Here is an 84201-nt window from a genome sequence, read left to right as displayed (position 1 = left end):
GCGATGAAGGATTTCCCACTCTGCCCCAATCGCCGGCGTGGCCCTCACCCTGACCGCTTGCAAGTTGCTGACACAGCACCACGCCGACCCGGAGACAGAGCACATGGCTAAACACGAGCGCACATTCACCGGCGACTTCGACGAAGTCGTACGCGCAATCCACCGAGGCGTACTCTCCGGTAGTTCGTCGGCCAGCTTCGAGGACTCGAGCGACCTCAACGTCGGTGACGTTCGTTGTTCGACAATGGTCTTCGAGCGCTACAGCATGGTCGGAGCCAACCGCCTGAGTCTGACGGTGACTGAAGCGTCCCGGGTTTCATGCACCGTCGGTTGTGTGTGAACCGACCGGCGGGTTGGCCACTCCAGCATGATAGATGTCCTCGGCTTCTGCGGGTGGAATGCGTCCGAGGCGGTGCATGAGGCGACTGTGGTTGAACCAGCTGATTGGGGCTCCCCCGAACCGCAACTTCTGGCCCACCTGCTCGACGTCCGCGTAGTCATCGAAGACCTCACAGTCGACCACGACCACCGACACAGGCACTCAGTGCTGGCCTACTATAGCCCGGCCGCCTACGCTGTCCGGTGCGCCCACCGGCATCATCCGTGGGCTGCGAGACCGATTGATCACCGGCAAGTATGACCCGCCCTGGAACCGCCTGGTCTCTTGGGGCCTGCCACAGCCGCCGAGAGCGCCGCGCAATCCTCGAGTTCCCCGAGATGCGATACTAGTTCGACTATCCGGTCGATGCGGTCGGGCTCGAGTGCGCCGGCCGCCGCGTGTCGGAAACGCAGCTCCACAGAGGACGCGTCGAGCCAAGGAACGTCGTCGACCGAGGCTGTAACCGTCTCTCCGTCGGAGAATTGCACCTGAACTCGGGCTGGTTGCTTGTCGGACGAACGGCTCCGTGCCGCCGCCTCTATTGAGGGGTCGATCTCGATTCGGCAACGCGCAGCCAGATCAACGATGGCAGGATCTGAATATCTCGTATACGTTTGCTCGTCGACGCGCCCACAGACCAGGGCCGAGGCCACCGCGTACTGCATGCTCATCTTGCTTTGTTGCAGTCGAGTGAACGGTCCCCGGTTGTTGCATCCCGGGTAGTCACGCGCCCGACGGGAAGTTCCGATAGTCACCGCACTGATTTGCTGCACCCGATCTACGACATTCCGACGCACCTCGAGGGCGGCCGCTATCGGGCTCTGAATGTAATTGCACCCGCTGTAGGGCTTGTGACGGACGTGCTGGAGCCCGCTTGGGCCATCTCGGCGTACGGCCCGTAAGCGCTCAAACATGAGCTGTGGTCCGCTGGCGGCTCCCAGTGCTTGGAACAGTCCGTCCCGTCCGTCCAGAGCGGAGGCCGAGGATCTCAACCCAGAGCGGGCCAGGTCGAATGCCAATACCCCGCTTCGGGCCGCCACGGCGGTGTGGACATAAACCTCTTCGCCACCGGACCATGGCCACTCGTTGAATCCAGACACCGCGTTGACAGCGAAACCGAGTGCGCTCACGGCGGTGGGCTCATCCAGTTCTGCCGCTGCGATAGCGCCACTCACGGCACCGAACGCTCCGTTCACCCCGGACGGACGAAAATGCTTCGCGGCGCCCAGATCTTGAATTACCGATCCCAACGCGATGGCCATCTCATAGCCGGCGACGATTCCGCGCACAACCGCCTTGCCCGACCATCGCTCCCTCTCTGCAAGTGCGAGGACCGCAGGTAGAACCAGAACTCCGATATGGGTGCTGCTCGATACGTGTACGTCGTCGCGGATCAAGCTGTGTGCCAAAGCGCTGTTGCCGAATGCGGCGTCCTCGGCCGAGACAAGACCGCCAGTTCCCCAATGGCGGGCTTGAGCGATGCCGGAGCGATCGACGATGTACCTGTCGAGAGCCGTCCTCCATGGGACCGTCAGGCTGTCGAAGCTGCAACTGAGACAGTCGAGAAGACAAGTAGTCACCTTCTGCTGGACCTCTGTTGGTATGTGCATGGAGTTCAGATCGGTCAGCGACCTTGCGACCTCTTGAGTCACCGTCGAGGAGCTTCCGCGAAACACGTTGCTGTCCCGGCTCTTCCTCACGGTTCTCCTCAGCTCGCCGCGAACGAACCCGCGGCAGGGGCGCCGGTTCGAGCTATCGGTCGATCGAATCCGGGTTCCGCTCTCAACCGCCGTAGGAGACGGCTGGTCGGTACGCCGGACTCGCTGTCACTCCCCCGCATCAGTCGCGGACATACCGTCGCCCACCTCAACCTCGGCCCACCGCTCGTAAGGTCGAACAATCATGCTGAAATCGGAATCCGGCCCGTTGTGCCGAGAGGCATAATCCCAGATCTCATGTACCGACGATCCAACCCATAGCGGCACTCCGAGTTGCCTCGCCTGCTCCGTGAACAGCCCGACGTCCTTCGTCATGTGTCCTGCGGAGAACCCGAGGTTGAACAACCGTGGGACCACAGCCCGAGGGAACTTGTCAAGAGTGGCGCTGTTGCGACCGCTGCTGACGTTGACGATCTCCAGCATGGTTGCGGGTGCCAGACCCGCGGCGACGCCGACAACGAGCGCCTCCGACGTCGTCGCCAGTGCGGCAGCCGACAGGTAGTTGTTCACGAGCTTCATGACCTGACCCTGACCGGCGCTGTCACCCACTCTGTAAACGGTCCCAATGTGTTCCAGGAAGGGCGTGACCTCGTCAATGGCGCAAGCCCGCCCGGAGGTCATGATACTCAGTGCGCCTTGCAAAGCCCCGGCGACACCCCCACTGACCGGTGCATCGATCCAGGCCAACCCAGAAGCATCGCTGTCGGCTGCGAGAGACCTGGCCGCTTCGGCGCCGATCGTGGAGAGATCGACGATATGACGCAATGCTCGACCATGTTTGGCAATTCCGTTGTCGCCGAACGTCACATCTCTCGCGATGGAGGCGTTGGGCACGCTCAGGAAGATCGTCTCGACTTCTGCCGCGACCTCATGAAGCGATGTGACCGCTTGTCCACCCGCCCGGGCGAAGTCTTCGAGTGCGGCGGGATCGACATCGGTGCCGACCACCTGAATACCTGCCTGCACCAGCCGTTGCGCCATGGGGCCGCCGATGTTTCCGAGCCCCACCCAGCCCACCGCGGCATTGTTGGCGTTGGACCTTGCGCTCATGCGGCACCGCCTCTGTCTGCGTCGAGTTCGGCAAAGGCCTCGCGCGCGATGCGGAATCCGTCCACACCCGCTGGCACACCGGCGTAGATGGCGGCCTGCATGAGGACTTCTCTGATCTCCTCTCGCGACACGCCGTTACGCAGCGCTCCTTTCACGTGCAGCTTGAGTTCGTGCGGCCGGTTGAGAATCACGATCATAGCAATGTTGATGATGCTTCGCGTTTTGTGCGAAAGACCCTCTCGCCCCCACACTGCGCCCCAGCAATACTCCGTCACCAGATATTGGAAATCACGGTTAAAATCATCGGAATTGTTGAGCGCTTGGTCGACATAGCTCTCACCGGCCACCGCCTTACGAATACTCAAGCCGGTCTCGTATATGTCTCTGGACATTCTTTCAAGCCTTTCCTATGTTGATGTTGGAGGGGTTCATTTCAACGGCGATATTGAGGCGGGTATCGCGATGGTCGATGTGGCATGGGCAATGTTCTCGGGCCCGCCCACTGGTGGCCAGATGCCCAGATCGACTGCCTTTCGTCGGATAGCGAGTCGTTCATCAAGGCTTGGAAAAGGCCATATGTGAGTGATGCGAGGGCGCCCGTCGACGGCGTACATGACGGTAGTCAAGGGAAAGAGTTTGGCCCGCTCCGGAAGTGCCGCTTCCCAGCCAGCGATGGTTGGAGCGAGGCCTCCGATCTTCAGCTGATACGTCCGGAACTCATAGACAGGGCCGTAAGTTCCCGTCTGAATCGAATCATCGAGAAATGGAAATTGACGATACGTCTCGGCGGTGAACGCGTCGAGGAACTCGCCGATTCCGAATGGATTGTCGCTTGCGAACAGATGACTGCGCTCGTGAGCGAGTTGCTGCGCATCGTCGAATTCACGAAGAACGAGAAGTCGGGTGATGATGACTCCATGTTCTGTCTCCCAGGCCCCCACGAGACGACCGTGAGTGGTACCCGAATCAGCGTAGTCGGCTAGCCGTGGGAGCGCCTGGTTGATCGTATTCAGTTTCAGTGACAGTGTCGCAAGCTCGTACAACATGAAGTCCCCTTCGGTGAGAATGTTTCGGTGATGTCAGCCGGCGGACGCAGGCATTGCCGCATCTGATCGCGCGACCGGTTGCCGCCGTCCGATCACCGCTGCGAGCCCCGCAAACTCTCGCGAGTACGGTTGGTGTCGTTCGAGGACGGCCGGATCGTGGCCGGGGATCAGAATCGCATCGTTCTCCTGCACAAGCTCGTTCATCTGATCAAATCCCGCGTACATGGCTTGCAGATCCGCCACGATGTGAAAGGGCATGTCACGTTCGATCTGCTCGTAGAAGTGCGTCGCGTCCGAGGCCAGCAGGACCATCCCCTCAGATGTGTTGACCGTCAACACGCACTGGCCGGGCGAATGCCCACCGAGTTCGATCATCCGAACTCCGGGAGCGAGCAGCGCCGACCCCGTGTGAAGGCGCAGTCGATTCTCGTGATGCGCGCGCCTCAGATGTTCGATGTCGTTCTCGTCGACTGCATGTTTGAACTGCTCGCGCTGCCCGAACGGACCTGTCCAGAAGGCGTACTCGGCGGACGGCACTATGAGCGGCGACCGCGGAAAGAGATCCAGGTTTCCGACATGATCATAGTGGGCGTGCGTCACTACGACGGTGGCGGCGTTTGGTTGCACACCCAGGGATGCGAGAGCATCCCCCGGCGGCACGAGTTGACTCCGCCCACGCCGGAGTCCTTCATGCTCACTGAATCCGGTGTCTACGACGAAGGTTCGGCGATCATTGCGGACTATCCAGAAGTAGTAGTCCATTTGGATAGGTCCGTCCGCCTCCCCATACACCTCATAGTTGAGAAAGACCTTGCTGCGAAGAGTGTCACGTGAGCCGTAGCGGACCACGACGATCTCGTACTCGTCGTCACTCAACGGTTCCCCACCTCGTCGACGAATCATCCGAGGGTGAAAGGGTCACGTGTCTGCCCAGACAACTCCACCCAGATGGCCTTGTCCTCGAGGTAGGACTCCACCGCTTTGATACCGCTTTCGCGACCGACACCTGACGCACCAAAGCCACCGAATGGAACCTGCGGGGCGACTGTGCGATACGCATTGACCCATACCGTTCCCGCGCGTAGTCGCCCGGCCACACGATGCCCGCGATACACGTCACGTGTCCACACCGATGCGGCAAGACCGAATTCGGTTCCGTTGGCGAGCTCTACTGCCTCGTCCTCGGTGTCGAAGGCGACGACCGATAGAACGGGTCCGAAGATCTCCTCGGTGAGGGCACACGACCCCGGGACGAGGTCGGTCAGTATGGTGGGCTGAACGAAGTAGCTGCCGACCTCCGTAGCGGCCGCTCCCCCGGTGGCGAATGTCGCGCCTTCCTCACGTGCTCGCGCAAAGTAGGAGAGAACCTTCTCGTACTGCTGCTTGTTTGCCAACGGACCCATCTCGGTGTCGGCAGCGGTTGGATCGCCGAGCCGAATTCGTTCGGCTCGTTCGACGACCTTGGCAACGAGGCGGTCGGCGATCTCCCGGTGCACCAGGAGTCTAGAACCAGCCATACATGTCTGACCTGCCGCGGCGAAGATTCCGGCAATAACCCCGTTGGCTACTGCGTCGAGGTCGCTGTCACCGAAGGCGATCTGCGCCGACTTGCCACCGAGTTCCAATGTGACGCGGGCGAATCGATCAGCTGCCGCGTGAGCAACGGCACGCCCGACGTGCGTTGATCCGGTGAACGCCACCTTGTCCACATCGGAATGGGCGGCAAGCGCTTTGCCGGTTTCTGCGCCCCGCCCCGTGACCACGTTGATGACCCCTGGGGGAAAGCCTGCCTCTGTAGCGAGTTGAGCGAGCTTCACGGCCGAAGACGGCGTGTAATCGCTCGGTTTGACAACCACTGTGCACCCCGCGGCGAGCGCGGGCGCGAGCTTCCAGGTCAACAACAGCAGTGGTGAGTTCCACGGCGTGATGGCTGCGACGACACCGACCGGTACCTTCTGGGTGTACACGAGGAAGTTACGTTTGTCCGTCGGAATGACTTCCCCCTGCACCTTGTCGGCCAGGCCGCCGAAGTACTCGTACCAGCGGGCTATACCTTCCACCTGTCCAGCCATCTCCCGGAGCAGTTTGCCGTTCTCCTTGGTTTCGAGGGATGCGAGGTGCTCGGCATCGCGCCGGATGAGTCTGGCCAACTGGACGAGCAGCTGACCGCGTGCGGGCGCGGTGATACTGGACCAAGGTCCGCCCAACGCTCGGCGGGCCGCACCCACCGCCTCGTCGACGTCGGACGTGTCAGCGTCGGCAACCACCGAGACAGCAGCTCCGGTATACGGGTCGACAGTGGTGTACGTTCGGCCGCTCGATGCGGGTACCGACTTGCCATCAATGAACAGGTCGACAACCGCAGACTCGTTCTGGCCGTGGATGATATGTGTCATAGGCCTTCCTTTCCACAATCGTGACGAAGGTGGATAGCCCTCCTTCGCATGCAAACACGATGGCACGCGGTCACCGTGTGACCTCGGTATCTTTCTTCCCGGAGGTTGATGGGTCTCCTAAACCTATTTCTCTCCAACGGGTTTCGGGTAACCATCGCCATAGCACGGCAGTGGCGACGACAGCGGCCAGAACCACATACGCTGCCGGTGCCGCCGTTCCCGGATACGCTGCAGCGAGTGCGGCGGCGATGACCGGTCCGGGTCCGGCGATCAACGCGGCACCCAGGTTGTAGCCGGTGGCACTACCTGTTGCCCGCACATCGGGCGGAAACAGTTCGATCAACATCACCGTCGTCGTGACATTGTGCATCGCCTCGAACACTCCGAACAGCACGATTCCGATGACGGCGAGCATCGGCCGGCCCGTTGCCATCAGCATGAATGCAGGGATGGCGATCATGGCGAGACCGGCGCCACCGGCGAGTGAGATGGGCCGTCTCCCTACGTGATCGGATGCCACACCGGCAAGAGGGCACAAGAATCCGTACAGCAGGGCACCGGTGGCAACAACTGCCAGAGCATCCACTCGATGCATTTCCACCGTCACCGTCAGAAACGTCGTCACGTAGGTCGCGAGATAGTAGAAGCCCAGCACCGTGATACTCGCCAACGCGAACGCGATCCCGAGCGATCGCAAGTCTCTGCGAGCCACGCCTTTCAGCGGTGCCACCTCGACTGTGCCGGACTCCTGCATCTCCCGAAAGACCGGAGTCTCTTCCAGTTTCAACCGCATGTAGAGACCGACGATCGTCATCGGAAAGGCTGCCAGGAACGGAAGTCGCCAACCCCAACTGTCGACGGCGTCGGCACTCATGACCGTGTTGATGATCAGTGCGGTACCAGCCCCGGCAGCAACGGCCAAGGCGGCAGTTGCCGGTACGATGCTCGCAGCCACACCTCTGCGATTCGCCGGAGCGTTCTCGATGATGAAGGCGGCGGATCCGGTCCATTCACCGCCAGCCGAGAAGCCCTGCACGGCACGAAGAAGAACGAGGAGGACTGGACTCACAAGTCCGGCTGCCGCATACGACGGCAACACTGCGATCAATGCGGTCGCCGTCCCCATCATCACGACAGCCAGTGACAAGGACTTTCGACGGCCCAGGCGATCGCCGATGGAACCGAAGAACAGGCCGCCCGCAGGACGCATGAGGAACGCGATTCCATAGACCGCCAGCGTCGACAGCAATGATGTCGTTGCGTTCCCGGTAGGGAAGAACGTCTTACCGATACTGACAGCAAAGAACCCGTACACGGCGAAGTCGAACCACTCCATGAAGTTGCCGATCCCCGTGGCGAACAGCACACGTCGGTCGGTGGGGTGTCTGCCCTGGGATGGGGTGCCGGGGATGGAACTCATGTGTATGAACCATTTCTCGGATCGGGACCGGGGTGGTCGAGGCTGGTCTGAGGGAGTCGATATCGGGGGTCATCCGTGCTCGCGGCCGGAGATCTTCTCCAGTACGGGGTAGAGATATCGGGCGAAACCGACGGGATCTTCCGACATCGGAAAATGACCTTTGGTCCGCATGTCGATCAACTCACCACCGAGACGATCCGCGGCGTCACGACTCATCTCAGTCGTGGCCGAGTAGTCGTACTCCCCACTGAAGACATACAGCGGACACGATGCCTGCGGAATGTCAACGACACGACGAGGCAGATCGTGCGAATAGAAGTACGTATCGCCTTGGTACACGCCAGGTCCGGATTGTGCATAGCCCCAGAGGGTCTGCGTCCGGGGACCACGGGGACTCGTGGGAGCGATCAGGCCTCCCACCCAGCTGACCAGGAAGGTGGAGTGGTCTACGTCGGCTCTGTTGGTCCACTCCACAAATCGTCGCGGGTTACCGAGCCCGCCCTCCAGTGCGCACACTCCTGAGAACAGATCGCCATGATGAGCGGCGAGGTACAAGCCGATAGCCCCTCCCATGGAGCAGCCGACGAGGATGGGAGTGTGGATGTCGAGCGCCTCGATGAAGGAAAGGACCGTCGCCGCATACGTGTCGGTGGTCAGTGCGTACCTGGTGGATTCCCAGTCGTCCGGCGGATCGGAACGCCCGTGCCACGGCATGTCGAAGGCGTACACCGTGTACTTTTCGGTGAGTTCACCGTCTTCGAGCATGTAGCGATATTGGCGTGAGTCCGCGCCAGCGGTATGCAGACACACGATGGCGGGACCTTGACCAGCGGATTCAAAGTAGATCCGGCGACGGGAACCTTCCACATCGAGGTGAATGTAGCGGCCGGTGATAGGCCCTACCCCCAGGGCCGGGCGATTGGGGGCAGGGCTTGTCGCGGGGGCGGGTTGGGCATCGTGTGCCGATCGTCGACAAGCTTCCAACACTCTGTCGATGACGGCGGCCCCCCGGGCCCAGGTCGCTCTATCGCCACGAATTCGGTCGGCACCCTGCGTGGCCACGATCGCCTGTGCGCTTGTGAACCCGCGTGCCGGCGGTATAGCGCAGAACTCGTCCCACTCCTGCTTCGAGAGCACGTACTCGAAGTCCCAGCTGGCATTGATGCCGATGTCGTCGACGACTCTCAGCCGGGAGTCAACGACCTCGATACCCAACCGATCTCCTCCGATCTCGACGATTGCCGACCACGGAGCCGACTTGGGCAGGCCGTCCAGTGAGATCTCGGCTGTCCACTCGTGAGATAGAGCGTTTTGCGACATGAAGGGCACTCCTCGATGTGCGGTGTTGTGGGGCGCGGCAGGAAACCTGCGAGTTCTCCTCGGCAGGCACGGCCTTCACAGGCAAGGCCAATCGAGTGGCGCGGATCACTTCCAGGTACTGTCACAGCATGCATCGCATAACCACAGAGAGTCCAATACGGAATAGTTAGTCAACCAATTACTTGGAGTTATGATGGAGTTGCGACAGCTGCAGCATTTCGTCGCGGTAGCAGATGAAGGATCGTTCACAAGGGCCGCCGCGCGACTGATGATTTCGCAGCCCGGCGTCTCGTCCTCGATCAAAGAACTCGAGCGCGAACTAGGCGCTCAGCTCTTGGTGCGTCGCGCACGTCGCGTAGAGCTGAACGAAGCCGGCCGCGAACTCTACGCAAGCGCGCGCCGCGTTCTTGCTGTGCTCGACGCGACCAGCGAGCAGGTTCGACGGGGAAGGCGGACGGCCAAGCGAACGCTGGCGATCGGATCGATTCCGTCTTTTGCAGGCCTCGATCTGGCGGCGTTGGTCAGCAAGTTCGTCGCCCAGCACCCAGATGTCGACGTTGCTATTTCCATCGGTTTTCCGCGGGATCTGTTTCGTTTGGTCCACACATCGGAAGTCGATCTCGCTTTTGTCACTATGCCCCAGAGACAACCACCAGACGGTCTGCATCTGTCTCCACTCGCGACGTACCCCATGGTTTTGGCGTGTCCACTGGGTCATCGTCTTGCCGACAGATCCGCGGTGACACTCGGAATGCTGGAGAACGAAGTCTTCGTTGACTTCACTACCGAACTCGCGGCACGACAAGCAGTCGACGAGGCGTTTGCAGCCTCGGGAATCGAGCGTCAGGTGCGTGTCACATGCAACGAAATCGGATCGCTGCTCGAGCTCGTAGCGCACGGCATCGGGCTGGCTATCGTCCCATTGTCCTTGGCCCAAGCAACTCGCGTGCCCATCAGACTGGTCCAGGTCGACGAAGCCTCTCTGGTGTGGACGGTCGCGGTCGCCACCCGACACGGTGCACTCCCGAATCCCGACGCCCAAGATCTCTGGAATGCCGTCGTCGATACTGCCAAGCCTGTCGATGTGGCACGCTGATTCGCCTGTGGATCTTGGTCGCCGAAAGCGCCAACGGGATGGAACTTCGCGACCGACGACGAATGTGAGGTAGCGGTCGGCGCACCACGTCCGGTCGATGCGGCTGCTCACTCCACACCATCCACCTCACGACTTGCGCTCTCGCACTCACCCGAATCAGTCGTGAGACTCGGATCGGTGGCGATGACCGGCGGCCAACGGGCTGTCGGAATCTGCCCCACTACTGCAGCCGTAGACAGCGGGTTATGAGGTTGTACGGCGTGTTTGCCCTGTTCAAGGTGGCTGCCGGGGCATGCCTGACTTTTGTCACCGGGTGGACGGTCAGTCGGCCTTGAGTCTGTGACCTGCGTCGATGGCTGGGTTCGGTGGTGGACTTGCGCCGTTGGGTGCAACGCCATCACTTCGGTACCGCCGGCCGGATCGAGAACTGCCAGGTCGCGGTCTATATGGCCTACACCAGCGACAAAGGTCACGCGTCGATCGACCGGCGACTGTACATGCCACGATGGTGGACCACTGACACCGTGCGCCGAGAAACCGCAGGGGAGCCCGTCGAGGTTCCGCGTTTTCAACTGCTCAGGCGGGAGTCCGCAGGTGTTCGTGTGCCCATTCTTCGAAGCTGGTCAGGTCGATGCCAAGCGCACGAGCGAACTGCGGTCGGGCCGGTTGGCCGACAATCTCCATGAATTCGTGGGTGGCGCCCATGTCTCCCATGCCAGCGCCACGCGCCTGTTCCTCGTTCATGTCCGGAGCTGTCAGTGGGACGCCAAGAGCACGGGAGAGGATCTTGGCAATTTCTGTCATGGTCAGGTAATCGCTCGCGAGTTCCAGTTCCACTCGGTGGAACTCGGCGGGGGCGGACAGGGCGGCCGCAGCGGCTTGGCCCACATCTCTGGCTGCTACAAGTGCCAGGTGTGTGCTTGGTTTGACAACGGTGACCAGACCCCCTTCGACTCCGCGGGGGAAGTAGAAGCGCATTGACGGCTCGAAGTTCTCCATGAAGAACGACGGCTTGAGCAACGTCCAGTAGGGAAAGCCGAACTCGCGCAGCCGGTCCTGGATCGCAGCCTTCGTGCCGAGCGGGGCTTCCATCACCGCCCACCGCCCTTCGGCCCAGCCCGGAGCCTCGATGTGTTGTCCCACGCCGCTGGTGGAGGACTGGACAAACTGCTCAACACCGGCGGCATGCGCAGTCGTCATGAGGTTGACCGCCTGGTCGACCTCGCCTGCGAAGTCAAACCCCTGCTCGGTGAGGGCGGGCATCTGCACGGAGAAGACGGCTCGCACGCCGCTCACGGCCGCCTCGAGGGTCGCAGGTGCGGTGAGATCGCCCACGACCAGGCTGGCGCCGAGTCCTTCGATGGCCCGTGCACGCGGCGTGCTCGGGTCGCGTACCAGAGCACGCACCGGTATTCCCTGCGCGAGCAGAGCCCGTGCGGTCGCACCGCCTTGGCGGCCAGTAGCACCGGCGACGAGAACCGGTGTTGCGCCGGCAGTGGTGACAGTGATCATGTGTTCGTCTCCTCAGCGGTTACGCGGACGATAAGCGGCGGACCCCGCCGTTTATTACTCGCTACAATACGGCGGGGCCCGCCACTTATCAAGATTGGAGAGATCATGACTGGCCAGCGCTCGGACGCCCGCCGCAACTACACGCACATCCTCGCCGTGGCCGAGGCCGAGGTGGCGAGTCAAGGAGCCCAGGCATCACTGGAGCAGATCGCTCGCGCCGCGGGCGTCGGATCTGCCACCGTGCGGCGACACTTTCCCACCCGAAAGGCTCTGCTCGATGCCGTTTTCAAGCAGCGCGTCGACGCCCTGTGCGATCGCGCTCATACACTCTGCACCGAGCGAGACAGTCGCTCCGCGCTGGTGGAATGGCTGCACGAGCTGCTCTCCTACTCAGTTGCCGCACGCGGTCTGGCGGACGTCCTCTCCTACCAGCCACTGCAGGACGGGACCACCCAGGACTCCTGTGCGGCAGCCATTGGTGCGGCCGGCGCAGTGCTGCTAGGTAGGGCCATTGATGATCAGGCTGTCCGGGCGGACATCACCATCGAGGATCTACTCATAGCGGTCGTCGGAATCGCCCTGGCCACCGAGAACTACACCGACCCAGCGACGCAGGCCGACCGCGCCTTCCAGCTCACGGTCGCCGGGATCGGAGCCGACTGCACCTGAAACAGCAACTGGCCGGTAGTCGAGCCTGCTCGCGGCTCGCGCGGTCGGAACCAAGATCAACAGCGCGATTCCATGATCAACCGTATCGGCGAGAGCCCGCGGGTGTTTCCCCGCTCGGTGGCCGCTGCATGGGAAGGGCGCCGAGCTGTCGCATCTGGTTGTGCTTGTCGACCACGCCCCAGACTTCACCCCCCAGACTTCGACTTCCTTGCTGTCTGCGAAGCCGCTGATGACGATCTCGTCGCAGGTGATCCTGTTGCCTGTGGGTGGTAGGCCGCGGAATTCGCCTTGGCTGGTTTTCCGGTCACGGTCTGGGGAGCACGAACTTGTCACTTCGATGCTCGCGTCTTCTGCGGTGACCTAGACGGAATGGGGTGACGCCCGGCGTTCGTCCAAGGGTTGCGGGCCCGGCCTCACTCACAAAGATCTCGTGGGTTGCCGCGCGGGAGGCGCCTGCCCGGCCTGTCCGACATTTGTTGGCGGCCCCGGTGTTTGCCGGAGCGTACGAGTGTAGGACGCGATGTGCACGGTTCCGCGGCGGATGAACAGTGCTTGCTCGACGACATCGGTCACCAACGGGGTGTGCATGCTCGTCATGCCCGCCACCCGAGGATGAATCGTGAGAACACGTCGACGATGAACGACACGTAGACGAACCCGGCCAACGTCCACACGTCGGTGAAGTCGGCCATCCACCACTGGTCAGGATTATCGGCGTATTCCATTGCCGATCAACATGATCTGGGAACCCGGGGCCGTCTTGTCATCGTGGCGGGTGGTGACGGTGCGGTGAAACCGCGGACCGCTCTGGAGATCCCGCAGATCCTCATCAGTCGGCTCACCTGGTCGCGGCCCAGCATCTGCCCGACGCGCCGCATCGTGTGATACATCTTGCGAACTCGGTAGACGCTGCGACTCGCCTCGGACTGCTGGTAGACGGCGTGAGCAGCGTAGCCCTCGGTCGACATCGCCGCCGAGACCGGGCCGCGCTTCTTGTTCGCGTAGTAGGCGGACGGGGCGATCTGCATTCCGTACTCGGTGAGCACCCGGCGGATCTGATCGACCCCGAACAGGTCCTCGTGAGCGTTGAAGTACTCGACGATCAACGAAGTCGGCGGTTGATCTCCGCCGCGGCACAAGCGGCTAGAAGCTGTCTTCAATATCTCACTGGCCCTATGTAGTTCGGCAACCTCGCATCGCAACTCACGCAGCTCCGCAGTATGATCACCAACCCGCGACCCGGCCACAGAAGACGTCGGCGGGGCGTCCTTCTCGATCCAGTTGCACAACGTCGCCTGATTGGCATCGAGCAACTGCCCGACATTCTCACGCACAGCCAGCTCGGACTCTCCCGTCCGTCTCACCGAGCCGCTCGTGATACATTCTCACAGCTCGCTCACGAGTCTCCTGGTCGAACTTCCGCGGTACTGCTGTAACCGTATTCTCCTGGTGAGATCAACGGTCTCCACCAGACCCAGGACGGTTCACTCGTAGGTGACTCCGGCGCGCACGAGCACCACGAGGTGGGGTGCGTTGACCGATCGCCATCTCGATTGGGCGGCCTCGATCAGCTTGTAGGCCATCGCCAGAGTCGCTGGGCGTGACCCGATTCCTTGGTCACTGCGTATCCGGGACAGCGCAATACAGAGCCCCGACGCTCACTGCAGCGTCTCGACGCACCTCATCGATCGTCGGCAGCACCGTACCGTGCTCGGCGAATTATCTCCGAGCGCCACCCAGCAGTCTCGTCCGGGCATCGACATGCGCCCCTCGCGCGAGCTTTACTGTAGTAGGACCGAGGAACACTCTGTGCGGTGAGCGAGCCGTCGACGAATACCTACATCTCGAGTGGAAAGCGTTGATACCGTGGCCAAGTACGACACAATCGGCGCGACGTACGCCCAGACGCGGATGGCTGACCCGAGAATCGCCGCTGCAATCCAGGAAGCGATCGGCGATACGGCGAGCGTAGTGAATGTGGGCGCGGGCACCGGATCGTATGAGCCACCCACCACGGTCCTGGCCGTGGAGCCGAGCAAAGTGATGTTGTCACAACGATCCACCGTCGCCGCACCAGCGGTGCAAGCGCTGGCCGAAGCGCTGCCGTTGCGGGATAACGCTGTCGACGTCGCGTTGGCCGTTCTCACAGTGCACCATTGGCATGACCTCGCACGTGGTATGGCGGAGATGAAGCGGGTGGCGCGCTCACGGATCGTGTTGTTCACCTGGCGTCCGGAGATGATGGCCCGCTTCTGGCTGCTGCGGGAATACCTGCCTGCGGCCGCCGTGACGGATGCGCGCGTCGCCGTCCCTCTGGATGCGCTCGCCGCCATGCTGCCCGGAGCATCGCTGCGCGTGCAGCCGGTTCCGATACCGCATGACTGCACCGATGGCTTCGGCGCAGCCTATTGGCGGCGCCCGCACGCCTACCTCGACCCTCGTGTGCGAGCAGGAATCTCCATGCTGGCCACCACCGACCCAGCCGAACTCGCGCCGGGCCTTGAGCAACTCCGATCAGACCTGCAGACCCAACGATGGCATGCCCGGCACGCTCGACTTGTGGAGCAGGAGTCACTCGACGTCGGCTACTGCATCGTGATCGTCGATCTCTGATGCGTTCCAAACGCACGGAGGAACGTCTATGCCGCCTCGTGGGATGACGCTCGCAGGCACACTGTCGAGCTGGATACGCCGATTGATCAGTCATCCGCTGCTGTATCGCCACGTGGTGCTGCGCGCGTCCGCAGTGACGGGCATCGCCGAGGCGACGCTGCGCCGATGCAGCAGTGGGCGAATCGGCGTGCTCGACGCCGCCGGCCTGGCGAGCCTTCAGATCACAGTTGTCGGCAGAAAGACCGGCCAGCCGCGTACGGTGACACTGCAATGCATCACCGATGGTGAAGACCTCCTGGTCACCGACTCCAACTGGGGTCGGCCGCATCCGCCTGCGTGGGCAGCCAATCTGGCCGCCGCCGACACCGCCGTGGTCCGCTTCCAGCGCGCGGACTTCGTCGTGGCAGTCCAGCACTCCATCGGCACTGCGCGCATTCGCGACTGGAGCACCATCTGTGCGCAGTGGCCAAATTTTGCTGTAGCACAGTCTATTTCAGGACGGGAGTTCCGAGTCTTCCGGCTCCGTCCGGATCGGCGGCAGCCAACGGTCTGATCGCGCCGAGATGAGCACTCAGGACAAGCAGAAGACTGATCGCCGAGATCGCTTGTCATGCAGACGATCTTCGCTCACTACCCAGTTCAGCGACCACCGCGGCCTGTACACCGTGGCCGGCGGCGATGATCGGGTCGACCGAGCGTAGCGTGCGGCACAGCACGAACGCACCCTCCAATGCGGTCAATGTGGTCAATGCCAGCCGACGGCACTGCTCGTCGCTGATGTGGAGCTGGCCGAACCACTGGGCAAGCACAGTCAGCCAGTGCTCGAAGACCGTGGCCGACTCCTGCCGCAACGACTCGTTGGTGCTGGCGACCTCGAGGGCGATCGTCTCGATGGAGCACGCCTCGCTGTAGTCCTGCGCCTGCATCGCCCGGCCCGCATTCTGGAACAATTCGGGAATGCCGGTCGCAGGATCGGTCAGTACCAGCTGGGCGACAACGAGATTCCCATAGCGAACACCCTCGGACCGGATGACCTCGGCGCTGATCGCCTCCTTTCCGCCAGGGAAGTGGTGGTAGATCGACCCGAACGGCGCCCCGGACATCGCGGAGATCTGTTTGAGCCCGGTCGCCGACATGCCCTGGCGCCGGTACAACTCGGCCGTCGCCGCCAGAATCCTGTCACGGGTACCCGAGCCAGCCATCGCAGCTCCCCTCTTGCGCTCTGAATTCTGTCAGCATACCGTACCTATAAACAGAACGATCTATCTAGGAGGTTCGATGCCCACGGTGGAAGTACCCTCCGGCCCGATCACCTATCAGGACACTGGCGGCGACGGTCCCGTCATGGTGTTCGGCCACGGTCTGCTCATGGACGGCCGCCAATGGCGCAAAGTCATCCCCCACCTGCCCGAGTACCGCTGCATCACACCAACTCTGCCGCTGGGCGCTCACCGGGCGCCGATGCATCCCGATGCCGACCTGTCCGAGCAGGGCGTCGCGGGTATCCTCGCCGACTTCCTGGAGGCACTCGATCTGTCTGACGTCACGCTGGTGCTCAACGATTGGGGCGGCGGACAGTTCATGATTTCCGACGGTCGCGACAACCGTCTGGGCCGACTCGTTCTGGCCTCATGCACCGCGTTCGACAACTACCCGCCCAAGCCCGCACGGCCCGCCAAATGGCTGTGCCACCTGCCCGGCGGAGGCTGGGTGCTCTCCAAGATCCTTGGCACACAGTTTTTCCGCCACAGCAACAAGGCCTACGGCGCACTCACCAAACGCGGCTTACCCGATGCACTGTTCGACGACTGGTTTGCTCCGGCAGTCCACAACCGGGCGATCCGACGCGACCTGGTGAAGTTCGCCAAGGGAGACCCGCCCCGCCGCCGCCTTCTCGAACTGTCCGATCACATGAGCAGCTTCGCCCGACCCGTGCTCGTGCTGTGGGCCCGCGACGACCAGATGATGCCGCTGGAACACGCCGATAGACTCGTCGCTCTGTACCCGAACGCCACGAAAGAGATCGTCGACGACTCCTGGACACTGATCCCGGAAGACCAGCCCGAAATCATGGTCGAGGCACTGCGCAATTTCGTCGGCTGACCTGAAAGACGGCGCTCATGTCATGGTGCGTGTCGACCGCCATCCATCGATGTCAGTTCACACGTTTGTTGTTCCTGAGCGGGTCGCAACCGTTGGCACAGTCAGATCGTCGGCGGCCGGATGAGAGATCTCGCCTGCGTCGCGGAGTCGCACACCCTTCGTTTCCGGGATTCGACCGACCACCGCCACTCCGAGCGCCGCGATCACGATAACGTAGAAGGCCGGCGCCACCGCCGACCCGGTGATCGCGACGAGAGCCGAGGCGATGAGCGGGGTGGTTCCACCGAAGATCGCGTAGCCGACGTTGTAGCCGATGGCGTGACCGGTGAACCGCATCGTCGTGGAGAACAGCTCCGCCATGGTCACGAAACCACCTGCCGAGAACAGTGCCACGCCGACCGCGATCAGAAGCTGTCCGCCGACCGCCGAACCGAGGCCACCGCCGCTGGCAAGGGTCATCGCCGGCCACGAGATCACGGCCAGCCACGCTGCACCCACGAACATGACCGTCCTGCGTCCCACCCGGTCCGACAGTCGACCCGCCGGCAATATCAACACCGCCATCGACGCGACACCCAGCGAGTTGGCGAGCAGAGCTGCGGTCGGAGTCATTCCCGCGACCGTGACGAGGTAGCTGTACATGTAGCTGAGGAGTAAGTAGGCCCCGACTCCCTGAACTGCCACGAGCAGCATCACGGTGACGATCGCCCGCCAGTGTTGGGTGAGCGCGGTACGCAGAAGATGCGGATCGCGAGGTGCGCGTGATGCTTCGACGAACTCCTCCGGATCGTCGAGTCGACGGCGCAACCACAGCCCGACAATTGCGAGCAGGCCGCCCAGCAAGAAGGGGATCCGCCAGCCCCACGACATGTAGGCCTCGTCTCCGAGACCGGCACGAAGTCCGAAGATCACCCCCGACGCGACGACGATGGGCGCCCACGACCCGGCAACGCAGATGCTGACCCAGAAGGCGCGACGATCGGACGGCGCCGATTCGACGATGTACGCGGTGGCACCACTGGTTTCCCCTCCGGCCGAGAATCCTTGCACCACACGGCACAACAGCAGAAGCAGTGGCGCCAGAATGCCTACGGTCGCGAACGTAGGCAACAGTCCGAGCAGGGTGGTCGCGCCACCCATCAACAAGACGATCAACCCAAGGGTCTTGATCCGCCCCAACCGATCGCCGATCCGCCCGAAGTAGATACCCCCGATCGGACGCACCAAGAACGCGACCGCATAGATGGCGAACGTGCTGACGATCCCCGCGGCTGCGCTGGCTTCTGGAAAGAAGTGCACGGCCAACACCGGCGCGGACAGGCCGTAGATGAGGAAGTCGTACCACTCGACGAATGTGCCGACGGCACCTCCGAGCAGGCGGCGACGAGGACTGATGGATACCATGGTGCTCCCTTGCCGATGGATGAGTACATCGCAGACTAGGGTGTGATTCAGATCTCAGACTGTCGCCTAAGTGACATTCTTATCAGTCGAGGTCCGATGCGAGGTCGCGTAGCACCGAGACCTCGAGAAGGTGTACTTCGCCGTAGCTGAGCGCGACGACGCCGTCGGCCTCGAGCTGCCGCAACTGCCGATTGAGGGTCTGGCGCGAGACTCCCAGCACGCCGGCCAGCTCCGCCTGGGTCAGTCTCACCACCGGACCGCCGTGGGGACCTCGGCCGGCGAGCGCGAGTAGCCGCCCGGCCAGTCGCGACCGCAGACCCGCCAGCGACGCCGACGAGAGTTCACTGCTGAGGATACGAATGTCGCGCAACAGTGATCGCATGATCGCTTCGTCCATCGAGCGATGAGCGGCGCGCAGCCTGGCCAAGGTCGGCTCGTCCAGAACCTGCACGGTCACCGGCGTACGTGCGGTGGCGTTCTGGGGTACTCCCTCGCCGTCGATGAGCGGGCTGATCCCGAAGCACTCCCCCGGACCGAGGAGACCGGCCAGGTGCTCTCGGCCGTCCACGGTCGTGTACGACAACCAGATCCGGCCGGCCACCAGGCGGTACATCAGATGGTGGCGGTCGTCCTGCAGATAGATGCTCTCGTCCGCGTCGAACCGCCGCACCGTGGCGGCCGCGTCGAAGTCCCGCTTCGCCTCGGGCGTGAGGTATTCGAAGAAATCCAACCTCCGGCTGTGCGTGACGCGCGGACTCGACCCCGGTGCGCCGCGGTGTGGCTGCATGGGCCTCATCCGACCATCTGCCGAACTGTCACATCTTTGACAGTACGCGATCTAGGTCACACCTAGAGTCCCGTCATGAGCCACCCCACGACTTCCCGAAAGGCGTCGATATGAAGCGCATCCACCTGCATGCTTTCAAGATCTCCGGTGTCGGACACACAGCCATCGGTACGTGGCGCAATCCGTATAACCAGGAACACCGCTACCGCGATCTCGACTACTGGATCAGCACTGCGCGAACGCTGGAACGCGGCGTTTTCGACAGCTTGTTCATCGCCGACTTCCCCGGTCTCAACGATGTCTACGAGGGATCGGCGGACGCGAGCCTGCGAGAGGCCGTCGCAGTCCCGTTGAACGATCCGGCGATGGCGGTGTCGGCGATGGCCGCAGCCACCACGCACCTCGGCTTCGCTCTCACCGCGTCGACGACCTATGAGAAGCCCTACAGCTTCGCTCGCCGGATGACGACCCTCGATCACCTCACAGGTGGCCGGGTGGGTTGGAACGTCGTCACATCCGCCACTGCGTCTGCGGCACGCAATCTGGGTCTCGATCGTCAGGTCCCGCACGACGAGCGCTATGTGATCGCCGACGAGTTCATGGATGTTGTCTACAAGCTGTGGGAGGGCAGCTGGGAAGACGACGCCGTCATCCGCGACGCCGCCCGCGGCATCTACACAGACCCGACCAAGGTGCATCCCATCGAGCACATGGGACCCTACTTCTCGGTGCCGGACGCGTTCATGTGCGAGCCGTCTCCGCAGCGTACGCCCGCTCTTTTCCAGGCAGGCGCGTCGTCGGCGGGCCAGGAGTTCGCCGTGAAGCATGCGGAGGCCGTCTTCCTCGTCGGCACCGACGTGAAGTCACTGCGGAAGTCGACGACCGAGACCAAGAAGCTGGCCTTGGCGCGCGGCCGGTCACCACACGACCTGAAGTTCATCGCCGGGGTCTCGGTCGTCGTCGCGCCCACCGACGAGGAAGCACAAGCCAAGTTCCAGCAGCAACTGAACTATGTGAGCGCCGAGGGCACCCTCGTCCGGCACGCGTCGTTGATGCAGGTGGACTTCGGGTCCATCGACATCGACGCCCCTCTGCAATACATCGACACCGACGGAATCCGCTCGCTGCTGGAGAGATTCACCGTTGGTGACACCGATCGCGAGTGGACTCCGCGAGAGGTGGGTGCGCGGCTCGCCGAATCGCTCGGGGGCATCATGATCGTCGGTTCGCCGACCACTGTCGCCGATCGGTTGGAACAACTGCTGGACGACGCCGACATCGACGGGTTCAACGTCTACGACAATCTCCCGCTACGAACTCTGCCGGACTTCGTCGACCTTGTTGTGCCAGAACTCCAGCGCCGCAAACGCATCCCCACCCGGTACTCGGCGGACACATTGCGCGGTAATCTCACCGAGGGGGGCGGAGCACGCCTCGCGGAGACCCACGTCGGCGCGTCGTTCCGCCGGTCCGTCCCTGCGCTCGGCTCGGCCGCACGATCGATCGCCGGCGCATCGGCATGATGCGGCACTCCGGATCGGAGACCACCGGCGACAATCGCGCACGCGCCCTGCAGGCCCTGCTCGACAAGCAGGAGATCTACGAACTCATGTGTCGCTACTGCCGAGGAGTCGATCGGCTCGACAAAGAGATGACCCTGTCCTGTTTTTGGCCCGGCGCCATCGACGTACATGTCGGACGAGGTGGACGCCTGCATACCGGAACCGCCGAGCAGTTCTTCGACCAGGAATGGGAAGGCTTCGGCGAGTTCACCGGATCACAACACCACCTGTGCAACATGCTCATCGAGGTCGACGCCAACCGAGCAGTCGCGGAGACCTATCAGTTCTCGTTCTACTGGGCCGAGCCCGGTGACGATCCCGAACTGAACTGGTTGAACTCCAACCGGTATCACGATGTCTTCGAGCGGCGCCACGGCGAGTGGCGGATACTCCGTCGAGACTTCTTGCGCAACTTCAGCATTCCCATCGAGCCGACCGGATTCCCGTCTGCCGAGAATCAATGGCTGCGCCCGTCCGCCAGTCGCGAGGATCTCGCCTACCGAACCGTCGCCGCAACACTCACCGAGGAGCCCTGACAATGACCGCCGATACCGCCGCAGCCCCGGCCGTGTCATCAAGTACACCAACACCTTCCGCACTCGACGAGCGGTACCGGGCCGAGCACGGCACAGTCCAGCTCACCGGTCTACAAGCCCTGGTGCGACTCCCGTTCGATGCCCTGCGCGCGGAGCACCGCGCGGGCAGGGCCACGCGCGTGTTCATCTCGGGATACGAGGGCTCACCGCTCGCCGGTTACGACCTGGAACTGCAACGCCATCAAGACCTCATCGACGAGACGGGACTGGTGTTCCGGCCCGCGGTCAACGAAGAGCTCGCGGCCACCGCGGTTCAGGGATCGCAGCTCGCATCGCAGGCCGAGGACAAGACCGTAGACGGCGTCGTCGGCTTCTGGTACGGCAAGAGCCCGGGGCTCGATCGTGCGAGTGACGCTCTGCGACACGCGAATCTGATGGGCACGGCTCCGACCGGAGGCGCGGTCGCCCTCGTCGGCGACGATCCGTCGGCAAAGTCCTCCACCGTGCCCGGCGCGTCGGAAGCCCTTCTCGCCGAACTCGGCATGCCCGTGCTGTACCCGGCCGACCCCCAGGAGGCACTCGACCTCGGGCTGCACGCGGTGGCCATGTCGCGCACGAGTGGCCTGTGGGTCGGTATGAAGATCGCCACGAATGTCGCGGACGGCTTCGGTTCAGTGCGGCTCGGCACCCACACAACGCTGCCCGACCCCCCACCGGAGGCCGTCGTCGACCACGTCATCTCGGCAAAACTGGCGCAGCCCGTCATCGGCACGCTCGAACGCAGCCGTGAGACGACCCGCCTCGAGGCCGCGAGGACCTACGGCATCCATCACGCCCTCAACCGAATCCATCGGCGCCGGCCCGGACAACGCGTCGGTATCGTTGCCGCCGGCAAGACGTACCTCGACGTGCGGGCCGCGCTCGATCGACTCGGGCTCACCGCCGACAGCCCCGAGGGTTCATCGCTGCGCCTGTTGCAGTTACGGATGGTGTTCCCGCTCGATCCGGCGCAGATTCGCGAGTTCGCCGACGGGCTCGACGAAGTCATCGTCGTCGAGGAGAAGCGGGCGTTCATCGAAACCGCGATGAAAGACGCGCTGTACGCGAGTACGCACAGGCCACACATCAGTGGCAAACGCGACCCGGCCGGCACCGCACTGTTCCCGGTCGACGGTGAACTCGACGTCGACAAAGTCATCGCCGGGCTCACCCGACGGCTGGGCGCCCGCGACGATTTCCCCGGCGTGCGCTCGGCGGGCTCCGCGACACGGCCGGTGCCGGGACCGCTGCGGTCGTTGCCGTTGCTCGCCCGCACCCCGTACTTCTGCTCGGGGTGTCCGCACAACTCGTCGACGCGGGTACCCACCGGGTCTCTGGTGGGTGCCGGAATCGGCTGTCACGCCATGGTGGCGATGATGGATCCGTCGATCGTCGGTGATGTCACCGGTCTGACCCAGATGGGCGGCGAGGGCGCACAGTGGATCGGTATGCAGCCCTTCGTCGATCATGATCACCTCTTCCAGAATCTCGGCGACGGCACCTTCCACCATTCGGGCAGCCTCGCGATCAGGGCAGCGATCGCGGGCGAGGTGAACATCACCTACAAGCTGCTCTACAACTCCGCGGTGGCAATGACCGGCGGCCAGCAGGCGGTTGGACTCATGACGGTGCCGCAGATCTGCCGCGCGCTGCTGGCCGAAGGGGTCGCCCGGATCATCGTCACCACCGACGACACCAAACGGTATCGGCGCATTCGGCTCCCACGCGGCGTCGACGTGATGGACCGCGATCGGCTCGACGATGCCCAACGCGCACTCGCCGCCACCGCGGGTGTGACCGTGCTGATTCATGATCAGGAATGTGCCACCGAGTTGCGCCGCAAGCGTCGCCGCCGGCTGGCGCCACAGCCGGAGAAAACAGTGGTCATCAACGAGCGCGTATGCGAGGGCTGCGGCGACTGCGGCCGCAAGTCGAACTGTCTCTCGGTGCAGCCTGTTCCGACCGAGTTCGGCCGTAAGACCGCGATCGACCAATCGTCGTGTAACCGCGACTACACCTGCCTCGACGGCGACTGCCCGGCGTTCATGACGGTCACCGTACCGAAGGCCGGGACACAGCCCGCCGCACCGTCTCTCCGCACCGAAACGCTCGACGCCGACGCGTTCAAAGACCCACTTCCCTCGTCGCCGCGGCATGCCCATGCGATCCGTATCACCGGCGTAGGCGGGACCGGGGTGGTCACTCTGGCCCAAACCCTCGGTCAGGCAGCAACTCTCGCGGGTCTGTCGGTGCGCGCCCTGGACCAGACGGGTCTGGCGCAGAAGGGCGGGGCGGTGGTCTCCGATCTGCGACTGTCCTCACACGACGAACCGGCCGCGCACAAGCTCGCCGCTGGCGAGTGCGACCTGTACCTCGCATGTGATCTGCTCGTCGGCGCGGGTGACGCCTATCTCTCGGTGGCCTCGCCAGAGCACACGACAGCCGTCGTCTCCTCGTCGAAGGTTCCCACCGGCAGTATGGTCGTCGACACAGCGATCACGTTTCCCGACGACACCGCGACCATCGAGAAGATCCGTGCCGCAACGTCACCCGGTGGTCTGTTCCTCGACGCCCGATCCGCGTCCGAGACATTGCTGGGCGACGAGCAGTACGCCAACGTTCTCCTCGCGGGTATCGCATACCAGAAGGGCGCCATCCCGATTCCCGCGTCGAGCATCGAAGAGGCGTTGCGCCTCAACGGGGTCAAGGTCGATGCCAACCTGCAGGCGTTTCGTCGTGGCCGACAGTTCGTGGCCGATCCGGACGCGTTCGCGGCGGCCGTCGGCACCGCCGGCTCCCCCGACAATGTTCTCTCGCCGCGCGGCCGAGCGATCGCGGCTCGAGTGCACACCACCTCGGGCAGCGAACTGGAACGACTGGTCGACATCCGGGTCGGCGAACTGATCAGCTTCCAGAACGCGGCCTACGCCCAGCGCTACGCCGACCTCGTCGAACTGGTCAGATCCGCCGAGGAACAGGCAACACCCGGCGAGACCGGCCTGGCCGAGGCGGCAGCCTGGTCGTTGCACAAGCTGATGGCCTACAAGGACGAGTACGAGGTCGCGCGGCTGCTGCTCGGGCCCGCCGGAACCGACGCCGCGACCGGCATCGTCGGCCCAGGAGCGAAAGTCTCCTATCGACTGCATCCGCCGATGCTGCGAGAACTCGGGATGAAGCACAAGATCAGCCTCGGCCCGTGGTCGCGGCCGGTGCTGAGAGCTCTGGCAGCCAGCCGGCGCCTGCGCGGAACGGCTCTCGATCCGTTCGGCCGCGCCCACGTGCGCCGCGTCGAACGAGAGTTGGTGGCCGAGTTCGAAGCCGTGCTCCGTGAACTGGCCGCGACCCTCACACCGGCCAATCATGCGCACGCGATCACCATCGCGCAGCTCCCGGACATGGTGCGCGGCTATGAGCAGGTCAAGCTGCACAACGTGGCCGACTACCACAGGCGCCTGGCCGAGTTGCGTGGTGCCGCCGTCGCGGCGGTGACAGCATGAACGTCAACCGCCCGGTCATTCGCCCGGCCCGCGCCACGGTGGCCCCGACGTCGTTCGCGGTTCCCGACCGATCGTGGGACACCCACGCACACGTTTTCGGCCCGCCGGAGTCCTTCCCCCAGAGTCCCGATCGCCGTTACGACGCGCCGACCCAGGATGTCGATCGCTACCTCGCGGTCCTCGACGCACTCGGCATCGAGTACGGGGTCCTCGTGCAGCCGTCGGTCTACGGTCGCGACAACTCGTGTCTGCTCCACGCCCTCGACCACGCACCCGCCCGTCTCGTCGGTGTCGTCGACATCGACGTCCACGGCGAAACGCCCGGCACGCTCGAATCGATGTCACGCCGAGGAGTGATCGGGCTGCGGGTCGTATGGAGTCACGGCCGTGACCCCGCGGAACTCGTCGATACCGCCGCCCGCTTGGCCCACCTCGGCTGGCACCTCGATCTGCGGGTCGAGGGCATCGACGAAATCGCGGTGTTGGCAGAGGTACTCACGCACCTGCCGGTCCCGGTGATGATCGAGTCGATGGGGAGCCCGCGGGCGGGTGAGTCCACGTCGTCACGAGGCTTCACGGCGCTGCTCGAGCTGCTCACGGGGCCGGATCGATACGTCAAACTCTCCCACCCCTATCAGATCGACCCAGACGGTCCGCCGTATGCCGCGTCGGCACCGTACGCTCGCGCCCTCGTGCGTCATTGCCCGGACCGGGTGGTCTGGGGTTCGGATTGGCCGCACCCCATGCGGCCCGACGAGGAGCTTCCCGACGACGGTGCCCTGTTGGACCTCGTCGCCGACTGGGCGGGCGACATGTCGGCCGTCACGAAGATCCTGCACACCAATCCCACCAACTTCTACCGGCCGCTCGATCAGCGGCCACTTGACAATCCCAGGGAAGGAGCCCACTCATGACCAAGCCAGTCGCGGTCGTCACCGAACCCATCCACCAGGTCGGCATCGATCTGTTGGCCACCGTGTTCGAGGTGCGCAACGACTATGACAGCTACCTCGATCAGCACACCCTCGACGACGCCGTCGCCTCCGCGGACGCGGTGATCATGCGATCGGCGCCGATCACCGCGGACGCACTGCGGCGCAGTACGGATCTGCGGGTGATCGCCAAGCACGGGGCCGGCCTCGATTCGGTCGATGTCGCAGCCGCCACCGAACTCGGCGTCGTCGTGGCCAACAGCGGCGACGCCAATGCCGGTAGTGTCGCCGAGCACGCCGTCGCACTCATGCTCGCTGTGCTGCATCAGATTCCGAGAACGGATGCGCGGGTGCGCAACGCCGAGTTCCGACGCCCCGGCGAGGTGATCCTCGGGGATCTGTCGGAAGCCACCGTCGGTCTGGTCGGTTTCGGCCACATCGCGCGGCGCGTTGCCCAGATATGCATCGCCGGTTTCGGCGCCACCGTACTCGCGCTCGATCCGTTCGTGTCCGCCGAGGAGATGTCGGCCGCCGGGGTCATCAAAGCGGTCGACCTGATCGATCTGCTGCCCCGTTGCGACATCCTGTCCCTGCACGTACCGCTGACACCCGACACCCGGCATCTCATCGGAGCCGACGAACTCAAGATGCTCGGCCGCGATTGCGTGTTGATCAACACCGCCCGCGGCGGAGTGGTCGACGAGCATGCCCTGCTGGCCTCGCTGGATGCGGGTGAGCTGCGCGGCGCGGGTCTCGATGTCCTCGAACACGAGCCACCCCGATCCGGTGATCCCCTCTTCGGCAGCGACCGCGTCGTGTTGTCACCGCACGTCGGCGGAGGCACCGAACTCGCGCGGCAGCGGATGGCCCGGGCCGCCGCGCAAGCCGCGATCGATGTCGTCGAGGGACGGCGCCCCGCACATGTCGTCAATGTCGAGGTCCTCGAGCACCCACGGGCACACCTGGACGGAGACCGCTGATGTCACACCGCATCTACACGCGTATACCGGCGTGCGACCCTACCCTGCTCGATGCGATCGGCAAGTCATCTGTCGCCGACCTGCACGAGGCCATGGACACCATGCCGGGCAGGGCAGCACTGCTCGACCCGTCGATCCGAGCACTCAATCGAGGAATCACCGTGGTGGGACAGGCCATCACGGTGAACACCTTCCCTGGCGACGGTCTGGCCGGCCATCGCGCACTGCGCCTGACCGGACCCGGACGAGTGCTCGTGATCACCAGTCCCGGCGACCCGAACACCCCGCTGTTCGCCGAACTCGTGTCTCTTGCCGCTTCCGAACTCGGCACCGAAGGCGTCATCGCCGATGGCCCGATCCGCGACTCCGACGCACTCGTCCAGAGCAGATTCCCGGTGTGGTGCCGCGGAACCTACGCGGGACGACCGCTCAAGCGGGGTCCCGGGGAAGTCAACCTACCCATCGTATGCGGCGGCGTCTACATCGAGCCCGGCGACATCATCGTCGCCGACGGCGACGGTGTCCTGCGAATACCGCTCGCCGCGGCCGCCGCGACTCTCGACGGCGCGCAGCGTCGCGCCGAACGTGAGAACAGGATTCGCGAGGCGATCGCCGGTGGCGCATCACTGTTCGAGCTGAGCGGTCTGTCCCAGGCGTTGAGCGCCGCCGACATCGTCGAGATCGACAGCACCTGGAACGCATCCACAGACAGCGAGAGGAGTACCCGATGACCATCAGCGATCTCGCCCCCGCCGCCCTGAATCCGCAGGACCCCCACACATTTCGCCGAGTTCTCAGCCACTTCGCGAGCGGCGTCGTCGCGGTCACCTCGACGGGCCCCACAGGTGAGCCCGTCGGATTGATCGCGACGTCGTTCACCTCGGTGTCACTCGATCCGCCGCTCGTCGCGTTCTACCCACAGAAGACGTCGACGACGTGGCCGCTCATCCGCACCCGCGGCGCTTACTGCGTCAACATTCTCGGTGCCGCACAGCGCGATGTCTGCGGCAAGTTGGCGGCCAAGGGAGGCGACAAGTTCACCGAAGTCGCGTGGGAGCCCGATGACTGGGGTCTGCCCGCCATCGAGGGAGCCCTCGCGCGGATCTCCTGCGCACTCGACGAGGTCCACGACGCCGGTGATCACGAGATCGCACTGGGCCGGGTCCGTGGATTGCACATGACCGACGACGTCGACCCGATTCTCTTCTTCCAGGGCGGATTCCGCCGCATCACCGAACCTGCCGGAGAACTCTGATGCGGTCCTGGTCGTTGACCGGCAACCATCTCGGCAGCATCGCAGACGGACTGTCGCTCGACGAGGTGTCCACCGAACCACCTGAACCTGTGGGCCGGCAGGTGGTGGTACGGGTCCGGGCCGCCGCGCTGAACTTCCGGGACGCGATGATCCTGCGAAACACCTACGCGCTGAAGGCGGATGCGGGCACGATTCCGCTGTCCGACGGGGCCGGGGATGTGGTGGCGGTCGGACCACTGGTGCGACACCTGAACGTCGGCGACCGGGTCGTCAGCACCTATTTCCCGCGGTGGCGCAGCGGACCCCTGGAACCCGAGTACGCCGGGGATCAGTTCGGTGCCGGCCGCGACGGACTTCTCGCCGAATGGCTGGTCTGCGAGGAGCACGAACTCGTCCGGCCGCCGGCGCACCTGAGCGCGTGCGAAGCGGCTACTCTGCCCTGCTCTGCAGTCACCGCGTGGTCTGCGCTGACCGGACACCGGCCAGTTCTTCCCGGCCAGACGATCCTGACGCTTGGAACCGGCGGTGTCTCGTTGTTCGTCGTCCAATTGGGACAGTTGTTCGGGGTTCGCATCATTGCCGCCACATCATCCGGGACAAAGGCAGCGAGGTTGAAAGCCCTGGGCGCTGACACGGTCATCGATTACAGTACGAACTCGTCATGGGACAAGGAGGTCCTGGAGGCCACCGATGGATACGGCGTCGATCGGGTTATCGAAACGGTCGGACCGCAGACCCTCGAACGATCAATCCGGAGCACAGCCGTCGGCGGCGAGATCGCACACGTCGGCGGCGGCGGATTCGCCGACTCAGACGCAACCACGTTCGACCCTCGCGTCCTGCACGGTCGTTCGCTGTCGCTGCGACGGGTCACCGTTGGGAGCCGCCATGATTTCGAGATGATGAACCGGGCGATCGCGGTACATCGACTACGCCCTGTGGTGGACGCCCTGATCGGGTTCGAGGACGCACCCCTGGCCTACGAACGGTTGGTCGACCGTTCCCACGTAGGCAAGGTCGTGGTCGATGTGCACGGGGCCGACCACTGAGCGTGCCACGACACCTCGCGATGAGTCCTGCCCCGGCACCGACTCGCCGACAGCACCCCGGGCGGCGGCGTCACACCTGAGCCATCTCGGTATCGACAGTGCCACAGAGGTTTTCGGTCCGGATAGACCATCCCGTGTCATCGCTACGGGTCCGCCCCGAATGCCCGGTGACGTGACCACTTCTCACGGAGCATGGGTCAGTCCGCAACCATGTTGTGCGGTGCCCCTTGAATCGAAAGTTCAGGCGGCGGGGACTCGATCATGCTGCAGCACAACAGGATATCTCTCGATTCAGCGGATGATTCAACGCGACAAGTGGAAGCGGTGTTGGGTGCAGGTCATCTCACACGGTCAGCTACGCCCGGCGTGAGGCGAGAACCAGGAGCCGTCATGCCGGTTCCAGGCTGACCTGCTCGGCTCCGGTGCGGATGACGTCGAGGATCGCCTCGGCGACCCGTTCGGGACTGTCGGGTTGCGGGCCGTGGTCGCGTTCGAGAGCTGCGGCGGCCTCATGGCCAGCCCGGATCGAGTCCAGGAACTCGGTCGCCGTGATGAACGGATAGACGGTGGACACCGTGATCCCAGCGGTGGCGAGTTCTGCGCGGGCGATGGCCGACAGCTGGTTGAGCCCGGCCTTCGAGCCGGCGTAGGCACCCGAACCCGGAATCACCTTGAGGGTGATGCCGGAGCTGATGTTGACGATGCTGCCCGCCCGTTGGGCGCGCATCGTGGGCACAACGGCCTGCATCATGCGCAGCGGCGCGACCAGGTTGAGTCTGAGCACGGCTTCGAAGTCGCCCGGGTCGATCTCCTCGATCCCTGCCTGCAAGCCCTGCCCGGCATTGTTGACGAGCACATCGATCCGGCCGTACGCATCAAGTGCAGCACGCACCGCCGCGCTGATCTGCTCTGGGTCGGTCACGTCACATCGCACAGCCAGGGCGTCGCCGGGGCCGCGGTCTATCTCTTCGGCAAGCCGCCGCAGTTGTTCATCGCGGCGTGCCAGCAGCACCACGTGGGCCCCGCCGGCGGCAGCAGCAGCGGCGGTTGCCGCGCCGATCCCCGACGATGCTCCGGTCACCATCACCACGGCTTGATTGAGGTCCATGAGACTCTTCCCTTCGTGTGAGCGTTCCTCGGGAGGCCTTCCGCATCCCCGGAATAGAATTATATTAATAAGAAGGCTACTGGTTAACTATATGGAGGAGATCTGGTGATCGCAACTCGCGATCTCTGGAGGGCGCACGCCCCAGAGCTCGATACCTCGCCGATGGAGATCGTGGCGTTGATCAAGGCCGTGTCGGCAATGTTCGAACGCGCGCTCGAGCCGATGCTGGACGGTGCACCACTCAGCGCGCCGGAACTCGACATGCTCATCGTGCTTCGCCACGACCCGGAGCCGATGATCGCTCGGCGCTTGGCCGATACGATGCGGATCTCGCGGCCTGCGGCGGGGAAGACCTTGACGAAGCTGGAGAATCGCGGTTACATCACGCGGGCTCCGAGCCGGTCGGACCGGCGTGCCCGGGTGGTCACTGTCACCGACGCCGGCAAAGAGATCGTCGACACTTTCTTCCCGCGGCAACTGGCCATCGAGGCCGACCTGTTGTCCAGTTTGGGCGCGGATCGCGACCGGGTGGTGGAGGCGTTGGACATCCTGGTGGCCGCGATGCAGCATCGAGTCGGAGAACTGCCCTACTGACCCGGGGCGATCGAGCCTCCCGCGAGTGCCGGCACAGCGGATTCGACCGACGCCGTTGAGCGTCCGGCTGCACGGCCGGAGGCGACGTCGCCGACTATCGGCCGGCATGATCGGCCGGCCGGGGAAGGACTTCGCGCAGATCGGCTTGAGAACACTCGCCTACAGCGAACCGAATCGCTCTGGGCCTGCCGAAGCTCGGTCAGGTGGCGACCCGCCTTCCACGCCGGTACCGCTCCGTCTCCGGTCGACGACAGGGCCGATCCTCATCCAGGCGACGGACGATTGTCGCCGCAACGGTCGTTCGCTACGGTGGGCAAGGTAAGCCTTGGCTTTCCGGCCCACCCGATGGCCAGGTCTCGCGCCCTCGTACACGCCCTGAACCGTCGATAGGGAGGACGACCGCCCATGGTGACCGAACACACCGCCGCGACCGAGGAACCGTCCATCGCCGAGCAGGTGGCCGAGGTCAATCCGAGACTGGTCGAACATTACAACGCCAACTACGCCGATGCTGTCGAGATCATCTGCCGTGCCCGGCTCGGTACCGACGTCGACGGTGCCAAGCTCACCGGCATCGAGGTCGACGCTCTGGCACTGCGGGCCACCACGCACGATGGCATCCATCACGAGATAACGGCGTCATTCTCACATCGGGCCACCACCCTGCTGGACATCGAGGCACTGATGATCGAGGTCATCGCGGACGCCCGCACCACGCTGGGCATCACCACATTGAGCGTCCCCGAAGCACAAGCGCAACAACTCGGCGCGATTCGCACCTACATCACCGAAGTGACGAAGGTCGAACGAGTCACCCCGACTTTCGCCCAGATCACCTTTGGCGGTGGCGATCTGGCCTCGTACACACCCGGCGGGCACGATCAGTTCCTTTACGTGATGACACCGCCGGCCGGCCGCACCGACCTGACCGTCGACGCCTCGTTCTCACGCGAGGACTTCGGCAGGTTCACCGACGAGAACCGGCCGGTCGGTGGCTACTACACGCTACGCCGTTGGCGACCGGAGTCCGCCGAAATCGACATGCTCTTCGTCCTCCACGGCATCGGTGAGAACAGCCACGCCGAGCCCGGCCCCTCCGCCCGATGGGCGGCCGGCGCCCGGCCCGGTGATCCGGTGGCGCTCTGGGGTCCTCGCACGATCTACGAGCCCCCGGCCGACACCGACTGGGTACTGCTGGTCGGTGACGAGACCGGCCTGCCCGCGATCTGCGTGATCCTCGAGCACCTTCCCGAGGACACCTCGGCCCACGTCTTCGTCGAAATCGGCGACGAGCGCGACCGCCTCGATCTCCCTGAGCGCGAGGGCATCCACATCACCTGGCTGGTGCGCGGCGACTCTCCCGCCGGCACGACGGATCTGCTCCTCGACGCCGTGCGCGAACTCGACCTGCCCGAGGGAAACGTCTACGCGTGGGGCGGCGCCGAAGCGCGGACGATGAGATCGGTCACCAACTACCTGCGCCGCAAGCGGGCCGTCGAGCGACGACGAGTGCGGATGACCGGCTACTGGCACCACATGTCGACGCCGCCGGACCTCAACGCCGACGACGACTGAGCTGAGTGCACTCCGGCTCTCCGACACGGCAGGAACTGGTAGACCGTTGCACGCCGCCGTCGTGGATACCGGCCCGTTCTCGACGTGCGGACCCGCTCAACAGTGGCAAGCGCTCCACTACACCAGCGAGAACGTACCGCAGCGGAACACCGTGGTGGATATGGCAATTCGCGTGTTCGCGCCGGTGACGTCGTGGACGGTCGCAACGGTCTTGTCATGACCGCACGCACGTCGGAACACGAATCGGCATGATGGCGCAATCGGCTCCGAGCTCGCGTACCAGCGACAGCCCAAGGCCCTCCGAGCAGAGTTCGGAGTGCGTTTCACGCAAGCCACGCTGGTGTGATCGGGCGCTGTGGTCCGCACGCCGCACTCGTTGCGGCAACCGGGTCGATCCGGGCCGACCGGGCACTCGACGGAACCGCACACGAGATCTGCAGAGGCTGAGCATTTTCACCGGCGTCGAGCAATCGGACGGTGCAGTACGTCTCATGAGCTCCACGCCGGCGGCGACCCGGATCGCGTCGTCTGCGGAAGCACCCGGTGCGCCGTCCGGGTTCGGCCGGCAGCGACTCCGGCCGGAGTTGTCCCTGGCGTCTCAATCACAGTGGTCGAAACTCCGCCGACAGTCCGCCACTCGTCTTAGCATGGCGAGCAGACGACTTCGAAGGAGATCTCGGTGACAGAGGCCACGACAGCTCATCCCCGGCGTCTCATCATCAACGCGTTCTTGTCGGGCGCAGCAAGTCACCTGTCTCCCGGCCAGTGGCGAAACCCGGAAGACAGAGGGAACACTGGCTTCGTCGATCTGGCGTACTGGTCGGATCTGGCGCGGACTGTCGAGAACGCGAAGTTCGATGCCATCTTCTTCGCGGACAGCCTCGGCGTTCCGGACAGTGTCGGCGGCACACCCGACTACGCCCTCCGACACGCCTCCCAGACACCGAACATAGATCCCCTTCCGGTCGTCGCCGCACTGATCGGGCAGACATCCAGACTCGGCTTCGGCCTCACCGCCTCGACGACCTATGAACGCCCGTTCTCACTTGCCCGCCGGTTCACCGCTCTCGACCATCTCTCCGGTGGTCGTATCGGCTGGAACATCGTGACCTCGATACTCGATTCCGCGGCCAAGAACTTTGGTCTCGACAAACAGATTCCCCACGATGAACGCTATGACCGCGGCCAAGACTTCCTGGACGCGACATACAAGCTGTGGGAGGGATCGTGGGAAGACGGCGCCCTCGTCCGCGACGTCGACAGCGAGATGTTTGTCGATCCTTCGAAAGTTCATCGAATCAATCACGAGGGGAAGTACTTTCATGTAGCCGGCCCGCTTTCGTCGCCGCCATCCGACCAGCGGACACCGGTGCTCTTTCAGGCCGGCGCTTCTCCTCGGGGGGTCCGGTTCGCGGCAGAGAACGCGGAAGTGGTATTCACCAATGGCGACACCGATGGTCGAGTGCGCACGCTCGTAGCCAATACCCGTGCCCACGCCGCCTCCGCCGGCCGTGACCCGGGGTCGCTGAAGTTCGTCATGCCGCTCGCGGTGATCACTGGTTCCACCGATGCGGAGGCACGCGAGAAGTACCAGTATGTGCGTAACTACGCGAGTGAGACCACCGCCGTTGCAATGCTTTCTGGATGGACCGGGCACGATTGGACGCATCACGATCTCGACGCTCCGATCGTCGAGGTCGCCACGGACGCCCAGCGCAGTATTCTGCCAGGATTGGCAGGTGCCCACGGGGAGCCACCGAAGACCCTTCGGGAAGCCGCCCGAAACATCGCGTTGGGTGGTAGACGCGGATTGGTTGTGGGAGGTCCGGCGTCGACCGCGCGCGAACTCGTCGGCATTGCGAATCGCACTGGTGTCGATGGTTTCAACCTGTTCCACATCACGAGCCCTGGCACGTACAAGGATTTCGCCGACCACGTGATCCCGGTACTCCAGGAGCAGGGACATGTCTGGCCCGATTATCCTTCCGGCACCCTTCGGGAGAGGCTCATGGGAACCGGGTCCAGCCGCATCGCGCCCGATCATCGAGCTCGGAGACTGGCCCAGTCAGTGGTGACCAGTCGCTGACGGCAACAACGGCCCGTCGGACCCTCGGCCCGGGTTCACCAGCCGACGGTTCCTTCCCCCAAAGCCTGTGCGCGCCTGGGGCTTGTACCGCATTGCGGGACTGATGCGAAGATTCGGACGACCGCGGTGACGCTCACATCCACAGGGTTGCGGCGGTGAAGGCGGATCTCTCTGGATCGAGGTCTCCCCCACACGCGCTGCCGACCAGACGCACCGGTACTGCCCAGAAACGGACGACCGCTGCTCGCAGGGTTCGGCTCAGACGACCTCGCCCGCCAAGGTTCGGCGGTACCGGGCAGCCGGATGCCGGGTCGGGACCCTGTCGGTACCGAAAATCTGCGATCGCAAGGTACCGGTCGCGCCTTCCGGACGGAAGAGTCCACGTCGGCGCAACTGCGGAATGATGTACTCAATGAAGTCCAGATACGAAGTGGGGCTGACAATATTGGCTAGGTTGAAGCCGTCGACGCCGGTCGCGTCGACGAGTTCCTCGATCTGGTCGGCAACCGCGACCGGATCGCCGGTGAGGACGGGCCGCAGACCGCCCAATGCGACGTACTCAGCCGCCTCCCTCAAAGTCCAGGTCCGGTCGCCGTAGTGCCCCGCAAGTTCCTTCAGCATCGACTTGTGGGTTTCGATGGGCAGGTATTCGATCGGCGCATCCAGGTCATACGTGGACCAATCGATTCCGGTCCAGCCCGACAGAAGCGTCAATCCTCCCTCGAACGAGGCCAGTGACCGGTAACGCTCGAACTTCTCAGCCGCCTCCGCTGCGGTAGCACCCGTCACCACCGTGATGGCGCTGAGGAACCGAAGATCCGAGGGTCGCCGACCTGCCGCGTCGGCCTGCTCGAGTATTGCCTCTCGCTCGTCGCGGATCTGTTTCGCACTGTTGCCCGCCAGGAATATCACCTCGGCGTGACGACCGGCAAAGGCCAGACCTGCAGCGGAACTCCCCGCCTGGAACAACAGTGGCGTCACTTGAGGTGAGGGCGGCGCGGCGAATATGCCACGCACGTTGAAGTGTTCACCCGCGTGCTCGACGGGACGAATCTTCGACGGATCAATGTAGCGGTCCGCCTCGGCGTCGAGGATCAGGGCATCGTCCTGCCACGATCCCTCCCAGAGTTGATAGGCGACGTCGACGAACTCTTCGGCCCGCTCATAGCGGGACTGATGTGCCGGAATCTCGTCGAGGCCGAACAGCGACGCCGCAGCGGCGGATGATGACGTGACGATGTTCCACCCGACCCGTCCGCCGGAGAGGTGGTCGAGGGATGTCAAGAGTCGAGCTGTCGCGTAGGGCTCTGTGTAGGTGGTCGAGACGGTGACGCCGAACCCGAGACGCCGAGTGTGACTGGCCAGCATGGAGACGATGGGCACCGGATCGATCCGCGGGGTCTGCACGGCCGAACCAAGAGCGCTGTCGCTGCTTCCCTGGTATGCCGAAGGGACTCCGTATCCGTCCGCGAGAAAGAGAGCATCGAATCCCGCGTCGTCGAGCGCCTTGGCCAGATTGATCCAGAACACGGCCGAGGTGTACTCCCGACCCTGCCGGTCGTCGGGGTCTCGCCAGAGGCCGGGGCTGAGGTGGTTCGCCGCGGCAAGGTCGAATGCGTTGATGATGAGTGGATGACGTGTAGACACAGCGTGTTCCGTTCTTCGAGGGCTGGGATGCTGCCAGGTGGCGCCGGTATCGACGGCGCTGCTCTCAACGCGTCGTGACGTCGTAGTCGTCAAGGTCGGCGGTACGGGAGAGCAGCCAGAACTCCTGCAAGGACCACGGGTGCGGAAGCGCCAGCCGGCCGCGGGGAGTCTTGTACCAGCTGTTGACCCCCGCCGTGCTCCAGACGTAGTCGACGAGCCGAGACTCGATGTCGGCGTTGTAGGCGTCGAGAACCTCTTTGCGTACCTCGATGGTGCGTAGGTCGTGCTGGGCAACCTGCCGCAGCGCACTGACGATGTAATTCGTTGCGCTCTCGCCGATGTCGGCCACACCTGAACCACCGTGTGGTGAGACCCCGTTCGGGCCGCGCAAGGCAAAGAAGTTGGGGAATCCGGCGAGCGTGATACCCAGGTACGCTCGGGCCTCGTACTCACCGCCCCACACCTGCGCAGCGGGTTGTCCGGTGCGCGTGAACAGTTCGATCGGCCACAGGAAGCGAGTCGCGTGGAAGCCAGTCGCCGTCACGAGCAGATCCAACTCGTGCAACTGGCCGTCGGCCGTCCGCACTCCCGCAGGGATCACCGAATCGATCGGATCGCTCACCAAGGTCACGTTGTCCCGCTGGAGGGTGTCGAGAAATCCGCTGTCGACCACCATCCGTTTGGTAAACGGGGGATAGTCCGGGGTGAGCTGGCCGAGCAGATCCGGACGGTTCCCGACCTTGGAGTCCAGATAGTCCAAGAGTTCTTGGCGGGACTGCGCGTTGGCCTCGCTGACTCCCGGGCCCGACCACTGCGGGTCAATCCGCACGTACTGCCGCCGGCTGTCTCCGGACGTCCAGAACAGGACGAGCCGATACCACTCAGCATAGAAGGGCACGTGGCGAAGGAGCCACTGCACCCCCTCGGCCACCGCGCCCGACGGGGTGCGGCTCGGTGAGATCCATCCGGGGCTGCGTTGGAACACAGTCAGAGTGGAACCGCGCTCGGCGAGGCCGGCAGCGACCTGCGTGCCGGATGATCCGGTACCGATGAGCCCGATACGCAACCCGGTGAGATCGAGATCATCTCGCCAGCGCGCCGTGTGGACCACCTCGCCGGAGAAGCTTGCGAGGCCCGGAACATCCGGTGCGCGAGGCACTCCCAATCCTCCGACGGCGGTGACCACGAAGTCGGTGTCCAGCACTGTCTCATCGCCCGACCCGATGGTGACACCCAGCCGCCACCTTCGGGACTCCTCATCCCACGCAATGGACCGTACGTGGTGCCCGAACCTGATGAGTGATCGTAGTCCGTGAGTGTCGGCGTAGTCACGGATGCGGTCGAGGATCTCATCACGCTTGGCGAAGAAGCGCGTCCAAGGCCACATCGGGGCGTCGGAGGTCAGATACCGGTGTGCCTGGGAGTCTAGTCCCACGCCAGGGTATCGATTGACCCACCAGGTGCCGCCGACGTCGGTGTTCTTCTCGAGCACAACGACATTGAATCCGAGATCCCGCAGACGCCGACTCAGATGCAGCCCGGAACTGCCCGCGCCGATGACGGTGACGGTGATCCGTCCGGCACGCGCACGCGCCTCGTCGGACCACTCGGCTTCCGCTTCCAGTCCAAGGTCATAGACCACCCTCGCCGCGTACTCCGGCCCGGGGGCGTCGCTGCCGACCGCCGTTCGGTACAACCTCAGCAGGTAGGCGTCATCGGGGCGCTCGAGCAACTCCTCGCGCTGACGTGTGACCAGATCGACGAGCAGACCGGCCCCTTCGCGCAGCACCTCGTTGCGCAGGTCGGGGTCCGGTGTGCCCGCAGGTGTCCGGAACGCGGCAACCAGTGTGCGGTACTCAGACCCCAGGTACTTCGTGTCACGTGTGAAGTGTCCGAGAAGCGCGACGAGCACGCCGATGTCGGCAAGAAGGACTGCGTGCGCCACCGCCTCGTGCAAGGCAACGCTGCCGGTCTCCGGCAGTGGTTGGGCCTGCGGTCCGCGAACACGCAGGTCCTCGAGCGACGTTTCAGGGGCAAGTGTTTCGTTCACGGGTTGTTCCCAACTGTCGTGGCCGCGCCGGTACTGGTACCCGCCTGCAACCGGGGGGCCGCAGCGAGCAGCTTGCTGGTGTAGTCGTGCTGCGGGTGCGCGAACAGCTCTCGCGAGTCTCCGGTCTCGACGATCCGTCCGGATTGCATCACCGCCACCCGATCGCTGATGTGCTGGATGACTCCGAGGTCGTGGGAGATGAACAGGTAACTCAGGCGCAGATGCCGCTGGAGCTCATCGAGCAGATCGAGGACCTGCGCTTGCACGGAGACATCGAGAGCAGAGACCGGTTCGTCGCAGACCACGATCTCCGGTCCGGTTGCCAGCGCGCGGGCTATCGCCACTCGCTGCCTCTGTCCCCCGGACAACCGGAGAGGCAACCGGTCTGCAACCGCGCTCGGCAGACCGACCAGGTCCAGCAGTTCGCGCACCCGGTCGTCGAGGCCGGCCTCCCGGGTGCGGCGGCCGGAGGTGAGCACTTCGACGAGAATCTGTCGCACACTCAATCGCGGGTCGAACGAGCCGAGAGGATCCTGATAGATCGCTGCGAGCCGGTGACGATGTAGTCTTCGTTCCCGTTCCCCGGCACTGCTCCAGGGTTGGCCGAAGAGCTGCACCGTCCCACTGTCGGGTGTCTCGATGCCGAGCACGATTCTCGCGAGAGTTGTCTTTCCGGAGCCTGATTCACCGACGAGTCCGAGCGTTTCCGCCGGCCGGATCTCAAGGCTGGCATCGTCGACGGCGACGCGTTGGGATTTGTCCGGGTTGGTGAACCGCTTGACGACGTTCCGTACGGCGACGATCGGCTCGCTCTCCGAAGTCGGCGTGCCGTCCCGGCGGTCTTCGATGATCTGGAGGTGCTGTCGCGGCAACACGATCGGGTCAGGTGAGAGTCTGACACCGCGCGGCTTGTCTGTCGCGACGGCGCTGAGCAGACGTTTGGTGTAGGCGGCCTGTGGGTTTCCCAAGACGGCATCGGTTGCGCCGGCCTCGACGATCACACCGTCGTGGATCACGGCCACACGCTTGGCCAGCCGGCTCACCACTGCGAGATCGTGACTGATCAGGATGACGGCTGCGCCTTCGGCCGCGAGACGGGCGATGAGTTCCAGAACCTGTTGTGCAACAGTGGCGTCAAGAGCCGTGGTGGGTTCGTCAGCGATCAACAGTGGAGGGTGCAGAGCCACCGCGGATGCGATGAGAGCACGCTGTCGCAGGCCGCCCGAGAGCTCACCAGAGCGCTGCCGGATGCGTTGCTCAGGCTCTGGGATGCCCACCTCGCCGAGGAGGTCCACGACGCGTGTACGCCGTCGTGCGCGTGGCAGTTTGGTGTGGATGCGCAGCGCGTCGTCTATCTCTTTGCCGATCGGCCGCAGCGGATCAAGTGAGACGAGCGCATCTTGGAGGACCAGGCCGACGTCTGCTCCGCGGAGTCTACGCAGAGCCGAGGGCCGCATTCGCAGGGGCTCGTGCCCGTTGAGCACGAGAGCATCAGCTGATACCGACGAGTTCGGACCCGCGAGACCGAGGATGCTGCGGGCGATCACGCTCTTTCCCGAGCCCGATTCGCCGACTATCGCGAGACATTCCCCCGGCTGCACCTCGAAGGAGACTCCATGGACGACCTCGGTGTGCCTGCCCTGCCGTCTGCCGGCGAACCCGATACGGAGGTTCTCGACCCGTAGCAGGGGGCTCGGGGTACCACCTGCGTTCGACGCCGGTGCGGAAAGGCCTTCTGTGACCGTGCTCATCGGCCGGCTCGCTTTCTGCGTTGCAGTGAACGTCCCAGCACGGTCGCGGCGCCGGCCGCGATCACGATCGCGATGCCCGGGAACACGCTGAGCCATATTGCGTTGTTGATGTAGCGACGGCCATCGGCGAGCATCGAACCCCAGTCCGCCGTGGGCGGGGTGACACCCAGCCCGAGGAAGCTCAGGCTCGAGGCCCACACGATCGCCTGTCCCACGCCGAGTGTGCCCAGGACGACCAGCGGTGCCCACACATTCGGAAAGATGTGTCGCCGAAGGATCGTCCATCGGGGCCGACCGAGAACGGTCGCCGCCTCGACGTAGCCCGAGCCGTCGACCGATACGACCTGGGTGCGAAAGATTCGGGCATAGCCAGGTGCTGTCGCGAGGCCCACTGCCACAGCCGACGTGGCGGTTCCCGGACCCGCGATCGTCACGAAGAACAGGGCCAGAACCAGACTCGGGAACGAGAACAGGATCTGGAGAAGCCACGTCACCCCGGTGTCGACAGTGCGGCCGCCGAGGCCGCCCAGAAATCCGAAGAGCGTGGCAAGTGCCAGTCCGAGCGCACTGGCACCCAGACCGATCAGCAGAGCGGGCCGGGTGCCGTGGACGACGCGCGTGTAGAGGTCCCGCCCGGAGTTGTCGGTACCGAACCAGTGGTGAACCGATGGACCCTGGAAGGCTTCACCGGGTGAGACGGCATTGGGATCACCAGAGGCCAGCAACGTGGGGTAGAGCGCGGCGAGGACGAAGACTCCGAGTATCAATCCCGACAACACCAGCGGCCACACCTGCGATACGTCACGCAGTCGTGTACGCCAGCCGGTTCCGGACACGTCAGCAACCTTGTTCACGTGTGTCATCGCGACCTCAGGCGAGGGTCTATGATTTCGGCGATGAGGTCGGTGACGATGTTGACCAGCACATAGATCAGGGCGATCAGCAGGACGACCCCGACGACGACCGGGACGTCCTGAACCAGGACCGCGTTCTGCAGCAGCCGGCCGATTCCTGGTCGTGCGAAGAGGGTTTCGACGATTACCGCGCTACTGATCAGCGCTCCGAACGCCCAGCCGGAGATGTGCAGTCCCGGGAGAGCAGCGTGCCGGAGCGCGTGGATCATCCGGACGCCGATCTCGCCTTCACCTCGCGCCCTCGCCGAGACCGTGAACGGCGCGTCCAGAGCGATGTCGAACGATTCCCTGATCGACTGCCCCAGGAATCCGGCGAGTGGGATCGCCAGGGTGATGACCGGGAGGACCAGCGCATCAAAGCTGTTACCCCCGCCGGCCGCCGGCAGAAGACGAAGTTTGCTGCTGAAGATCACGATCAGTATCGCACCGAGCCAGAACGTCGGCAGAGCGGCCGAGACGACCTCGAGGGACGATGTCGCCGCCGCTCCGATCCGCCCGCCACGGGAAGCGATCAGTACGAAAGCCACTGCGATCACCCACGCGGTGACCAACGCCGCAGCGGTGAGGATCAACGTATTGGCCAGTTGCTCGCCGATCAGTTGCGTCACCGGGCGGTGTTGACCATAAGATTGACCGAGGTCACCGGACAACAATCCCTTGAGATACGTGAGGTACTGGACAACGAGCGGGCGGTCGAGGCCGTACTGGGAACGGATCGCATCGAGTTCGGCCGCGGTGGCCTGTGATCCCGGTCCGCCCGCGGCGGCTTCGGCGGGATCGCCTGGGATCAAACGCAACCCGAAGAAGGTGACGGTCGCGACGCCCCACAGGACGAGCACCATACCCCCGATCTTGAGCAGGACGCGCCGAACTGGGAGGGCAGCCCGGCCGGTACGGCTCCCGCCCCCCGAGTCGACCGCCTGAACGACGCTCACTGCACCAGCCAGGCGTCGTCGAAGTTCGGATAGTTGAACGTGAGTGTCGTCCCTGTGTCCCGGAGCCTTGCGGTGTCGACCGCTATGTTGGTCGTCTGGTCGAACACCGGGATCGCGTAGTAGCCGGCGACGACGAGGTCTTGCGCTTGCTCGTAGAGCTTGGCGCGTTGCGCATCGTCGCTCGTGTGGCCCGCGGCCTGCAGAAGATCGTCGATCGTGGGATCGGTCAGGCCGACGGAGTTCGAATGGTAACTGCCGTCATGTTTGGCGAATGGCGATGTGTACACCAGACGGAGTACGTCAGCGGTATTGCGTGTGTAGTAGATCGGATATGCGTCGTAATCCCACTTCTTTCCGGCGGCCGACCACGCAGCACTCTCGAGTTGCCGATACTTGACCTCGAATCCCGCCTTCTGGGCGGATGCCTGAACCTGATCGTAGAGACCCTGATTGATCGGAACCACCGCTGAGATCGGGATGTTGACGACGAGCCGCTGCCCGTTCTTGGTGCGATAGCCGGCAGAGTCCCGACCAGTCCAACCGGCCTTGTCGAGTAACCGAGCGGCCTCATCGGGATTGTAGTGATAGTCGACATTGTTCACGTGGAAGCGAGTGAAAGAGCTGAGCAGTGATCTCGCCTGCTGGTATCGGCCGAAGTAGACGCTCTTCAACGCCGCTTCCACGTCGACTGAATCCACGAAAGCATGGCGCACATTGATGTCCGTGAACGGACCACTGGTCGAGTTGAGTGCGATGTTGACCACATTGCCCGGGCGGGATCGGGTGATCACCTCGGTGTCGTTTCGGCCCTCGAGCTGGGAGAACTGTTCGGGTTGAACATAGTCGAAGGCCTGGACCTCTCCGCTCTCGAACGCGGCGAGGCGCGTGCTGGAGTCGGGTATGTAGCGCCACACGATCTGATCCAGGTAGGGCCGACCGGGGTTCTTGGAACCCGGAGCAGGTACGGAATAGGAATCATTACGGACCAGCGTGACGTGATCCTGTTTCACCCATTCCTTGATCTTGAACGGTCCGCTGCCTATCGGGTCTGCGCAGATGTCGTCATCGTTGCGGTGCAAGGACTCGGCCGACATGATCGGCGTCGACGTGGCTGCCAGAGAGGCCAACAGCGATGAATCAGGCTCCTTCAGGTCGAACCGCACCGTGTGGGGATCGACGACGGCGACGTCGCGGACCTTCGTCAACGAATTCTTTCCGCCGCCGGTGTACTTCTGCCAGTACTCGAAGGATGCCTTCACCGACTCGGCGTCCAGCGCGGTGCCGTCGGAGAACTTCACATCGTCGCGCAGCTTGATCTGCCAGCTGAGCGAATCCGGCGACTCGGTGCTGCCGGTCGCCAGCCATGGCACCACTTTGCCCTCCGTGTCCTGATAGAACAGACTCTGCACGTAGTGGCTGGCGATGGTTGATCCGGCGACGGCATTGCTGCGCTGCGGTTCGAGGCAATTCGGTTCCACGTCTCCGGACGCGAAAGTCAAGGTGCCTCCCGGTGTGGGCGACCCGGCATCCGAGCTCGATCCCGATCCGGAGCACGCGGACAACACCGACGCGCCCACGAGCGCCAGTGCAACGGCCGTTCGGCGCATGAGTCGACTGCGTAACTGCATGTCTGTTCACAACTCCTGTGTGTCGACGCCCGACGTTGGGGGCAGGACTGATCCCTTTCGGGCATGTGGCTGAAGTAATGTGCCGGAGCCATAAGTCGATAAGGCAGGCACCGCCGCATGGTCGCTCGTCAGAGCATTTGCTCACGATTCGACGCTGTTGCGCGAGAGCTGAACTCACCGTGAGCGCAACCCATCCCCGCCCCCGTGTGACGCTTACCCCGGCGCAGCAGCCCAAAGGGGCCGGTCGCCTACACCTCAGTTGCGCGTGATCACGATCGCAGCGCCCAGACCCAGTCCGCCCGGTATGGCGAGCAGACCGAATTCAGCACTGCGGGCCTCGAGCTCGTCGAGCGCGTTGACGAGTAGGCAGCCGCCACTCGCGCCGAGCGGGTGTCCGGTGGCCACTGCTCCACCGCGGGGATTGACTGTTGCCGGGTCGAGGTCGAACTCGCGGGTCAACAAGAGCGGAGAAACCGCGAAGGACTCGTTCGCCTCGATCACATCGAGGTCGCCGGGGGTCAACCCCGTCCGCGACAGCGCCGTGCCGGTGGCGGCGAGAGCCGCCGTGAGCCGCGGTGAGCGGACCGCGGTCTGCACGGCCGCGAGGATCCTTCCGCGTGGGGTGAGGCCCAGCAGGTCTCCGGCCTTCCGGGATCCCAGGACGACCGCGCAGGCACCGTCGGCCAGCTGCGGAGCGGTGGCGACGGTGTGCAGTCCCCCGTCGGGCCTGACGGAATCGGGCAGCCGGCGAGCTACGCGCGCCCACGACGGGTCGTCTGCGAACAGGGCGGGCAGCTGACCGAACGTCTCGATGCTCGCGTCGGCCCGGGCGCCTTCGTCCCTGGTGAGCAGCACCTTGTCATCGGCCTGCACGGCGATGACCGACGGCGAGTCCGGCGCGGCCAGAGACCGCTGGTGGGAGGTGACCGCGTAGGCGTCGAGCTCGCCGCGGGTGTATCCGTGATCGGCGGCGGTCAGGTCGGCCGAGACCCCGATCGTGACGAACCCGGTACGGTCCTGCAATTGTCCGTCGTATGCGAACGCCGGGGTGTCGGCGAGCATCGGCACTCGCGACATCGATTCGACCCCGCCCGCGACCACGAGGTCCTCGACGCCACCGGCGACCCGCGCCGCGGCGCCGCCGATCGCGTCGAACCCCGAACAGCACAGGCGCGAGACGACGCCGCCGGGTGTGGTGTCGGGCCATCCGGCCCACAGGATCGCCGACCGGGCGATGTCGCCCCCCTGGTCCCCGGCGGCGGTGCTGGTGCCGATGACGGTGTCGCCCACGGCCTCGGGATCGAGTCCGCGCCGGGTGAGTTCGCGCAGTAACCCTGCCAGCAACTCGTAGGGCGGAACACCGGACAAAGTGCCCCCGTTGCGCCGTACACGTCCCTTCGGCGTGCGCACCGCGTCGTAGATGTAGACCTCGGAGGTGAACTGGGAGAATGCCATCGTGGCGCCTCAGCCGGCGACTGCGGGCCGTCGGCGGAGTTCACGCTTGACGAGTTTCCCGACGGCATTGCGCGGCAAGGTATCCCTGATCTCGAGACGTTCCGGGAGCTTGAACGAAGCAATGTGCTTGCCGCGCAGGAAGGCAACCAGTTCGTCGAGACTCAGGCCGGTTCCGGGGTTCAGTGTCACCACGGCAGCCACCTTTTCACCCAGAGCGTCGTCGTGATCGCCGATCACGGCGACGTCGGCGACCGCGGGATGTTCGGCGATGAGGGCTTCGAGTTCGGCGGGCGCGATGTTCATGCCGCCCCGGATCACCAGATCCTTGCACCGGTCGACGTAGCGAAGGAACTCACCGCGGTCCCCGGCGATCTCGAACATGTCCCCGGTCTTGAGCAATCCTTCGTCATCGAAGGGAGAGGCCAGCGTGTCACCATGCAGATAGCCGGGAAACACGCCGGGACCGGCCATGCGTAGTTCGCCGGGCTTCCCCGGCCCGGTGATCTCGGCTCCTGTGTCGATATCGATGAGCTTCATGGTGATCCGGTTGGCCATCCGACCGGTCCAGGACACCCCCGGCGCACCATAGCGCGGGAAGAAGCGGGCGCGATCGTCGGGATCGGGAAAGTCCTCCGGACTCGACAGCAACGACACTCCCTCGTTGGATCCGAAGAAGTTGATGACCGAAAGCCCATGACGTTCCTGCCACCCTCGCACCATTGCCGGCTGCAGGGGTGCCGAACCGGATCCGATCCGCGTCAGACTCGACAGGTCGATGGTCGCGAGCAGGTCTTCGTCGTTGAGCAGGCGCCAGAGCAATGCGGGCGGCACCAGCGTGTAGGTCACGCGTTCGCGGGCGATCTGCGCGAAGAAGCTCGGCGGGTCGAAGGGATGATGCTGGACGAGAGTCGTTCCGCAGATCAGCCACGGCAGCAGCATTCCGTTGATGCCCGCCATGTTGATCATCGGAAAGGGATTGAGCAGAACATCGGAGGTGACCACTGCGGGGCCGTCAATGGTGGGCGGGGAGAAGCCGATCCAGTCGAGATGGGCGCGCATCACGCCTTTGGGCACTCCCTCGGTTCCTGACGTCCAACAGATGGTGGCCGCGTCATTGGCGTCGTTCGGATCGTTGGCACGATGATCTGCGACCGCCGCCTCGTCGGCGTCGTCCGCCGCGGCGGGGCTCAGGTGCACATCGGCGACACCGGTGTCTTCTTCGGGCGCACCGATGGTGATGAGTGCGCGAAGCGATGGCACCTGCGTGGCGACCGCGGCAAGCTCAGCGGCCGGGCCGCGATCACCGAAGTGGTTGGTGCTCAGCATGATCGAGAATTCGGCTTGGTTGGCCATGCTGATGAACTCATAAGCGCGGTACTGCATGGCCAATGGCGAGATCACCGCACCGATGCCCCAGCCGGCCAAATAGGTCTCCACCAGTTCGATGGAGTTGGGAAGCTGGACGCCGATCACGTCGCCGCGCCGTACCCCCAGTTCCAGCAGACGAGCCGACAGCGCGGTCACTTCCGATCCCAACTCGGCCCAGGTCAGTCGCCGCGGGTCGGAACCGACGAGATCGCGCCGGTTTGCCGGGTCGACGATCGCCTGGGCGTCGCCTCGGGCGCCAACCTGGTCGCGGAAGATCTCGTCGAGTGTCGCCGTGGTCCACCACCCACGGGAAACGTAGTCATCGACACGGGATCGGGGGTGCAGTCCGCGGACAGCACGATTCATCTGGATTCCTATCTTCCTGAGACGACGGTCTTCGGGGGCGGCGCAACGCGTGGCGCGTCAAAGGCCGATGGCCTGGGCCGCCGTGTCGGTCTCCTGCCAGCGGCGCAGTTCATGGCCGGGCGCCCACGTGGAATGGGTTCCGCTGGAAATCCGCTCCGGCAGCCTGAGTGTGCATACCGGACCGTCGCCGATGCGTGCCGCGTCGAAGACCACGCAGTACGACGCGTCGGCGTCGACGTCGGTCGTCAGTGTGACCAAGTACCCGTCGTCTTCGGCGGTGCTCCCGACGCGGGGTGCCATCGAGGCTTCGCTGCCATACACGCCCTCGCCGAGGTGGTAGGACTCTTCGGCGCCGGTTTGGGTGTCGTGGCGAACGAGGCCGTTGAACAGGAACCAGCCGTCCACGCCACTTGCCGCGTAGACGTAGCGGTGTGCCCGGCTCTGGTAGTCGCCGTTGATCATGCCGAACTCGGTGACCCGCTCGGTCAGCGGTTCCTCCTTGACCATGCCGGTCGCGAGGTTCAGTCGCCAGCGGTAGAGCTTGGACTGCATGTGGTCAAGGGCCAGGAAGCGGAACGCCTTCTGCCACTTGTCGGTGATGCCGTCACCCGACGGCTCCGGCTGCCCCTGATGAAAGCCCTCCAGAACGATCTCGTCACCGTCTTCATAGGCGTTGGTGAAGTGCAGCACATAGGTGGGATCCGCCTCGAACCAACGGATGTCGGCGGTGTCTCCGCGGCGCGGGATGACCGCGAAACGCGAGGGACGATCGGGGTGGAACCGCGGATGGTGCACCCCGTGAGCGAGCATCTGCTCGTCCCAGAACAGGGGCAGGTCGTTGAGAATCGCATAGTTCTCGGTGTAGGCCATATCGTGGGGCAGCCGCGGGCCCGGCAGCGGCACGTCGGCATAGTGCACGAGGTCGTTGTTCTCGTCGACCACGCCGTAGTGCATGAAGGGCTCGTCCTTGCCGTAGTTGAAGAACAGCAACTCGCCGGTGCGCGCATCGACCTTGGGGTGAGCCGACACCCCGAGGTGGTAGGGGAAGGACCCGTTCCAGTCTTCTTTGCCCAGGGTCTGCGCGGAGTAGGGGTCGAGCCGATAGAGGTCGCCGCACATCCAGAAACTCGACAGCGCGTTGCCGCGGTGGACGATGATGTCGGTGCTGGAGGCGTCCTTCATTCGCCTGCGCGCACCCCAGCCGTCCTCGCGAACCGCCCAGTCGGGCATCTCCGAGCAGCCTGCCCACAGCGCACGGCGGGCCTCCTGCTCGGCGAGTAGCCCGTCGGTCCGGACGAAGCGGTTGCGGTAGAAGGCCTTTCCGTCACGGAAGCCGACCACGTGAATCATGCCGTCGCCGTCGAACGGATGGTAGTTGCGTACGGCCGGATGCAACGGGTTCTCAGTGTTGCGCAAGTAGACGCCGTCGAGGTCGGCCGGGATCTCGCCGGACACCGCCTCGAGATCGTCGGCAACCCATTCGGTGGTCTGCGGCCGCCACGGCCCGCTCCGATAGGGGTGATCGTCGTCTGTGGGAAGGGTTGAGAGCAGTCGGCCGACTATGTCCACATCCATCATGTCTCTCCTGCCTTGGCATTGTTTTGTGCGACCACGGACCGTCGCGCCGGCTGGTGCCGATCGGGGGCATCATTCCCGGGCCGTTATCGTTCAACTAACAGAGTTACTCGTCGCACTGGTGTTGTCAAGATCACTCCGCATGTTTTCATTACCGCCTCTAACAGGTTACTCTTCTAGTTGTAGTAACCCTGGTTGCTGTCTCACTGCAGCACCCAACTCCCGAAAGCGACGTACCCATGACCATTGACCCCGTGTGGATCGCAGGCGGATATCAGTCGGATTTTGCCCGCAACATCACCCGAGAGGGCGGCGATCTCGCCTCGCTCACCGCCGAGATCGTCGACGGCACCCTCGCCGCGGCGCTCGTCGAGCCGGCCGAGGTGGAGGTGATTCATCTCGGCAACGCGTTCGGCCAGGTCTACTCCGGCCAGGGACACCTCGCGGCGATGCCGGCGTCGGTGCGACCGGAATTGTGGGGCGTACCGGCGACCCGCCACGAGGGTGCGTGCGCGTCGGGTTCCCTGTCCGTCCTCTCCGCGATGGCCGACCTGCAGTCGGGCCGGTATGACTGCGCACTCGTCCTCGGGGTCGAATTGGAGAAGAACGTTCCCGGCGACCAGGGCGCCAAGAACATGGCCGGGGCCGCCTGGGTCGGCCGCGAGGGCACCGACGCGAACTACATGTGGCCGTACATGTTCAGCCAGGTGGCCGACGAGTACGACCGCCGCTACGGACTGGCGGCCGAGGATCTCTGGCGCATCGCGGAACTCAACACCCGCAACGCGCGGAGCAATCCTCGGGCCCAGTCCAGGGACTGGACATTCAGCGACGCCTCGTTCACCGCGGATCCCCAGGCGAATCCGGTGGTCGAGGGCCGGATGCACAAGGCCGACTGCGGACCGCTCACCGACGGCGGTGCCGGAGTGGTGCTGGTGACAGATCGTTTCCTGGCCGGCCACCGCGGCCAGGCCACTGCCTGCTCGAAGATCCTCGGCTGGGGCCACCGTACCGTCGGCCTGTCGCTGGCCGACAAACTCGCATACAGCGCCGGTGCCCCACTGATCTTCCCCCACGTCGCGCAGACCATCGCAGACGCCTTCAGGCGCAGTGGCACAGACGATGTCGACGGCCTCGACCTGATCGAGACCCATGACTGCTTCACCGCCAGCGAGTACATGGCCATCGACCACTTCGGGCTCACCGAGCCCGGTCAGTCCTGGCGCGCGGTCAAATCCGGAGAACTCGAGATCGGCGGCGGCCGGGTGGCGATGAACCCCAGCGGTGGACTGCTCGGCGCTGGTCATCCCGTCGGTGCCACCGGGATCCGGATGTTGCTCGACTGCCACCGGCAGATCGTCGGCGCCGCAGGCGATTACCAGGTCGACCGAGCGCGCCGGGCCGCCACCCTGAACTTCGGCGGGTCGACCACCACCGTCGCGAGTTTCGTCGTCGGACGGTGAGCATCCCGCGCACCGCCGCCACCAGAGCCGCATCCGATCCGGTTGTCCCCCAACAAGGAGCCCTTATGCCTGCCGATCTCGTCGAACACTTGCGGTTGCCCGTCGTGGCCGCACCCATGTTTCTCGTGTCGGGTCCCGATCTGGTGATCGCGGCCTGCCGGTCAAGGATAGTCGGCTCATTTCCCACACCGAACTGCAGAACCATCGACGCACTCGACTCCTGGATGGGTACCATCGATGACGCGGTCGGTTCCGGCGACACCCCGTGGGCGGTCAATCTGGTCACCCACCGAACCAATACTCGTCTGGCAGAAGACCTTCGGCTCATTGCGCAGTACCGCCCCGGCATCGTGATCACCGCACTGGGATCACCTGCCCCGGTGGTCGAGGTCGTCAAGAACTACGGGGGCATCGTGATCGCCGACGTGGTGAATCCGACGCTGGCCCGCAAGGCGGTCGCCACCGGTGTCGACGGTCTTGCGTGCGTATCGTCGGGAGCCGGCGGGCACACCGGACATCTGTCACCGTTCGCGTTCATCAGCGCGGTGCGCGACTTCTTCGACGGGATCATCACCGTCGGCGGGGCGATCACAGACGGAGCCGGAGTCGCCGGTGCGATCACCGCAGGCGCTGACCTCGTCTACATGGGAACCCGGTTCCTGGCCAGCACCGAGAGTATGGCCACCGACGCCTACAAGCAGATGATCGTCGACCACGGCCTCGAGGACATCCTGGTCAGCGATGCGATCACCGGCACAGATGCGTCGTGGTTGCGCCCGAGTCTGATCGCCAACGGCTACGACCCGGACACGATGGCATTCGACGGCGACCGGCGCAGCTACGATTCCGCGGGTGATCAGCCCGCACGCTGGAAGGACGTGTGGGCGGCCGGACAGGGTCTGGCGACGATCCGCTCGGTGGATCCCGTCGCCAAGATCGTCGACCGCCTCGAAGACGAGTACATTCGGGCGGCGAATCGCTTCACCGGGCTCGTTACCCACACCCACCGACTTGCCGGGCAGTCGTTATAGTTCGCAATTGTGGCCAACCCCGAGGATGCCTACACCCGACTCTCGCCCGGCGGGGACAACGCGATCGCGGTCACTCTCGGTGTTCTGGGCGACGAGTGGAATCTCTGGATTCTCCGGCACGCCATCGCCGGTACCCGGCGTTACTGCGACTGGTTTGCGCACGGCACGATCTCGCATTCGGTGCTGACCGCCAGGCTGGCGGGACTGACCGCATCCGGGGCGCTCGTCAGACAGCCCTACCAGCAACGACCCGAACGCTTCGAGTACGTGCTCACCGAACGCGGGCGCAGCGTGTGGCCGATCTTGCTGGCCATGTGGGCCTGGGAGCAGCAGTGGTCACCGGATGCCGGAACCGCCCTGCCGCGGATGCACCACCGGATATGCGACTCCGATTTCGTTCCGTTGCTCATCTGTCGCGCCTGCGGCAAGAGCGTGCGGCGCACGGACATACCGACGTCGCTCGGGCCGAGCGGGGACTGGTCACGCAGCGTGCCGGCATCAATCGACCGCCGCCGCTCCGCCCGGGCGCGCCACCCCGCTCAGTTCCTGCCGCACACGATGGAATTACTGGGTAATCGGTGGTCGGCGGCCATTCTCGGCGCGCTGTTCCTGGGCGCCGCACGGTTCGTCGACTTCTCCAGACGCACCAGCGCTCCGCCGTCGATCGTCGCCGACCGGCTGGCACGGTTCGCCCGCCTCGGCGTCGTGGAGACCCGGGCGAGCCGGGAGCGGTCGGACTGGCCGACCTACCATCTGACTGCCAAGGGCGAGGCCTTCTTCCCGGCCATCGCGATGATGATCGATTGGGGTCAGCACTGGTTCCGGGCGCCCGAAGGACCAGCGCTCATCCTGCGACATCGCTCCTGCGGCAATGGTTTCCGGCCAGAGCTGCACTGCGGCGCTTGCGCGCGACCACTACACGGGCGCGATATCGACATCCTCTAGTCGCGCTTGATCGGGAAGGTCTCTCCCGCCGTCACCGCGAACGGCAGCCGATTCTGTGCCGGCGGAATCGGGCATGGATACTGATCGCTGAACGAGCAGGGCGGTAGGTAGGCCCGGTTGAAATCGACAACCACATTGCCGTCCGCGTCGGGCGCCGAGAGGGTCAAGAACCGGTACTTGTCGGAGGTGTGCCCACTGGTCTCATCGGAGAAAGTGATGTGCAGTCGACCCTCGAGGTAGGGGAATGCCGCGAACTCGTAGGAGTTTCCGGCGTGCTCGAAGCGGACCACACCGACGAGCGGATCGTCGAGCCTCTTGCCGTGCTCGTGATCGACGCCGATGACCGATCCCGGGTCCGCAGGTTCGAAGCGGCCCCCGACCACCCAGGCAGGGTCGTAATCGAAAGAAGCGATGCCGCTGTAGCGCGAAAGTGTCAGCGACTGCGGGTCGAACACCAGGAGCGCCACGTCGTCGCCGAGCTTGATACCCCGCAACTGCAATGTGCGGGGTTCGCTGCCGGAAAGCGAATCGCTCTGCAGCTCACGAACCTCACCCGGCGCGAGGAAGAAGTCGTCGGAGAGCCCGGTCGCGAGTGGCTGATCGCCGTCGGTCGACCAGCGCCCCGGCACTCCGGCGATCTCGACCGGTTCGCTGTCGAGCCAGGTGAGGGACGCGATCGCGGCGACGCCGTGCGATCCGAAGACCTGCTGCTCGCGGTTGGCGTGCCAGAGTTCCCATTCCTGGGCGGCCACCGCCCGGTCGCCTACCGGGGGTGCAGAGGTTTCGGTCACGACGGTCTCCTCACGGGATTGGCTCACGGGATTGGTGGGGCAGCACCGGCCAAGTTAGCCGCGTGAATCCACGCGATCAATGGTTGTGATCACGCAGAGTGGGAGACTTGCCGCCGCCTGGTCGGGAGCCGGCACTGCCATCCACAGATCCCGCTTGGGCAATCCATTCCAGAAGACCGAATTAAGCGCAGCGCAATTGAAACGATACCGAACATCTCGGGGATCGATAAGGTCTGCTACGGCCCATTCACCGGCTCTCCGCCACAGACACTTCCGACGAGATCGACCGCTGGGGGAAATCACATGACTTCGAGACGAGTTCACCTCACGGTGAATTACAATCCGGGCCTCGGCGCGCACCCGGCGCGCTGGCGCGTCGTCGACGATCCACGGCAGTTCTGGGATATCAACACCTACATCAAGATCGCACAGGTGGCCGAGCGCGGCACCTTCGATGCGGTGTTCCTCTCTGACACCCCATCCCTGCGCGAGACGGTGCCGACTCATCCTTGGCACACTCTCGATCCAATCGACGCGCTCACCGCCATCGCGGTCTCGACGGACCGGATCGGTCTCATCGCGACGGTCTCGACGACCTACAACGAGCCGTACAACCTGGCACGCCGCTTCTCGACGCTGGATCACATCTCGCACGGGCGAGCAGGATGGAACATCGTCACCACGTGGAACCAGAACGCCGCCTCCAACTTCGGAGTCGATGCGCCAGATCACGACACCCGGTACGGGCGCGCAGACGAGTTCGTCGATCTGGTGACCAAGCTCTGGGACAGCTGGGAGGACGACGCGTTCGTCGGCGACCAGTCCGGCGGGGTGTTCATCGATCCCGCGAAGGTCCACGCCGTGGAACACATTGGCACGTACTTCAAGTCACGTGGTCCGCTGCAATTGCCCCCGTCACCGCAGCGCCATCCCGTACTGATTCAGGCCGGGGCCTCCGAACTGGGCCGCACCTTCGCCTCGAAGCATGCCGACATCGTCTACACCATTCGACACACGGTCGGCGACGGTCAGGACTTCTACGCCGACATCAAGAGTCGTGTCGCGACCCAGGGACGTGACCCCGAGAAGGTCTTCGTGCTCTCGGGCGTGTACCCGGTCGTGGGCAGCACCGAGCAAGAGGCACGGGAGCACCTGGCTCAACTCGATCAGTACATCGATCTCGATGCTTCGCTCGCCCAGCTCTCCGAACGTATTCAGCTCCCGCTGAGCCGGGCAGATCTCGACAAGCGGCCTCCTGCTCGTCCGTCTGGCTGGGACCAGGCGAACATCTCGCACGGCCTGACCGATGCCGCGTGGCAGGCACTCGAGAAGAACAAGGACCTCACTCTCCGAGAGATCCTGCTCGGACACCGCACGTCCATCAGGCATCTCGTCGGAACACCCGAGCAGATCGCCGACGATCTCGAGCTCTGGTTCCGCTCCGGTGCCTCCGACGGGTTCAACGTGAGCGCGACGCACTTCCCGGAAGGTATCGAGCGATTCGTCGATCACGTCGTGCCGGAACTGCGCAAGCGCGGGCTGCTCCGTGACGAGTACGAGGGCAGCACCTTCCGCGATCATCTGGGTCTTGCGGTACCCGAAAGTCAGTACACGAGTGCGCATGTCTGAACTCATGACCCAGGTACCGGTTCTGCATACCGCAGACGACGCGTATCGGGCGGCCGACGAAGTGGCCGCGATCGCGCGCGCCGGCGCGGTGGCCCGTGACAAGACACGACAAGCCCCGCTGTCGGAGATCGACGCGATGTCAAGATCGGGGCTCTTGGGCATCCGTGTCCCCACGAGATTCGGCGGGCCGGATCTGCCGCACAGCGTCGTCGTCGAGATCACTCGGCGAATCTCGGTGGCGGATCCGGCCTTTGCCCAGTTGTATCTCACTCATTGGGTCGTGCAGGAGCGGCTGCGGCGTGAACCCGTCCCCGCGGTCGCCTCCGAGATCTATGCCGAGGTACTCGCCGGCGCACACCTCGGGAACGCCAACTCAGAACGCGGCACCGCGCAGGCGACCGCATGGCGCACGAGCATATCCCGACAAGACAAGGGGACATACCTGCTCAACGGTGAGAAATACTACGCGACCGGAGCGCTGGGAGCGTCGTGGATAGCCGTCGGAGCGGTGATCGAGCACGATCAGCGACGCCGGGCGGTCGTCTTCGTGCGACCAGATGCGCCGGGAGTGAAGCTGGACCTCGACCAGTGGTCGGGGTTCGGGCAGCGGTCTAGTCACAGTGGAGCCGTGTATCTGCACGATGTCGCGGTCAGGCCCGAGTTCGTGTTGGATGTGAGCCCGCCGGCAGACGGCAACCTACCGCCGAAAACCCAAGGCGCGGTCGATCAGTCGATACATGCCGCGATCGACGTCGGCATCGTGCGGGCCGCGCTGGGAGATGCCGTGGAATTTGTCCGGACCAGAAGCCGCCCCAAACCCGAATTCGACTCGCGGCCGGTCGTTGAGGAGGAACTCGTCCAGCACACATTCGGGCGTCACCAGGCGCTGCTGCACGCGCTCGAAGCCTTGTTGCGCCGCGCGGCCCACTCCATCGACGAAGCACATTCCGCCCCTGAGCTCACCGACGAGAACACCGCTGCCGCATCACTCGCGGTGGCCGAGGCCAAGGGGCTGGCAAACGACATCGGTATCGATCTGGTCAGTTCGATCTTCGACATCCTGGGAAGTTCGGCCACCGACGAGAGCCTGGGTCTGGACAGACACTGGCGCAACATCCGTACTCATTCACTGCACGATCCGGCGCGCGCCAAATTCGTGCTCACCGGACGGCACCTGCTGACGGGTGAGAGGCCGCCGCGTCACCTCAACGTCTGACTGTCCTACCACCGCGCGAATCGCAGGAACCCTCCATGACAAGACAACTGATCTTCAATACCGTCGTGCAACACCGCACCCCGGCGGGGTGGCTCCACCCGGACGCACCCGATTCCGCCGCCGAACTCGACATCAACAGCTACATCCGGACCGCACAACTCGCCGAAGAGGCCAAGTTCCATTCGATCTTCCTGGCGGACACGCTCTACGTGTCGGACTATCTGTCGGTCGCTCCCCCGCTGACGTTGGAACCACTGGTCACTCTTGGTGCGGTGGCGTCGCACACCGAGCACATCGGGCTGATCGCGACGGTGACCACGAGTTTCTACCCGCCGTATCATATTGCCCGACTCTTCAACTCGCTCGACCACATCAGCAGGGGAAGGGCTGGCTGGAATATCGTGACTTCGGCACAAGACGCCGAAGCGAAGGCTTTCGGGCTCGATGCGCTCCCCGACCACGAAGCCCGCTATGAGCAGGCAGGCCATTTCGTCGACGCGGTACTGCATCTGTCGCACACCTGGGAACCGGACGCGCTGGTCCGCGACCGCGCCACCGGTCTGTACGCGGACCTGTCGAAGATCGACTTCTCGACTGCTCAGTTCGGCCCGTACAAGCTGGGCGCACCTCTCGATATACCCCCGTCACCACAGGGACACCCGGTGCTCGTCCAGGCAGGCCGCTCGGCCAGCGGTATCCACTTCGCCGGCAAGTACGCCGAAGTCGTGTTCTCGGCGGTCGCGACCATCTCCGAGGCAGTGACATTCCGTCAGCAGATACGCGATGCGGCAGCGCGGGCGGGCCGCAACCCGGACGCGGTGAACATCGTTCCGATCCTCGGAGCGCACGTCGGCTCCACGGAGGAAGAGGCGCGGCGGACGTTCGAGGAGACAGAACGCGCCTCCTCGCCGCGCTACGCCGCAGTCATCATCTCCTCGTACACCGGACATGATTTCGGCCCCGACCCGCACTGGGATTCACCCGTCCCCCGCCTGCCCGATGTCGCGTTCAACGGTCAACAGGGACGCTATGACAAGCTCCGCAAACTCGTCGACGACGGTTACGACACCCTGGGAAAGCTGCAGCGGGTGTTCACCGCGTCGCGCGGCGGGAATCTGGTCGTCGGAACTCCCGAACAGATCACCGGGGTCGTCGAGGAGTGGTTCCACGCGGGGGCGGTCGACGGTTTCAGCGTCAGTTCCTCGCTGCTCCCGGGCGGTCTGGCGGACTTCACCAGAGAGGTGATCCCGCTGCTGCAACAGAAGGGACTGTTCCGCGAGGACTATCCCGAGCAGGAATCGACGTTCCGGGAGGATCTCCGGATCACCAGCGGGCAACTCGCCCAGGCATAGCAATTCCGCCCAGGCATGGTAGTTCGCAAGCACACCGGCACAGTCACACCTGCCGCGTGCAGTTGCATGGCCGTATACACGTGAAAGGTTGAGAAGGCGTGCGCAGAAGACTGAGGATGTTCGCCGTCGGGATCGCGACAGTTGCGCTGGTCGCGGCCTGCTCGGGAAACTCCGGCGATTCGGGCACGGGTTCACCCGGGCAACCACGGACCGGGGGTGATCTGACATTGGCCATCAACGACTCCGTCCGGTCCCTCGACCCACATATCGCCACGCCGAACTTCTCCGAAGCGCTGGTCAACCAGAACGTCTACGACAAGCTGCTGTGGCAGGATCCGAAGACCGGGGACTTGAAGCCGTGGCTCGCAACGAAGTGGGAAACCAACAACGACGCAACCAGTTTCAGGTTCTGGCTACGCCCCGGCGTCACCTTCAGCGATGGCAGTGAGCTCGATGCCCAGGTCGTCAAGGACAACCTCGACCAGCTCGCCAAGGGAAACGAAGAGCTCGGACTCGCCCCCGTACCCGCTTTTGCCACCAACTACGGCGGCACCACGGTGCTCGCACCTGATGAGTTGGAAGTCACCTACACCCAGCCGGCCGCTTCATTCCTCAATGCGACGTCGTTCTATCCGGGCGCGATCCTCGGGGAGGCCACGCTCAAGAAGTCGGTGAGAGACCGTCAGGTCCCCGCCAACCTGGTGGGATCGGGTCCGTTCACGGTGAAGAGCTACGCCGTGCAGGGCGACACCGTACTGGCCCGCCGGACGAACTACAACTGGGCACCGGCCGACGTGGGCCACAGCGGTGCCGCGTATCTCGACAGCGTGACGTTGCGTCAGGTATCCGACGAGGGTGTCCGCGTCGGAGCGGTCCGATCACAACAGGTGGACGTCTCGCTGGGTATCAGTCCGACGAGCGAAAAGATCCTGGACGCCGGAGGACTGCAGGTCATCGGCAAGCCGTTGCTGGGGTGGGACATCGGCTTCTACTTCCAGGTGAACAACGCACCGACAAACGACCCGAGCGTGCGCAAGGCCATTGTGCTGGGCTGGGACCGTGACGGGGCACGCAAGCTGGTGACGAGCAACTACAGTCTTTCCACCTCGGTGGTCTCAAAAGGTGTGCCCGGCTGGGTTGATCACAGCAACGATCTGACCTATGACCCGAGCGCAGCTGCGAAACTCCTCGACGACGACGGCTGGAAACCCGGAGGTGACGGGATACGCGTCAAGGACGGCAAGCGGCTGACGGTGAAGGCCATCGGTATCACCAATTTCGTTGTCAATCAGCCACTCTACGAGTACATCCAGTCGGACTTGAGGAAGATCGGCATCCAACTCGACCTCCAGGTGCTGCCTATCGCCGACTACGGCGCAGCACAAACCAGCGCAAAGCGGGACGGCACGTTGAACGCCTCGATCGCGGGTCAGGGCCGGGACGACATCTCCGTGATCAGACAGACTCTGTCGCCGACCTACAGCAACCTCCTGGGCCTCAAACCCGGTGACCAGTATTATCAACCGCTTGTCGACGTGACTGCGAAGCTGGACTCGACCACAGACCCGGCCAGGCGAGCGCAGTACGCTGCCGACGCACAGAAATACATCATCGACAACGCGTTGGTGAACCCCGTGTACACGACCCAGTCGGTCCAGGCAGCGAACAAGAATGTGCAAGGCATCACCTTCGACTCGCTCGGCCGGAATTTCCTGTACACGACCTGGCTCAGCAACTGAAGGGCCGAGATGTGGACGACTGTGCGGCGTATCGGAGAAGTGAGGTGACACGATGCTTCGCTACGTCCTGTTGAAGCTGGCGACGGCGGTGGGAGTGGTGTGGGCGGCCTACACGCTGTCGTTCCTACTGCTGTTCGCGTTGCCCAGCGATCCGGTGACCCATCTGTTCGACCCGAACGAAGTCCAGCAGATGACCCCGGAGGATCTGGCGAACCTGCGTCACTACTACGGGTTCGACCGCCCCCTGATCATCCAGTACGTCCAACGGCTCGGCCGAGCCGTTCACGGTGACTTCGGCAACTCCGTGCATTTCGGGCAGCCGGTCTCATCCTTGGTGTTACACGCTGTTCCGTCGACATTGATGCTGGCGTTCACCAGTCTGATCGTGGCCGTGATCATCGCTCTCGTGGTGACGGTGATCGCCAGCTACGTGCAGCGGCCCTGGCTTTCGAACCTGGTCGCCGCCGTCCCCGCGGTGGCGGTGTCCTTTCCCACCTTTCTGATCGGACTGCTGTTGTTGGAGATGTTCGCGTTCAGGCTCGGGATGTTTCCTGCGGTGGGGAACGAGGGACTGTTGTCGTTGGTCCTGCCCAGCATCACGCTCGCCATCCCGGTCTCCGCGCCGATAGCGCAGCTCCTGCTGAAGAACTTCGACGAGGAACTCGAGAAGGGTTACATGATCACGTCAATCATGAAGGGATTCAGCAGGTTCGCTGCGCTGACACGCGAGGTGCTACGCAACGCGTCCATGTCGGCGTTGACGATCGGCGGGATCATCTTCGGCAACCTGCTGGCCGGGGCGGTGATCGTGGAGACCGTCTTCTCCCGGCCCGGGCTGGGCGGAATCACCGAAACTGCGGTGCGCCAACAAGATTTGCCGCTGGTCCAGGGGGTTGTGGTCCTGGTGGCGGTTGTCTTCGTCGTGGTCAACCTGATCGTCGACCTGATCTACCCGCTGCTCGATCCGCGGCTGCGGACGGTCCTGCCCCTCCGGGGTAACACACGGGTCACCGCATCATGACCTCCCTCGAACTCGAGGCGGTTGTCGGAGATGACCACGACGACCAGACCCGGCAGACGCATTCGGCGCGCAGGAGCGGTGCGTCGAGACTTGTTTCCGCCGTGCGCAAGCCCGGCCTACTCCTGTCGGCGGCCGTTTGGGTGGTCCTATTGTTGTGGGCGGTGCGACCCGGCTGGTTCACCGGCCACGACCCTCTGGCCACCGATTCCCAGGTCCTGTTCGCGGGTCCGAGTTCACAGCACCTGTTCGGGACAGACGAGCTGGGCAGGGACGTGTACTCACGAGTGGTTCATGGCACGTCGCAGACGCTGCTGGCAACGTTCGTCGCCGTAGTGCTTGGCCTTGTCTGCGGCGCCGCCATCGGTGCCACGGCGGGATTCCTCAGAGGACGCGCCGACAGCACACTGATGCGATTCGTCGACGTACTACTGGCGATCCCGGCCCTTCTGCTGGCGATGACGGTCGTCACCGCGCTCGGCTTCGGTACGACGAACATCGCCATCGCGGTCGGTATCGGTGCCGTTGCGTCGTTTGCCAGGGTCACACGGGCCGAGGTCCTGCGTGTCTCCGGAACCGGATATGTGGAGATCGCCCGGACACTGGGCACGTCCCGGAGAAAGACCTTGCTCCGCCACGTCTGGCCGAATGCCGCCGGACCTGTGCTCGCGCTGGCCGCGCTCGAAGTGGGACAGGCGATTCTAGCCGTCGCAGCACTCGGATATCTGGGCTACGGCGCACCGCCGCCGCAGCCCGAGTGGGGTCTGGAGGTCGCACAGGGAACGCAGTACCTGTCGATCTATCCGTGGGTGCCGCTGGCCCCGGGGTTCGTCACTCTGATAGCGGTACTCGCCACCTATCGGATCAGCAGGGCGATCGGGGGACGATCATGACTCCCGCTCAGGCACCACTCCTGGAGATCGAGAATCTCACGGTTGTCTACGATGGGCACGATGGCGGTCCCGCGGTGTCATCGGTGTCGCACACCGTCGCTCCCGGCGAGTTCGTGGCAGTTGTCGGCGAATCCGGCTCGGGCAAGTCCACTACGGTGCAAGCCGCGCTCGGCATCCTGCCCGCGACCGGTCGTATCACGTCCGGCCGCATCCGCTATGACGGAACAGATGTCACCGGTTGGTCGCATCGGCGGCTCACCAGGCTGCGGGGAGCATTCGTTGGCTACATACCGCAGGACCCCTCGACAGGTCTCAACCCGGTCAAACGGGTCGGTCGGCAGGTCACCGAAGCCATCCGGCTGCACCACCGGGCGGGAACCGACGAGGTGCGAGCGATCGCCCTCGACCGTTTGACCCAGGCCGGACTGACCGATGTCGAGACCGTCTACAAGCGCTATCCGCACGAGCTCTCCGGCGGCATGAGGCAGCGCGTGCTCATCGCCATCGCTTTGGCCAACAGCCCGAAACTCGTGGTCGCCGACGAACCCACGTCGGCGCTCGATGTCACGGTGCAAAAGAACATCCTGGATCGGCTGGCCACCCTGCGCGAGGAACTCCGACTCGGAATTCTCTTCGTCACACATGATCTCGGCATCGCAGCCGAACGTGCCGACCGGATCGTAGTGATGAAGGACGGCAGGATGGTCGAGGAGGGAACTGCCGCCGGAGTACTCGAGAACCCAAGCCACCCATACACTGCCGAACTCGTACGCAACGACCCTGCCCTGATCGCCAGGCGGCTGACGCCGAGCACACACATCGTCAGCGCACCTGAACAACCCGCACCCGACCGTTCCGTGCTGCGGCTGGACAGCGTGAGCAAGTACTTCTCCACGTCACGCACCAGCAACGGTCCGGCTGCCGTGGCCGAGGTCTCACTCGAACTGCGAGACCGGCGAACCCACGCGATTGTCGGAGAGTCCGGGGCCGGCAAGACGACGCTGGCAAGGCTCGCCGTCGGCCTGGAGACAGTCTCTGCCGGGCAGGTTCTCATCGACGACGAAGTGGTGTCCGGCCCCGGCACACGCTACCGACGGCAGGCCTACCGTCACATCCAGTACGTCTACCAGGATCCGTTCAGCTCACTGAACCCGAAGATGTCTGTGAAACAGATTGTGCTGGAGCCAGTTCAATCGTTCGGATTACTCAGCACAAGAGCAGAGGCAGTCAGCCGTGTCAGCGATCTGCTCGACGCAGTGGGACTGCCCGGCAAGTTCGCCGACCGTCGGCCCGGCGAACTGTCGGGCGGACAACGTCAGCGCGTCGCCATTGCACGCGCTCTCGCGGTCGATCCAAAGATCGTCGTGCTCGACGAAGCGGTCTCGGCGCTCGACGTCCTGGTGCAGAGCCGAATACTCCAGCTCCTCGTCGACCTGCAAGCTGCTTTCGGGCTCGCCTATCTCTTCATCACTCACGACATCGGCGTCGTACGACTCATCGCTGACGACATCTCCGTGATGCGCGGCGGACGCATCGTGGAATCCGGTCGGGCCGAAGACATCCTGACCGATCCGCGCGAGGAGTACACCCAGCAGCTCATGGCCGCAGTCCCGACCACCCGCTACAAGGAGGCACTCAGATGAGGAATTTCCACGCAGATGCTGTTCTCTCGGAGCCGAATCCAGCTTCCGGCGCCCGCCAGACACGGAAATCACCACGATGAGCGACCGCCGACGTCTCCTGCTGGCCCACTCCTTCTGGCCGCAGGGTCGCCACGGCAGTTCATGGCGACTACCCGGCGCAGGCATCCTCTGGGAGTCGAATCCCGCGTACTACCGGGACGCCGTGCTGACGGCTGAACGCGGTCTCTTCGACTATGTGTTCGTGGGAAGCCTGGAAGCCGCGCGGCTGCCCGATGTGGCAACGCTCGCCGGCAGCAGTACTCCGCGGAAGGGCTGGCGAGGTGCGGGCGGGTCAGGCCACTATTGGTCGCAGAACACGCTTTTCAAAGCAGACCCGTTTACCACGCTCGCCTACCTGGCCGGGATAAGCAACGAGGTCGGACTGATCGCGACGTTCAACACGGTCTACCACCACCCCTACTCGGTGGCGCGGCAGGCGACCTCGCTCGATCTGCTGAGTGGCGGCCGGGCCGGACTCAACGCGGTGACCGGATGGACGCCCGACGCGGCGAGGAACTTCGGCCTCGAAGACGCCCCCACCGACGAGGCGCGCTGGGCGCAGGCTGAGGAATTCGTCCAGGTTCTGCGCGCACTGTGGGACGGGTGGGAAGATGGCTGGCTCGTCGGGGACAAGGACAGCGGGATCTACATGGATCCTTCGCGGGTGCACGCAGCCGATTTCCGCGGCCAGTACTTCGACGTCGCCGGACCGCTGAACCTACCGCCCTCACCACAGCGCCGGCTGCCCCTCGTCGTTGCGGGAACCTCGGAACGCTCGGTGCAGTTCGGTGGTGAGTACGCCGACATCAGGTTCGTCGCCTTCAATGATGATCAGGCCGAGTCGTACCGCGTGCAGAAGGATGCGGCGGCTGCACACGGCCGCGATCCCGAGTCCTACATCCAGATGGCGGGTGTGACGTTCTATGTCGGCGAATCATCGGCTGCAGCTCACGCAAAGTTTCGCGAGGTGCAGGAACTGTCGACCGTTCCCTTCGAGGCAGCCTCTCTGGGCTCGTACCTCGGTGTCGACCTCGGAGACGCAGGTCCCGACGAGAAGGTGAACGACGTCATCGATGTCGGTGCCACGGCGACGCCATGGCTGATCCGCGATGCGCTCGCCGGATACGGTAGCGACGACATAACCTTGGCCGAACTGGATCGATTCGTGTCCAACGCGCCAGGGAACCAGCCCTCGGTCGTCGGATCCGGGCACGAGGTGGCCGACTGGATCGAGGAGAGCTTCGTGGAACGAAAGTTCGACGGTGTCGTCGTGTTCTCCCCCTACCAGCCCGATTCCCTTGATGCATTTGTCGACCTCGTGGTACCAGAGCTGCAGCGCCGCGGTCTTTTCCGTACCTCGTACGAGGCCGGCACGCTGCGTGGCCGACTGGGACTGTCATGAGCCGGGAATGCGGGACATCAGCGATCCGTGGCGGGCGACACGTCAACGACGTCGTCCTGCCCGGAACCTGAAGGTGGCGAACCCGACGGCGTGGCGCGGCACGGTGCAGTGAGCTGAGCCGTCCTGGACTGAAGGGAGACCTCGTTGCGGCCGCCCATGGGGCCACCAACCTCGATCTGCCCTGGTGTGGGTGTCGGGCAGTCGGCGGACGGTTCGTGGCGCCTTCGAGGTCGGGCAGCCTCACTCCCGAGACGAGCCGGTTGGACCAGTGCGAGTATCGAACCCACGCAGGAATGTGATGATCGCTGAATGATCGCCCACACCGACGATCGGGTCTTCGTCGGCGGCTGGTCCGATCGCATCGTCATCGCGGGCGGCGACAGCGGCCACACCTTCGAACACGTTCTGATCATCACGATCCCGGCGCCACCCGATGCAGTCGCGGCTCGATCGTCAGGGCGAAGCCTTCCGCGTCGACGACAATCGGCCGCAGAGGCGTGCCGGCACCGAGATTCCGCCCGTCCGTGAAGTCGCAATGTCCGTTCGGGTTGACCACGACCGTCCTACCGCCGACAGGATCGACGAAAGTGATCCGGGCGGCACCGTTCAGCTCCAGGGGCTGACGCCCGATGGCGTCGTGCAGCCATCGTGACAGGAACGGGTATGCGCGGTACACGATGGTCCGTGACCGTGCGCCGCCGCCTGTCACGGCCGGCGGTGGAACCTGGACCGGGGAAAACCATGGAGTCAGCGTGCTCTCCGTGGAATGTCCCGGAGCAGACTCCCCATTGGCCGGCTGGTTGGGATCGGGCGCCACCGGCACGGCCGAGGCCGAGGCTGCCAGAAATGTGGATCCGACTATGGCCAATGACGCGCCAAGCGCCATCACCGACATCGTCACACGAGTTGTCATGCGCCCAGGATGTGTGTCACCGATCTCGACCGCAAGAGTACGACCCACGACGAATCCGAGCACTGGGCGCGGCGCTGAAGTGGATACCATTTTCTCATCGTGTCGGCGTGGACCGCCCGTGAGATCACCTCGAGTGCGGCGACGGCACTTGTTTGCTGAAGGCATGCGGCACCCGGCCAGTCGGATAGAGTGCCGGGTCGAACTCCGCGGTGTATCCGGCGGTCACGTACAGCGCCACCGCCTCGGGCTGTTGCCAGCCCGTCGTCAGATGGATACGACGATAGCCGAGCGACGCAATCCGGCGCTCCAGTTCGTAGACCACTTGCCGACCGTATCCACGCCCACGGTGTGCCGCCGAAGTCCATATGCGCTTGAGTTCGGCCGTCTGTACGTCGAAACGTCGGAAAGCGCCACCCGCCACGATGTGTTCACCGTCGTCGCCGAGCACCAAGGCGCCTCCAGGAGCGGAGAACTCCGCGGCCGGGTAGGTGAAGATCTCCTCGCGCAACAGTTCGACCGGATGTCCGTATCTGGTCGCATACTCGAGAGCCAGATCGTCGAGCATCGGCCGTGCGCGCGGATCGTCTTGCGCCACGGCAACAAAGCGCAGCGACTGACGACGCTGGTTCGCCTCACCATGCTCCGTCCCGGGGTGGCTCATACCCACCAGGCCGTCAGCCGGCCGACCGCGGAAGGCCCGGTGGATTCAGTTCAGACTTCTCGACCGCCTCGCTCTTGAGATTCCACCGTTCGAGCACCGTGGTGTAGTCGCCGTTCTCGATGACCTTGTTGAGGGCCGCGTGCACCGACCTGATCAATGGATTGCCCTTCTTGGTGGTCGCCGCGATCAGGCCCGTGAGGCGCTCCCCCGCTCCGGAGACCTCGCCGACGATCTTCGTCTCATTGGGCGTGTTGCGAACCTGTGCATCATGGAACGCGTTGATCGGGTTCGGACCGAAGTAGCCGTCGATCTGGCCCGACGTCAAAGCTGACCAAACGCTGGTCGTGTCTTGGAAATACTTGATGTCGATGCCCGGTTTGCCCTCGGACTCGAGCCGATCGGCGTACCCGATGAGGATCTTCTCCTGGTTGGTACCGGAACCGACAGCGATGGTCTTACCGCTCAGATCCTGATAACCGTCGAATGACAGTGTGGAGTCCTTCGGCACGATCAGCGACAGCACATCCGTGCGATAGGTGGCGAAGTCGTAGAGGTCCTTGCGGGCCTCGGTCACGGTGATGTTGGAGAACCCGACATCACTGCTGCCGCTGTCGATGCCGAGGAACAAACCCTCCCATGATGACCGGCGGAACTCGGGTCTGAGCCCCAGGACCCCGGCAACCAGGGTGGCGATGTCGACCTCGTCGCCGATCCAGACGGTGTCGTCATCGGTCGCGGGGAAAGTGAACGGCGGGTTGCCCGCGCCGGAGCCCTGACCGATGAGCAACGTGCCCCGGTCGCGGATCGCCTGCGGCACGGTGGCCGCGATCGCCTCGTCCCGCGCAGGCACGATCCGATTCTGGTTCGCCGTCAGGTTCAAGGACTCACCCGAAGCAGTCTTCACCTGCTGGGTGGTGTCATCGACGTCGGTGGAGCAACCCGTGCCGACCAATGTCACTGTCAACATCGCTACCGCGACGATCGTGCTGAGCCGCCTTCGTCGGCCGCTTCCGGGAAAGAGAATTGTCGTCATCACTGCTGCTCCCTTGGTGGATCAACGCACGAGCGCCAGGAAGCTCTGCGTCCTGGGCTCTCTGGGTTTGTCGAGAACTCTTGTGGCCGGACCGCTCTCGACGATCTTTCCTTCGTTCATGAACACGACGGTGTCGGCGACACGGCGAGCAAAGGCGATCTCGTGAGTAACGATGACCAACGTGGTGCCGGTTCGAGCGAGGTCGACGATGACGTTCAGCACCTCGTCGACCAGCTCGGCGTCCAATGCCGAGGTCGGTTCATCGAACAGCATCAGCTGGGGCCGTAGAGCCAGCGCCCGGGCGATCGCCACCCGCTGCTGCTCCCCGCCGGACAACTGGCGCGGGTATGCGTCGATACGATGCGACAGCCCGACCCGGTCCAGCAGTGCAACGGCTTCGTCGACCACCTCCGCCCTGGCCCGTCCGAGGGCCGAGACCGGTGCCTCGGCGACGTTCTCCAGCGCCGTCAGATGTGGGAACAGGTTGAACGACTGGAAGACGAAACCGATTCGGGCTCGCTGTCGCAGCACATCTCGCTCGGGGAGCTGCCGAAGTGCTCTCGTGCCGACTCGGTAGCCGATGACTTCCCCGTTGAGAAGCACGAAGCCGCGTGTCGGCGGCTGCAGATGGTTGATGGCTCGCAGCAGTGTCGATTTGCCGGAACCGGAGGGGCCGATGATCGCGACGGTCTCACCTCGTCGCACGGTGAGACTCACTCCGTCGAGGACCACACTGGCGCCGTACGACTTGACCACGTTGCGGACCTCGAGCACCACATCGTTGCCGGCGTGTGTATCCACTGTGTCGCTCACCGGACACTCCTCCGCACCAACACATGCCGCTGCCTCCAGTTCTCGCGCAACGTCACCCTGGCGTCGCCGGACCACCGGATCAGCTTCTGTAGGGGAGTCGGCGGCATCTCGCGGTGCGCCCCCTTCGCGAAGAACCGTTCGACGTAGAACTGGACGGCGGACAAGAGCCCGGTGAGGATCACGTACCATGCCACCGCCACCACGAGCAGCGGAATGATTCGCCCGTTGCGTCCGTAGATCACCTGCACCTGGTAGAACAGGTCGGGCAACGCCAGGATGAAGACTGCCGACGTGCCCTTCAGGAGGCCGATGATCTCGTTGGTTGCCGGTGGCACGATCGTCCGCATCGCCTGCGGAAATATGATCCGGGTGAACTGCCGTCGAAGTGGAATTCCCAGCGCTGCAGCGGCTTCGCGCTGTCCGTCGTCCACCGATAGAAGCCCGGCCCGGATGATCTCCGCGCCATAGGCGGCCTGATGGATGGACAGTCCGATCACCGCCGCGACCATCGGGCCGATGACGTCCTTCGTCGCGAGTTCGCCGAACACCGGCCCGAACGGCACCCCATAGCCGATGTGTGTGTAGAGAGCCCCGAGAAACCCCCAGAACAACACCTGCACGATCAAGGGGATCGAGCGGAACAGCCAGATGAACGACCAACTGACGCTGCGCAAGAGTGGGTTAGGCGACTGTCGCATCAGCGCAAGGATGATCGCGCCCGCGAATCCGATCACTGCGGCGTACAACGTGAGCTGGATCGTCACCCAGAGCGCCGTGAGGACCGTAGTACTGAAGAAGAAGTGTGCGAATGTCGGCCAGTCGAATCGTGGATTCGTGATCGCTCCAGTCACGAACTGCGCGATCAGCACCACCACGACGAGCACGCCGAGCCAGCGGCCGTAATGTGGCGCCTTGACAATCGGCAGTTCTTCCAGCGACGACGCCGACGCCGCGTAGCCGGTCGTTGCGTGGTCGGTCTGCGGTATGACTCTGGTGATTGCCCCACTCCCGTCTCGTACCGACCCGGTTACCGTCACGCCGGTTGATTCAGGTAGAGAACCTATGTTCGGGGGATCACCGGATCAATCAATCCACTCACCGCGAACGCAAAGACGTGCTGCGGCTCTCTGCCCCACGACGAAGCGGACGCCGTTCCTCCTCGCGTCGGGGACCGAGGTCAGTGGGATCGAGCTTCACACCGAACTCGGATTCAAGCTCAGATGCCGTCCGATCCGTGCACGCTCGACTACCGACCGCATCGTCCGCCGATGCACCGGCCCAGCCGATCGAATCCGGATTCAGTGGTCCGCGACTCCTGGGCTGTTGCTCCCGGCGGTCCGGACGAACCAGTCCGATTCGCAGTTCCCGCGTATCCCAAGCGGTTGTCGCCGTGCACGCGATCGTCGCCGACGCGCACGACGTCACCGCCGAGTTCCGACAACCCATCACCGGCCGGAACCCGACCGCGAACATCCGTTCGCCTGGACCAAGACCACCGGCGAGATCCTGCAGAGGGCCAACTGTCGACCAGTTTCAGAAACGACCAACAAGTCGGGTCACCGAGACACGAGTTGGGTTCGGGTACAGTATGATCGGCGTTCGTCCACACTGAACAGACGCTCCGATACGGCGTGGCATGGCGGCCGGCGGACAGCCACAGTGTCTTTCGACCGTCCAACCGTCAATGTGTCTCTCGGGTTCGTTCCGCTACCGCCACGACCCCCGCACCACACGAGCCGGTTGGGTGGGCGTGGAGTGGTCCACCAGATGGTCGACAACGATTCTCACATGGGTGGGACCGCAGCCGGAATGGTCACCGTCGCCCCGGGCAACGGGAGACGGACATCGATCCGGGGGTCGAGCCGCTCGACAGCATTCGCAAAGTGCCGGGGGTCTCGGTCAGTCTTTGTCACCATCCGGTCGCCCAACCAACCGCTATGAAACGCATAATGGTGGGGCACCGCGACGTCGGGTTGCAGCGCCGCAGCGAGATGGGCAGCAGACTCGGCGTCCATGACCACCTGGCGCATATTCAGCGGTCGCACACACAATCCGTTCGTCGGCAGGATCGCAATGTCGATGTGGCCGAATCGGTCCGGAATGGTGTCGAGTTCAGGCACCCGTAACGAGTCGCCGCCGAAGAAGACACGGCGGTCCGCACCTTCGAGGACGAAGGTGACTTCGTGGACGCCGTGCTGGGCCGGGGTCGCCGTCACGGAGACGTCACCGACGGAGGCGCTCTGCCACGCCTCGATCGTCCGCGTGTTCCGAAATCCCTTGCCGCGGGCGACCTCTGTCACCGTTCCGGGCCCCAGCAACGGTGTGTCCAGATCGAATCCACCGCGGACGAGAGCATCCAGATCACAATGATCGTAGTGCGCATGGCTGATCACGACAGCGTTGATGTGGCCGAGGTCTGCGACCGTCGAGGCGAGCGGTTCACCCGGATGGTAGATGGCCGACTGAGTGAACCAGGGATCGGTCAGCACCCGGAGGCCGCCGATGCCTATCACCTGACACGCGTGGCCGATACGGGTCACCGTCAACGAGGCGTTCATCGGGTGGGCGCATTCGTGCTGGATACATCGGATACCGCGGGGTCGCTACCCAGATCGAGCATCGCGCCGAGCAACTCTTCCGGCGTCTCGACCTGTGGTAGATGTCCTGTGGCGCGCAGCAACGTAAAGGTCGACACCTCGATCGCGTCGGCGTACGCCTTACCGTATTCGACATCGACGATGCCGTCGCTCTCGCCCCAGATCACGTGCGCTGGAATCTCGATTCCCGCCAGACGCTCGAGAAGCGTTTTGTCGCACATGGTTTCGCCGGCGTATCGAATGAGAGATCGGACATCAGGGCTCGGGCCATGAGGGGGTGAGGATTCGTCCGACGATGGGGAAGCCACATCGGTGGCGTGAAAGGAATGCGCACGGATCTGTTCCGGCGACAATCCCCGTACATCGAGCATCGGATGACCCGCGACCTCGATGCCGATGCCATCGACGATGACCAGCCCACTGACCCGTGGACTGTCCAGCAGCGCCATCTCCGCAGCGAGCCAACCACCAAAGGAGTTGCCGATCAACGTGACATCGACCAATGCGAGTTGATCCAACATCGCGATGTACACCGCGGCGAGGTCCCTCACGCTGTCGACGCCATCCGCAATCGCAGTACCGGCGAAACCGGGATGTGTGGGGAGCAGCACATGGCTGTGGGTGCGCTCGGCGAGTAGATCGGCAAACCCTGCCATACTCGCCGGCCCGCCGCCGCCATGGAGGAGAACAAAGGGACGGCCGCGATCACGGCACTCGACGGTCACCAGAGCTGGACGATTTGCGCCGACGGTCAGCGTACGGGTGCGGTTCGGTCGGAGTGCACCGGCAGTGGCGGAGGTGTTCATGGCTCGGTCTCTCTGGTCGCTTCGGCGGGCGGGGCTCTCTCGACCACGGTAACTAAGTGTGCGTATATAAGCAAGCTTAGTTTCATTGTCTCATGGTTGCCCTGAGCCTCGATTCACCGGCCCGCATGCGCCGTGGCGGGGAGGCACACTGCCTGAGTGAGGGAGTGGACTTGCTCAGGGTTCCAATCGATCACGAAGAAGTGCACTCGTAGATGCAGTTTCCGGGCGTGTGGATGGAACTGTGGAGGAGTCCCATTCTCTGTGTCAGACAGGGCGTTTCGCCTGTCCCCGACCAGCGGTTCCCCGCAGACCGGTGGATCGAGGCTAAGGTGCACACCCATGAGACATACGCGCGCCGATGTTGCCTTGTCCGTCAAACGACTACAGCACCGCCACCACCGGGCGTTGAGTCACGCACTCGCGCCGCTGGGCCTGTCATTGGTGCAGTGGGACACACTGCGCCATCTACACCGACACCCAAAGGCGTCATTACACGACCTTGCCGAACTGACCTTCCAGAGTGACCAGTCCTTCGGCTCCCTCGCATCGAGGATGAGCGCACGGGGAATGATCGAGCGCATCCCGGGCCCCGGCCGTGCGGTGAGGCACCGACTCACCGCAGAAGGCGAGCGCCTACGAACCGAAGGGCAGAAGGTGGTGGACTCCGTTTTCGAATCCTCGTTCGACGCCCTCACCCCGGAGGAGATCACACGCCTTGGTGAACTTCTCGAGAAGGCGCTCGGTTGACGGTGCATTGTGGCTTGACGATCCCGGCGACGCATCGTCGTCACTCGTCAGCGGCGGTCACGATTGCTCGAAACTCATTCCCGTAACGACTGTCATCGCGCACGCTTGCGGTCATAGAGTCGGCGATGATCATCGACTCCGGGCATGTTCTCCTCGGCCCACCACCGCAACTGGCGTAACGGCGCTGCAAGCGATTGCCCCCGAGCAGTGAGACCGTAGTGAACCCGAGGAGGGGATGTCGGTTCGACCCGCCGCGTGAGCAGACCGTCACGTTCGAGCGCACGGAGTGTCTCGGTCAGGACTTTCTGCGAGATCCCCGACATCTGACGTTTCAGCTCCGAGAAGCGCAGTTCCGTGCCGGTCTCGTCGAGCACGAGAACGCACATGGCGGTCCACTTCGATCCCACCCGGTCCAGCAACTGTCGCGTCGGACATTCCGGGTCGAAGAGGTCGCCACGCCTGCGTGCGGTCACCGTGGGGTGACCTGGTCTCTGACAAGTGCGTCCTTGGCAGCATGCGTTCGGTTACCTATGGTGACCATATGTCAAATGTAGACCATGACGATGCCGTCCCGGCAACGGTTCCGACACGTATCGCGTCCGCCTCAACGCGCGTCGTCCGACTCCGTGACACCCATCTGGCCGTAGACACCATCGGCGACGGGCCTGCGGTGATGCTCGTGCACGGATTCCCCCATACCCGAGCGATCTGGTCATCGGTGGCACCCCGGCTGGCCGCGCAGGGATTCCACGTCATCGCCCCTGACCTCCGAGGTTTCGGCGACAGCGGACGACCGAGACACGGATACGATGCGTCAACCGTGGCCCTGGACCTCATACAGTTGCTCGACGAACTGGGGATCGGCGCAGTTCACATGGTGGGCATGGATCTGGGTGCGACACCTGCGTTCACGATGGCGGCCACGTATGCGGACCGTATCGCGACGCTCACCGTGAGCGAGGCGGTTCTGGGGGGACTCTCCGGCGCGGAGACGTTCCTGCGCACCCCACCGTGGTGGTTCGGGTTCCACCAGGCGCCGGATGCGCTGGCCGAGAAGGTCGTCGTCGGAGCAGAGGACACCTATGTCCGCTTCTTCCTCGGGCTGGGCACCCTTTGCAATCCGGACGAGGACCTGATCGCCTCCATCGCCGACACGTATCGGGGACATGATGCACTGCGTGCCGCATTCGCGCACTACCGAGCCATGCCGGAGAACGCTGCGTGGACAGCACGATGGGCCCGCACCCACCGTCTGGGAATGCCGACCCTCGCCATCGGCGGCGGCGTGGTCGCCGACACGACGGCGCGGCAACTCGCCGGCGTCGCCGATCACCTCACCACGTGTCATATCACCGATGCTGCCCACATCATCGCGCTCGACCAACCGGAACAGTTCGCGCGCGCGGTCGTTCAGCACGCGAACCAGTCGACAACGTCTCGCGACTCCGGGACGGGGACTCCCTGAGCCCGTGGCCGACAGGCGGCACACAATCCGCTATTCTGACTACACACGTAATCAGATAGAGGTGGAGAGATGACGACAAGCGACAAACGTATGACGCGCGCCGAAATGGACGCGATCGACAGCAGCTTCTTCGCGACCTCGCTCGTGTCGATGGGACAGACCATGAGCACAGCCAACGTGATCATGCAGTTGGCGAATCCCGCTGTGGGCTACGGGGTCGCGCACAGCAAGGTCGACAGCGGCCGTCTGGACCTGCATCCCGTCAAACGAGCACGCACAACCGCGTCGTATCTGGCAGTCGCGGCCTTCGGCAACGCCGAGGACCGACGGCATTACCGCCAGGCGGTGAACAAGCAACACGTTCAGGTCCGCTCTGACGGCGACAGCCCGGTGGCCTACGACGCCATGAACCCCGAACTGCAGCTGTGGGTCGCCGCATGCCTTTACATGGGCTGGGAAGACATCTACCAACGCGTTTACGGACCGCTCACCGGGACGGAGCGCGAGACGTTCTACCAGCAGGGAAAGGTTTGCGGCACAACACTTCAGATGCCAGCCGAGATGTGGCCACCCACCCGAGACGCGTTCGACACCTACTGGGACGAACAGGTGGCCACCATTTCCATCAGCGACGAGGTCAGGCACTTCCTCATCGACATAGCCAACTTCGGCTACGCGCACCCGCTCATTCAGAAGCGCTTCGGCCCCACCAAGTACCGACGTACCATCGGGTTCCTCCCGGTGCCGTTCAGAGAGGCCCTGCGGGTCCCGTGGACCGACGACGACCAACGATGGTTCGACCAGTACATCTCGAAGCAGGTCGCCCGGGAGAGGCGTAAACCACGATGGCTCTCCCAGCTGCTGTTCCGTGCCCTGCTCTGGGATGTCCGAATCCGCGCCCGTCTGGGTCGGCCGCTCGTGTGACATGGCGACGGACACTCAGACCCGTAGGGCTCGAGACGATTGAGCCGATCGTCGCCCGGTCATGCATCCGCTGAGGCGGATCGGTGTCCGGCGGCCGTTGCGTCGATCAGCCATCCACGCACCATGTCGAAACACCGGTAGGGGCGGCGGGGTCCGAACTCGCACGACGGGCGAACGGTCCTCGTCCAACTCGTCCAGGCGATCGAGCGGGGACTCGGCATCCGTGGCGGCCGGTATCGACGCGCTACACCGTCTCCGGCTCTCGGGCGGCCTGGTTTCGAGGACGTCAGCACATCCGCTCGGCTGGAGCTGAGTGTGGTTCGCCTGGCAGGCAACATCATCACCAAGCAACGAGCGCCGTCATCGCCGCTACCCCGGTACCGATGAGGCTATCTGCGTTCGGTCAGGCCGAAGGGCAAGCCGCGAGCGCGTACCCACGCAGTGTGGGCGCGCAGTGTGGGCGCGGCTCGAGAGCCGTCCTCGGCTCTTCCCCGCCGTCGACGCAGTCGAGTTGGTCCCGGGTGTCGAAGGTCGCACCCAGCTCGCTGAGGATTGCGTTGATGCCGAGGTTGATCCGCGCAAGCATGACGTAGTCGCTGGGAATGATCATCGTGCGTACAGCCGTGCCCATCGGCCCGTCGTCGAACATCGATTGCACCAGACCGGTGCTGTCGGCGGGCACGAATGTATGTGGTTGTTCGGCGTTCACGCTGGAAGCCCACCATTGCTCGCCACAGGTAGGCGTCGTCCACGTCGAGGTCGGTGTCTGCGGTGATGAATCCGTGTTCGATCCTCAACCGATAGAGCACATTTCGGTCGCCGTCGCAGGTTACGCGGAACAACGTGACAATCCCGCGGCGCACCCGCTCGGGGAACTGCTTGACGCAACCGAAGTCGACGAATCCCACCGTCCCGTCTTCGCGGTACCGGTAGTTGCCCGGGTGCGGATCCGCGTTGAACACGTTGCTGTGACGGTAGGCGCCGAAGCCGAAATAGCTGATCGCCTCGGCCCAGCGACCACGCAGTTCCTGACCGGACGCGCGGGCCTCGGCCCACCCAAGACCGTCGAAGAAAGGTCATCGTGATCACCCTGTCGCCAGAATGACTGTCGAAGACGTCGGGCACGCGGACGAATGGGTGATCTCGGTAGAGATCGGCGAACCGCCGGATGCTGCGCGCCTCGTGTCGGTAGTCGAGTTCCTCAGCGATTTGTTCAGCCACCTCGGCTGCCGCAGATCGTTGGCCGGTGCGCATCGCGCGCGGGGTCAACGACATCCCGGGCGAGAACTCCGCGAACAAGTCCTCGACCGGCGCGCCAAGGTCTGTTTCAACCACCTCTCGGGCGGTCGCGAAGTCCATCGGAGGTGCATCGGCCTGAAGGCGTTGTAACGCAGCCTGATAGGTGGCTAGAGGGCCGCCGACGTCGATGTCATAGATCGACAGGAGTTGCCCCGCCTTCATCAGGACACCCTTGGAGTGTCCACGCATGTCGGCGTAACGCTCCGCGGGAATGTCGCACGGTGTCGCGACAACTCAGCGATACCGTCGAGACGGTTATTCCAGGACGAAAGCCGGGATGAGGCGATCGGTCTTTGTCTGGTACTCCGCATAGGGCGGGAAGGCGGCGACGGCCAGCGCCCACCAGTGCTCGCGCTCCTCGCCGGAGATCTCGCGGGCGGTCAGGGTTCGGATGACCTCGCCGTCCTGCGCGGTCACGGTCGGGTTGGCCTTCACGTTGTGGTACCAAGCCGGGTGCTCGGGGGCGCCGCCCTTCGACGCGACCATCAGGTACTTGCCGTTCTCTTCGACCCGCATGAGCGGCACGTAGCGCCTCTTTCCCGACTTGGCACCGGTCGTGGTGAACAGGACGATGGGGCGTCCCTGCACCTGCACTCCGTCGGTAGTGCCCTGCTCCAGGATCTTCTCGGTCTGCTGACGTACCCAGTCGGTCGGGCTCAGTTCGGCATGTTCGGTCATGGGTAGCGCAGCGATGGCGCGCACCGATTTATTCCTACTGCGCGGCGACAGCCTCGCTCTCCACCAGCATGTCCGGGTCGGACAAGCGATTGACCTCGGCCAACAGGCTCGCGGGTCGGCAGCCAGCATCGGCGAGCAATTGCGGCAGCGTGTTGTAGTTCGCCCTCATGTCGTCGATGTCCGTGGTGACGACCCGGATCTGCACGACGTCGCTCAAGGCGAATCCGGCATGCGTCATCGTTTCCTCGAGCCGGCGGACCGTCTGCCGGATTTGCCCGTCCATGTCGCCCACGCAGCAGATCCGATCGTCGTCGTCGCGGGACTCGTGGCCCGACACGATCAACCAGCGGGTCGGGTTGTCGAGCGCGACTGCTCGGTTGTAGCCCAGCAATTCGCCGAAGTATCGAGGATCGACATTGTTGCGCTGCATACGCCGCTCCTCTCAATCCTCCAGCGCCGCAGAGATACTCGTACGAATCCACCCATTCAGCCTCGCCGCGGTCCAGTTGCGTTCGACGGTGAAGTACCGGTATGTCGTCGGGCTGGTGACGTAGCTGAGGATGTCGGCGAACTCGTCGACCTGATTGTCCGAGATCAGATTTCGATGCACGAACCAGTGACAGCCGGTGTGGATGTCGTCGAGTCGGCGTAGTTCGGAACGTTCGAGTTGCTCGCCGATGGCGGGATCGGTGTCGGCCGCAAGTGTAGCTGCATGCCACAGATCGGCGATCCGACTGTTGGCCTCGGTCACGTAATCGATGTAGCGGCGAATGGCGCGATCGGTGTCGTCGTCAGACATGATCGCCACGAAATCCGGACGTTCGAGCAGTGACACGAACTTCTCGTCGCCGGTGAAGGCGCGCTCGAGTACCGCCATCATGAGCGCAGCCTTGGAGCCTGCCTGATACACCGAGCCCACCGATACCCCGGCATGCTGAGAGATCTGTTGCAGCGTGGTGCGCGAGTACCCGTGCGTCACGAACAACTCCTGCGCGGCATCGAGAATGCGCGCGCGTGTCTGTGCAGCAGTGACCGCCCGCTTACGCGCGGTGTACTGCCGCTTCGTCATTGTCGAGCCCTTCATTGAGGTCAGAACTCACCCGATCATACCGACCGCACCGGACATCACGACGGTTCGCGAACCAAAACCACGCCGCCGAACAGGCACGACACCGAAGTCGGTCGTTCGACCGCATGCGCGGTCTATTTTCGATAGAGTCTGAACTTATCTAAATGTGAGGAGGTGGCGCGGTGGCGCGCATACTGCTGTGCAGCACCCCGTTGGCCGGCCATGTCGGCCCGGCGACCGCCGTCGGGCACGGCCTGGTCGAACGCGGTCACGAGGTGATCATGGTGACCGGCTCGCGCTTCACAGATCAGGTCGCCGACGCCGGCCTCGCGATGCACCCGCTGGCCGGAATTGCCGACTTCGACGAACGCGATCCGGACAGCTTCCTCCCGGACCGGGACCGTCACCGCGGGCTCGCGTTGTCGCGGTATCAGGTCGAGAACACCTTTGTCCGTCCGCTCCTCGATCAAGCAGCGGCCGTCAACGAAGTCATCGACACCGCCGACATCGGCGCGGTGCTGTGCGACGGAACCTTCGCCGGAATCGTCCCGCTATTGTCCCGGCCCCGCGATCAACGGCCACCGGTGATGGGCCTGGGCACAATGCCGTTGGCGCAGACCAGCCGTGACGTTGCCCCGTTCAACAGCGGACTGCCGCCGATGCCGGGCCTGGTGGGCATCATCCGCAACCGGATCGCCCATCAGGTCGTACGGCGTGGCATGTTCGCCGCGACCCAACGCTATGCGGCTGGCCTCGTCGGCGCCGCCGGCGGCCGGCTCGATCACTTCATCCTGGATCTGTCGAGCGCATTCGATCGGTTCTTCCAACTCGGACCGGCCGAATTCGAGTACACACGTGCTGATCTCGCAGAGAACACGGTGTTCGTCGGTCCAGTCGGAGGCCCGGATCGACGAGTGGCACAACCCCCATGGTGGCCGGAGATGCTCGCCGACCAACGCCCGATCATCCATGTCACCCAGGGCACTCTGGACAACCATGATTTCTCCCAGCTGATCGAACCCGCCATCGAGGGACTCGGCGACGCCGACGTTCAGGTAGTCGTCACCACCGGCGGCGCCGATCCCGACAGCATCCGCCCCGCATCCAACACTCGGATCGCGCGATTTCTCGATTACACCGCACTGCTCCCCCGCACCGCGGTAATGGTCACGAACGGCGGCTACGGCGGAGTGCTGCACGCCTTGCGCCATGCGGTACCGGTGATCGTGGCACCCGGTGCAGAAGACAAACCCGAGGTGGCCGCCCGCGTACAGCACTTCGGCGTCGGTGCCGATCTCCGGACGCGTCGGCCGCCGGCGTCGTCGATTGCCGACGCGACGATCCGAATCCTGTCCGATGACAGCGTCAAACGGTCATGTACCGCCATGGCGCGGGCGATCGCCACGTATGATCCCCTCGGCGCGATTGTGAAGGCTCTCCACGATGAACTCGACCCGGCCAGATGATGCGCGGCCCGAAGGCGGCGCGGGTGCAGAATTGTCGGCCTCCACGAGGGGCCACTCGTAGCCGTCAGCAAAGTAGTTGCTGCACAACTTCTCTCAAACTCAGCGCAGTTGTTGCACAGGCAGTGCCTCCACTCGGACATGCCAGTTCTGGGACATGGTGCCAGTTCTGGGACTATCCCCGAATCTGGCGCTCTGCCAGAGTCGAGACCGTGAGGTGTGCAGTGATACCGAGATCATGCCGGCGGGCACCAAGTGAGTGGGAGCTGTTGTGACCGTTCCTGAACTTCTGGTCCTGATCGCACTGATGGCGTATGCCGTTTACCGTCAGTCGCGACGGCATGAGCTGGTCGGCTCCACCCGATTCAAGATGGCCTTCATCTACATCGGAGTCGGACTGCTGATCGGTGGGCTGCGTCTGCCGGTCGGCCTCCTCGGCTACGCCTTCTTCGCGGCGAGCATCGCTCTGAGCGTCGTCGTCGGACTGATCCGCGGTCGCCACACACGCATCTCGACCGACGACGGCCACGTCTATGCACAGGGCACCATCTTCACCATCTCCCTGTTCATCGGCATGATCGTCATCAAGTTCACCCTGGGCACCACGGCATACCTGCTCGGCAACAGCAGTCACGGCGGCTTCGGCGAGATCATCATCATGATCGGCGTGATGATCGCTGTTCAGGCCGAAATCCTGTGGCGCCGTGCACAACCCTTGTCACCGAGACAATCGGCGACGTCCGCATCCGCAACGCACTCTTCGCCCACCACATCTGTTCCCGACAACAATCAGTGAGAAACACCATGCATACACCAACCATCGCGATCCGCCGGGCCGCCATCGTGTCGGCACTGCTCGTACTGATCAGCATGGCGGTCGTCGCCCCGCACGCTCAGGCGCGTCCGGCACCGCCGGGCGGCTCGACAGTGACGCTGGTGGTGATCAACAAGACCGGCTGGGACCTGTCGTTGAGCGGTTGGCCCTCCACCGACACGTGGGGCGGAAGCTCGTCGGCCACGCGGTGGATCGATCCACCTGCGCGTGTCCTTCCCCGAGGTGGCGCGGAGATCGTGCGTGCCTGGTCGGCCAATCCGGCCCACATGTCGGCATCGGTGACGTACTCGAACACCTACCGGTGGGCGCAGTGGCGGTACAAGTCGGAACTGAGCTGGGCCCTGGGTTTCACCACACTCGGCAACACCGGAGCATCCAACGGGGAGGTCAACGCCGCCCGCATCGACCGTTACGGGCCGAACTCCAAGGCAACCTACGTCCTGCGATGATCCGCAACCACGACTGCCACTGCCGCTGCGCCACAGCGCGATCGGAGATCATATGAACCCCCTGGGGTTTGTCCTCGGTCTGGCACCCTGGTTCCTGTTCTCGGTACTGAGCCACCGACTCGGCGACGACTCGGTCGCCATCGCCGCCTTGATCGCGGCAGCACTGGCCGCGGTCCTGGCGTGGACCAGCCGCGGGCGCGGCGGAGTCAAGTTCCTCGACATCGCCGGGGTGGTGACCTTCGGTGCCATCGCCGTCGCCGGGTTCCTCGGTGGAGATTCACTCGGAGAGTGGTTGACGAACTTCGCCCGCGGAGGATCGACACTGATCCTTGCCGTGCTGATGCTGATCTCCGCGGTCACCGTGCCCTTCACCGAGCAATACGCCAAGGATTCCGTACCCGAAGAACGGTGGTCGAACCCGCTGTTCCGCGCGACCAACCGCAAGGTCAGTGCGGTCTGGGGATTCGCCGTTCTCGTCATGGGACTCGGTCACGTCGTGGCCGGTCTCGTCGACCCGACGACCTCACCGTCGGACGGGACACGGCCGATGGACCTGCTGCTGAACTGGATCGTCCCCATCGCGCTGCTCGTTCTGGCCGGCAAATACACCAAACGTGCCGTCGGTGCCGCGCGCCAGGAACGCGACCACGAGCAGGCGGTGGGCACCACCATCGAGACCTGATCTCGGCTGGGAGGTCGTCACGCCCGGCGACCTCCCGGAAAACGTCGTAACGGCAGGTCCGACGAGAGCTATCCTCGAACGATCTGGAGCACCCCGGATGCGCCTTCTTCGGCTCCCTGCGCAGCGGAGGTTGCATGATCATCATCGCGACAGTCCTGATCATCGGGGCCGCCGCTGCCGTCATCAGATCAGCCGGGTGTCCTCGCGGCTCACAGAGCGGGCGAGAGGTACTGATCCTTCACGCGCCCGCTGGTGTGGCAGCCATCGTCGCCTGCGCCGTCTTCCCGACATTCGTCACTTTCTCCTCCGCCGCTGTCCTCCTCGCCTGCGTCCTGATCGTTCTGCGGAGGCAACACCCGTTTTATCAGCGGTCGTGGGATCAGTGAATCCGGTCGGGATTCGGCTAGTACTTCTGCTCGATCGTCGTCAGAGTCCCTGCGCAAGAGTTCGATACACGAGTGGCAGATCAGCGGACCAGTAGGGCCAGGCATGGGTGCCGGCCTCCCGGAAGTACTCGGTGGGGGTGAGTCCCGCGGTACGCATGCGCGCTGCGAAGTCTCGGCTGCACGCGTTCACACCTGCTTCGAGCACGGCTCCGGTCGCGATCTTCTCGAGTCGATTGCGGCCCGGGTCGAGTCGCGTCGTCCTGTCCAGAGGGCTCGGGACACCGGACCCGGCAGTGATGACGATCTGCTTGCCGCGCAGCGCGTCAAGGCGTCGGCCGGGATCGTGATCAGACCACCCCGGTGCGCCCCAGTCACCCCACATGTTCGTGGCGTTGCCGCCGTCACGGGCAAGGACTGCGCGGACCTGGCTCTCGTTGTCGATACCTGTGGTAGGCGGACAACCGCTGATCGACCCCACACCCGTGTACGCACCGGGCCGTCGGGTCGCCAGCGTGAACGCGGCCTGACCACCCATGGACACGCCGGCAATCGCGTTGCGGCCGTTGCCTCGATAGAGACGGTCGACGAGTGGAGGCAACTCGACTGCGAGAAACGTCTCCCACCGCGGACGGCCGAACGCCGGATCCGTTCGCTGCCAATCGGTGTAGAACGCACCCCTGTCCGGCGGGTAGGACCACATTGACATTCTTGTCGGCGAAGAAGCGGTCGGCGCCGGCCTCATTGATCCAGTCGCTGACCTCACCTTTGCGGCCTCCCCCGTCGAGGAGATACACCGTGCCCCGCGACCCGCGGCCCTGCGGGTGCAAGACGCTGATCGGCACCGTGCGGCCCATCGCCGGCGAGGAGATCAGCAGGTCATCACGCTGCGGCCCGATCGCGCGGTGTTCTACCACCGCAGCGACCATCGGTGCCGCCGAACCTGCACCCGGTGTCGAGGCCACACCGATGACCGCAGCCACGAATACGCAGACCCAGAACCACAGGTCCGAAAGCGGTGTACTGATACGACGGGTCATCCAGGGAGAAGACCGAGTTGGCCGAGAAAATCGAGCTGGTCGAAGTAGAGGTGTTCCGAGATCAGCTCGACATCGCGGATCCGGTACGTGGCACTCCAGCGAAATGACACGGACTTCCCGGTCGCTGGTACCGGACCCGATGGACTGTTCAGAATCCCGTCGTGCACACCGCCGAACACACCCTCGACAGAGGCGTCAGCACCATCGACGACGGCCGAGCGGACGGTCAGCCGACCGTCCGAGAACGCCGCTTGAAATACGGACAGAAACTCCAGCACGCCATCGCGCCCGGTGAATGTTCCTCCCGGAGCGATCAACTCGGCGTCGTCGGACCACGGCTCTTCGTCCGGAGTACGGGCGTTGAAAGCCTCGATGTGCCGGTCGATCACTGCTCGGGCGTCGGTCATCACTGTTCTCCTCCACTTTTAGTAAAGTCAGACTACATCGAAATTAGGATCGGCGGGACATAACGACACACTCACGCCGACTCACACCCACGCCACCCTCCGCGTGCAGATGGCCCTCGTCAGTTCTTCGACTCCAGTCGCCCCAGATGACGGCCGGCACCGGCGAGGTCATTGCGAAATCGGCCCCATCCGCTCGAGTCGATCCCGAGGGCATCGTCGAGAAACGCCGCCGCAACGTCGCGTACGAGGCGGACGCGTTCGGGGTTCTCGTCGGTGGTCTCCGCGACGTCGTAACCGGCGATCCCGCCGAGCGAATGCTCTCCGCCGACGACGGTGAGCAGATGTTTCGTTCCGGGACTGTCGGTGTAGGGGTCGGTCATCCAGTCCGGCCCGCGGGTGGTCAGCGGGGAGTCGTCCTTGTCGCCGGCGATCACCAACGTCGGGCGCGACATCTCGCCGAACACGGCGTTGACGTACGGAAAGTGCTCGCGCGCCATCGGCGACAGATCACTGCCGCGACCGGCCGTGGCGATCAGTACGCCCGCGGTGACTCTGTCGGCGGCACAACGGAACTCCACACCCGTCACGGGATCGATCACGCCCGCGCCGAGGAGCAGAGCGGCGGTCTGCCCACCGAACGAATGGCCGACGGCCGCGACCCGGGTGGTGTCGGCTCGCTCCAGGAGCCCGGGGACGTGGCGGAGCGCGTTCTCGAGGGCGTCGAGGACACGGGTTGCGTCGAGAGCACGCTGTCGCCAGATCTCGCCCCGGAGTGGGTGGTCGTCGGGCATGCCGACGCTGCGTGAGTCGAGGTAGGTGGGCTGCACCACCACATAGCCGCGGGAGGCCCACCAGTCGACCAGCGGACCGTATCCGTCCATCGACTCGCCGTACCCATGGGAGAACAGGATCACCGGCAGGTTGTCACCGGTCACCGGCGCGGAGACCCGAACGACCAAGTCCGTGTATCGACCGGAGGTGGCTACGGACACTGGTTTGACGGACAGGATCGGTGAATCGCTCGTGACGAGATGGGTGGTCGGTGCGGTCATGGTCAGTCCTCCACGGAGTCGGTCGGCATGTCTCAATGGTTGCCTCGGCAACTATATCGTTGCTTGGTTGCCATGGCAACCATTGGGGTTAGCATGGACGAATGGCCTCTCGTACGCATGCGCTGAACCGGGCGGAAGCCGACCTGTGGATCGCGATCACCATCCTGTCGCAGCTGTTCACTCCGACGATGGACCAACGGCTGCGCAGCGTCGACCTGACGCTGTTCGACTTCGGATCGCTCATGTCCCTGGCCGACGCTCCCGACAACGCCCTCCGGATCAGCGAGATGGCCGAGCGGACCTACTCGTCCCTCCCCCGGATGTCGAAGGTGGTGGCCCGACTCGAGCAGCGCGACCTGGTCCGGCGGACGCGATGCCCGGATGACAACCGAGCCACCACAATCGAACTCACCGCCGCCGGCCACAAGAAACTCGCCGAGGCCCGCAAGATCCAGGTGACCGCAGCACGCGAGATCGTGCTCGATCGGCTGTCGACAGACGAGATCGATACGGTCGCACCGATTCTGCGGCGGCTGGTGAGCAGCTTGGATCCGGGTGGGCCGTTGGGGTGACGTCGGGACTTTCTCGCCTGAGGTACAGCGGCCGCTGACATCAGCGTCACCACTCCGCACGAGATGCCTGGACTATCCAGACATCTGCTGCGGAGCGGTGATGCCCGTGTCTGGGCTCCGCAGCTTCACCCATGTGGACGACGGAATAAGCCTCGATCCACCGATTTGCTGGTGATCGGTCGGTGAGGGATAAACGAAATGCCCTGTCTGAGTGACAGAATGGGACTTGTCTAGGGTTCCATCCACACACGCAGAAGGGCATCTCGTAGATGCGATTGTCTCACACTCATCCAGTCCGGTCTGCATCCTGTGATGACCCGAATCTCCTCGCCGCAGCGGGGCTGGTGCCGGTAATGGCGCTGGCCGACGACGCCGGGCTCGGAGCTCTGGCGCGCGAGCATCTGAGCGTGCCGACCGACAAGGGCGCGAATCCGGATCGGAAAGTGTTCTCGCTGGTCGCCGGCATGGTCGCCGGCGCCGACAGCATCGACGACATGGCCGTGTTGCGCCACGGCGCGATGGGCCGGGTGTTCGACCACCCCTACGCCCCGTCCACGCTGGGATCATTCCTGCGCGAATTCCGGTTCGGACATGTCCGCCAATTGGATGCCATCGCCACCCGGATGCTGGCTGGTCTGCACGCCCACACGCCGGTCCTGGACGGGATCGACGGCGCGGTGATGGTCGACATCGACGACTCGATCATCGAAGTCCACGGGCCGGCCAAACAAGGTGCC

75 protein-coding genes and 6 pseudogenes are annotated in these 84201 nt (G+C 64.2%); 38 read left to right on the top strand and 43 right to left on the bottom strand.

Annotated features, from left to right (window positions below; translation table 11 throughout):
• The first annotated feature begins 37 nt into the window (after nt 1-37).
• Nucleotides 38-340: a DUF6054 family protein gene (locus tag QSJ19_RS21845; protein WP_286323101.1), complete on the top strand. Its 303-nt coding sequence runs from the start codon at nt 38-40 to the stop codon at nt 338-340.
• Between the two features lie 284 nt (nt 341-624).
• On the opposite strand, the gene QSJ19_RS21840 is transcribed toward QSJ19_RS21845, so the two are convergent.
• From QSJ19_RS21840 to QSJ19_RS21805, 8 genes are all read right to left on the bottom strand, one after another.
• Nucleotides 625-2079 (bottom strand): MmgE/PrpD family protein, encoded by a 1455-nt coding sequence (locus tag QSJ19_RS21840; protein WP_286323100.1) that lies wholly within the window; start codon nt 2077-2079, stop codon nt 625-627.
• A gap of 126 nt (nt 2080-2205) precedes the next feature.
• Complete coding sequence (locus QSJ19_RS21835) at nt 2206-3147, bottom strand: NAD(P)-dependent oxidoreductase (RefSeq protein ID WP_286323099.1); 942 nt, start codon at nt 3145-3147, stop codon at nt 2206-2208.
• A complete protein-coding gene (locus QSJ19_RS21830; protein WP_286323098.1) occupies nt 3144-3539 on the bottom strand; it encodes a carboxymuconolactone decarboxylase family protein in 396 nt (131 codons plus the stop codon). The genes QSJ19_RS21835 and QSJ19_RS21830 overlap by 4 nt, the downstream gene beginning before the upstream one ends.
• Before the next feature lie 36 nt (nt 3540-3575).
• A complete protein-coding gene (locus tag QSJ19_RS21825; RefSeq protein ID WP_286323097.1) occupies nt 3576-4193 on the bottom strand; it encodes an NIPSNAP family protein in 618 nt (205 codons plus the stop codon).
• A gap of 33 nt (nt 4194-4226) precedes the next feature.
• Nucleotides 4227-5042, bottom strand: coding sequence for an N-acyl homoserine lactonase family protein (locus tag QSJ19_RS21820; protein ID WP_286323096.1), 816 nt, complete (start codon nt 5040-5042; stop codon nt 4227-4229).
• Between the two features lie 50 nt (nt 5043-5092).
• A complete protein-coding gene (locus QSJ19_RS21815) occupies nt 5093-6589 on the bottom strand; it encodes an aldehyde dehydrogenase (protein WP_286323095.1) in 1497 nt (498 codons plus the stop codon).
• A 70-nt stretch (nt 6590-6659) separates the two neighbouring features.
• A complete protein-coding gene (locus tag QSJ19_RS21810; RefSeq protein WP_286323094.1) occupies nt 6660-7955 on the bottom strand; it encodes an MFS transporter in 1296 nt (431 codons plus the stop codon).
• A 123-nt stretch (nt 7956-8078) separates the two neighbouring features.
• A complete protein-coding gene (locus QSJ19_RS21805; RefSeq protein WP_286323093.1) occupies nt 8079-9224 on the bottom strand; it encodes an alpha/beta fold hydrolase in 1146 nt (381 codons plus the stop codon).
• Nucleotides 9225-9522: 298 nt separating this feature from the next.
• Here QSJ19_RS21805 and QSJ19_RS21800 point away from each other — a divergent pair, with 298 nt between their 5' ends.
• Nucleotides 9523-10425 carry a LysR family transcriptional regulator gene (locus QSJ19_RS21800; protein ID WP_286323092.1) on the top strand — a complete coding sequence of 301 codons (903 nt, stop codon included), beginning with the start codon at nt 9523-9525 and terminating at the stop codon, nt 10423-10425.
• Nucleotides 10426-10811: 386 nt separating this feature from the next.
• Nucleotides 10812-11111: pseudogene (locus tag QSJ19_RS26865) on the top strand (transposase); the annotation flags it as partial.
• On the opposite strand, the gene QSJ19_RS21790 reads toward QSJ19_RS26865, so the two are convergent.
• The gene (locus QSJ19_RS21790; RefSeq protein ID WP_286323091.1) at nt 11002-11937 is read right to left on the bottom strand and encodes an NmrA family NAD(P)-binding protein; all 936 of its coding nucleotides are present in this window, start codon (nt 11935-11937) and stop codon (nt 11002-11004) included. The pseudogene QSJ19_RS26865 and the gene QSJ19_RS21790 overlap by 110 nt on opposite strands.
• Nucleotides 11938-12042: 105 nt before the next feature.
• On the opposite strand from QSJ19_RS21790, the gene QSJ19_RS21785 reads away from it, so the two are divergent.
• Complete coding sequence (locus QSJ19_RS21785; protein ID WP_286323090.1) at nt 12043-12606, top strand: TetR/AcrR family transcriptional regulator; 564 nt, start codon at nt 12043-12045, stop codon at nt 12604-12606.
• Nucleotides 12607-13128: 522 nt separating this feature from the next.
• On the opposite strand, the pseudogene QSJ19_RS27055 reads toward QSJ19_RS21785, so the two are convergent.
• From QSJ19_RS27055 to QSJ19_RS21770, 3 genes and pseudogenes are all read right to left on the bottom strand, one after another.
• Nucleotides 13129-13322: pseudogene (locus tag QSJ19_RS27055) on the bottom strand (DDE-type integrase/transposase/recombinase); the annotation flags it as partial.
• Nucleotides 13323-13337: 15 nt separating this feature from the next.
• The gene (locus QSJ19_RS21775) at nt 13338-13712 is read right to left on the bottom strand and encodes an IS3 family transposase (protein ID WP_286323088.1); all 375 of its coding nucleotides are present in this window, start codon (nt 13710-13712) and stop codon (nt 13338-13340) included.
• A 378-nt stretch (nt 13713-14090) separates the two neighbouring features.
• Nucleotides 14091-14219, bottom strand: a pseudogene (locus QSJ19_RS21770) (IS256 family transposase); the annotation flags it as partial.
• A gap of 253 nt (nt 14220-14472) precedes the next feature.
• On the opposite strand from QSJ19_RS21770, the gene QSJ19_RS21765 reads away from it, so the two are divergent.
• Together QSJ19_RS21765 and QSJ19_RS21760 are read left to right on the top strand one after the other, a co-directional pair.
• A complete protein-coding gene (locus tag QSJ19_RS21765) occupies nt 14473-15219 on the top strand; it encodes a class I SAM-dependent methyltransferase (RefSeq protein ID WP_286323087.1) in 747 nt (248 codons plus the stop codon).
• 43 nt (nt 15220-15262) lie between these two features.
• Nucleotides 15263-15772 carry a nitroreductase family deazaflavin-dependent oxidoreductase gene (locus QSJ19_RS21760; RefSeq protein ID WP_286323086.1) on the top strand — a complete coding sequence of 170 codons (510 nt, stop codon included), beginning with the start codon at nt 15263-15265 and terminating at the stop codon, nt 15770-15772.
• Nucleotides 15773-15827: 55 nt separating this feature from the next.
• Here QSJ19_RS21760 and QSJ19_RS21755 read toward each other — a convergent pair whose 3' ends face one another.
• Nucleotides 15828-16421: a TetR/AcrR family transcriptional regulator gene (locus tag QSJ19_RS21755; protein WP_286323085.1), complete on the bottom strand. Its 594-nt coding sequence runs from the start codon at nt 16419-16421 to the stop codon at nt 15828-15830.
• Between the two features lie 76 nt (nt 16422-16497).
• On the opposite strand from QSJ19_RS21755, the gene QSJ19_RS21750 reads away from it, so the two are divergent.
• Nucleotides 16498-17322 carry an alpha/beta fold hydrolase gene (locus tag QSJ19_RS21750; RefSeq protein ID WP_286323084.1) on the top strand — a complete coding sequence of 275 codons (825 nt, stop codon included), beginning with the start codon at nt 16498-16500 and terminating at the stop codon, nt 17320-17322.
• Nucleotides 17323-17379: 57 nt separating this feature from the next.
• Here the strand turns inward: QSJ19_RS21750 and QSJ19_RS21745 are convergent, their stop codons facing one another.
• Together QSJ19_RS21745 and QSJ19_RS21740 are read right to left on the bottom strand one after the other, a co-directional pair.
• Nucleotides 17380-18726, bottom strand: coding sequence for an MFS transporter (locus QSJ19_RS21745; RefSeq protein ID WP_286323083.1), 1347 nt, complete (start codon nt 18724-18726; stop codon nt 17380-17382).
• An 82-nt stretch (nt 18727-18808) separates the two neighbouring features.
• Nucleotides 18809-19513 (bottom strand): Crp/Fnr family transcriptional regulator, encoded by a 705-nt coding sequence (locus tag QSJ19_RS21740; RefSeq protein ID WP_286323082.1) that lies wholly within the window; start codon nt 19511-19513, stop codon nt 18809-18811.
• Between the two features lie 110 nt (nt 19514-19623).
• Here QSJ19_RS21740 and QSJ19_RS21735 point away from each other — a divergent pair, with 110 nt between their 5' ends.
• From QSJ19_RS21735 to QSJ19_RS21700, 8 genes are read left to right on the top strand one after another with little or no spacing between them, the layout of a single operon-like run.
• Complete coding sequence (locus QSJ19_RS21735) at nt 19624-21036, top strand: LLM class flavin-dependent oxidoreductase (protein WP_286323081.1); 1413 nt, start codon at nt 19624-19626, stop codon at nt 21034-21036.
• Entirely contained in the window at nt 21036-21611 is a 576-nt protein-coding gene (locus tag QSJ19_RS21730; protein ID WP_286323080.1) for a nuclear transport factor 2 family protein, read from the top strand. Before QSJ19_RS21735 ends, QSJ19_RS21730 begins: the two co-directional genes overlap by 1 nt.
• Nucleotides 21612-21613: 2 nt before the next feature.
• Nucleotides 21614-25147, top strand: coding sequence for an indolepyruvate ferredoxin oxidoreductase family protein (locus tag QSJ19_RS21725; RefSeq protein ID WP_286323079.1), 3534 nt, complete (start codon nt 21614-21616; stop codon nt 25145-25147).
• Complete coding sequence (locus tag QSJ19_RS21720; protein ID WP_286323078.1) at nt 25144-26061, top strand: amidohydrolase family protein; 918 nt, start codon at nt 25144-25146, stop codon at nt 26059-26061. The genes QSJ19_RS21725 and QSJ19_RS21720 overlap by 4 nt, the downstream gene beginning before the upstream one ends.
• Nucleotides 26058-27059 (top strand): hydroxyacid dehydrogenase, encoded by a 1002-nt coding sequence (locus QSJ19_RS21715; RefSeq protein WP_286323077.1) that lies wholly within the window; start codon nt 26058-26060, stop codon nt 27057-27059. Before QSJ19_RS21720 ends, QSJ19_RS21715 begins: the two co-directional genes overlap by 4 nt.
• Entirely contained in the window at nt 27059-27790 is a 732-nt protein-coding gene (locus QSJ19_RS21710) for an RraA family protein (protein ID WP_286323076.1), read from the top strand. Before QSJ19_RS21715 ends, QSJ19_RS21710 begins: the two co-directional genes overlap by 1 nt.
• Nucleotides 27787-28314, top strand: coding sequence for a flavin reductase family protein (locus QSJ19_RS21705; RefSeq protein ID WP_286323075.1), 528 nt, complete (start codon nt 27787-27789; stop codon nt 28312-28314). Before QSJ19_RS21710 ends, QSJ19_RS21705 begins: the two co-directional genes overlap by 4 nt.
• Nucleotides 28314-29363, top strand: coding sequence for a zinc-dependent alcohol dehydrogenase family protein (locus QSJ19_RS21700; RefSeq protein ID WP_286323074.1), 1050 nt, complete (start codon nt 28314-28316; stop codon nt 29361-29363). The genes QSJ19_RS21705 and QSJ19_RS21700 overlap by 1 nt, the downstream gene beginning before the upstream one ends.
• Nucleotides 29364-29751: 388 nt before the next feature.
• On the opposite strand, the gene QSJ19_RS21695 is transcribed toward QSJ19_RS21700, so the two are convergent.
• On the bottom strand, nt 29752-30471 hold the full coding sequence (locus QSJ19_RS21695; protein ID WP_286323072.1) for an SDR family oxidoreductase: 720 nt from the start codon (nt 30469-30471) through the stop codon (nt 29752-29754).
• A 105-nt stretch (nt 30472-30576) separates the two neighbouring features.
• Here QSJ19_RS21695 and QSJ19_RS21690 point away from each other — a divergent pair, with 105 nt between their 5' ends.
• From QSJ19_RS21690 to QSJ19_RS21680, 3 genes are all read left to right on the top strand, one after another.
• Nucleotides 30577-31065: a MarR family winged helix-turn-helix transcriptional regulator gene (locus QSJ19_RS21690; RefSeq protein ID WP_286323071.1), complete on the top strand. Its 489-nt coding sequence runs from the start codon at nt 30577-30579 to the stop codon at nt 31063-31065.
• A 405-nt stretch (nt 31066-31470) separates the two neighbouring features.
• A complete protein-coding gene (locus QSJ19_RS21685; protein ID WP_286323070.1) occupies nt 31471-32640 on the top strand; it encodes a siderophore-interacting protein in 1170 nt (389 codons plus the stop codon).
• Between the two features lie 679 nt (nt 32641-33319).
• Nucleotides 33320-34726 (top strand): NtaA/DmoA family FMN-dependent monooxygenase, encoded by a 1407-nt coding sequence (locus QSJ19_RS21680; RefSeq protein ID WP_353507169.1) that lies wholly within the window; start codon nt 33320-33322, stop codon nt 34724-34726.
• Nucleotides 34727-34984: 258 nt separating this feature from the next.
• On the opposite strand, the gene QSJ19_RS21675 is transcribed toward QSJ19_RS21680, so the two are convergent.
• From QSJ19_RS21675 to QSJ19_RS21635, 9 genes are all read right to left on the bottom strand, one after another.
• A complete protein-coding gene (locus QSJ19_RS21675) occupies nt 34985-36373 on the bottom strand; it encodes an NtaA/DmoA family FMN-dependent monooxygenase (RefSeq protein ID WP_286323069.1) in 1389 nt (462 codons plus the stop codon).
• Between the two features lie 64 nt (nt 36374-36437).
• Nucleotides 36438-38423 carry a flavin-containing monooxygenase gene (locus tag QSJ19_RS21670; RefSeq protein WP_286323068.1) on the bottom strand — a complete coding sequence of 662 codons (1986 nt, stop codon included), beginning with the start codon at nt 38421-38423 and terminating at the stop codon, nt 36438-36440.
• Nucleotides 38420-40174: a dipeptide ABC transporter ATP-binding protein gene (locus tag QSJ19_RS21665; protein WP_286323067.1), complete on the bottom strand. Its 1755-nt coding sequence runs from the start codon at nt 40172-40174 to the stop codon at nt 38420-38422. Before QSJ19_RS21665 ends, QSJ19_RS21670 begins: the two co-directional genes overlap by 4 nt.
• Nucleotides 40171-41010 (bottom strand): ABC transporter permease, encoded by an 840-nt coding sequence (locus QSJ19_RS21660; RefSeq protein WP_286323066.1) that lies wholly within the window; start codon nt 41008-41010, stop codon nt 40171-40173. The genes QSJ19_RS21665 and QSJ19_RS21660 overlap by 4 nt, the downstream gene beginning before the upstream one ends.
• Nucleotides 41011-41033: 23 nt before the next feature.
• The gene (locus tag QSJ19_RS21655; RefSeq protein ID WP_502876308.1) at nt 41034-42023 is read right to left on the bottom strand and encodes an ABC transporter permease; all 990 of its coding nucleotides are present in this window, start codon (nt 42021-42023) and stop codon (nt 41034-41036) included.
• Nucleotides 42020-43522 (bottom strand): ABC transporter substrate-binding protein, encoded by a 1503-nt coding sequence (locus QSJ19_RS21650; protein ID WP_286323065.1) that lies wholly within the window; start codon nt 43520-43522, stop codon nt 42020-42022. The genes QSJ19_RS21655 and QSJ19_RS21650 overlap by 4 nt, the downstream gene beginning before the upstream one ends.
• Before the next feature lie 384 nt (nt 43523-43906).
• Nucleotides 43907-45106, bottom strand: coding sequence for a thiolase family protein (locus QSJ19_RS21645; protein WP_286323064.1), 1200 nt, complete (start codon nt 45104-45106; stop codon nt 43907-43909).
• A 9-nt stretch (nt 45107-45115) separates the two neighbouring features.
• On the bottom strand, nt 45116-46840 hold the full coding sequence (locus QSJ19_RS21640; RefSeq protein ID WP_286323063.1) for a class I adenylate-forming enzyme family protein: 1725 nt from the start codon (nt 46838-46840) through the stop codon (nt 45116-45118).
• A gap of 57 nt (nt 46841-46897) precedes the next feature.
• Nucleotides 46898-48415, bottom strand: coding sequence for a carotenoid oxygenase family protein (locus tag QSJ19_RS21635; protein ID WP_286323062.1), 1518 nt, complete (start codon nt 48413-48415; stop codon nt 46898-46900).
• Between the two features lie 239 nt (nt 48416-48654).
• On the opposite strand from QSJ19_RS21635, the gene QSJ19_RS21630 reads away from it, so the two are divergent.
• The 3 genes from QSJ19_RS21630 (at nt 48655) to QSJ19_RS21620 (ending at nt 51854) form a co-directional block, all read left to right on the top strand.
• Nucleotides 48655-49878 carry an acetyl-CoA acetyltransferase gene (locus tag QSJ19_RS21630; RefSeq protein ID WP_286323061.1) on the top strand — a complete coding sequence of 408 codons (1224 nt, stop codon included), beginning with the start codon at nt 48655-48657 and terminating at the stop codon, nt 49876-49878.
• A 65-nt stretch (nt 49879-49943) separates the two neighbouring features.
• Nucleotides 49944-50909, top strand: coding sequence for an NAD(P)H-dependent flavin oxidoreductase (locus QSJ19_RS21625; RefSeq protein WP_286323060.1), 966 nt, complete (start codon nt 49944-49946; stop codon nt 50907-50909).
• 9 nt (nt 50910-50918) lie between these two features.
• Nucleotides 50919-51854, top strand: a complete 936-nt coding sequence (locus QSJ19_RS21620) for a winged helix-turn-helix transcriptional regulator (protein WP_286323059.1) — start codon at nt 50919-50921, stop codon at nt 51852-51854.
• Here the strand turns inward: QSJ19_RS21620 and QSJ19_RS21615 are convergent.
• Entirely contained in the window at nt 51851-52645 is a 795-nt protein-coding gene (locus tag QSJ19_RS21615) for a DUF1684 domain-containing protein (protein WP_286323058.1), read from the bottom strand. The two genes, QSJ19_RS21620 and QSJ19_RS21615, sit on opposite strands and share 4 nt — an antisense overlap.
• Before the next feature lie 330 nt (nt 52646-52975).
• Between QSJ19_RS21615 and QSJ19_RS21610 the strand changes: the two genes are divergently transcribed.
• The 8 genes from QSJ19_RS21610 to QSJ19_RS21575 all read left to right on the top strand — a co-directional run bounded on the left by QSJ19_RS21610 (nt 52976) and on the right by QSJ19_RS21575 (nt 63576).
• Nucleotides 52976-54274: an LLM class flavin-dependent oxidoreductase gene (locus QSJ19_RS21610; RefSeq protein ID WP_286323057.1), complete on the top strand. Its 1299-nt coding sequence runs from the start codon at nt 52976-52978 to the stop codon at nt 54272-54274.
• Nucleotides 54267-55490 (top strand): acyl-CoA dehydrogenase family protein, encoded by a 1224-nt coding sequence (locus QSJ19_RS21605; RefSeq protein WP_286323056.1) that lies wholly within the window; start codon nt 54267-54269, stop codon nt 55488-55490. Before QSJ19_RS21610 ends, QSJ19_RS21605 begins: the two co-directional genes overlap by 8 nt.
• 35 nt (nt 55491-55525) lie before the next feature.
• Nucleotides 55526-56842 (top strand): NtaA/DmoA family FMN-dependent monooxygenase, encoded by a 1317-nt coding sequence (locus tag QSJ19_RS21600; protein ID WP_286323055.1) that lies wholly within the window; start codon nt 55526-55528, stop codon nt 56840-56842.
• A 227-nt stretch (nt 56843-57069) separates the two neighbouring features.
• Entirely contained in the window at nt 57070-58581 is a 1512-nt protein-coding gene (locus QSJ19_RS21595) for an ABC transporter substrate-binding protein (protein WP_286323054.1), read from the top strand.
• 52 nt (nt 58582-58633) lie between these two features.
• The gene (locus tag QSJ19_RS21590) at nt 58634-59602 is read left to right on the top strand and encodes an ABC transporter permease (RefSeq protein WP_286323053.1); all 969 of its coding nucleotides are present in this window, start codon (nt 58634-58636) and stop codon (nt 59600-59602) included.
• Complete coding sequence (locus tag QSJ19_RS21585; protein WP_286323052.1) at nt 59599-60492, top strand: ABC transporter permease; 894 nt, start codon at nt 59599-59601, stop codon at nt 60490-60492. The genes QSJ19_RS21590 and QSJ19_RS21585 overlap by 4 nt, the downstream gene beginning before the upstream one ends.
• Nucleotides 60489-62135, top strand: coding sequence for a dipeptide ABC transporter ATP-binding protein (locus QSJ19_RS21580; RefSeq protein ID WP_286323051.1), 1647 nt, complete (start codon nt 60489-60491; stop codon nt 62133-62135). Before QSJ19_RS21585 ends, QSJ19_RS21580 begins: the two co-directional genes overlap by 4 nt.
• Nucleotides 62136-62211: 76 nt before the next feature.
• Nucleotides 62212-63576 carry an NtaA/DmoA family FMN-dependent monooxygenase gene (locus QSJ19_RS21575; protein ID WP_286323050.1) on the top strand — a complete coding sequence of 455 codons (1365 nt, stop codon included), beginning with the start codon at nt 62212-62214 and terminating at the stop codon, nt 63574-63576.
• A gap of 412 nt (nt 63577-63988) precedes the next feature.
• On the opposite strand, the gene QSJ19_RS21570 is transcribed toward QSJ19_RS21575, so the two are convergent.
• From QSJ19_RS21570 to QSJ19_RS21540, 7 genes are all read right to left on the bottom strand, one after another.
• A complete protein-coding gene (locus QSJ19_RS21570) occupies nt 63989-64489 on the bottom strand; it encodes a hypothetical protein (RefSeq protein WP_286323049.1) in 501 nt (166 codons plus the stop codon).
• A 124-nt stretch (nt 64490-64613) separates the two neighbouring features.
• Nucleotides 64614-65150 carry a GNAT family N-acetyltransferase gene (locus QSJ19_RS21565; protein WP_286323048.1) on the bottom strand — a complete coding sequence of 179 codons (537 nt, stop codon included), beginning with the start codon at nt 65148-65150 and terminating at the stop codon, nt 64614-64616.
• Nucleotides 65151-65163: 13 nt separating this feature from the next.
• Entirely contained in the window at nt 65164-66117 is a 954-nt protein-coding gene (locus QSJ19_RS21560) for an ABC transporter substrate-binding protein (protein ID WP_286323047.1), read from the bottom strand.
• An 87-nt stretch (nt 66118-66204) separates the two neighbouring features.
• The gene (locus tag QSJ19_RS21555) at nt 66205-66996 is read right to left on the bottom strand and encodes an amino acid ABC transporter ATP-binding protein (protein WP_286323046.1); all 792 of its coding nucleotides are present in this window, start codon (nt 66994-66996) and stop codon (nt 66205-66207) included.
• Nucleotides 66993-67982, bottom strand: a complete 990-nt coding sequence (locus QSJ19_RS21550) for an amino acid ABC transporter permease (protein ID WP_502876311.1) — start codon at nt 67980-67982, stop codon at nt 66993-66995. The genes QSJ19_RS21555 and QSJ19_RS21550 overlap by 4 nt, the downstream gene beginning before the upstream one ends.
• 798 nt (nt 67983-68780) lie before the next feature.
• On the bottom strand, nt 68781-69554 hold the full coding sequence (locus QSJ19_RS21545; RefSeq protein WP_286323045.1) for an MBL fold metallo-hydrolase: 774 nt from the start codon (nt 69552-69554) through the stop codon (nt 68781-68783).
• Complete coding sequence (locus tag QSJ19_RS21540; RefSeq protein WP_286323044.1) at nt 69551-70399, bottom strand: alpha/beta fold hydrolase; 849 nt, start codon at nt 70397-70399, stop codon at nt 69551-69553. The genes QSJ19_RS21545 and QSJ19_RS21540 overlap by 4 nt, the downstream gene beginning before the upstream one ends.
• Before the next feature lie 339 nt (nt 70400-70738).
• On the opposite strand from QSJ19_RS21540, the gene QSJ19_RS21535 reads away from it, so the two are divergent.
• Nucleotides 70739-71146: a MarR family winged helix-turn-helix transcriptional regulator gene (locus QSJ19_RS21535; RefSeq protein WP_286323043.1), complete on the top strand. Its 408-nt coding sequence runs from the start codon at nt 70739-70741 to the stop codon at nt 71144-71146.
• 92 nt (nt 71147-71238) lie between these two features.
• On the opposite strand, the gene QSJ19_RS21530 is transcribed toward QSJ19_RS21535, so the two are convergent.
• Nucleotides 71239-71619: a winged helix-turn-helix transcriptional regulator gene (locus tag QSJ19_RS21530; RefSeq protein ID WP_286323042.1), complete on the bottom strand. Its 381-nt coding sequence runs from the start codon at nt 71617-71619 to the stop codon at nt 71239-71241.
• A gap of 68 nt (nt 71620-71687) precedes the next feature.
• On the opposite strand from QSJ19_RS21530, the gene QSJ19_RS21525 reads away from it, so the two are divergent.
• Both QSJ19_RS21525 and QSJ19_RS21520 read left to right on the top strand, forming a co-directional pair.
• Nucleotides 71688-72611 carry an alpha/beta fold hydrolase gene (locus QSJ19_RS21525; RefSeq protein ID WP_286323041.1) on the top strand — a complete coding sequence of 308 codons (924 nt, stop codon included), beginning with the start codon at nt 71688-71690 and terminating at the stop codon, nt 72609-72611.
• Between the two features lie 69 nt (nt 72612-72680).
• On the top strand, nt 72681-73535 hold the full coding sequence (locus QSJ19_RS21520; RefSeq protein WP_286323040.1) for an oxygenase MpaB family protein: 855 nt from the start codon (nt 72681-72683) through the stop codon (nt 73533-73535).
• 403 nt (nt 73536-73938) lie between these two features.
• Here the strand turns inward: QSJ19_RS21520 and QSJ19_RS21515 are convergent, their stop codons facing one another.
• From QSJ19_RS21515 to QSJ19_RS21490, 6 genes and pseudogenes are all read right to left on the bottom strand, one after another.
• Entirely contained in the window at nt 73939-74145 is a 207-nt protein-coding gene (locus tag QSJ19_RS21515; protein WP_286323106.1) for a hypothetical protein, read from the bottom strand.
• A 253-nt stretch (nt 74146-74398) separates the two neighbouring features.
• A pseudogene (locus QSJ19_RS21510) lies at nt 74399-74497 on the bottom strand (AarF/UbiB family protein); the annotation flags it as partial.
• Between the two features lie 166 nt (nt 74498-74663).
• Nucleotides 74664-74789 (bottom strand): annotated as a pseudogene (locus tag QSJ19_RS21505) (hypothetical protein); the annotation flags it as partial.
• A gap of 300 nt (nt 74790-75089) precedes the next feature.
• Entirely contained in the window at nt 75090-75512 is a 423-nt protein-coding gene (locus tag QSJ19_RS21500; RefSeq protein WP_286323102.1) for a nitroreductase family deazaflavin-dependent oxidoreductase, read from the bottom strand.
• Nucleotides 75513-75546: 34 nt separating this feature from the next.
• Nucleotides 75547-75942, bottom strand: coding sequence for a Rid family hydrolase (locus tag QSJ19_RS21495; protein WP_286323039.1), 396 nt, complete (start codon nt 75940-75942; stop codon nt 75547-75549).
• 12 nt (nt 75943-75954) lie between these two features.
• Nucleotides 75955-76581 carry a TetR/AcrR family transcriptional regulator gene (locus tag QSJ19_RS21490; RefSeq protein ID WP_286323038.1) on the bottom strand — a complete coding sequence of 209 codons (627 nt, stop codon included), beginning with the start codon at nt 76579-76581 and terminating at the stop codon, nt 75955-75957.
• A 182-nt stretch (nt 76582-76763) separates the two neighbouring features.
• Between QSJ19_RS21490 and QSJ19_RS21485 the strand changes: the two genes are divergently transcribed.
• The 4 genes from QSJ19_RS21485 to QSJ19_RS21470 all read left to right on the top strand — a co-directional run bounded on the left by QSJ19_RS21485 (nt 76764) and on the right by QSJ19_RS21470 (nt 80010).
• Nucleotides 76764-78047: a glycosyltransferase gene (locus QSJ19_RS21485; RefSeq protein ID WP_286323037.1), complete on the top strand. Its 1284-nt coding sequence runs from the start codon at nt 76764-76766 to the stop codon at nt 78045-78047.
• 268 nt (nt 78048-78315) lie between these two features.
• Nucleotides 78316-78840, top strand: coding sequence for a DUF1453 domain-containing protein (locus tag QSJ19_RS21480; protein WP_286323036.1), 525 nt, complete (start codon nt 78316-78318; stop codon nt 78838-78840).
• Between the two features lie 8 nt (nt 78841-78848).
• Nucleotides 78849-79328: a hypothetical protein gene (locus QSJ19_RS21475; protein WP_286323035.1), complete on the top strand. Its 480-nt coding sequence runs from the start codon at nt 78849-78851 to the stop codon at nt 79326-79328.
• 52 nt (nt 79329-79380) lie between these two features.
• On the top strand, nt 79381-80010 hold the full coding sequence (locus tag QSJ19_RS21470; RefSeq protein WP_286323034.1) for a hypothetical protein: 630 nt from the start codon (nt 79381-79383) through the stop codon (nt 80008-80010).
• Between the two features lie 426 nt (nt 80011-80436).
• On the opposite strand, the gene QSJ19_RS21465 is transcribed toward QSJ19_RS21470, so the two are convergent.
• The 3 genes from QSJ19_RS21465 to QSJ19_RS21455 form a co-directional block, all read right to left on the bottom strand.
• On the bottom strand, nt 80437-81096 hold the full coding sequence (locus QSJ19_RS21465) for an alpha/beta hydrolase (RefSeq protein WP_286323033.1): 660 nt from the start codon (nt 81094-81096) through the stop codon (nt 80437-80439).
• A 333-nt stretch (nt 81097-81429) separates the two neighbouring features.
• Entirely contained in the window at nt 81430-81840 is a 411-nt protein-coding gene (locus QSJ19_RS21460) for an ester cyclase (protein WP_286323032.1), read from the bottom strand.
• Nucleotides 81841-81959: 119 nt separating this feature from the next.
• Nucleotides 81960-82892, bottom strand: coding sequence for an alpha/beta hydrolase family protein (locus tag QSJ19_RS21455; protein WP_286323031.1), 933 nt, complete (start codon nt 82890-82892; stop codon nt 81960-81962).
• Nucleotides 82893-82993: 101 nt separating this feature from the next.
• Here QSJ19_RS21455 and QSJ19_RS21450 point away from each other — a divergent pair, with 101 nt between their 5' ends.
• Both QSJ19_RS21450 and QSJ19_RS21445 read left to right on the top strand, forming a co-directional pair.
• On the top strand, nt 82994-83464 hold the full coding sequence (locus tag QSJ19_RS21450; protein WP_286323030.1) for a MarR family winged helix-turn-helix transcriptional regulator: 471 nt from the start codon (nt 82994-82996) through the stop codon (nt 83462-83464).
• 269 nt (nt 83465-83733) lie between these two features.
• A pseudogene (locus tag QSJ19_RS21445) lies at nt 83734-84201 on the top strand (IS1380 family transposase); the annotation flags it as partial.

Source organism: Gordonia sp. ABSL11-1 (assembly GCF_030315685.1).
Lineage (GTDB): Bacteria > Actinomycetota > Actinomycetes > Mycobacteriales > Mycobacteriaceae > Gordonia.
Note: the sequence above shows the minus strand (reverse complement) of the source record. Positions and strands in the feature narration are given on the sequence as shown.

What these genes read in the sequence shown, in the direction of transcription:
- QSJ19_RS21835 (WP_286323099.1), bottom strand. Translation starts at nt 3,147, where the DNA reads ATGAGCGCAAGGTCCAACGCCAACAATGCCGCGGTGGGCTGGGTGGGG.
- QSJ19_RS21830 (WP_286323098.1), bottom strand. Translation starts at nt 3,539, where the DNA reads ATGTCCAGAGACATATACGAGACCGGCTTGAGTATTCGTAAGGCGGTG.
- QSJ19_RS21825 (WP_286323097.1), bottom strand. Translation starts at nt 4,193, where the DNA reads ATGTTGTACGAGCTTGCGACACTGTCACTGAAACTGAATACGATCAAC.
- QSJ19_RS21815 (WP_286323095.1), bottom strand. Translation starts at nt 6,589, where the DNA reads ATGACACATATCATCCACGGCCAGAACGAGTCTGCGGTTGTCGACCTG.
- QSJ19_RS21800 (WP_286323092.1), top strand. Translation starts at nt 9,523, where the DNA reads ATGGAGTTGCGACAGCTGCAGCATTTCGTCGCGGTAGCAGATGAAGGA.
- QSJ19_RS21790 (WP_286323091.1), bottom strand. Translation starts at nt 11,937, where the DNA reads ATGATCACTGTCACCACTGCCGGCGCAACACCGGTTCTCGTCGCCGGT.
- QSJ19_RS21785 (WP_286323090.1), top strand. Translation starts at nt 12,043, where the DNA reads ATGACTGGCCAGCGCTCGGACGCCCGCCGCAACTACACGCACATCCTC.
- QSJ19_RS21760 (WP_286323086.1), top strand. Translation starts at nt 15,263, where the DNA reads ATGACGCTCGCAGGCACACTGTCGAGCTGGATACGCCGATTGATCAGT.
- QSJ19_RS21755 (WP_286323085.1), bottom strand. Translation starts at nt 16,421, where the DNA reads ATGGCTGGCTCGGGTACCCGTGACAGGATTCTGGCGGCGACGGCCGAG.
- QSJ19_RS21750 (WP_286323084.1), top strand. Translation starts at nt 16,498, where the DNA reads ATGCCCACGGTGGAAGTACCCTCCGGCCCGATCACCTATCAGGACACT.
- QSJ19_RS21745 (WP_286323083.1), bottom strand. Translation starts at nt 18,726, where the DNA reads ATGGTATCCATCAGTCCTCGTCGCCGCCTGCTCGGAGGTGCCGTCGGC.
- QSJ19_RS21740 (WP_286323082.1), bottom strand. Translation starts at nt 19,513, where the DNA reads ATGCAGCCACACCGCGGCGCACCGGGGTCGAGTCCGCGCGTCACGCAC.
- QSJ19_RS21735 (WP_286323081.1), top strand. Translation starts at nt 19,624, where the DNA reads ATGAAGCGCATCCACCTGCATGCTTTCAAGATCTCCGGTGTCGGACAC.
- QSJ19_RS21730 (WP_286323080.1), top strand. Translation starts at nt 21,036, where the DNA reads ATGCGGCACTCCGGATCGGAGACCACCGGCGACAATCGCGCACGCGCC.
- QSJ19_RS21725 (WP_286323079.1), top strand. Translation starts at nt 21,614, where the DNA reads ATGACCGCCGATACCGCCGCAGCCCCGGCCGTGTCATCAAGTACACCA.
- QSJ19_RS21720 (WP_286323078.1), top strand. Translation starts at nt 25,144, where the DNA reads ATGAACGTCAACCGCCCGGTCATTCGCCCGGCCCGCGCCACGGTGGCC.
- QSJ19_RS21715 (WP_286323077.1), top strand. Translation starts at nt 26,058, where the DNA reads ATGACCAAGCCAGTCGCGGTCGTCACCGAACCCATCCACCAGGTCGGC.
- QSJ19_RS21710 (WP_286323076.1), top strand. Translation starts at nt 27,059, where the DNA reads ATGTCACACCGCATCTACACGCGTATACCGGCGTGCGACCCTACCCTG.
- QSJ19_RS21705 (WP_286323075.1), top strand. Translation starts at nt 27,787, where the DNA reads ATGACCATCAGCGATCTCGCCCCCGCCGCCCTGAATCCGCAGGACCCC.
- QSJ19_RS21700 (WP_286323074.1), top strand. Translation starts at nt 28,314, where the DNA reads ATGCGGTCCTGGTCGTTGACCGGCAACCATCTCGGCAGCATCGCAGAC.
- QSJ19_RS21695 (WP_286323072.1), bottom strand. Translation starts at nt 30,471, where the DNA reads ATGGACCTCAATCAAGCCGTGGTGATGGTGACCGGAGCATCGTCGGGG.
- QSJ19_RS21685 (WP_286323070.1), top strand. Translation starts at nt 31,471, where the DNA reads ATGGTGACCGAACACACCGCCGCGACCGAGGAACCGTCCATCGCCGAG.
- QSJ19_RS21665 (WP_286323067.1), bottom strand. Translation starts at nt 40,174, where the DNA reads ATGAGCACGGTCACAGAAGGCCTTTCCGCACCGGCGTCGAACGCAGGT.
- QSJ19_RS21645 (WP_286323064.1), bottom strand. Translation starts at nt 45,106, where the DNA reads ATGGCATTCTCCCAGTTCACCTCCGAGGTCTACATCTACGACGCGGTG.
- QSJ19_RS21640 (WP_286323063.1), bottom strand. Translation starts at nt 46,840, where the DNA reads ATGAATCGTGCTGTCCGCGGACTGCACCCCCGATCCCGTGTCGATGAC.
- QSJ19_RS21635 (WP_286323062.1), bottom strand. Translation starts at nt 48,415, where the DNA reads ATGGATGTGGACATAGTCGGCCGACTGCTCTCAACCCTTCCCACAGAC.
- QSJ19_RS21630 (WP_286323061.1), top strand. Translation starts at nt 48,655, where the DNA reads ATGACCATTGACCCCGTGTGGATCGCAGGCGGATATCAGTCGGATTTT.
- QSJ19_RS21625 (WP_286323060.1), top strand. Translation starts at nt 49,944, where the DNA reads ATGCCTGCCGATCTCGTCGAACACTTGCGGTTGCCCGTCGTGGCCGCA.
- QSJ19_RS21605 (WP_286323056.1), top strand. Translation starts at nt 54,267, where the DNA reads ATGTCTGAACTCATGACCCAGGTACCGGTTCTGCATACCGCAGACGAC.
- QSJ19_RS21600 (WP_286323055.1), top strand. Translation starts at nt 55,526, where the DNA reads ATGACAAGACAACTGATCTTCAATACCGTCGTGCAACACCGCACCCCG.
- QSJ19_RS21590 (WP_286323053.1), top strand. Translation starts at nt 58,634, where the DNA reads ATGCTTCGCTACGTCCTGTTGAAGCTGGCGACGGCGGTGGGAGTGGTG.
- QSJ19_RS21585 (WP_286323052.1), top strand. Translation starts at nt 59,599, where the DNA reads ATGACCTCCCTCGAACTCGAGGCGGTTGTCGGAGATGACCACGACGAC.
- QSJ19_RS21580 (WP_286323051.1), top strand. Translation starts at nt 60,489, where the DNA reads ATGACTCCCGCTCAGGCACCACTCCTGGAGATCGAGAATCTCACGGTT.
- QSJ19_RS21575 (WP_286323050.1), top strand. Translation starts at nt 62,212, where the DNA reads ATGAGCGACCGCCGACGTCTCCTGCTGGCCCACTCCTTCTGGCCGCAG.
- QSJ19_RS21570 (WP_286323049.1), bottom strand. Translation starts at nt 64,489, where the DNA reads ATGACAACTCGTGTGACGATGTCGGTGATGGCGCTTGGCGCGTCATTG.
- QSJ19_RS21565 (WP_286323048.1), bottom strand. Translation starts at nt 65,150, where the DNA reads ATGAGCCACCCCGGGACGGAGCATGGTGAGGCGAACCAGCGTCGTCAG.
- QSJ19_RS21560 (WP_286323047.1), bottom strand. Translation starts at nt 66,117, where the DNA reads ATGTTGACAGTGACATTGGTCGGCACGGGTTGCTCCACCGACGTCGAT.
- QSJ19_RS21545 (WP_286323045.1), bottom strand. Translation starts at nt 69,554, where the DNA reads ATGAACGCCTCGTTGACGGTGACCCGTATCGGCCACGCGTGTCAGGTG.
- QSJ19_RS21540 (WP_286323044.1), bottom strand. Translation starts at nt 70,399, where the DNA reads ATGAACACCTCCGCCACTGCCGGTGCACTCCGACCGAACCGCACCCGT.
- QSJ19_RS21535 (WP_286323043.1), top strand. Translation starts at nt 70,739, where the DNA reads ATGAGACATACGCGCGCCGATGTTGCCTTGTCCGTCAAACGACTACAG.
- QSJ19_RS21525 (WP_286323041.1), top strand. Translation starts at nt 71,688, where the DNA reads ATGTCAAATGTAGACCATGACGATGCCGTCCCGGCAACGGTTCCGACA.
- QSJ19_RS21520 (WP_286323040.1), top strand. Translation starts at nt 72,681, where the DNA reads ATGACGACAAGCGACAAACGTATGACGCGCGCCGAAATGGACGCGATC.
- QSJ19_RS21515 (WP_286323106.1), bottom strand. Translation starts at nt 74,145, where the DNA reads ATGATCATTCCCAGCGACTACGTCATGCTTGCGCGGATCAACCTCGGC.
- QSJ19_RS21500 (WP_286323102.1), bottom strand. Translation starts at nt 75,512, where the DNA reads ATGACCGAACATGCCGAACTGAGCCCGACCGACTGGGTACGTCAGCAG.
- QSJ19_RS21495 (WP_286323039.1), bottom strand. Translation starts at nt 75,942, where the DNA reads ATGCAGCGCAACAATGTCGATCCTCGATACTTCGGCGAATTGCTGGGC.
- QSJ19_RS21490 (WP_286323038.1), bottom strand. Translation starts at nt 76,581, where the DNA reads ATGACGAAGCGGCAGTACACCGCGCGTAAGCGGGCGGTCACTGCTGCA.
- QSJ19_RS21475 (WP_286323035.1), top strand. Translation starts at nt 78,849, where the DNA reads ATGCATACACCAACCATCGCGATCCGCCGGGCCGCCATCGTGTCGGCA.
- QSJ19_RS21470 (WP_286323034.1), top strand. Translation starts at nt 79,381, where the DNA reads ATGAACCCCCTGGGGTTTGTCCTCGGTCTGGCACCCTGGTTCCTGTTC.
- QSJ19_RS21465 (WP_286323033.1), bottom strand. Translation starts at nt 81,096, where the DNA reads ATGTGGTCCTACCCGCCGGACAGGGGTGCGTTCTACACCGATTGGCAG.
- QSJ19_RS21460 (WP_286323032.1), bottom strand. Translation starts at nt 81,840, where the DNA reads ATGACCGACGCCCGAGCAGTGATCGACCGGCACATCGAGGCTTTCAAC.
- QSJ19_RS21455 (WP_286323031.1), bottom strand. Translation starts at nt 82,892, where the DNA reads ATGACCGCACCGACCACCCATCTCGTCACGAGCGATTCACCGATCCTG.
- QSJ19_RS21450 (WP_286323030.1), top strand. Translation starts at nt 82,994, where the DNA reads ATGGCCTCTCGTACGCATGCGCTGAACCGGGCGGAAGCCGACCTGTGG.